This window comes from Adhaeribacter aerolatus, from assembly GCF_007991635.1.
Classification (GTDB): Bacteria; Bacteroidota; Bacteroidia; order Cytophagales; family Hymenobacteraceae; genus Adhaeribacter; species Adhaeribacter aerolatus.
In genome coordinates this window covers 115,344-230,686 of sequence record NZ_BJYS01000002.1, presented here as the reverse complement: position 1 = coordinate 230,686, position 115,343 = coordinate 115,344, and the positions used below count along the sequence as shown (strand labels likewise).

Annotated in this window: 88 protein-coding genes (2 of these 88 cut by a window edge); 25 read left to right on the top strand and 63 right to left on the bottom strand. The window is 45.3% G+C overall.

The features are described 5' to 3' along the window. The 3 genes from AAE02nite_RS02845 to AAE02nite_RS02835 form a co-directional block, all read left to right on the top strand. Positions 1-252 carry the final stretch of a penicillin-binding protein 1A gene (locus AAE02nite_RS02845; RefSeq protein ID WP_146894931.1) on the top strand. 2,076 nt of this gene lie to the left of the window's left edge, so only the last 252 of its 2,328 coding nucleotides appear in the window; the start codon falls outside the window, past its left edge; its stop codon occupies positions 250-252. A gap of 108 nt (positions 253-360) precedes the next feature. After that, on the top strand, positions 361-2,184 hold the full coding sequence (uvrC, locus tag AAE02nite_RS02840; RefSeq protein ID WP_146894955.1) for an excinuclease ABC subunit UvrC: 1,824 nt from the start codon (positions 361-363) through the stop codon (positions 2,182-2,184). Between the two features lie 149 nt (positions 2,185-2,333). After that, positions 2,334-4,538, top strand: a complete 2,205-nt coding sequence (locus AAE02nite_RS02835) for an FUSC family protein (protein ID WP_146894930.1) — start codon at positions 2,334-2,336, stop codon at positions 4,536-4,538. A 445-nt stretch (positions 4,539-4,983) separates the two neighbouring features. Here AAE02nite_RS02835 and porN read toward each other — a convergent pair whose 3' ends face one another. The 11 genes from porN to pgi all read right to left on the bottom strand — a co-directional run bounded on the left by porN (position 4,984) and on the right by pgi (position 17,063). Then, on the bottom strand, positions 4,984-5,952 hold the full coding sequence (gene porN, locus AAE02nite_RS02830) for a type IX secretion system ring subunit PorN/GldN (protein ID WP_146894929.1): 969 nt from the start codon (positions 5,950-5,952) through the stop codon (positions 4,984-4,986). A gap of 14 nt (positions 5,953-5,966) precedes the next feature. Further along, positions 5,967-7,553, bottom strand: coding sequence for a type IX secretion system motor protein PorM/GldM (gene porM / locus AAE02nite_RS02825; protein WP_146894928.1), 1,587 nt, complete (start codon positions 7,551-7,553; stop codon positions 5,967-5,969). Positions 7,554-7,603: 50 nt separating this feature from the next. Continuing rightward, a complete protein-coding gene (gene porL, locus AAE02nite_RS02820; protein ID WP_146894927.1) occupies positions 7,604-8,413 on the bottom strand; it encodes a type IX secretion system motor protein PorL/GldL in 810 nt (269 codons plus the stop codon). A gap of 93 nt (positions 8,414-8,506) precedes the next feature. Then, positions 8,507-9,532, bottom strand: a complete 1,026-nt coding sequence (gene porK, locus AAE02nite_RS02815) for a T9SS ring complex lipoprotein PorK/GldK (RefSeq protein WP_146894926.1) — start codon at positions 9,530-9,532, stop codon at positions 8,507-8,509. A 194-nt stretch (positions 9,533-9,726) separates the two neighbouring features. After that, positions 9,727-10,692: a PorP/SprF family type IX secretion system membrane protein gene (locus AAE02nite_RS02810; RefSeq protein WP_146894925.1), complete on the bottom strand. Its 966-nt coding sequence runs from the start codon at positions 10,690-10,692 to the stop codon at positions 9,727-9,729. Between the two features lie 170 nt (positions 10,693-10,862). Beyond that, positions 10,863-11,639: a uroporphyrinogen-III synthase gene (locus tag AAE02nite_RS02805; RefSeq protein ID WP_146894924.1), complete on the bottom strand. Its 777-nt coding sequence runs from the start codon at positions 11,637-11,639 to the stop codon at positions 10,863-10,865. 54 nt (positions 11,640-11,693) lie between these two features. Next, positions 11,694-12,911, bottom strand: a complete 1,218-nt coding sequence (locus tag AAE02nite_RS02800; RefSeq protein WP_246150746.1) for a DUF4271 domain-containing protein — start codon at positions 12,909-12,911, stop codon at positions 11,694-11,696. Continuing rightward, entirely contained in the window at positions 12,874-13,905 is a 1,032-nt protein-coding gene (locus AAE02nite_RS02795) for an MraY family glycosyltransferase (RefSeq protein WP_246150745.1), read from the bottom strand. Before AAE02nite_RS02795 ends, AAE02nite_RS02800 begins: the two co-directional genes overlap by 38 nt. Positions 13,906-14,135: 230 nt before the next feature. Further along, positions 14,136-14,540 (bottom strand): hypothetical protein, encoded by a 405-nt coding sequence (locus AAE02nite_RS02790; RefSeq protein ID WP_146894923.1) that lies wholly within the window; start codon positions 14,538-14,540, stop codon positions 14,136-14,138. Next, positions 14,524-15,264, bottom strand: coding sequence for a lipoyl(octanoyl) transferase LipB (gene lipB / locus AAE02nite_RS02785; RefSeq protein WP_146894922.1), 741 nt, complete (start codon positions 15,262-15,264; stop codon positions 14,524-14,526). The genes AAE02nite_RS02790 and lipB overlap by 17 nt, the downstream gene beginning before the upstream one ends. A gap of 146 nt (positions 15,265-15,410) precedes the next feature. Continuing rightward, positions 15,411-17,063 carry a glucose-6-phosphate isomerase gene (pgi, locus tag AAE02nite_RS02780; RefSeq protein WP_146894921.1) on the bottom strand — a complete coding sequence of 551 codons (1,653 nt, stop codon included), beginning with the start codon at positions 17,061-17,063 and terminating at the stop codon, positions 15,411-15,413. 125 nt (positions 17,064-17,188) lie between these two features. Between pgi and AAE02nite_RS02775 the strand changes: the two genes are divergently transcribed. Then, positions 17,189-17,542 (top strand): YraN family protein, encoded by a 354-nt coding sequence (locus AAE02nite_RS02775; RefSeq protein WP_146894920.1) that lies wholly within the window; start codon positions 17,189-17,191, stop codon positions 17,540-17,542. Between the two features lie 52 nt (positions 17,543-17,594). Here the strand turns inward: AAE02nite_RS02775 and AAE02nite_RS02770 are convergent, their stop codons facing one another. The 9 genes from AAE02nite_RS02770 to AAE02nite_RS02730 form a co-directional block, all read right to left on the bottom strand. Beyond that, positions 17,595-18,509, bottom strand: a complete 915-nt coding sequence (locus tag AAE02nite_RS02770) for a toxin-antitoxin system YwqK family antitoxin (protein ID WP_146894919.1) — start codon at positions 18,507-18,509, stop codon at positions 17,595-17,597. A gap of 401 nt (positions 18,510-18,910) precedes the next feature. Further along, positions 18,911-19,843, bottom strand: a complete 933-nt coding sequence (locus AAE02nite_RS02765) for an RraA family protein (protein ID WP_146894918.1) — start codon at positions 19,841-19,843, stop codon at positions 18,911-18,913. A gap of 219 nt (positions 19,844-20,062) precedes the next feature. Next, positions 20,063-20,992: an RraA family protein gene (locus AAE02nite_RS02760; RefSeq protein ID WP_146894917.1), complete on the bottom strand. Its 930-nt coding sequence runs from the start codon at positions 20,990-20,992 to the stop codon at positions 20,063-20,065. A gap of 90 nt (positions 20,993-21,082) precedes the next feature. After that, positions 21,083-22,213 carry a bile acid:sodium symporter family protein gene (locus AAE02nite_RS02755; protein ID WP_146894916.1) on the bottom strand — a complete coding sequence of 377 codons (1,131 nt, stop codon included), beginning with the start codon at positions 22,211-22,213 and terminating at the stop codon, positions 21,083-21,085. A 117-nt stretch (positions 22,214-22,330) separates the two neighbouring features. Beyond that, positions 22,331-23,830, bottom strand: coding sequence for a mandelate racemase/muconate lactonizing enzyme family protein (locus AAE02nite_RS02750; RefSeq protein ID WP_146894915.1), 1,500 nt, complete (start codon positions 23,828-23,830; stop codon positions 22,331-22,333). A gap of 166 nt (positions 23,831-23,996) precedes the next feature. After that, positions 23,997-25,562: a SusD/RagB family nutrient-binding outer membrane lipoprotein gene (locus AAE02nite_RS02745; RefSeq protein ID WP_146894914.1), complete on the bottom strand. Its 1,566-nt coding sequence runs from the start codon at positions 25,560-25,562 to the stop codon at positions 23,997-23,999. Positions 25,563-25,582: 20 nt separating this feature from the next. After that, positions 25,583-28,705, bottom strand: a complete 3,123-nt coding sequence (locus AAE02nite_RS02740) for a SusC/RagA family TonB-linked outer membrane protein (RefSeq protein ID WP_146894913.1) — start codon at positions 28,703-28,705, stop codon at positions 25,583-25,585. Between the two features lie 528 nt (positions 28,706-29,233). Then, on the bottom strand, positions 29,234-30,517 hold the full coding sequence (locus AAE02nite_RS02735) for a mandelate racemase/muconate lactonizing enzyme family protein (protein WP_146894912.1): 1,284 nt from the start codon (positions 30,515-30,517) through the stop codon (positions 29,234-29,236). A 76-nt stretch (positions 30,518-30,593) separates the two neighbouring features. After that, positions 30,594-31,538: an RraA family protein gene (locus AAE02nite_RS02730; protein WP_146894911.1), complete on the bottom strand. Its 945-nt coding sequence runs from the start codon at positions 31,536-31,538 to the stop codon at positions 30,594-30,596. A 396-nt stretch (positions 31,539-31,934) separates the two neighbouring features. Between AAE02nite_RS02730 and AAE02nite_RS02725 the strand changes: the two genes are divergently transcribed. Together AAE02nite_RS02725 and AAE02nite_RS26180 are read left to right on the top strand one after the other, a co-directional pair. Then, entirely contained in the window at positions 31,935-32,132 is a 198-nt protein-coding gene (locus AAE02nite_RS02725) for a twin-arginine translocation signal domain-containing protein (RefSeq protein WP_146894910.1), read from the top strand. After that, positions 32,133-32,270: a hypothetical protein gene (locus AAE02nite_RS26180; RefSeq protein ID WP_170252505.1), complete on the top strand. Its 138-nt coding sequence runs from the start codon at positions 32,133-32,135 to the stop codon at positions 32,268-32,270. A 178-nt stretch (positions 32,271-32,448) separates the two neighbouring features. On the opposite strand, the gene AAE02nite_RS02720 is transcribed toward AAE02nite_RS26180, so the two are convergent. The 4 genes from AAE02nite_RS02720 to AAE02nite_RS02705 all read right to left on the bottom strand — a co-directional run bounded on the left by AAE02nite_RS02720 (position 32,449) and on the right by AAE02nite_RS02705 (position 41,373). Next, positions 32,449-34,593 (bottom strand): plastocyanin/azurin family copper-binding protein, encoded by a 2,145-nt coding sequence (locus AAE02nite_RS02720; RefSeq protein WP_146894909.1) that lies wholly within the window; start codon positions 34,591-34,593, stop codon positions 32,449-32,451. A 27-nt stretch (positions 34,594-34,620) separates the two neighbouring features. After that, positions 34,621-36,510 carry a 3-keto-disaccharide hydrolase gene (locus AAE02nite_RS02715; RefSeq protein ID WP_146894908.1) on the bottom strand — a complete coding sequence of 630 codons (1,890 nt, stop codon included), beginning with the start codon at positions 36,508-36,510 and terminating at the stop codon, positions 34,621-34,623. Between the two features lie 133 nt (positions 36,511-36,643). Next, positions 36,644-40,018, bottom strand: a complete 3,375-nt coding sequence (locus tag AAE02nite_RS02710) for a ThuA domain-containing protein (RefSeq protein WP_146894907.1) — start codon at positions 40,016-40,018, stop codon at positions 36,644-36,646. Positions 40,019-40,206: 188 nt separating this feature from the next. Next, positions 40,207-41,373, bottom strand: coding sequence for an FG-GAP repeat domain-containing protein (locus AAE02nite_RS02705; protein ID WP_146894906.1), 1,167 nt, complete (start codon positions 41,371-41,373; stop codon positions 40,207-40,209). Between the two features lie 474 nt (positions 41,374-41,847). On the opposite strand from AAE02nite_RS02705, the gene AAE02nite_RS02700 reads away from it, so the two are divergent. Continuing rightward, the gene (locus AAE02nite_RS02700; RefSeq protein ID WP_246150744.1) at positions 41,848-43,056 is read left to right on the top strand and encodes a CehA/McbA family metallohydrolase domain-containing protein; all 1,209 of its coding nucleotides are present in this window, start codon (positions 41,848-41,850) and stop codon (positions 43,054-43,056) included. Positions 43,057-43,261: 205 nt separating this feature from the next. Here the strand turns inward: AAE02nite_RS02700 and AAE02nite_RS02695 are convergent, their stop codons facing one another. Genes AAE02nite_RS02695 through AAE02nite_RS02685 form a run of 3 tightly spaced genes read right to left on the bottom strand, consistent with a single transcriptional unit; the run spans position 43,262 to position 49,351 of the window. After that, entirely contained in the window at positions 43,262-44,710 is a 1,449-nt protein-coding gene (locus tag AAE02nite_RS02695) for a DUF1501 domain-containing protein (protein WP_146894905.1), read from the bottom strand. A 10-nt stretch (positions 44,711-44,720) separates the two neighbouring features. After that, on the bottom strand, positions 44,721-47,957 hold the full coding sequence (locus AAE02nite_RS02690) for a DUF1553 domain-containing protein (protein ID WP_146894904.1): 3,237 nt from the start codon (positions 47,955-47,957) through the stop codon (positions 44,721-44,723). After that, positions 47,954-49,351: a c-type cytochrome domain-containing protein gene (locus AAE02nite_RS02685; RefSeq protein WP_146894903.1), complete on the bottom strand. Its 1,398-nt coding sequence runs from the start codon at positions 49,349-49,351 to the stop codon at positions 47,954-47,956. Before AAE02nite_RS02685 ends, AAE02nite_RS02690 begins: the two co-directional genes overlap by 4 nt. A gap of 759 nt (positions 49,352-50,110) precedes the next feature. On the opposite strand from AAE02nite_RS02685, the gene AAE02nite_RS02680 reads away from it, so the two are divergent. The 5 genes from AAE02nite_RS02680 (at position 50,111) to AAE02nite_RS02660 (ending at position 59,437) form a co-directional block, all read left to right on the top strand. Then, complete coding sequence (locus AAE02nite_RS02680) at positions 50,111-53,302, top strand: SusC/RagA family TonB-linked outer membrane protein (RefSeq protein ID WP_146894902.1); 3,192 nt, start codon at positions 50,111-50,113, stop codon at positions 53,300-53,302. Positions 53,303-53,332: 30 nt separating this feature from the next. Further along, positions 53,333-54,895, top strand: coding sequence for a RagB/SusD family nutrient uptake outer membrane protein (locus AAE02nite_RS02675; protein ID WP_146894901.1), 1,563 nt, complete (start codon positions 53,333-53,335; stop codon positions 54,893-54,895). A 150-nt stretch (positions 54,896-55,045) separates the two neighbouring features. Further along, the gene (locus AAE02nite_RS02670) at positions 55,046-56,512 is read left to right on the top strand and encodes a Gfo/Idh/MocA family protein (RefSeq protein WP_146894900.1); all 1,467 of its coding nucleotides are present in this window, start codon (positions 55,046-55,048) and stop codon (positions 56,510-56,512) included. A 432-nt stretch (positions 56,513-56,944) separates the two neighbouring features. After that, a complete protein-coding gene (locus AAE02nite_RS02665; RefSeq protein ID WP_146894899.1) occupies positions 56,945-58,690 on the top strand; it encodes a GMC family oxidoreductase in 1,746 nt (581 codons plus the stop codon). Positions 58,691-58,708: 18 nt separating this feature from the next. Then, the gene (locus tag AAE02nite_RS02660; RefSeq protein WP_146894898.1) at positions 58,709-59,437 is read left to right on the top strand and encodes a gluconate 2-dehydrogenase subunit 3 family protein; all 729 of its coding nucleotides are present in this window, start codon (positions 58,709-58,711) and stop codon (positions 59,435-59,437) included. Positions 59,438-59,698: 261 nt separating this feature from the next. Here the strand turns inward: AAE02nite_RS02660 and AAE02nite_RS02655 are convergent, their stop codons facing one another. From AAE02nite_RS02655 to AAE02nite_RS02615, 9 genes are all read right to left on the bottom strand, one after another. Beyond that, positions 59,699-61,762, bottom strand: coding sequence for a hypothetical protein (locus AAE02nite_RS02655; RefSeq protein WP_218033433.1), 2,064 nt, complete (start codon positions 61,760-61,762; stop codon positions 59,699-59,701). Between the two features lie 97 nt (positions 61,763-61,859). Beyond that, entirely contained in the window at positions 61,860-62,156 is a 297-nt protein-coding gene (locus AAE02nite_RS26995) for a HepT-like ribonuclease domain-containing protein (protein ID WP_170252507.1), read from the bottom strand. A 64-nt stretch (positions 62,157-62,220) separates the two neighbouring features. Further along, positions 62,221-62,514 (bottom strand): nucleotidyltransferase family protein, encoded by a 294-nt coding sequence (locus AAE02nite_RS02645; protein WP_146894897.1) that lies wholly within the window; start codon positions 62,512-62,514, stop codon positions 62,221-62,223. Positions 62,515-62,589: 75 nt separating this feature from the next. Continuing rightward, positions 62,590-63,210, bottom strand: coding sequence for an HAD family hydrolase (locus AAE02nite_RS02640; protein ID WP_146894896.1), 621 nt, complete (start codon positions 63,208-63,210; stop codon positions 62,590-62,592). Positions 63,211-63,237: 27 nt separating this feature from the next. Then, positions 63,238-64,152 (bottom strand): DUF5996 family protein, encoded by a 915-nt coding sequence (locus tag AAE02nite_RS26635; RefSeq protein WP_146894895.1) that lies wholly within the window; start codon positions 64,150-64,152, stop codon positions 63,238-63,240. A gap of 155 nt (positions 64,153-64,307) precedes the next feature. Further along, complete coding sequence (locus tag AAE02nite_RS02630) at positions 64,308-66,164, bottom strand: glycoside hydrolase family 2 protein (protein WP_146894894.1); 1,857 nt, start codon at positions 66,162-66,164, stop codon at positions 64,308-64,310. A gap of 588 nt (positions 66,165-66,752) precedes the next feature. Next, positions 66,753-67,838: a glycoside hydrolase family 43 protein gene (locus tag AAE02nite_RS02625; protein WP_146894893.1), complete on the bottom strand. Its 1,086-nt coding sequence runs from the start codon at positions 67,836-67,838 to the stop codon at positions 66,753-66,755. 156 nt (positions 67,839-67,994) lie between these two features. Beyond that, a complete protein-coding gene (locus AAE02nite_RS02620; RefSeq protein WP_146894892.1) occupies positions 67,995-69,539 on the bottom strand; it encodes a RagB/SusD family nutrient uptake outer membrane protein in 1,545 nt (514 codons plus the stop codon). A gap of 26 nt (positions 69,540-69,565) precedes the next feature. Next, positions 69,566-72,712: a SusC/RagA family TonB-linked outer membrane protein gene (locus AAE02nite_RS02615; protein WP_146894891.1), complete on the bottom strand. Its 3,147-nt coding sequence runs from the start codon at positions 72,710-72,712 to the stop codon at positions 69,566-69,568. 617 nt (positions 72,713-73,329) lie between these two features. On the opposite strand from AAE02nite_RS02615, the gene AAE02nite_RS02610 reads away from it, so the two are divergent. The 6 genes from AAE02nite_RS02610 to AAE02nite_RS02585 all read left to right on the top strand — a co-directional run bounded on the left by AAE02nite_RS02610 (position 73,330) and on the right by AAE02nite_RS02585 (position 78,486). Continuing rightward, positions 73,330-73,764: a hypothetical protein gene (locus AAE02nite_RS02610; RefSeq protein ID WP_146894890.1), complete on the top strand. Its 435-nt coding sequence runs from the start codon at positions 73,330-73,332 to the stop codon at positions 73,762-73,764. A 276-nt stretch (positions 73,765-74,040) separates the two neighbouring features. Further along, positions 74,041-75,111: a DUF4056 domain-containing protein gene (locus tag AAE02nite_RS02605; protein ID WP_146894889.1), complete on the top strand. Its 1,071-nt coding sequence runs from the start codon at positions 74,041-74,043 to the stop codon at positions 75,109-75,111. A gap of 154 nt (positions 75,112-75,265) precedes the next feature. After that, complete coding sequence (locus tag AAE02nite_RS02600; protein ID WP_146894888.1) at positions 75,266-75,763, top strand: ankyrin repeat domain-containing protein; 498 nt, start codon at positions 75,266-75,268, stop codon at positions 75,761-75,763. 142 nt (positions 75,764-75,905) lie between these two features. Beyond that, positions 75,906-76,133, top strand: coding sequence for a hypothetical protein (locus AAE02nite_RS02595; protein ID WP_146894887.1), 228 nt, complete (start codon positions 75,906-75,908; stop codon positions 76,131-76,133). A gap of 151 nt (positions 76,134-76,284) precedes the next feature. Then, positions 76,285-77,028, top strand: coding sequence for a Mut7-C RNAse domain-containing protein (locus AAE02nite_RS02590; RefSeq protein WP_146894886.1), 744 nt, complete (start codon positions 76,285-76,287; stop codon positions 77,026-77,028). A gap of 195 nt (positions 77,029-77,223) precedes the next feature. Then, on the top strand, positions 77,224-78,486 hold the full coding sequence (locus tag AAE02nite_RS02585; RefSeq protein ID WP_146894885.1) for an asparagine synthetase B: 1,263 nt from the start codon (positions 77,224-77,226) through the stop codon (positions 78,484-78,486). A gap of 154 nt (positions 78,487-78,640) precedes the next feature. Here the strand turns inward: AAE02nite_RS02585 and AAE02nite_RS02580 are convergent, their stop codons facing one another. After that, the gene (locus AAE02nite_RS02580; protein ID WP_146894884.1) at positions 78,641-79,954 is read right to left on the bottom strand and encodes an NCS2 family permease; all 1,314 of its coding nucleotides are present in this window, start codon (positions 79,952-79,954) and stop codon (positions 78,641-78,643) included. 57 nt (positions 79,955-80,011) lie between these two features. Between AAE02nite_RS02580 and AAE02nite_RS26825 the strand changes: the two genes are divergently transcribed. Then, on the top strand, positions 80,012-80,134 hold the full coding sequence (locus tag AAE02nite_RS26825) for a hypothetical protein (protein ID WP_262713439.1): 123 nt from the start codon (positions 80,012-80,014) through the stop codon (positions 80,132-80,134). 17 nt (positions 80,135-80,151) lie between these two features. On the opposite strand, the gene AAE02nite_RS02575 is transcribed toward AAE02nite_RS26825, so the two are convergent. From AAE02nite_RS02575 to AAE02nite_RS02545, 7 genes are all read right to left on the bottom strand, one after another. Beyond that, on the bottom strand, positions 80,152-80,919 hold the full coding sequence (locus AAE02nite_RS02575) for a S1/P1 nuclease (RefSeq protein ID WP_146894883.1): 768 nt from the start codon (positions 80,917-80,919) through the stop codon (positions 80,152-80,154). 398 nt (positions 80,920-81,317) lie between these two features. After that, positions 81,318-81,818 (bottom strand): YdeI/OmpD-associated family protein, encoded by a 501-nt coding sequence (locus AAE02nite_RS02570; protein ID WP_146894882.1) that lies wholly within the window; start codon positions 81,816-81,818, stop codon positions 81,318-81,320. Between the two features lie 346 nt (positions 81,819-82,164). After that, positions 82,165-83,193 (bottom strand): aldo/keto reductase, encoded by a 1,029-nt coding sequence (locus AAE02nite_RS02565; protein WP_146894881.1) that lies wholly within the window; start codon positions 83,191-83,193, stop codon positions 82,165-82,167. A gap of 837 nt (positions 83,194-84,030) precedes the next feature. Then, complete coding sequence (locus AAE02nite_RS02560; protein WP_146894880.1) at positions 84,031-84,483, bottom strand: MarR family winged helix-turn-helix transcriptional regulator; 453 nt, start codon at positions 84,481-84,483, stop codon at positions 84,031-84,033. 409 nt (positions 84,484-84,892) lie between these two features. Continuing rightward, on the bottom strand, positions 84,893-85,396 hold the full coding sequence (locus AAE02nite_RS02555; RefSeq protein WP_218033432.1) for a hypothetical protein: 504 nt from the start codon (positions 85,394-85,396) through the stop codon (positions 84,893-84,895). A 223-nt stretch (positions 85,397-85,619) separates the two neighbouring features. Beyond that, positions 85,620-86,114 (bottom strand): DUF421 domain-containing protein, encoded by a 495-nt coding sequence (locus AAE02nite_RS02550; RefSeq protein ID WP_246150743.1) that lies wholly within the window; start codon positions 86,112-86,114, stop codon positions 85,620-85,622. Between the two features lie 216 nt (positions 86,115-86,330). Then, the gene (locus tag AAE02nite_RS02545) at positions 86,331-86,645 is read right to left on the bottom strand and encodes a hypothetical protein (RefSeq protein WP_146894879.1); all 315 of its coding nucleotides are present in this window, start codon (positions 86,643-86,645) and stop codon (positions 86,331-86,333) included. A gap of 332 nt (positions 86,646-86,977) precedes the next feature. On the opposite strand from AAE02nite_RS02545, the gene AAE02nite_RS02540 reads away from it, so the two are divergent. Then, positions 86,978-87,706, top strand: a complete 729-nt coding sequence (locus AAE02nite_RS02540; RefSeq protein ID WP_146894878.1) for a class I SAM-dependent methyltransferase — start codon at positions 86,978-86,980, stop codon at positions 87,704-87,706. Between the two features lie 226 nt (positions 87,707-87,932). After that, positions 87,933-88,355: a hypothetical protein gene (locus AAE02nite_RS02535; protein ID WP_146894877.1), complete on the top strand. Its 423-nt coding sequence runs from the start codon at positions 87,933-87,935 to the stop codon at positions 88,353-88,355. A 13-nt stretch (positions 88,356-88,368) separates the two neighbouring features. Here the strand turns inward: AAE02nite_RS02535 and AAE02nite_RS02530 are convergent, their stop codons facing one another. From AAE02nite_RS02530 to AAE02nite_RS02475, 12 genes are all read right to left on the bottom strand, one after another. Next, entirely contained in the window at positions 88,369-88,851 is a 483-nt protein-coding gene (locus tag AAE02nite_RS02530; protein ID WP_146894876.1) for a GNAT family N-acetyltransferase, read from the bottom strand. A gap of 52 nt (positions 88,852-88,903) precedes the next feature. Next, positions 88,904-89,989 carry a DUF3616 domain-containing protein gene (locus AAE02nite_RS02525; protein ID WP_146894875.1) on the bottom strand — a complete coding sequence of 362 codons (1,086 nt, stop codon included), beginning with the start codon at positions 89,987-89,989 and terminating at the stop codon, positions 88,904-88,906. 339 nt (positions 89,990-90,328) lie between these two features. Then, positions 90,329-91,435, bottom strand: coding sequence for an efflux RND transporter periplasmic adaptor subunit (locus tag AAE02nite_RS02520; RefSeq protein ID WP_146894874.1), 1,107 nt, complete (start codon positions 91,433-91,435; stop codon positions 90,329-90,331). 105 nt (positions 91,436-91,540) lie between these two features. Then, entirely contained in the window at positions 91,541-92,791 is a 1,251-nt protein-coding gene (locus AAE02nite_RS02515) for an ABC transporter permease (protein ID WP_146894873.1), read from the bottom strand. Between the two features lie 141 nt (positions 92,792-92,932). Next, positions 92,933-93,310 carry a four helix bundle protein gene (locus AAE02nite_RS02510; RefSeq protein WP_146894872.1) on the bottom strand — a complete coding sequence of 126 codons (378 nt, stop codon included), beginning with the start codon at positions 93,308-93,310 and terminating at the stop codon, positions 92,933-92,935. Positions 93,311-93,351: 41 nt separating this feature from the next. Then, positions 93,352-94,599, bottom strand: coding sequence for an ABC transporter permease (locus AAE02nite_RS02505; RefSeq protein ID WP_146894871.1), 1,248 nt, complete (start codon positions 94,597-94,599; stop codon positions 93,352-93,354). A gap of 226 nt (positions 94,600-94,825) precedes the next feature. Next, complete coding sequence (locus tag AAE02nite_RS02500) at positions 94,826-95,227, bottom strand: hypothetical protein (RefSeq protein WP_146894870.1); 402 nt, start codon at positions 95,225-95,227, stop codon at positions 94,826-94,828. Between the two features lie 40 nt (positions 95,228-95,267). Beyond that, the gene (locus AAE02nite_RS02495) at positions 95,268-95,960 is read right to left on the bottom strand and encodes an ABC transporter ATP-binding protein (protein ID WP_146894869.1); all 693 of its coding nucleotides are present in this window, start codon (positions 95,958-95,960) and stop codon (positions 95,268-95,270) included. Between the two features lie 624 nt (positions 95,961-96,584). Beyond that, positions 96,585-97,988, bottom strand: coding sequence for a dihydrolipoyl dehydrogenase (lpdA, locus tag AAE02nite_RS02490; protein WP_146894868.1), 1,404 nt, complete (start codon positions 97,986-97,988; stop codon positions 96,585-96,587). Between the two features lie 109 nt (positions 97,989-98,097). Further along, on the bottom strand, positions 98,098-99,747 hold the full coding sequence (gene odhB / locus AAE02nite_RS02485) for a 2-oxoglutarate dehydrogenase complex dihydrolipoyllysine-residue succinyltransferase (protein ID WP_146894867.1): 1,650 nt from the start codon (positions 99,745-99,747) through the stop codon (positions 98,098-98,100). Between the two features lie 109 nt (positions 99,748-99,856). Continuing rightward, positions 99,857-102,637 (bottom strand): 2-oxoglutarate dehydrogenase E1 component, encoded by a 2,781-nt coding sequence (locus tag AAE02nite_RS02480; protein WP_146894866.1) that lies wholly within the window; start codon positions 102,635-102,637, stop codon positions 99,857-99,859. Positions 102,638-102,933: 296 nt separating this feature from the next. Continuing rightward, a complete protein-coding gene (locus tag AAE02nite_RS02475; RefSeq protein WP_146894865.1) occupies positions 102,934-104,523 on the bottom strand; it encodes a hypothetical protein in 1,590 nt (529 codons plus the stop codon). Positions 104,524-104,758: 235 nt separating this feature from the next. Here AAE02nite_RS02475 and gloA2 point away from each other — a divergent pair, with 235 nt between their 5' ends. The 4 genes from gloA2 to AAE02nite_RS02455 all read left to right on the top strand — a co-directional run bounded on the left by gloA2 (position 104,759) and on the right by AAE02nite_RS02455 (position 107,726). After that, positions 104,759-105,145 (top strand): SMU1112c/YaeR family gloxylase I-like metalloprotein, encoded by a 387-nt coding sequence (gloA2, locus tag AAE02nite_RS02470; protein WP_146894864.1) that lies wholly within the window; start codon positions 104,759-104,761, stop codon positions 105,143-105,145. A gap of 78 nt (positions 105,146-105,223) precedes the next feature. After that, positions 105,224-106,891, top strand: a complete 1,668-nt coding sequence (locus tag AAE02nite_RS02465) for a DUF8614 domain-containing protein (RefSeq protein WP_146894863.1) — start codon at positions 105,224-105,226, stop codon at positions 106,889-106,891. A gap of 147 nt (positions 106,892-107,038) precedes the next feature. Beyond that, entirely contained in the window at positions 107,039-107,314 is a 276-nt protein-coding gene (locus AAE02nite_RS02460; RefSeq protein ID WP_146894862.1) for a hypothetical protein, read from the top strand. 151 nt (positions 107,315-107,465) lie between these two features. Beyond that, positions 107,466-107,726, top strand: coding sequence for a hypothetical protein (locus AAE02nite_RS02455; RefSeq protein ID WP_146894861.1), 261 nt, complete (start codon positions 107,466-107,468; stop codon positions 107,724-107,726). A gap of 153 nt (positions 107,727-107,879) precedes the next feature. Here AAE02nite_RS02455 and AAE02nite_RS02450 read toward each other — a convergent pair whose 3' ends face one another. The 7 genes from AAE02nite_RS02450 to AAE02nite_RS02420 all read right to left on the bottom strand — a co-directional run. Then, positions 107,880-108,260 carry a methylglyoxal synthase gene (locus tag AAE02nite_RS02450; RefSeq protein WP_146894860.1) on the bottom strand — a complete coding sequence of 127 codons (381 nt, stop codon included), beginning with the start codon at positions 108,258-108,260 and terminating at the stop codon, positions 107,880-107,882. 364 nt (positions 108,261-108,624) lie between these two features. Continuing rightward, positions 108,625-109,287 carry an SLATT domain-containing protein gene (locus AAE02nite_RS02445; RefSeq protein ID WP_146894859.1) on the bottom strand — a complete coding sequence of 221 codons (663 nt, stop codon included), beginning with the start codon at positions 109,285-109,287 and terminating at the stop codon, positions 108,625-108,627. A gap of 86 nt (positions 109,288-109,373) precedes the next feature. Next, on the bottom strand, positions 109,374-109,760 hold the full coding sequence (locus AAE02nite_RS02440) for a hypothetical protein (protein ID WP_146894858.1): 387 nt from the start codon (positions 109,758-109,760) through the stop codon (positions 109,374-109,376). Between the two features lie 103 nt (positions 109,761-109,863). Further along, positions 109,864-110,472 carry a hypothetical protein gene (locus AAE02nite_RS02435; RefSeq protein ID WP_218033431.1) on the bottom strand — a complete coding sequence of 203 codons (609 nt, stop codon included), beginning with the start codon at positions 110,470-110,472 and terminating at the stop codon, positions 109,864-109,866. A gap of 324 nt (positions 110,473-110,796) precedes the next feature. After that, positions 110,797-112,002, bottom strand: coding sequence for a glycoside hydrolase family 88 protein (locus AAE02nite_RS02430; protein WP_146894857.1), 1,206 nt, complete (start codon positions 112,000-112,002; stop codon positions 110,797-110,799). Between the two features lie 144 nt (positions 112,003-112,146). After that, positions 112,147-114,096, bottom strand: a complete 1,950-nt coding sequence (locus tag AAE02nite_RS02425; RefSeq protein WP_146894856.1) for a heparinase II/III domain-containing protein — start codon at positions 114,094-114,096, stop codon at positions 112,147-112,149. A gap of 160 nt (positions 114,097-114,256) precedes the next feature. Continuing rightward, positions 114,257-115,343, bottom strand: partial view of a BNR-4 repeat-containing protein gene (locus tag AAE02nite_RS02420; protein WP_146894855.1) — the 3' portion only. The gene runs 296 nt beyond the window's last position; 1,087 of the gene's 1,383 nt are visible here — the last part of the coding sequence; the start codon falls outside the window, past its right edge; it ends in the stop codon at positions 114,257-114,259.

Below are 115,343 nucleotides of genomic sequence, written 5' to 3'. Positions count from 1 at the left end.
AGTATTCACTTCCGGAGCGCCAATTTAGGGCAGGGAAATAAACTGGCCATGCCCATATATGGCTTATTTATGCAAAAAGTTTACGCCGATAAAAATCTGAGTGTATCTAAAGCACCTTTTCCTAAACCAGAACAGCCTTTAACCGTTGAGATAGATTGCAGTAAATACAACAACAGTGTAATCAGCGATACGATTAGCCAGGACCAGATATTGATAATGCCGGCTAAGCCCGATATTGAAGAGGAGATATAAAATAAGCTAAAACCGGTAAATATTTTAGTTAGTAATGGTACTTCATTCGGCCTCTTTTTACCTGCTTAAGTACCAATGCCAACCTTTGCCGGAGAAGAGGAGCCAGCTATGCCTGCCAATGACCGTTTAAAAGATATTATAAGCCATTTGCCGCATAAACCCGGCATTTATAAATTCTTCGACGATCACCAAATTATTTATGTGGGTAAAGCCGTTGACATTCGGAAACGGGTAAGCAGCTATTTTAATAAATCTAATCAGCACAACAAAAAAACGCTGAAGCTCATTTCCAACATCCGGAATATTGAGTTTACCATTGTCGATACCGAGTCGGATGCTTTTTTGCTGGAAAACAGCCTGATTAAGCAGCACCAGCCCAAGTACAATATTCTTTTAAAAGACGGCAAAACTTACCCCTATATCTGTATTACCAACGAGCGTTTTCCGCGGGTAATCAGTACGCGCAATAAAATTGCCGACGGCTCTAAATATTTCGGCCCATACGCCAGTATTACTGCCATGAATGTGCTACTCGAAATGGTCCGGAGCTTGTATCCGCTGCGCACCTGCACGTATAATTTATCGCCCGAAAATATCGCCAAAGGTAAATTTAAAGTATGCCTGGAATACCACATTGGCAACTGCAAAGGCCCCTGCGAAGACCTGATCGACGAAGAATCTTACAACCTGCACATCCAGCAAATCCGCAGCATCTTATCGGGTAATTTAGGCACTGCCAAAAACTATTTTAAAGATAAGATGATGGAAGCCGCCCAGGAAATGCAGTACGAACTGGCGCATAGCTTTAAGCAGAAGTTGGATATACTCGAAGACTTCCAGGCCAAATCTACTGTGGTAAGCAATACGCTCACCAATATTGATGTCTTTTCAATTACCTCGAACGAGAAGTGTGCCTTTGTAAACTACCTGAAAGTAGTAAATGGCTCTATTATTCAGACGCAATCCTTGGAAATTCAGAAAAAGCTGGACGAAACCGACGAGGAAATATTGGCTTCTATGGTTGTCCAGCTTCGCCATGAATTCGAAAGCGACTCCAAAGAAATATTAGTAAATATTGAGCTGACTTTGCCCCTGGATGGACTAACTATAACCGTACCTCAGATTGGTGACAAACGTAAACTGCTGAACCTTTCTTTGAAAAATGCCATGTACCTGCGTAAAGAGAAAGAAAGCATGAACGAAAAAGCCAAGGATACCAACGAGGTGCGTATAATGGAAACCATGAAAAAAGATTTAAAGTTAGCCGAGTTACCCAAGCACATTGAGTGTTTCGATAACTCCAACTTTCAGGGCGATAATCCGGTGGCCTCGATGGTTTGTTTCCGGAATGCCAAGGCCTCTAAAAAAGATTACCGCCACTTTAATATTAAAACCGTTGTTGGCCCTGACGATTTTGCCTCGATGTACGAAATTGTTACCCGCCGCTACCGCCGGTTATTAGATGAAGGCACACCCCTGCCCCAGTTAATTATTATTGATGGTGGCAAAGGTCAGTTGGGAATGGCGGTGAAGGCCCTAAAAGATTTAGGTATTTATGGCCGCATGGCGGTAGTAGGCATAGCCAAACGCCTGGAAGAAATATTTTACCCCGGCGATACCCTGCCTTTGTATATTGATAAAAAATCTGAGTCGTTACGACTAATTCAGCGCATCCGGAACGAAGCCCACCGGTTTGCCATTACTTTCCACCGCAGCAAGCGCGATGCCGGCACCCTTAAAACCGAAATAACCGAAGTAAAAGGTTTGGGCAAAGCCACCGCCGATAAATTACTGGCCAAGTTTAAATCGGTGAAGAAAATAAGAGAACTAAGCGAAGGTGAACTAACCGCCGAAATAGGCAAAAGCAAAGCCCGTATCCTGCTCGAATATTTCGGCAACCAAACCAATCGCTCGGCTCCTGCCGCCATTTAATTTTCCGGCCTAGCCGTTTACAAACTGCTTGAATTATTTTGCTACATTTTGCTTAATTATTTTATCAGCTTTGCGCCAATTATGCGTCTAAAATATTGGCTTTAATCTTTATAATAAATCTTTCGTAGCTTGGGTCAAATTCAGCGCCTATGTTTAGTCCCGGTTTAATAAATAGCCTAAAAGCGTTTGCCCGTCAGGAATATTTTAACCCGGATTTACTGTACGCCTTTATTGTTACTTTAGGTTTGGTTGTACCGCTGGCAGTTGGTTATTACCTCAATAAGCCATTAATAGGCAGTTTTGCTGCAATTACCGGCCAGACCCTCCTGGTAATTAAGTATCAGCATACCTATCCGCAGCGGGCCCTCATATTATTGTTTGGTTTGCTATTCATTTCGGCTGCCGTATTGGTTGGCACCATGTTGGGTACTTATTTCTGGCTGGCCATCTTTATTATGGCCCTGCTGGCTAGCATTTCTTCCTTGCTGAAAGAGTTTGGTTCTTTTGGGCAGGTTATTGGCTTTTGTGCGGTTATCATATTCTTATTAGCCTTACCGCCGCCGCACTCCTTAGAGGTCGGCCTGGATCGTTATCTAGCTATTTGGCTGGGCGGCTTGTGGGCAGCCTTTATATCTTTATTTTTCTGGTTTTTCTTGCCGGATCTGCCTTATTATACCAACCTTGCGCGGCCTTGGGAACTGAGTAGTAATCTGGCCATCTTTTTAGCTTCTACCAACACCCAAAAAGATTATGCTGAACGGGTACAGGAAAAAGAAATATCGCTGCGGCAGGCCATTAACCAAGTATTGCCCTACTTACGTCTTCACCATGTCCGTTACTTTTTTGTCCGCCGCGATTTGCTCAAACTAGTCCGGGCTTCCTCCCGGTTTGGCGCAACCATTATGGCCATGAACCATGCCCTGGAACATTTACGGGAGCATCCGAAAAAGCATTTGTTTATGCCGGCCATTCAGGAACGATTGTTTCTGGCAGCCGCAGCCGCTAAAATTATTGTAAACGCCTTGGTGTTGGCACGTCCACAGGAACTGGATAATCTAAAAATAAAGATAAACCAGCTAAAAGCGTCCTCCGGAGAACTACAACAATTAGATAGTAGCCATCAAAAAGATTTTAACGTTCAGCTAGATTTACACCGGTTTATTACTTTGCTGGATTCAGCCATTCATTATCTCGAAGATGCCCATTTTCTGTTAAGCCGCATCCACCAGAATAAAAAGCTGCCGACTACCAATGTAGCATCTCAGAACCAGACCAGGTTATTACCACCGCTCCGGGCGCTCTTTCGGTTTAAAAACGTTCCCCTGAAGCATACCTTTCGGCTCATGCTGGTTACCTCCGTGGGGGTGGCGCTTTACCTGGGCTTCCAGATCCCACGGGGCTACTGGATTCCGTTAACCGTTATGGTGGTACTGCAGCCCGATTTTGGCACAACACAACAGAAATCTATGCAACGGGTACTGGGTACCTTTCTGGGCGGAATATTGGGCACGTTGTTACTTATTCATCCTTTTTCGCCCGTTATCATTATTCTGGCTATTGCTACTTTTTCGTTTTTATTCATTTACTTCCAAGAACGCAACTATACCATTTCGGTAACGTTTTTAACCATGTTGCTGGTGGCTATGTTTGAAGTTACAGGGCCGATAGATTGGCATTTGGCGGCATACCGGCTATTTGCTACGGTTTTAGGCGTAATTCTGTCGGTAACAGCCGCATTTGTATTATGGCCGGATTGGGAAAGGACCAAAGTCCGTTTTGTAATGGCGCGTGGGTTGCGGGCTAACTTAAATTTATTACATCAGCTCCACCACGAATTAGTGGCTCAAACCGGATTTCATGCCCGCATTATAGCCGACCGCCGGAAAGCTGAGAGCGCCAATATTGATATTGCCGAATCTGTGAAAAGATTACAGCTAGAACCCGGCACTAAGAAGCAAAAACAGAAAATAGCCCAAAACTTGGCCTTTTACAACGTTCGTCTATCGCGGGAGCTGCTTTCTTTAGCTGCTTTGCTGCCCCAAATAAAAACCGATAATCCTACTTACACGGAAGCCGAAACTTATTTGCGCCAGGCAGCCGAACAACTGGAAGACATTATTACGGCACTAATTACCGAAAAGAATTCGGCAAACACCAATCTACCAGGGCAGCCTTTTCCGGCTTATACTTTAAACCTGGAATTTAAAACAGCGGCGGTTTCTCAAGCCAATAGTACCGATCTCCATCTCGATACCGCTATTCTTCAAACCGAAATTGTGCACGAGCAGCTAAATAAAATAGCTGACGCTATTCTGCATTTACACCGGCTGGCTTATAATCTGAATCAACTGTAAAAATTAAGGCTCTTCTTTTTGCAGGCATTCCTAAACTCCAAGCAGTAACTATTTAAGCAGCCACTAAAATTCTCACGAAGTAATCTATAAAATAAATACTGTGCTTAAATGAGTTTTATCCTCCTGATGTTGATCTAAGGGACTCATACCAAATCGCAATTACACCTCCTCTAGCTAACTAACAAATATTTTAAAAGCTCACAAAGGCATCTTTCCGGTATTTTCCTATGGAATATAGTTTAAACTATTTGGTATTTGGTAGCGCAAAATACCCCTGCAAAGGAATAGCAAAAGCGGGTGTTATTGGCAAAATTTTGTTCCAGCTTTCAGTTAGTTCAAATTCGTCCTGATTTTCTTATAATTATTATTTGAATGGGCGTTTCTACTAATCGTTAAAATAAAAAAGGAGCCAAAAGGCTCCTTTTTTATTTTAATTCTTAAGTGCTTAATAACTCCATAGACTGTATTCAAACTCTATCATTTCTTCCAGTGCTCGTTGTGCCGCCAGAATGGCTTGTTCCGAACCACCATGAATAGTTTTCAAATCGTCGTCATTCGGATTAGATACCTTCTTGATATAAGAACCAAACATTCTTAAGTCAAAAGCATCGGCCAGATTCAGGTGAGTAGCATTGTTTTGCATGTTATACCAGATTGCATCTTTTGGATGGTTCCGGAAAACTTTCACTAAATCTTTGTAAGCAAATGCCCCAATAACATCATCAAAGCCGGTTACCGCATTCGGTACTTTCAGTGTGATGGCATGAATATCGTAATACATCCGGGAACGTTTTTTATCAAATATTACGTCCTCCTTCAACTCCAGCTTCTTAATATCCCGTGGATTATACTCAATCGGGCCCATGGGCGCTGCTTCCACCGGCGCTGCCTCAACAGCACCACCTTGGCGTCTTCTGGCGGCATTAATTTGTGCCAGTTGCTTTTCGGCTTCGAGTCTGGCTTGTTTATCCTCTTCAGTCTCTTCTATCTCTTCGCCAGGCTTTACCAGAACCTTACGGTACTCCTCGGGCGTCATAGATTTGTTCAAAGAGTCGTCTTTATAAACCGTTAGCTCGCCCCGTTTTACCGCATCCATTATTATCTTAGTAATCTCATGGTTAACAGAGTAAAGCGGCCGGTTTTGCTTTTCGCGTAAATCTATCACCCGCCAAACAGTACGACGATACATCATATCACTCTCTGGAATTGGCCGGACGGATGGCGTACCGCTATAAGCAGTATTGGCCGGAGCCGCTGGCGCGGGAGTAGTGGTTTGGGTAGCCGTTGCTTGTCTTGTCTGCGTAGGCGCTGCTTGTCTGGGCTGGGTACCACCTGCAGCCGGGGTTCTGGTCTGGCTAATTGCCTGAACAGACATACCCGCAATAAACAAAACTATTAAATAAACTCTGTTCATGACATTCTAAAATATTAATTCAATGTTACGATAGTTGGCTTGGAAGCGTTCGGAATTTCTTCGATATCGTTTTTATAGTTTAAACGAACCACTTCTCCAACCTGAATTACCAATTTATCGCCGGGTCTTGCTTTTGCCATTAAACCAGAGATATTGGCCATACCGGTCGGGAATACTTGCTCCCCAATTTTATCGGTACCTCTACCCAAAGTTACTTTTACTTGCGTAGCCTGGTAGCGGGCATCTTCTCTAAAAGAACGGGCAAAATCTTCATCCGGTTCTACTCTAACAGAAACCTGACGCGGTGAACTGGCAGGTAAACCTCTCATTGGATCTACCGGACGACCGTTTACCAATACTACTACATCGGGCTTTGGCGTTTTCCGGACATCAAAGGTTTGTGAACCTATCTTAACGCCGCCGCTGCTAACATTCATGGTTACCTGCTTGGCAGTTGGGTTAATTAACACTTCACCTTTTTTGCTGCCTTTGGTAAAGCTTGCACCAGAACCGGAGAATACCGGGTCGTATAAAGCGCCTAAAGCAGGTACCTGGGCATTTAAACGATTACCACACTTAAAATACAGCGCATTTACCGAAGCCGATTGTATTTGCAATTCCGGTTCTACTACAAAATACTTCTGTGATACATTAAACGTAGTATCGCGGCCATTATTGTTTAAAGTAATTTTACCAGTCCACTGTTTTTCAATTAAGCCGTCTTTGTTTTTAGCACCACCGGCAGCAGCGGTAAATTCTATCTGGCCACGGCCGTTTACTACTTTTACCGGTCCGGCACTGGAAGACATTTTAGGCGAAATCGCATCAGAGAAAGCAGTTAAGAACATTTCGGCGCGGTACTTGGTACCAGCAGCAACAGTCTTCGACTCAGCACTGGCTGTTGCTAATATTTTATCAAACTTGATAATATCAGCACCAACTTTGCTAGCTAATGATGCTAACGCATCTGCTTCGTACTTCAGAATTTCGGTTTCTTTTTGCGCCATTACAGCTAAAGCTGCTACCAATGGGGTAGCCTCAAAGTTTAAATGGGCAAAATCCTTCTTACGCTGATCCGGGTCTTTCCGGGCAGTTGGGTCTTCTGAACCACCTAAAGCTAATTTAGCCGGTACGTTGGCATTGTGTTGCCGCATAAAAGCCGCATACTCGTTCAGCTTTTTCTCCAGTTCGTAAGCTTTGCCATTGCGTTTACCACCAATCATAGTCACCGCAATTGCTTCTTCTTCGCCGGCATTTTTATAACCTTCACCTTCGCGGCCACCCGATTTTGTAATTATCGTTTCGCGTAGCTCGTGAATGTACGATACCATTTCGGCCGTTTTGGTGCGCACCTCATTCGCCTGCGCCACTACTTTTTGGTCGTTCGCCCGGTTACCACCTTCGGCAACTGCTTTGGCAATACCTTTTACCAAGCCCGTATTATCTCCTACGGTTTTGTTGTTAACAGTCATTAAACTGTCATCCAGGTATTTAAATTTCAAAATGATTGCTGAGCTTACCTGAAGGGCGAGAAGTGCGGTCAGTACCAGGTACATCATACCGATCATCTTCTGCCTCGGGGTCTCTTTTAGTCCAGCCATATACTAATTAATAAATTATGTTTTTGATGTTTTATATTAGGCTATGCAAATTAGGCAGAAGGTGCCCGCATGGCGTTTAGCATATTACCGTAAACAGTATTTAAAGAATGTAAGTTCTGCGTTAAGCGACCAACTTCATTTTTAAACTGTTCGGTATCTTTGGTAGCATCGGTTAAATTATCCATTGCCAAAGCTAAGCTGCCATAGAATCTGTTCATAGATTTCAGGTGGTTATTAGCATCCTGCAATTCCATTTCGTAAACGGCATTTAATGCGCCTAAATTCTTGGTTACATTCTGCACCTGCTCATGGTACTGGCGGGCATCGGCGGTTGCACCGGCCATAGCCGAAATCGCTTCTACCGTAGTTGAATAAGCCTGGTTGATTTTTTCTAAGGAGTTGGCGGCTGTTTTAACTTTTGTAGTATACTCCTGGGTGGCCACAGTTGCATTGCTTAAATCGGCCATTTGCGCAGTAGTTTCACTTAAACGGTTCAGGCCTTGGCCTAATGAGTTGATGGTAGCGGGCGTTACATTAGCATCGCGCAGCATTTTGTCTAAATCATCAGTAAGCGATGGGCCGGAAGCGGCAATTTGCGGCACTTTTCTTTTCGGGCCATCATAATCATCGGCCAATTCCGGATAAACCCGGGTCCAGTCTACATCGTGGCCGGTTGGTTGGAAAGCACTCAGGAAAAATATTAATGCCTCTGTTCCCAGACCAACCATTAACATTTCGTTTGCACCTTTCCAGTGCAGAATTTTAAAAAGGGCACCGATAATTACCACTGCGGCTCCGATACCATAAACTTTTGGCATTACTTTATCAAAAAAGAAGTTGCCACCTTTTGCTGTACTCATTGTTTTTTACTGTTTTTTGGTTTTTGTTTTTTTATTAGTGCTGTAAAAATAAGAAAATTTATATTTATAAAAAAAATACAAATTACTTTTTTTTTATCTGCGACCGCTTTCAGTATCACCCAACATAATCATGGCGCAGCGGAATCCAATATAAGAACGGGCAGAGTCCTGATATTCAAAGTTACGGGTACCTGTTTCCAGGTAATATGCAATATCTTTCCAGGAGCCACCACGCACTACTTTACGCGGTTCTTCGTCATTATAATAGGTAGGGTTCAAATCCCACACCACGGGCATGGCAGCTTCGTTGTAAGCATCTTCGCACCACTCCGATACGTTACCGGCCATATCATATAAACCAAAATCGTTTGGCAAATATTTTCCTACTGGTGCGGTGTAACTGTAGCCATCGCTGTAATAATCGCCGCGACCAGGTTTAAAGTTAGCTAACATACAACCTTTGGCATTGCGCATATATGGTCCGCCCCACGGATAAGTAGCTAAGTCGCGGCCACCCCGCGCGGCATACTCCCATTCGGCTTCGGAAGGCAACCGGAAGTTTACGCTGGCAGCCAGTTCGTTTTCGATGTTTCTGGCAGTTTTCAATTTAGTCCGCCAGTCACAGAAATATTTGGCTGCAAACCAGTCAACTCCTACTACCGGATACTCGTCGAAAGCCGGGTGAGAATAATAATACTGCATCATCGGGTCACCCATCGAATAAGTAAAGTCCCGCATCCAGACAGTTGTATCCGGATAGAGTTCCGTCATTACATATTCCGGCGTCAGCACATCCATGGAGTCTTGTTTAATAGCATCCATAAACTGCCGGTACTCGTTGTTGGTAATTTCGGTCTCATCCATGTAAAAACCACGAATAGTAACCTGCTTGTTCAGGTTAGACATGGAGGCTGCCACGTCTTCGTCCGTCTGGCCCATATGAAATGTACCTCCCGGGCATGGCACCATTCCAAAGGGTACTTCCTGCGGATTAAACTCCGGACGGTCCAGCGTACCATACAAATCGCCGGTGTCTTCATTACCCCTTCCCAGCAATCCGCAACTGCTTAAATAACCCGCAGCAAGAGCCAAAGAGAACAATTTGATAAACTTATTCATGATCTATTACAAGATATTTTTTTTAAAGATTTATTACTTTTTAAAGACAAGCAAATATATACCAATTAGATTTTAAAAACAATACTACAAATCTCCGAATAATTTAACTTCTATAGAGAAACACCCATGATATTTAACATTTTACAGTTTTTTACTAAAATAAAATACCATAAAACAAGTATTTACCCTATTTATTAAAAGCTATAACGTGGTGTTTTTACCGGGGGTTTTACAATATTAGCGGGTTTGGGGAATATATAAGATAGCATAATTTCGTGGGACGTACGTGCTTTCGCTTCCACTCCAAAATTAGTTAAATCTAGTGCATATCCCAATCGCAGGGTATTATCTTTTAACAAATAAGCGCCTCCCATACCTGTTATTGCCTCCTGATACCGATAGCCTACGCCTAACCAAAATTTCTGGTTTAAGGTTCCTCTTATTCCTCCTTCAAACGACACTTTATTAAAATCATACTTTACTATTGCTGTTGGTGTCAGAATCAACCCCGGATTTACTTCGTAATTGTATCCGCCGGTAACATGCAAATGGTTTTCCGCTGTAATATTGCCTGCATCAGGCGTTTCTACTCCTAAACTATCTTCAAAAACGTATTTCGACCGCAAAAGATTGTTTATTCCGGCGCCAAAATAAAATTTTTCTGAATGATACCAAATCCCGGCGCCGGCATCAAATTTCCGGTCTGCACTATTTTCGGGTACACTGGGGTCTCCGGGGTCATTTGCCCGGTATTCGCCTTTGCGTATCCGCATCATAATTCCTTGCACCCCAATACCCAATTTACCCGCCCCAATTTTAATGTGCTGCGAATAAGACAAGGCCGCATTTGTTATTTTGGTAGCGCCCAATTGATCTTGCACCACATACGCACCAACGCCACCTCTTAGGGCATATACCGGCATCGAAATACTAAACAACCCGGTCCGGGGTGCACCGCCAGCATCAAAACTACCCTGGTAGCCAGCCCATTGGTACCGAAACAACCCGTTTAATTCTGTTTGGCCGGTTATACCGGCATAACCAGGGCTCAGATACATACCGTTAAAGCCATAATGGCTAAATTGTGGTAACTGCTGCGCCAGCGAGGCGGTGCCCGTAAATAATAAAATAAAAAAAAGTGCGTAAAAAGTTTTCTTCATTTACTACCTAAATGTATATAAATAAGATTCTTTTGGGTAACGATACAAACGCTTCCATTGGTATACCTTTCTAATAATTATATTAGAAAGGTAACCGGATTCTCTTATCTACACACACCAGCGTAATATCCTTTACTTAGCAACGGTACGAAAAAAAACTAAGTATGATACTATTTATTCGGGAAATGTTTTTTAATGTACATCTCTATAGCACCAGTCATAGAAGGGGCGTTGGGCATGGGGGCAACAATATCCAGTTCTAATCCGGCATCTATTACCGCCTGCGCAGTAGTGGGACCAAATGCCGCAATACGGGTATTTTCCTGCACAAAGTCCGGGAAGTTCATAAACAAGGAATGAATACCAGATGGGCTGAAAAAGGCCAGGCAGTCGTATTTTACTTCAGCCAAATCTGACAAATCGGCTGCTACAGTTTTATAAATAACGGCTTCGGTAAAATGCAGGTTATTGCTCCGCATAAAATCCGGAATATCGTTTTTACGGATATTAGAGCACGGAAAAAGGAATTTCTCGTTTTTGTGTTTTTTAATTACATCAAATAGATCGGTAGCTGTTCTTTCGCCGGTAAATAGCTTGCGCTTGCGTAGCACAATGTATTTTTGCAGATAATGGGCAGTTTGTTCCGAGATACAGAAATACTTCATCTCGGCCGGCATTTCGATCTTACTTTCCTGGCAAATACGGAAAAAATGATCTACAGCATTCCGGCTGGTAAAGATAATGGCGGTATGATCGAGAATATTTATTTTATCTTTCCGGAATTCTTTATAAGGCACTGGATCAACCTGAATAAACTCCCGGAAATCAACCTTAATACCATACTTCTCGGCAATGGCTAAATAAGGAGAATTATCGTTGGTTGGTTTAGGTTGAGTAACCAGGATACTGGTTATTTTTCTGTTATGCCGATCTGGATTCGCAGCCATATTCTACTTGGGTATCAAACTAAAACCGCACTTAACTTTTATTAAGCTATCGTTTTAGTAATTAAATACTATAAGTTTTAGTAAAATGATTAAAGGTATTATTTCCGTGGCGCAAATGTACGAAAATAAATGGAGATTTTTTAGAGAGACTTTTTTATTTAAAGTATAGAATATTCTTAAAACGGTTATAATCAGAATACCCGATACAGCCAGGGTAGAAATTAACAAAACGGTTTGGGGCATGGTGGTATTAAAGGCCAGATAAAGCACCATAATTAAGGGTAAGAACATACCCAGGAATAACAAAGTACGAATAAACTCGCGGTATTGCAGGGAAACCAAGGCTGTTAAATCAAAAATATAGCCGATTAAACTAAGAAATAAATATTTGAATAAGATAAATGAAAATATAAGAATGGTATAAAATAGAATTTTAGAGGTAATATCAGCTTCAGACACAGAAAACAACCGGTTGAATATTACAATATTCTGAATATTGGTGTGAATGGCCACAATAAGCAAGGCAAATGATAGCGCAAAAGCAATCACAAAAATTACACTCGACCAACTGCTAATGGGTTTGGCTAGAAATCCTTCTTCCAGTGCCGAGTGGCGAAGAAAATTACTTAAGCTAAATAAACTTCTAAAATCGGAAGTGTAAGTGGTGCGCAGCCAACCGTAAACCAGCCCGATTAATAATAAAAATATAATAAAGGCATTGTAGTTAAGGCTACCCCGGTATTTGTTAACGATGGATTTTTTTTGCTGCCCCGCTACTGTTGGCAGTTTAATATCCGCTTCGTTCCGGAAAGAGTTTAAGTTAGGCTGCTCGGTGGGGTGCCAAAGGCAGAGCAGGTAACGGTTGGTTGGCTTATTACCTACTTTATAAGCTTTTACGGCCTGCGATAAATCTAAACCGTAGGTAGCCGCCGAATCGGCCGAGAAGATAAGTTTATTGTTCAGGAAAATACACAAATCTTTTTTGGCGGTAAAATTTATGCGAAAAGGTTTATCTGGCCGGATATTTACCCATTGGTAAAGCGCCCCTACCCGCCCGTGATATTCCGGAATATATAAAGAAAACTCACTGGTTTGGGGCTGGTAAATCAGCCAGTCGGAATTAAGCTGGTTAGTATAGCTAAACTTAACCGGCGGTAGTTTAGCCTGCCCAAAGGTATTTAAGGAGAAAATTAAAAGAATAAATAAACCACCCAGCCCAAGTGCCGGTTTTATCTTAAGTAACGCTTTGTGTTCTTCTAAATCTGTAAACACCTAAAATTAAGCTTAAAATAACCGAGAAAACCAACAGCCCCGTAATTATGTACTGATTGCCTAGGTCGGCAAAAGTAATTACAAATAATATTACAAATATATTAATTAAAGCCAGGATAACCACTGTACTTATTTGCCGGAAACCCATACCCAGTATGCAGTGGTGAATGTGATTTTTATCCGGCGAAAAAGGAGATATACCTTTAGAGATGCGAATTAAAGAAACGCGCAGGGTATCGAACAAGGGCACAAACAAAATACCTAAAGCCACTGAAGGCGAAGAAGGTACTGCCCGCATTTCGATAAACTGGATGGTGAGAATAGAAATAATAAACCCGCACACCAGCGAACCGGTATCGCCCATAAAAATAGTGGCTTTATGAAAGTTATACCGCAGAAAACCCATAATACCACCCAACAGGCAAACCGAGACAAAAGCAAAATTCTGGAAAAGCGGACCGCCATATTGATAGAAGAACCAGCCAAACGTAGAAGCAATAATCAGCACCATGGTACCGGCCAAACCATCGAGCCCGTCTATTAAGTTTATGGCATTGGTAATGCCTACAATTACTAAAAACGAAAAGGCATAACTCACACCCACCGGGAGTTCATCTATACCAAATATTCCCTGAAAGCTGGTAATCCGGATATCCGCGATAACCATTACCACGCCCGAAGCCAGTAACTGCACAATAAATTTCTTGAAGGCCGAGATGGTTACCAAGTCGTCTTTTAAACCAATAAAAAACAAAATAATGCAGCCGGCTAAGAGCTGCTGTACGCCGTTATCTAAATCACCAAAAATAGTAAGCGCCGACATAAACCCGGCGAACACCGCCAGCCCCCCTAAGCGAGGTGTTAAGGACTCGTGCACGGTCCGCATGTTGGGCTGATCCAAAATATTTTTTAAATGAGCTACGTATATAATAGAAGGAACCGCAAACAAGGCCACCAGAAAAGACCAGCAAAAAGAAAGTACCAGTTGAATCATAAATATTATTACAAAAGTATTTTACCTACTGTGGTTTAAGAATACTTTACGTCAAGAAAAAAATATGCCAAAAAATTAAAATAAACTTAAAACCCTGACGTTATATAATATTTTGTCTTTGCTTAAGCCGGGGCCTCCTTTTAAAAGTCCAATTTAAAACAAAATCTTAAAATAATAATTATTATATGTTTACTTCTTCTAAAATTTACAAAATAAGAATGCACCGTCTTTTAATTGTGCAAAACACCGCGCATATTTAGCATACCAATATCAATCAGGTTGCTTTCTACGATGGAATCCGGCACAAAAATAAATTTCTTGTCGTAAATTTTCCGGCCAATGTAATAGCTAATCCAATACTCATTATAGATATGAAAGATACCGGGGTCGATAGGTTCAATTTTTACAAAGCTTTTTGGCTCAATTTGTTCAAACATGTGCCGTAGCACCGACGTTTTAATTTCCTCATCCTGGAAAGTTCCGTATCCTTTGGAAGTTACCAGCACATTATCCAGATAATCGTTGTTGTTGTTTAGCAGGTATACATTCCAGATGGGTTGCCCAAATTCATCTTTGGAAGTGGCGATGGCAATAGATACCCCTTCTACGGGTTCAAAATCAATATCCTTTTTCATTTGCTCCTACCTTAATAGCTGCCTCAAAAAGTTGTGCCAGGTGTTTCAGCAGCTTTTGTTCAACTTCGGGTAATGCAACCGGCTGCCCCAGTTCTTTTTCCATAGAAGTAACGGCTTTATCCGGAATACCGCAGGGCACGATATAATTAAAATAATCTAAATTGGTGTTTACGTTCAGGGCAAAGCCGTGCATGGTTACCCACCGGCTGCACTTTACGCCTAGGGCACAAATTTTCCGGGGATTTTCCTGTTTTTCGTAATCCAGCCAAACACCCGTTAAACCCTCAATTCTTCCGGAAACAATGCCGTACTCCGCTAAGGTTAAAATTACGGCTTCTTCCAGGTAGCGCAAGTACTTATGAATATCGGTAAAAAAGTTATCGAGGTCCAGAATAGGATAACCTACCACCTGACCCGGCCCGTGATAAGTAATATCGCCGCCGCGGTTTATTTTATAGAATGTAGCTTCTTTCTCCGCCAGAGCTGTAGGGTTAAGCAGCAAATGTTCTTCCGAACCGCTTTTACCCAGGGTAAATACATGCGGATGCTGGCAAAATAGCAAATAATTAGGGGTTAGCTTTTGTTCGGTGAGTGGTAATTTCCGGTTGGCTATTTTAATATCTATAATGCCGGAAAATAACCTTTCCTGATAATCCCAGGCTTGCTGGTAATCTACCTGGTTTAACTGGATAAAGGTAATTTCTTTATTTAATCTGTTATTCACTTATAATAAGATAGCGGTAAAAAGTACCAGGTTGGCGGCCGTATAATAATTATGCTCTATCCCGGATAGTTTCGCTTGCATTTACAGCAGCTTCAACAAAAGAATAAGGGCAATTTACGGCAGCTAACCTGGTTAATTAATTCAAATTATTTTCGCATCTCCTTATACGCATTAATAAGGCCGTTGGTAGAAGAATCGTGCGCCTGGATTTCGTCTTCGTTAATTAACTCGGGTAATACTTTCTTGGCCAGTTGTTTGCCGAGCTCTACGCCCCATTGGTCGAAGCTGAAAATATTCCAGATAACGCCCTGCACAAATATTTTGTGCTCGTACATGGCAATTAAGCTGCCAAGCGTAAAAGGGTCGAGTTTTTTGAACAGAATAGAATTGGTAGGCCGGTTACCGGTAAATACTTTAAAGGGAGCTAATTCCTGAATTTCCTCATCCGTTAACCCGTCGTCCTTTAACTCTGCAATTACATCCTGCAAGGTTTTGCCATTCATTAAAGCTTCTGTTTGCGCGAAAAAGTTAGAAAGTAGTTTGGCGTGATGATCGCCGATAGGATTTTGGCTGATGGCGGGTGCCAGAAAATCGCAGGGAATTAATTGCGTACCCTGATGGATAAGCTGGTAAAAAGCGTGCTGACCGTTGGTACCGGGCTCACCCCAGATTACCGGACCCGTACTGTAGGTAACCTGGTTGCCGGCACGATCAATATATTTACCGTTGCTTTCCATGTTGCCCTGCTGGAAATAAGCCGGGAAACGGTGCATATACTGGTCGTAAGGCAAAATGGCTTCGGTGTGCGCGCCAAAAAAATTTACGTACCAGATACCAATTAAAGCCAGCAGCACTGGAATATTTTTATCAAAGTGCGTCATCCGGAAATGCTGATCCATGGCATGGGCACCTTCCAGTAATTCTTTGTACCGGTCGAAACCAATGGCACAGGCAATGGAAAGCCCGATGGAGGACCAAAGCGAATAACGGCCGCCTACCCAATCCCAGAAAACAAACATGTTTTCTTCGGCAATCCCAAACTTTTTAACCGCCGCTAGGTTCGTAGAAATAGCCACAAAATGTTTCGCTACTTCGGCTTCGTTTTTAGCATGTTCCAGAAACCACTTTTTGGCGGTTTCGGCGTTAGTCATGGTTTCCTGGGTGGTAAAGGTTTTAGAGGCAATCATGAAAAGGGTCGTCTCTGGGTCTACCTTTTTCAGGGTTTCGGCAATGTGGGTACCGTCCACGTTCGAAACAAAATATAATTTCAGGTTTTCACGCTGATAAGGTTTTAAAGCCTCAGTAACCATGTAGGGTCCCAAATCAGAACCGCCGATGCCAATATTTACAATATGTTCGATGGGTTTGCCCGTATACCCCAATAATTCGCCGGCTCCTATTTTATCGGAGAAAGCTTTCATCTGGTCCAGCACCTGGTTCACGGCCGGCATTACGTCTTCACCGTCTTCGTAAACCGGATCGTTGGAGCAATTCCGTAAGGCTACGTGCAGCACGGCCCGGTTCTCGCGCAAATTTATTTTTTCGCCGTTAAACATTTGCTCAATGGCATCTTTCAACTGCGATTCTTCGGCCAAAGCCAGCAACGCCTCCAGGGTTTGATCGTTTATAATATTCTTTGAATAATCGACCAGCATATTCCGGAACTGCAGCGAATACTTAGAAAAACGGCCCGGATCAACAGCAAACATATCTATCATGTGCTTGCTTTTCATTACCTCGTAGTGCTGTTCCAGGGTTTTCCAGGCGTTAGTCGTAACCGGATTAATATTTTGTAACATGGCGCTTATTTTAATAATCGGGTAAAATTAACAACATATATTAAAATAAAAGTTACCTCTTGTTAAAATATATGGTTTTCAACCGTATGGTAGGTTTGGCAGGGCGCTAAACAAACGTTAAATCTATGGCAAAACATAACCAAACGGGGTTAGCCGGCGAGGAAGTGGCAGCACAATATTTAACCGCAAAAGGTTATACCGTGCTGGCCAGGAATTTTCGCTACCAAAGGGCCGAAGTAGATTTAATTTCCCAGCTAGATAATTTACTGGTGTTTATAGAAGTAAAAACCCGCTCCTCGCTGAAACACGGGTATCCGGAAGAATTTGTGAGCCGGCGTAAAATAGAATTATTTCAGTTAGCTGCCGAAGAATATATTAGCCGAATAAACTGGCAGCACGATATCCGGTTCGATATTGTGGCCATTACGGTAAATCAAGGCGCCTACACCTGCCACCACATCGAAGATGCTTTTCATTAAATAGCTATTAATAGCTATCTATTACAAATAAGTGAGATTAGAATTAACGAAATTATTGTTTGGCGGCCGGGCGTTTATCTAATTTGCCGTGTTCGTAAATGAGGGTGCTGTGGCGGTCGTACTCCCGTAGCAAATAGGGCTCAAACTGTTCCGCATCAGCCGACTCAGGGTACTGGTATTCAAAATGCTTGCGGTTCCGGAAAGGCCAGAATTCTATCCAAACACCTACTTTCTTGCCATTTTCGTACTGTCCCTCCCAAGCTTTTAGGCCGTTCTCCAGAAACGAAACGTACTCGCCATGGATTTTACCTTCGGAGTAAGGTATCACTTCTTTTATCTTGGTTTTGGCTGCATCATAATAATTAATGATAGCATCGCGCTGAAAACCTTTTTCGTAGTGCGTTTTGGTAAGTAAAATATTATTGCGGTTATAGGTTTCCCAGCGCAAGTGCCGGGTGCCTAAATAAAAATAGCCCTCGGTAACAACCTGCTTACCCACCAGCTTTTTGTAAGGGCCATGCGGAATGCGGGCTTCGGTTGGTTTGGCCGGCGTACCCCGGTAAATGCGTTTGCGACGAATATTATAATAATATTTGGCCGGGGCATATTGGCTGGGCTCCACGTACTTGGGCAGGTAATAAAAAATCTCGATGGTCGCATTTTTACCGCTACCCGACTTGGTAAATCCTTTCTTTACTTGGTAACCCAGAAACTCTTTTTTCTTCTTTTTGCGCTTTTTGTTTTTGTGCTTAACGTTGGCCAGCGCCGTGGTATCAATGGCTACGTTCAGTTCGGGTTTAGCCGTATCGGCGAGGGCTACGGGTTCCAGTCTTTTTTTAAACAATCCCGATTTTTCGTCCGGCAATTCCATGGCGGTTTCGGCATCTACGTTGTAGTTGCGCTTGCTGCACGAAAAAAGCCATACCAGGCTAAAACAAATCAGAAATACTTTTCTGGTAAAAAACATTAAGCTATCCGGGTTGATTTCCGCTCCTCTGAGAAAACGTAAAGATGTAAATAAAAAGTATTTCCTCAATACAACGGGGGCGCTGAATGAGTTCCGCAGGCATTTTGGTTTGAATATTTAAATCTTCTAGTTGCCGGTTTGATTATTTAATATAGTTGTGGTCTATTATCGATAAGCCTTGGTCGGAATGCAAAATTTAAAATACCAGCTAATTAGCAACCTTTCTGCTATTTATATTGAGCAGTCAACCTTAAAATTTAGGCCGATGAGAATTAAGTTAATAAATGTAAAGTTTAATTCAGGTTTGATAAAGGTTGAACCAAGCCCATAAGAATAAGAGCAAACCTAAATCTGCCTCTTTAAATTACTTATAAAATTAATAGTAAAAGTGTTGGTATACTTTACCAGGTTCTTTTGCTCATCACTTTATCCAGTTCTGCTTTGGTCATGGTTCCCATTTCGGGATGACTGCCCAACCATTTCAGAAAATCGTTTTTTAACTGGTCGTTCCACTGGCTATCTATCTGGCCGGCGGTATATTTTCCGGTCCTAACCATTTCGAAGCCAAACTTGTCTTTGCGGGTCACAAATTCGGCGGTACTGATAACCTGGTCGGCTAAATGCGCCGGAACAAAAAGAACGCCCTCGCGTTTGGCCATTACCAAATCGCCCGGCAATACCATGGCCATACCAATCCGGATAGGCGTATTTAAACCCATTAAAACACTTTCTTCTAAAAACGATGGGTGCCAATCGCGCACAAAAGCGTTAAACCCTTTAATGGTTTGTATTTCTTCTAAATCGCGGGCGGCCGCATTAAAGACCACGCCGTTGCCGGATTTAGTAAAAATAGAATTGGCCAAAGTAGCCCCCATCAAAGTGCCACCGCCAATTTTTCCGAAGCCATCGGCCACATACACATCGCCTTTGGTTAAAACATCAATCGGCCAGGAGTTAGTAGCGCCCTTGCGGCCTTGCTTGGTAGTGCCCCGCTCTCTGATATTTTTTTCTACATCGGGACGGCTGGGCATAAACATGGCCGTAACCGCCCGGCCCACTACCGGCACCTCGTCGTTTACCGTTTTCCAGTTGCCTTCGTACTGATTGGTGTAACCTTCATTTTTTAATACCGTCCAGGCATCGGCAATTCCTACTTTTTTGGCTCTTTCGAGTAAGTTATCCGGGATTTTAGGCCGCCCATCCGGAAAGCGTTCGCCCTTCCACTCCGATGTTAGAAATATTAATTCGTCTTTGGGAATAGTTTGGGCAAATAGCAAGCTTGGGGAAAGAAGGCAGACGACTAGCAGGGGAAAAAAAGCGAATTTAAATTTCATTTGGTAAAGTTGAATTAAAAGAAATAAAATTTAAAATGGTTTAAGATGGTGATAGAGGAGCTGTATTTAGCGCTTCCAAAATTTATTAATAAGTATAAATCCTCCCCCTACCCCTCCGAAGGGGGACCTTCTCAGTTACTGACTTATGTTGATAAATTGCCCTTAATCTTCTGATAGCATTAATAAAACAGATATAACTAAGATTTTTCAGGAGTTAACTTAATGACCTTTGGCTAAGTAAGCTTCTATGTCTTTTTGGGTTATGGCCAACTTCTTGGGGTATTTGGCTACCCATTTCCGGAAATCATCTTTTATTTTGTCGGACCAATCGCCGTGGATTTCGCCGGATGGATATTTGCCTTGTTGCAGCAGTACTCTTTCAAACTCATCGCGCAGGGCCGTCATTTCCGAAGCCGATACCAATCCTTCAACTAAATGGGCCGGAATAAAAACCACGCCGTACTCGTTTGCGAATACCACATCGCCCGGAAATACCGTAACCTCACCGATACGAATGGGTGCGTTAATAGAAGTTGGGGTCATGTCTTTGATGTAAGACGGGTCGTGGCCTTTTACCCAAGCGTTAAAGCCTTTGGTATCTTTTAGTTCCTGCATATCCCGGACCGAGCCGTAAAATATTACGCCTTTACCGGTTTTACCATAAATAGCGTTGCCCAGGCTGGAGCCGATGAGCGTACCATCTTTTATTTTCCCATAACCATCGGCTACATACACATCGCCTTTGGTTAAAATATCGATGGGCCAGATATTGATACCACCTTTTTGGGAACGGCCTTCGGCTTTGCCTTGGGCTCTTACCAAGCTATCCAAGTCGGGGCGAGTGGGCATAAACTGCGCCGTTACTACCCGGCCGGTCATGGTTTCGCCGGGTTTTAATATTACCCAGTTTTTCTCGACCTGGTTGCGGTATCCTTTGTTGCCCAAGTAACCCCAAATTTGCTCCAGGGTACAATGTTGCAGCCTCTCCAATACCAAATCCGGCACTTTCGGGCGGCCATCCGGCGTGCGTTCTCCTTTCCAGTTAGCGGTTAATGTTTTCACGTACTCCGGCGAAGATCCAACCCGCTGGGCTTGGGCCAGAAATCCAAATAAAATAAAGGTACCTATCAGTAATATTCTTTTGCTCATTCTTATTTTTGATATTTAATTCCTTCTTAATTATTATGACATTAGCAGAATGCCGGCAACAGTTTTCTTCTAAAAAGCAGAAAATAAATATTAATGCTTTACGGCCAGTTCGTTAACTTCATTACCTATAGGCTCGCCGCTATCCTGGGGCGGCCGGCGGTGCCAGTAAGACGCCAGGATAGAACCGGTTATATTCATCAAAGGTCCGAACACGGCCGCCGCTAAACCCACGGTAGCTATTTTACCCATTTCTTTGGCAATGCCGGAGGCCAAGCCACCATTCTGCATACCTACCTCAATGGCAATGGTTCGGCAATCTCGTTCGGGCATCCGGAATAACCGCCCCGACCAATAACCCAGCATATAACCGAATAAGTTATGCACCAATACAATTAATATTAATACCCCACCTATATCGAGCAAGCTATCGCGACCGGCAGCCGTAATAATGGTAATAATAAAGGCAATACCAAACATCGAAACCAAGGGCATGGCATCGTCGAGCCATTTGGCTTTACCGCTTAAAAGTTTGTTAAACAAGAGGCCGGCGCCAATGGGCACAATTACCATTTTACAAATATCCCACATCATCGCCACTGCATCTATCTGTACAAAAGCTCCGGCCAGAAACTTCATCAGCAAAGGCGTTATCAGGGGAGCCAATAAGGTAGTAACCGAGGTAATAGTAATAGACAAAGCAAGATTAGCCTTAGCCAGGTAGTTCATGACGTTAGAAGCCAAACCGCTGGGCGAACAGCCAATCAGGATAATGCCGGCGGCAATTTCTGCCGGAAAGCCGCTCAGGTTGGCTAACGCAAAACCCAGAACCGGCATAATTATAAATTGGCTTGCCACCCCTATACCTACGGCTTTTGGCATTTTTATAACCCCTACAAAATCTTTCACACTCATAGAGGTTCCCATGCCAAACATAATAAGCTGAATGAGGGGCGTAATAAGCCCTGTTAATTTAAAGCCATTTACCTCTAAAAAATACCCCGGGTAATACAAGGCGGTGGTAACGGCCGCAAATATAGTGGTGGTATAAGAATATCCTTTCAGGTGATCGTAGCCCCGAAAACCAATGGCCAGCGCGATAAAGAAAATAATCAACAAAGGTCCGGCCAAGGCAATCTGCCCAATCAGAATTAACACGAGGGCAGCCAGGAAACATAAGGCCGCCAATCCCAAGGCTATTTTATAAACGCTTAACTGTTTCAAAGTAAAATATTAAATCTTATAAAATCTGAATAAATGACACTTGCCAGTTTGCTGCCGCTAAGGGCACCAAAAGATAAAAATTAAGGCGGAAAGCAAAAGCACACCGCCTAAATTTTATTAACTAAAAATACGGTCTACAGAGCGTCTTTCGTCCCATTCTTTGGTAGGAGCAAAAAAGCTTTTATCGCGGGGGTGCAGGTGTTGCCGCACCACATCTTCGTTTAACTCAATACCCAAACCCGGCGCGGAAAGCGGTATATTGGCGTAGCCTTTGGTAATTAATTGCCGGCCATCGGTGGTTCTCACCAAACTTTCCCACCACGGTATATCCACGGAATGGTGCTCCAGCGCTAAAAAGTTTTGGGTAGCAGCGGCACAATGCACGCAAGCCATAAAAGAAACAGGGGTACCGGCCTGGTGCATGGCCATGGCAATGCCGTTTTCTTCGGCGTAATCAGCAATGCGCTTCGTTTCCAGCAGCCCGCCCGAACTAGCCAAATCCGGGTGAATAATATCAACGGCGTGAATATCGATCAGCGGTTTAAAATATTTAAGCAAATAAATATCTTCACCGGTTGTAGTTGGGGTTTCCAAGGCATCGGTTATAGTTTTCCACTGGTTGGTATATTCCCACGAAACCATATCTTCGAACCAGGCCAGGCGGTATTTGTCCAGGGCTTTGCCCAACCGGATGCCGTTATTTAAGTCGAAATGGCCGTAGTGGTCGGTGGAGAGCGGAATATCGTAGCCAATCAGTTTGCGGGTGTGATCCACAATATTGGCTAGTTCTTCTAATCCTTTCTCGGTTATTTGAATCTGGGTGAATGGATGCACTGCGTTGGCGTAAGACATGGGATTAGCCTGATCGCCCCACTGGGCTAAGTTTCCTTTGGTATCTTCCCAGAATTTAGAATTTACCAGCGTACCAGGTTTGCCTTTCAGTTCCCCAATTGAAACGTCCATTTTGAGCCAGGTATAGCCTTGGTCGTTTACCCGGTAGTTTATCAACTTGGTTTGTTCTTCCACCGAACCCGCTTCGGGCGTATCGGCATACAATCGTACTTTATCGCGGTAGCGGCCGCCCAGTAACTGCCAGGCCGGTACATTGTAAGCTTTGCCGCATAAATCCCAGAGCGCCATTTCCACGGCACACACACCACCCGCGGCCCGGCTTTGCCCGCCGAACTGCCTTATTTTTTTAAAAATCATTTCTACGTTACACGGGTTATCGCCCAAGATGCGGCTTTTCAGAAAAAGCGCGTACCTAACATCTGCCGCGTCTCTTACCTCACCCAAGCCATAAATACCCTGGTTGGTATCTATCCGGATAATGGCCGTACCACCCATTACATTGGTGAGCGCATAGCGCATATCGGTAATTTTTAAAGCTGAAGGGTTAGAAGCCCGTTTAACTTTAGAAGTAGTCTGGGCAAGGGTATCTTCAATGGAAGCCGACATAAAACCACCCAAGGCAATACCGCCCAAAGCCGTTTTTTTCAGAAAATCACGACGACTATCCTGCGTATGAGGATTATTTATTTCTTGTTGCCGGGCTGTTGCTTCCGCTTGTTCTTGTTTTTTGGTTTGGGCAATAATTTGTTGTAGAATGCTTTTCATAGAAATTAAATTTGGGTAATAAATAATAGTGGATAATTTTTTAAACCATTCAGGTGCCGGTTTAATTTATAAAATCACCTGCTTATCTGCTTGTATGCTAAGCAGGCGATTTTATAAAAATAATTAATTCCTGAAATGGATAAGGTCTGAATTGGCAGTTTTCCGGTTACTGTTTGTCCCAGAACACCCGTACGCCCAGGTTATCGCCGCCCATCCGGGTAGTGGCTTCCGCAACATTTGCGCTATTAACCGACTTTTCCCGGGCCGGATAAGGTAACCGCCGGATAAAACCACCTGCACTCTGGGTCTTCACCGATGGGTCTTCGCCGGGATAATTAATGGGCGCTAATTGCGGATAACCACTGCGGCGGAAGTTTGCCCAGGCTTCGGACCAACTCCGAAAGGAAGCTACCCAATATTGCTCATTAATTTGTTTTAATGCGGTGCCGGAATTATAAGCCACGCCGGGCTGAAGCAGGTAAGCCTGCTGCTGCTCCGGAGTAATATTTATAATAGTAGCATCATAATCCTTCATCTGGTTCAGGTGCGCTCTGATGCCATTTTCGTAGTAGGTAGCTGCCGCCGCATCACCACCGGCTATATAACCGCGCTTAGCTGCTTCGGCCAGCAATAATTGGGTTTGGGCATGGGTAACAAAGTACTCCGGAGCTTCGAGCTTCAGAACTGTATTCCGCCGGAACTGGGAATAAGCAAAAGTACCGTTTTCTTTGCCCGGATAACCAGGTGCATTAACCAGCGTAACATCAGAATACCCGTAAGGCATGCCTACCTGCGCGGCCGGATCCGCATTCATGGTGCCACCAGCGGGTGTGGAAGAATTAGAATACCTGACCGCTATATAAGGCAGACGCGGATCATTATTAGTTTTAAGAAAATCGACGAATGGCTTGCCTACAAAGAAGTTTTGCCGCTCCGTAGCAGTTAACTGGTTGGAGGTAGCATTGGTATAGGTTGCCGTAAACCGAAGTAAGGCATTATCATCATTGGAAGCTAATACGCCACCCCGGGCCGGATCAAGGGCTTTGTCAACCAGCTGGTCTGCTTTACCACCTGCAGCCGGCTCTAATTCGGTGTAGCGCATACCAGCCCGCAATAAAAGCGAATTACCAAGCTTTTTCCATTTAGGTATATCGCCGCCATAAAATAAATCGCCGGTAACTTTATCTTTAGAGGCATCCAGTTTATTGGTGGCATCCTCTAATTCCTTCAGAATGTCCTCGTAAATCGCTTTCTGATCATCGTACTTGGGCAGATAAGTGCTTTCCAGAAAACCTTTTCCGGCTTCAAAATAGGGAACATCGCCGTAGGTATCAACCAACACCATAAAGTCATAAGCTTTCCAGATGCGAGCCATGTTGTAGAGATTGCTCCGCTCCGGATTATCCTTTGTTTTGGCTATAACATCAATCAAATTCCGGATTGGCCCCTGGTACAGGGCATTAAAGGTAGCATTAGCATTTGCTTCTATTACTACATTATGATTACCGCCTTCTACAACCCCGGTAAATGGGGTTATTATTTGCTGCACGATTTCGCCTTCGTAATTATTGGTTTGCAGGGCCGAACCGAACTGGGCGTTTGAAAACAAATAAATAGGATCCAGGGCCGTTGCCTGAATCGGGTTGGTATTAATTTCCTCAAAATCCTTGTCGCAGCTGCTCACGCCTAAAAGCAAACAAGCAAGCGCCGGATATATATATTTCTTCTTCATGAAATTTAGCTTAAAGGTGATTATAACTTAACATTAACATTTAATCCGTAGCTGCGGGTAGTAGGAAGCGAATGCGATTCCAGACCGTTCAGGGCGTCAGAAGCAGAATACTGCGATTCCGGATCAAGATTGTCAACATATTTTTTGATAATCAGTACATTGTTTACAAACAGATTCATACTTAATCCTTTAACAAAGGATTTATTTACAAACCGCGACAAGTCATAACCTAACGAAACGGTACGCCACCTTACGAAGCTGGCATTATACACAAAAGGCGTGGCTACGCTGGTACCCCGGTATAAGGTATAAAAATCCTGAACCGGAACCGACGTGGTATTGGGGGACCCATTGGCATTAACCGCATCCATTACCACCCCTTCTTCGCGACCTACTAAAGAAGCCTGGTGCAGACCGTGACGATACCAGTTAAAATTGGAGTTTGAAATCAGTTTATGACCTGCTTTGAAATCGATTTGGGCAAACAGCCGGATACCTTTATAGGTAAGCGTATTAAGCCAGCCGCCGGTATGGGTAGGAACGGCACTGCCGTAAGTTACCAGGTCACCTTGTAAAAAACGACCTGCCGAGGTAATAATCCGGCCCTGCTCATCGCGCTTGTAATCGAAACCGCGCACCGAAGCCAGCGGCTGACCTACTTCGTGTGAAACAATACCTATAAACTCGCCGGTACCGGTATCGAACCGTTGCTGGTTATTAGCCAGTTGTATTACCTTGCTCTTATTAACGGTTAAGTTAAAGGCACTTTCCCAGTTTAAGTTTTCGGTACGTACGGGCACCAGGCTTAACAGCATTTCTACCCCCTGGTTTCTTAATTTACCTACGTTTACTTTGGTTTGGCTATATCCCGAGGCATTGGAAATATCTACGTTCAGAATTTCGTCTACCGTGTTTTTGCGGTAAACCGCCAAGTCCAGGTTAATCCGGTTATCCAGGGTTTTTAATTCCAGACCGGCCTCTGCCTCTTTTACTTTTAAAGGTCGCAGATTTGGATTAGGACTAACCGAGCCGGAAATATTACCTAAAGCTATATTATTAGGGCCGAACGGATTAGCATTCAAAGAATAAAAAAGGGCATTGGTATACGGATCCGTATCACCTCCCACTTCGGCATAAGCCGCACGTACTTTACCATAGTTTAACCAGGCTGGCAACGTACCGAAAGCCTGGCTGAACACAAAGCTGGAACTAACAGAAGGGTACAAATAACTGTTCGACTCCGGGTTCAGGGTTGAGAACCAATCGTTGCGGCCGGTTACGTTCAAAAACAAAAAATTCCGGAAAGAGAAATCGACGGTACCGTAGAGCGAATTTACCCGCTTATGCGAAAAACTATAATTAGGTTCCTTTATCTGTCCGTTACCAATGGTATACAAATCGCGCACATAGAAATTAGTAACCGAAGTACCTAAGCGGTCTGCTTTCTGGTCCATGGTGTTGCCGCCAAAGGTGGCATCAATGCCAAAATCGCCAAAAGTTTTATTGGCACCTACCAGGAAGTCCAGGTTCCGCTCCCGGAATGTACTGGCACTCTGATAAAAATTGCCGTTAAAACCGGTAGTGGCCCCTCCTAAAAAGGCCGTACCGGTGGGGCGGTTAGCATTATAAGGATTGGTAAAATAATCCTGACCAATGCGGCCCTGGGCATATAACCAAGGAGCAAACTGGTACCGAACCGAAGCATTACCAAAAATCCGGTCCCTACGGTTTTCTTCCAGGCGTTTGTTAATGGTCCAGTAGGGGTTGGTACGGTTGGTAAAACGGGCCGGGTTTATTTCGTTACCCGTAGCAGGGTTAACATAAGCCGCTTCCAGCCATTTTACATCAATGCTGTTGGCCAAGGTATAAAGTGTCTGGTTTATGTTATAATCCTGCTGCACCACAACGGGTGGGTTTTTACTGTATTCATTTGAATAATTGGCATTTAACTGGGCCGATAACTTTTCACTCAGGTTATAATTTAAACCGAAGTTTAATATTTTCTTATGGAAGTCGGAGTTGGGAATAATACCATTAGCATCGGTATTGGCAAACGATAACCGGAAATTTCCTTTTTCGCTGCCGCCAGATAAAGCAACGGAATTGGTCCAGGTGGTGCCGGTCCGGTAAAAATCTTTTACCCGGTTTTTATTAGGGCTGTAAGGGTGCAGCTCACCGTCGTGGGCAATCGTTGGCTGTCCATCAAACTTTTCACCAAAACTAAAAACCCCGGAACTGCGCGCGTCACTCACGGTTGCCGGGCGTTTGCCTCCTTCACCCTGGCCATACACATACTGAAAATCTGTATAATCTAAGGCTTCGTCGGCCTGGAAATTAGAATTAAGTTCAACCCCGATACCAACCTGGCCTTTGCCGGATTTGGTAGTAATAATAATAGCTCCGTCTTTTGCCCGGAAACCATATAGTGCAGCCGCCGCAGCTCCTTTCAGTACGGTCATCGATTCAATATCATCAGGGTTGATACTCTGTAATCCATCCCCGGTATCGGTTCTGGCTTCACCAGCAAAACCCACTCCGGCATTGTTGGCTAAACCGCCCGCCGAGTTATTTATCGGAACACCGTTTACAATAATTAAAGGCGAATTATTACCGCCAAACGACGATTGCCCACGAATCCGGATTTTAGAGGAACCGCCGGCCCCGGTTGGCGGCGCCTGCACGTTTAACCCGGCTACTTTCCCAACCAGACTATTGCCTACGTTGGTGGTACGGGTGGTTGTTATTTGCTCGGTACTTACGGTGGAGGTGGCATAACCCAGCTTCTTAGCTTCCCGCTTAATGCCCAGTGCCGTTACAACTACTTCATCAAGAGCTTTAACATCGGTCGCTAAAGTTACATTCAAGGTGCCGGGTTGGGAAAAATTTCTTTCGAGGGTGGTATACCCAATAAACGAAAATACCAGGGTACCGCTGGTAACCGGAACACTTAAGGTATAAGTACCATTGGCATTGGTGGTGGTACCATTGCTGGTGCCTTTTAAAAGTACAGTTACCCCAGGAAGCACTTCTCCGGCAGCAGAAGTTACTTTACCTGTTATCTGATTCTGTGCTTGGGCGTTTATTGCTTGCAGCAAGCCTAGCCAAATGGAAAGCAAACAGAAAATGAGTCGGAGGTTTCTCATAAGTTTTAATGAATTAATTTTGGGTGGATAAAGTGTAATCAGCGATTTTATTTAAGTAAATAATTAATAACTAATTAGTTATACAATCATGATTTATTTAAATATTGAATTTCTGTTTCTTATGACCGTAATCAGAATTTACTGCACAGGTAATAAGAAACCACAGATAGAAGCAATAATTAAAAGATAAATGAATAAACAGGTCGTGTTTATTCAAAAAAACAACTCAGGGTTAAGTTACTCTTTATATAGTATTGTTAGCCGGTAACATCGCTTATAATACTACTTGGTTTCTATACAAATTAATACTCACCAAATATAAAATATTATATTGTTTACACAACAATTTTTACATAATTTATTACTATATAACAGATTGATTATCAATACATTTTTTTTATTTTTACAGCGGTATTTACAAAATATGCTTTCTTATACCAGACAATAATAAGAAGCTTGCACAGGGTATCTATTTTGCCTGGCTGCCTTTATAAAATTACCGGCTGGCCGCCAAAGAGCAGCTAACCTTTAAACAAAGAAAGGAATATCCTTGGCGGCATACTTTCGCATACCTTCTTCGTTAATTTCCACCCCGATGCCCGGTTTTTCCGATAAGCGAATGAAGCCGTCCTTCACCATCTCACCCTCAAAAGTTACAATTTCTTTAAACATCGGGTCGGTATGGAAATAAATCTGCCACTCCAGAATTAAAAAATTAGGAACCGAGGCGCATACGTGACAGGCGGCCATAGCGCCTAAGTAAGAAGCCACCATGTGGGGTGCAAAAGGAACATAATACAAATTGGCCAGGTTGGCAATGCGCTGACCTTCTCCTAAACCACCAGCCTTTTGTAAATCGGGCATTACAATATCTACGGCCCCAATTTCCAGCATCCGCCGGAAGCCATAAGCTAAATATTGGTTTTCGCCGGCACAAATGGGCGTGGTAGTGGAATCGGCGATTAATTTATAGGCTTCTACATTCTCGGCTGGTACCGGTTCTTCCAGCCACATCAGATTTAAAGGCTCCATCATTTGGGCTACTTTGTGGCCGGTGGGTAAATCGTAGCGCCCGTGCATATCCACGCAAATATCAATATTGGGCCCTACTTCTTTCCGGACTGCTGCAATAGAATCGTACATCCGCTTTAGTTCCGCTGGGTTGGCCGTCCAGTTAAAGGTGTCGTATTTATTGGGGTCGTTGCCCTGGTCAATATCAAATTTTACGGCGTTAAACCCCATTTTAACCGCTCCCCGGGCGGCTTTAGCATAATCTTCCGGCTTGGGGTTCCGGGCCGTGTAAAGAGCAGTATCGCAATAAACCCGGATTCGATCACGGAATTTTCCGCCCAGCAACTGGTAAACTGGCATGTTCAGGGCCTTGCCCGCCAAATCCCACAAAGCGGTTTCTATAGCCGACAATACGGCAATATATACCCCGGATTGCGCACCGGCAAAAAAACCTGATTTCCGGATATCTTCGAATAAACGGTGCACATTCAGCGGACTTTGCCCCCGGAGTCGCTCGCCAAACCGCTTAACTAAGTGGTATGTTCCGGCAATAGCATCTACCCCTTCGCCGCAACCCCAAATGCCCTGGTTGGTATGTATTTTCACAAACATACTGCCCCGGTTCTGCAAGTAGCCGCATTTTACATCGGTAATTTTCAGGTCGGTGGGGGCCGATAAACGGGGCGCGTTTCCTACGGCATTAACCAAACCCTGGCCATAGCCAGATAGAGCAGAAGCACCTAATGCTCCGGTTAAAGCAGCTTTGGAGAGGAAGGAACGACGAGTAAATTTATCTGACATAAGTTTGAATTTAGTTTAGTGAAGCGACTATTGGGTGGAAATTAAAAACAGTGTAGTTGGGTACTATATTTAAAGATTACCAGGTTCGGGTTTTTAAAAGCTCCTGAATCTGCGCTTTGGGCACCGGTAATTTATCAATGTGCTCGTTCAGCCATTTCGAGAAATCTTTTTCAATTTCATCGGACCAGCGGGTATCGATCTGGCCGGGGGTATATTTTTGTTCCCGCAACCGCTGGTGCCCGAACATATCGCGCAGCCTTACTACTTCCGAGGTTTTTACTACTTTCTCGACCAAATACGGGGGAATAAAAGAGACGCCGCCGTCGCGGCCCAGCACAATGTCGCCAGGCAGCACCATTGCCCCGCCAATGCGCGTCGGCCGGTTTATTCCTACCAACGTAGTATTCAAATCGCCTTGCGGGTTATGGTGCGATGGGTGATAACTCCGATAAAAAGAAGTAAAAGAGCCTAACTCCTTTAAGCCGGCAATATCCCGGAGGGCGCCTTCGTACACAATGCCGTTGCCCGTTTTAGCATAAATAGAATTACCCAGATTATCACCAATAGTAGGCCCATCCAGGTGTGCGCCAAACTGATCTACCACGTACACGTCGCCTTTCACCAGCATATCGATGGGCCAGGAATTCTGAGATTTTACGCGACCGTCTTTCTTATGGCCTTTCTCGTCGGTTACCCGGTGCAAATCGGGCCGGCCCGGCATAAAAGTGGCTGTTAAGGCCCGGCCCACCAGCACACTGTCGGGGTTTATAACCTGCCAGCCTTCGGCATACTGATAGCGGTAACCCTCTCCTTTCATCACTGCCCAGGCTTCCTCGTGCGTCACCAGCTTCATGCGTTTAAGCAGCGCATCCGGCACCTTAGGCCGGCCATCCGGAAACCGTTCGCCTTTCCAGTCGGGGGTCATAAACAAAAGCTCTTCTTTCGAAATCTGCTGCGCCTGCGCCTGAAAAGCCGCTCCCAAAAGACTAAAAAATAAGAGGCAATAATTTATATAGTTCATTTCAACAATAATTAAGCGAGGTAAACAATTAAACCTGGTGGATATTAACAAGAATAAGCGGAATGTTAAATCCCACGTTTGAGTACAGATTTACCAACCGGTTAATAAATAATAAATAAGAGTAAGTGGGATGTTAAATATTAAACTCCTTATAAGGTGAATACTTTTTGTCAATTAAACAAGAACTACCTCTATTTTTTTTATGATGGTTTAATTACCTAAAAATGAAAGCGTTTGGTGAATGGCAGATATTCGTATTTTAAAGTTGAAATCTTAGAAACACAATCAAATTATCTGGTGTTACTCTAAAAATCAGGTAATTTAAATATACTCTTATCTTTTTCCGGAAGAATCAGAAAGTAAAACAGGTATTAAGAATAAATTAATCCAGTAGGAATGAAGGAAAACCGCAGGGATTTTATTAGGAGAAGTGCTTCTCTGGCCGCAGCATTATCGGTGGGTGGCGTAAACACTGCTTTCGCAGATACCTTGGCCCAAAACGTAAAAGTTAATTCGGAACTAAAATCAATAGACAAAGACGCCGGCATGGAGATGGGCTCGGCTTATTTCTACGGCATTGAAGCAAATAAATAATTGATAGAACTGGCGAAGCAAATGGATGCCTTAGGTTCCGTTGCCGGCATAGACCTGCGCCTGACCAGCTTAACTGATGTAAAACCCTGGGAATACAAAGCCATAGCCGGCGTAAATGTAATTATTTATACCGGCTAAAATCGTAATCACAAAAGCAGCACCTGTTTACAAATGCCCCCATTTAAACAATAGCAAAAATGAGGTTATCAGCAGCTTTATTTAAAAGAAAAGGCATAAACCGGATTAATATACCAGTTATGCCTTTTATTATTTAACTCAGAAATTGCTTAAAGCAATTTTTCTTTTAACTTAACCATTATCGACCTACTACTTTCATCGTGCCCTGCATCACGTAAAAATGGCCGGGAACGGTACATACATAAGTGTATTCGCCGGGCTTATCCGGAGCCGTGAAGTAAATAGTTTCGGTGGTATTAGGTTGCAGCAGAATAGTATGGTAAAGCACCTTATCCGTGTTGGGAATATAATTTTTCTGCTGGCCTTCTAGGCCTAACTTCATGGCCTGCTCCCCTACCTGAATGGCCGTTCCGGGCATTACTACCACAAAGTTGTGCAGCATATCATCGTCATTAATAAAAACCACTTTTACTTTGCTGCCGGCTTTAACCTGAAACTGCGACGGCTCAAACTTGAGGCCTGGCTTAGTACCAATATTAATGGTATAATCAGCTTCGCCGTTCCAGGCAGCCGGGGGTGAAGTCAGGCGTTTTGCGGTGGTGCGGGTTGCAGTGCTACTGGCAGCAGATTTGGCGTTTGTTGCCGGAGCTGCTTTCTGCGGTGCTGGCTTGCGGGCTGCTGCCACCATAGCCGCATGGTCGTGACCGGCCGTAGAAGCTGTTAGGGTTAATTTTTCGCCATCTGGCAAGTTGTTCAGCGTATAGTAACCTACGTTGTGCAGCAAAGGCCTGCCATTATTAGACTTTATACCCTCAGCCGTGATCTCATGAATATACCCCAGGCGCAACGCATCTACTGCCAGGCGCACTTTGCGGCCATCTTCCGAAACCACTACGCCCCGGATAGGACACCCTGCATTATTGATAACCGGGCTACCGTAGTTGGCATGGTACTTATAATTAAAGCCGGTAACTTTATAAGAAGCAGGGTTGGCTGCGGTAGCTTTATCAACGGGGTGCGTAAATTCTATTTCGAAACCATCGGGCATAGCGCGTACGGTTTTCATTTCGAAAGGCGTTTTACCGGTCCAGACCAAGCGTTGTAAGCTAAATAATTCTTTACCGGTAGAAGACCAGCCCCGGCTCGTCATCCCCACAAACATGGAGCCATCGTTGCCCCACACCTGCCGCAGAATCCCCGATGAAAAACCTTCGCGAAAAGGAAATACCACGCCCTGGTACTCGCCTTTAACTTTTTCCAGGTCTACGCGCATTATTTTACTCTGTCCCTGGTCGCCGACAAACAATTGGTTCTGGAAAGGTCCGAATTTACCTTTGGTATTGTCGTTGAGTAAACCGGAGGTAGAAATACCCAGAATTCCGTGGGGCAGCCATACTGCCGGTGCTTTTAATTCGGGTACGCGCTTAGCTACATCGTACAAAGGTTCGCCGGTGTTGGGTACACCTTCGGGCTTTAATCTTATAGGAGATCCGGGTAAACTGGTCCAGCGGAGGCTTTCGGCGTTACCCACAAAATCGCCTTTTTCTACGTGTGTAATGCGGCCCGAACCAACCCAATCGCCCTGATTTTCGGTGTAGAAGAAATCGCCCGCGCCGTTAAAACCATAACCGGCCGGCGAACGCATACCCATAGCAAAAGGTATCATCTGGCCATCTGGCGTAATCTCTAAAGCCCAGCCGCGCCAGGGCACCAAACTTACTCCGTGCCCCAAACTATTACTCCAGCCCACATTCAGCGTAACCAGCATATTGCCGTTTGGCAGAAAAGTAGGTCCGTAAGAATATTCGTGGTAATTACCCGATAGCGGCCAGGAATAAATTTTATCATACGAATCAGCTTGGCCATCGCCATCCGAATCGCGCAGACGGGTTAGTTCGCTGCGTTGCGTTACGTAAATATCGCCGTCTTTGTAAGCCAGGCCCAGAGGTTCGTGTAAACCGTAGGCAAACCGCTTAAAGGTAGGTCTTGCGTTACCCGAAATGGCTGGGTTCGATACCAGCCACACCTCTCCCCGGCGGGTACAAACAGCCAGGCTGCCATCGGGCAAAGTAGCCATACCGCCCACCTCCAAGATAATATCTTCGGGTACCGGTAAGGAAATTAGTTTGTAAAAATCGTCTTCTTTTTCCGGCGCGGGTTCTATTTTGGCTAAGCCTTGTGGAGCGGGTGCCGGTTGCTTGCTGCCGGTTTCCGGGGTAATCTTTTTTGCCTGGGCCCAAACCGGTGCATTATTTAGGAAAAGCAGTCCGGCGGCTATTAAAGAGGCCTTAGCTATATGGTTAAACTTATTTTTTATGTTCATGCTATTGTAATCCAAAATTTAAAACCCTTACCACACAATTGAATATTTTACCACGCTCGTATTGTCTTTTGCCTTAACCGGCAGCAGCATTTCTTTCGTGTTTTGGGAAGTACTCCGAATAATTGGTTTTACTTTGCCGGGAAGTTCTATGTAATATTGTTTACCATTAACGGCGTACAAGCCATTCGGCAGTTTGGTAATATCACTGCCTTCAGCTACCCGGCACCAGATTTCCTGTTTTTCCTGACCCGGATTTACGGTAAAACTATGCGTCAATTTGCGGCCACCATCTTCCGGTTCCAAAGTTTCCCGTACGGTGGCGTTACCTAAAGCGTATTTAAATATTGGCCGACCGGCTTTGGTAACATCATAACCTTGGTAGGTATAAGCTGCATTGGAATCGGGCCAGGCAGCATTCGCATCGGCTAAAAAAGAAAGGGATGGCTTTCCGGAAAACTGGATAACGCTCCCCATTGGTACCGATAATTGGGTTTCACCGCGGCCGTGCCACATCGGGGTTGCTTCTATAAAATTACCCCGCCAGATTTGCAGAAAATCGCCCCGGCGCAGGTCTACCGTATAATTGGTACCAACTGGCTCGCCTACCGAAATCACGTGGGTTCTTTTCCGGCCTTGGTGCTCGACAAAGCCTCTCAGCATAACCGGTTCGTTTGGCGCTTTTACCAGGATAGGGCTTACCGGCTCTTCGGCGCGTAAAGGCGTATTCAGGGCATTGTAAGCTACCCCGGGGCCACCTACCGATAATGTAATATCGTTGCTGCGGGCGTACCAGTAAGCCGAACTTTTAAAATAAGTAAGCACTATGGGGTGCGTGCCTTTTTCGAGCTTAATCCGGCCCGAAGCAATGCCGGTACGGCCGGTAACCGTTAACACTTTGTTATTGCCTATGGTTAATTCGCCGGCTCCGTTAATATAGTTTGGGTTGGTATCCATCGGAATCCAGGCTAGGTTCAGGTTAAATAGATATTCGCCGGAAACCGGAATATTGATAGTACCCAATATTTTGCCGGCAAATTTATCGCGGTTGGCGGGCGCTAAATGCGCCAGCACATTCACATCCATTTCGGCCTTTGGCTGAATTTTGTTAAAATCTTCCAGGGTTTTAATATTGCCTTCATAAGACTGCAATTTCAGGTCCGATAAGGTTACCACTTCGGTGCCATAGCTAATGTATTTAATATTCCGGATGGCTACCGCGCCGTGGTCGCCCTGAATCATAAGCGGACCCAGCGGCTTCTCGTCTTCAAAAGCGCTTGACCGGGTAGGGCCGCCAATTTCCACGTTTTTGTGCAGGGTAACACCATTTAGTATAATTTCTACAAATCGGGCATTTTCGGTTTTTTGACCCTGGGCATTAAAGCGGGGTGCACGAAACACAATGCGGTAATGCTGCCACAAACCCGGTGCTTTGCCTACATTCTGGGCGGGGGCATGGCCTTCGTACCCTTTCTTGCCGGAGGGCCGGTTCTCGTCCCAGCGCTCGTAAATAGCCCCTACATCGGTTACTTTCGGGTTTTGCTCGCCCCACGAATCGAACATTTGCACTTCGTAGCGGCCTTGTAAATATACCCCGGCGTTAGAACCTTTCGCCATCATAAAATCGAGCTCCAGTTCTATATCGCCGTGCTCCAGGTTGGTAAACAAATGGCCTTTATCGTTTTTGGTGGGCGTATTGAGCAAAACGCCGGTACCCGGTGTAGTTTTAGTTTTACCGGCTTTTAAGGCATCAAAATAAACATCGCTTACCAGTTTCCAGTTGTTAGTAACGGGTTTAAAAGCGCTTAGGTCGGTAAGGGGAATGGTAGTGGCCGGAAAGCTATTTTCCTGCGCCCGGAGCGGCAGCAACTGGCCTGAACCGAGAAGTAAGAAGATTAAAAAAACTGCTATTCTTTTCAAAGCATTAAACTTTAACTAATAAATTATTCAAAATTATATTATTCAACGGCACTAAAAAAGCGTTCTGGTAATAATAAAAGAAAGCCATAACCCGGCAGATTATGGCTTTCTGTATTTGCATTAAACTTTCGGCTTATTTGTTAAACTGAATGGCATTCACGTTAACCAAATTATCGTTAGCGCCATCTTTTTTAGTTATTACAAAGTACAAATCGTGTTTACCAGTGGTAGGCGTCAGGGCGGCGGTAGCCTCCAGCCGTTTATCTTTAGCGGCAGCGGCCGTAAAAGCGGTAGTGCTTATTACCGGACCTTTTGGCGAACCCAGGTGTACTTCAATTTGTCCGTCGCGGCCCGTGGTACCCAAACGGTAAGTTAAGCCGCTAATTCCTGTTAAGTCTACGTTTTTAAACAGCAGGAAAGAACCGTTATGGGCATTGCCCAAGCTATTTCCCCAGCGATCAATATTATTCAACCGGTCAGCTTCCCAGCCACTCAGGCGGGCCGGCCGCAATGCCACTACCTGGCTGTTGGTTAAAAGCCCTACTGCCTTGCCACCTTTATCGGTATACGCCGCGAGCAACACATACTGGCCCCGCTGACGCTTGCCTACATGTTGGGTGAAATTCACGGTGCCTTCGGTTGGTAAATTATTCCGTTGTTTTTTGGCTTGGGCCAGCGATAAAATATACTTTACCATTTCGGAAGCATCCTGGTTAGATACCTGCGGATGCGCACTCATGGCGTGCTCGCCCCAGTTGCCGCCGCCACCCTGAATAATTTTCTTCGCCAACCGATCTACCGCACCCCCATCGCCTTTGTACCGTTGCGCCACTGCCGTAAACGACGGCCCCACCGAAACTTTATCTAGCGTATGGCAGGCTTTGCAGTCGCTGCCGGCAATCAGGGTTTTACCTAAAGTATTTGTTTCCTGCGTACTTAAAATCTGGTGGCCTACCAAAGCTTCGTTTTTCGCGGGCTGTTCGTTATAATCAAAATATACCTGTACTTTTTTCGGGTCGATTTTTACATCTTCCTTATCGTTTATTTTAACGGAATATTTCAGCGGGGTATTATCCCAATAAAAAGTTTGGTTGCCCGTGGTAGTAATGGCCACTTGCGGCAGTGAGTTACCTACTTTTACTTCAATGGTATCGGCACCTACGGCACCTGTTTTGTCGGTTACTTTTAAAATGGCCTGATAAATGCCATTGTTTGCGTAGGTAAAGGCGGGGTTAGCCTCGGTAGAACCAACGGTTTTGCCATCGAATAACCACTTATACATTACTTTGTCTTCTTCGTCGAAATCGTAGGTCTTTTTGCTGGAGAAAGTTACTTTAAAAGGTGCAACACCAATTGAATCGGAAGCGGCGGCTTTGGCTACCGGTGCCCGGTTACCCGGATTAAACTCGAACTTTACCAAGCGGGCATCTTCGTTATCGATACCATACACCGAACCGTATTCCAGCATGTACATTACGCCATCCTGGCCGAAAGCCAAATCAATGGGACGTTTGAAGTTGCCGGTAAATGGCAGAAAATCTTCGGTACGTTTGTAGCTCTCGTTTTCGTCGAGGCGAATTACTTTTACCCAGTTGCGCATCCAATCAAAAACAAACAAGCCTTTGTCGTAATATTCGGGAAACTTGAAAGCGGAGGTAGCATTTTTATTGAACTGAAAAAACTCACCGGCCATTGCACTGCGGCCACCATTGCCCAGTTCCGGAAACTCCGGCGAAACATCATACGGGTACCAGATCATGGCTTTCTGCGCGGGCGGCAGGTTTTTTAAACCCGTGTTGTTGGGAGAATTATTTACCGGGGCAGTTGCATTAAAAGGACCAGCGGCGGTTTTGGCGGCAAAGTCATAATCGTTATAGGGCTTAGTATCCCCGATGAAATAAGGCCAGCCGTAGTTGCCGGGCTTTTTAGCCTGGTTAAATTCATCATAACCTTTAGGCCCCTGCACTTCGCTGTCTTTACCAGAGTCCGGACCAATTTCACCCCAATAAATGCCACCAGAAACCGGGTGTACCGCCAGGCGGTACGGATTACGCAAACCCATGGTATAAATTTCGGGACGGGTGTTGGCAGTGCCTTTCGGGAATAAATTACCGGCCGGAATGGTGTAAGAGCCGTCGGTTTTCGGGTGAATGCGCAATATTTTGCCGCGTAAATCATTGGTGTTACCCGCCGAACGCTGGGCATCGTAAATTATCCGGCCTGGAATCTCATCAATCGGCGCGTGGCCGTTCGACTGGAAAGGAACCGTATTGTCGCCGGTGGCAATAATCAGGTTTTTATCTTTATCGAAAGCCAGGGAGCCGCCGTGGTGGGCACTAGCTTCCAATTCTACCGGAATCTGAATTAGAACTTTTTCGGTAGCTACATCCAGCGTATTATCGGCTTTCACGACAAACCGGGAAATGTAGTGCTTGTATTTTTCTTTTTCCGGCGAGTAGAAAACGTAAATAAAATTATTCTGCCCAAAATTTGGGTCCAGGGTTAAACCCAGTAAGCCTAAACCTTCTTTCGTTTCCACGGGGAACTGCCGCACCAGACTGGCTTGGCGGGTAGTTGGGCTATAAATCGATAATTTCCCGTTCCGTTCGCCGTAAAATACCCGCCCATCGGGGGCTACGGCTAATTCCATCGGCTCGTTAAGGTCGTTTACCAAAGTGGTCCGCACAAACCGGTTTTCTTCGGGAACCTGCACAGCGTAAGATTTGCGGTAATCCAGCGGCTTGCCATCGCCAATAGCATATTTTAGGCCGCCCAACAGGTGGCCCAGAAAAACCGGATCGACATAGCTTTCTTCGGTGTGGCCTAAACCGGTGTAAAAAGAACGGCCACCATCGTACTCGTGGTACCAGATTATGGGGTGGTTTTCGCCGTTAATGCCGCCCTGGTAAGTAGTTTCGTCGAGGTTGGCAAGTACTTTTATGTTAGGGTTGATGGATTTGTAGTTGTACCACTCGTCCAGACGCTGCCATTTATCGGGCAAGGCGGCCGTAGCCGGGTGGCTTTTATCCAGCACGTTAACGGTAGCCGTTTGGTTATGCGGATGGCTCGCAAAATAAGCGCCTACGAGTTTGTTGTACCAAGGCCACTCGTATTCGGTATCGGCGGCAGCATGAATTCCTACAAAGCCCCCACCCGCCTGGATGTAGCGCTCAAAGGCTACCTGCTGCTGGGCATTCAGCACGTTCATGGTAGTACTTAAAAATATTACCGCCTGGTAGTTTTGCAGACTGTCCTGGGTAAAGTAACGGGCGTTTTTGGTGGTATCTACCCGGATGTTATTTTCATGGCCCAGCTTCTGTAGGGCAGCAATGCCGTTAGGAATAGAACTGTGTTTCCAGCCGGCGGTTTTAGAAAACACTAAGATACGGGGTGTTTTGGCACGGGCACTGGTACCTTTGGAGCTTAAGCAGGAATATAAGCCCACCGAAACGCCGGTCAGACATAGCAGATAAAGCCATACCCGCGCGGTAAATTTAGAAGTAGACATGGGTGGAATAGATGGATAATATTTAGTGAACCGGTAACTGCCTTATTGTTGGTTTTACAATTTCCAAAAATACTATATTTTCTTAATTTAAAACAACCATTTTTCAGGAAAATACAACCATCAAACAAATTTTATTACCCACTGTTCCTAGTCTCGCAAGCACCTGAATATTTGCATCTTAAAAGAAGCTACTTAGATTGGTTCCAGTAGATTTTCAGATTCTTCGTAGCCCGGCCGGCTGCTACAATATCGGGTTTACCATCATTGTTTAAATCCTGCACTCTTAGGTCTTCGGTGGCCATGCCGTTATCGTCTATCCAGTGTGCTTGCCATTGGGTACCGGCTTTGTCGGTGGGCACATATAGTTTTATGCCTACTTTGTTTTCAGCGTTGGGAACGCGCCAGCCGGCCACAATCTGGTCGCGGCCTAAACCTAATAAATCAGCGGTGGCCAGCCCGTGACCTTCTTTCAGATTTTCGTCGAGTACCTTACGGGTAGTATTTTTTCCGAGCACGGAAACTGCCAAAGTGGTGCCGTGCATGGGCTCAATGGTAGCTAAAAACTTTTGGTTGCCGCCCAGGTTGCCCACCCGCACCTCACCGGTACCCTGTCCTACTCCGCTTATTATAGCCGCTTTGCCGGTCGTTTTCTTATCGCTAAAATTCGAAATTAATCTAACGCCTTCTTTACTGGCAATGTACAGGTCGGTGCATTGCGGTGATTTGGTTTCTACCACGTCCAGGTTATGCGTTAGGTGCAGGGCATCGTCGAGGGTAACGGTAGCCCAGGAACTCCGGGGATTCTGCGGCATTTTATAGGCCAATACTTTTACGCCGGCTCCTTCGCCGCCCTTATTACCCCGGCCGTGTAGCGGTAACACCACCAGGTAATTAGTACCTTCGGCTGATTTTACCCAGCGCATCCGATGCACCGTAGGCTCATGCGGTAATTTTACAGCTTCCCATTTTTGCGTAGGATCCTGCGGCCGAATCAAATAATGAACCGAACCGGATTTAGCCAAATCGCTGGTTTCACCAGGGTTCCATTGGGCGCCTACCGCTATTTCTACTTTACCATCGCCATCCAGGTCGCGGGCGGCCAGGCATACATTGTCACTTTCGGTGAGGTTTTCTACCATCACAAACCGCTTCCAGTCGCCGTTGCGGTACCATACAAATTGTTTTTTATCGGCCAGCAAAATATCTTTTTTACCGTCGCCGTCCACGTCTTCCAGGGCCAGACCGTAGCCAATGGCAATATTCGCATCAATGATCTGGGCTTCGAAGCGGGGCGTGGGATCAGCCAGGAATAACCATTTTACCACGAAGGCAACTAAGATAAAAATATACACCATGGCAATTGCTTTTACAGATTAGTAATTAAAATAAATATTTTTGAATATGGCGGCCAAATTTCAGAGGCATAGCCATTATTTAAAATTAACCGGCGGCGAAGAGAACCAGAAAATATTGGCCGGGTTAATCAAACCAGAATAAATACTTTATATTTCAGGTTCTGATTTTAAGGTAGAATATTTCGGTAGCATTCACAAATCAAGCTGAATATTCTGTCTAAAATATTGATTTATAAATTAACAGTTAAATGCGGTTAATTATCTACCAATAAATAAGATATTCACCCATAATGTCTATATTTCTTGCTTAAGCCAGGTACTTTAATTCTTACATTAACTTCCGTAATAATTACTGCCTGGCTTCTGTTGCAGAAAAATTTCAGGCGATTTACTTTAGGTAGTTTAACTAATTACCTCCCGAATTTATATATTAACCTGTCAACTGCCTTGGCTGTACTAAATCCAATCATAACCATGCGAAAGCGAAAACAACTTATAGGCTGCTTCCTAATATTATGCTTTTATCTGTCGGTAACAACAACCTGGGCCCAGAACGCCAAGGGCAAATGGTATAAAGGCAACACGCACAGTCATTCTTACTGGAGCGATGGCGATGATTTCCCGGAGATGATCATGGATTGGTATAAATCCAACGGCTATGATTTTATTGCGCTGTCGGACCATAATATTCTGGCCCAGGGCGAATTCTGGAAGCAAATTCCAACGCACCCGTTCCGGCAGCAGCGGTTCCGGGAATATTTAACCAAATACGGCGAAAAATGGGTTACCTACAAAACCGATTCGGCGGGTAAAATTAGTGTGAAGCTGAAAACCCTGGCCGAATACCGGCCCTTATTTGAAGAAAAAGGCAAGTTCCTGATTATTCAGGCGGAAGAAATTACGGACGGCTTCCAGGGTAAGCCTATTCACATGAACGCTATAAATGTGAAAGAACTAATTAAACCTCAGGGCGGCAACAGTGTAGCGGAGGTAATGCAAAACAACCTGAACCAGGTTTACGAGCAGCGCCAACGTACCGGCCAGCCCATGTTCCCGCACCTGAATCATCCTAATTTTGGTTGGGCTATTAAAGTAGAAGATATGCTGGAGTTAAAAGGCGAACGCTTTTTTGAGGTATATAACGGACATCCACACGTGCATAATTACGGCGATTCGGTAACGATTGGCATGGAAGAACTGTGGGACCGGCTGCTAACCCATTACTTGAAACAAGGCAAACCGCTGCTTTATGGCTTAGCCACCGACGACTCGCATAATTACCTGGAGCAAAAAGTTGGGCTGAGCAATCCGGGCCGGGGCTGGATTATGGTTCGGGCGAAAGAACTTACACCCGCTGCCTTAATCGAAGCCATGGAAGCCGGTGATTTTTACGCCACCACGGGCGTAGAACTGGAAGAAGTAACCTACAAAAAAGGCCAACTGGCCGTACAGGTAAAACCAGAATCCGGCATCAACTACACCATTCAGTTCTGGGGGCCCAATGCATCTGGCAATGGCCAGGCCGGCCGGGTATTAAAAGAAGTAAAAGGCACCAAAGCCACCTACAAACTTCAGGCAAAAGACCTGTACGTGCGGGCAAAAGTTATTTCTTCTAAACGCCAGAAGAATCCTTTTCAGGAAGGCGATTTGGAAACCGCCTGGACCCAACCGGTTACCAAATGAAAGTTATTTAGAATGTTCTGATAAAAAGAAGTACTCGGATAGCACTAGGTTTAAGTAATCCAGTCGGTCATTCAGGAGGAACCTATTTAGCAGGTAGCCAACAAGTTTCCTTCTGAATGACAGACTTGAATTTCAGATGCCAAAAATTTTCTACCGCTACATAAGGTTTTCTAAAGTCATAAATGAATATTTATGCAAGAACAATTTAAGCCAGAACCCCTTTTACTACTTTCCCGGCTACATCCGTCAGGCGGTAGCGGCGGCCCTGGTGCTTAAATATTAGTTGCTCGTGGTCGATGCCCATTAAATGCAGCATGGTAGCCTGGAAATCATGTACGTGTACCGGGTTCTTTACAATGTTATAGCCGAAGTCATCGGTCTGGCCGTAAGTAATGCCTTTTTTGATGCCCGCGCCAGCCATGAAAATAGTAAAACACCGCGGGTGGTGGTCGCGGCCGTACATATCGGGCGTAAGTTTGCCCTGCGAATAATTGGTACGGCCAAATTCGCCGCCCCAGATTACCAGCGTATCTTCCAATAAACCCCGTTGCTTTAAATCTTTAATCAACGCCGCCGATGGTTGGTCCACCGATTTAGCCATGTGCCGGATATCGTTGGGTAGGTTGCCGTGCTGGTCCCAGCCCTGGTGGTAAAGCTGCACAAAACGCACGTCTTTCTCAATTAAGCGGCGGGCCAGCAGGCAGTTGGCGGCAAAGGTGCCGGGCTTTTTAGAATCTTCGCCGTACATATCATAAATATAATCCGGTTCGCGGCTAATATCCAGCGTTTCGGGCACCGACGATTGCATCCGGTAAGCCATTTCGTACTGGGCAATCCGCGAATTTATTTCTTCGTCGTACACGTGCTGGTACTGCGCTTCGTGCAGTTTGGCCAGGTGATCAAGTACCCGGCGGCGGCTCATTTTGTCTATGCCGTTGGGGTTGTTCAGGTAAAATACCGGGTTCTCGCCCGACCTAAAAATAACCCCCTGGTGTTCCGAAGGCAGAAAACCATTGCCCCACAATTTAGCATAAAGCGGCTGGTCGCCTTCGCGGCCCCGCGACAATAATACCACAAAGGCCGGCAAATTCTGGTTTTCGCTGCCCAAGCCGTAGCTCAACCAGGATCCCATACTGGGCCGGCCCGCCTGCTGGCTGCCCGTCTGGAAAAAAGTAACGGCCGGGTCGTGGTTAATGGCTTCAGTAAACATCGATTTAATAAAGCACAGTTCATCGGCCACTTTACCAATGTGCGGCAATAATTCCGATAACTCCGCCCCACTTTTGCCGTGCCGCTTAAACTCAAATTTACCCATGGCTAACGGAAACGATTTCTGGTTCGAGGTCATGCCGGTTAAGCGCTGATTGCCCCGGATGGAGGCTGGCAACTCCTGCCCGAATAGCTCCTTCAGTTTGGGCTTGTAATCGAAAAGCTCTAGTTGCGACGGCGCCCCGCTCTGAAACAAATAAATTACCCGTTTAACCTTGGGGGCAAAGTGCGGCAGCACCGGTTTGGGGTTGGTATCCCCAAACAATTGCTGGGGCAACAGCGACGATAACGCAGCCAATCCTACCCCAGCCAGGCTGGTGCGAGTCAGGAATTCGCGCCGGTTCATCTGTTTGGCTACTTCTTCGTGGTGGTGATGGTAACACATGGCTGTTTAATTATCGCTTAATCACAAATTCATCAAAATTCATCAGGGTATTGGCCACTACGGCACAGGTTGCCAACTCGGCCGACCGCAAGGTTTTGTCTCTTTTGGTTTCCCCTTCCTGCAGAAGCTTCTCGGCCTGGTCCGGATGCTGCTTAAAACTTTGTAGTTCTTCCTGGTAAAGATTTTTTAGGATATTCAGTTCATCCGGGCGAGGAAAACGACTGGTCAGGGCGCGGAACGCGTAGGTAATTTGGGCTTCCGGGGTGCTGCCGCCGGTTTTTAGCATTTGTTCACCCAATACCCGGCTGGCTTCTACAAATTGTACATCGTTCAGCAGAACCAGGGCCTGCAAAGGTGTACTGGTTTTTTGCCGGCGGATGCTGCACATGTAGCGGTCGGGCACGTCGAAGTTAATCATGGCCGGGTGCGGCGAGCTGCGTTTCCAGATGGTGTACAAACTGCGGCGGTACAAATCTTCGCCTTTACCCCGCTCGTATTTTACGGCATTGCGCACGGCCAAGGCTTCCCAAACGCCGGCTGGCTGGTAAGGAAACACGCTCTTGCCACCTACTTTTTTCACCAGCAAGCCACTTGCTGCCAAGGCGTTATCCCGGATCATTTCGGCTGATAGCCGGTACGAGGGTGCCCGGCTGAATAATTTATTATCCGGGTCTGAGGTTCTGCTTTGCTCTGTAGCCACAGAAGATTGGCGGTAGGTAGCTGACATCACCATGGTCTTCAGGAGGCCTTTTACGTTCCAGCCACTTTCGCGAAAATTAACCGCTAGCCAATCGAGTAATTCGGGGTGCGTGGGTAAGTCGCCCTGGTTGCCAAAGTCTTCGGCCGTTTTTACAATGCCCTGCCCAAAGCACTGTTGCCAGAACCGGTTTACAGCTACGCGGCTAAACAAGGGCTGCTCTTCGCTCAATAACCAACGGCTTAGGCCCAGGCGGTTTTGCGGCATATTTTTATTTAAAGCCAATACATTTTCGGGCGTAGCGGGTGTTACCCGTTCTCCGGGGGCATCGTAAGCGCCGCGATCGAGGATAAAAGCCGGCCGGGGTTGGGGTAATTCTTTATACACCATTACCTCTTCCTGATTCGTCAGGAGCTCGTTTTCTTTCGCGCGCTGAGCTGCTAATTGCGCCTGCACCTGCGCGTATTGCTTGTCGAAAGCCAGTAAATAATATTGGAATAATTGTTCCTGCTGCGTTTTAGATAAATCAGCCACCGGCGTTTTCAACAGATCCGTAATAATATTTGGCTGCCCGGACAACTGCGTTACCTCCAACGGCGATAATTGCCGGTTATACGCCTGGAATTCATCGAAAGCAACGTTATTGATTGATTTGACGGAACCTTGCCCCAGCCGGAAATGATGAAGCCCCCAGTTAGCTTTATCTTTGGCGTAAAGCATACTTTGCTGCAGGTTATCGTTGATTACTTTTAAATTCGTCTTCCGGCCATCAATATAAAACTGAATGCCTTTGGCTTTGCTGCTGCCATCATACGTTAGGGCCAGGTGGCGCCATTTTTTGGGGGAAATTTTCTGGCGGGTTACCAGTTCGATGCCGTTGGCCGGGTAAACGTGCGTCAGCCGGATGCTAAGCGTTCCGTCTTTGTTCAGGTCGCAGGAGTAACCCCGCCAGTTATCTAATATGCCGTTGGTGCGGTTAAACAGCGGCCCTTCTTCACCTACGTTACCACTATTTACCCAAAGGCTGATGCTAAAGGGCTGGTGCCGGTCAAATGTCAGGTGTTCGTTAAACTCAATGCCCATGTCGCCGTCTACCCGGACGGCCTGCCCGAATTGCCCCGGTACGGCCACCGGGCTTTTGCCTTCTTCCCCACTCCGGTAAGCCGCGGTTAAAGGTGTTTTCAGGGCGTTCTTCGGCTCTTTCTCGTCGAAAGTAAAATGGCCAATTAAACCCGGTTTAGCCGCTACTGTTTTTTCGGTTTTTTTTGCCGCCGTGGCTAACCACTGCCGAAAGCTTTGCTCATAAGGCCCGGTATTTTGTGCTTTTTCTTCCAGCGGTTTAATATTGGTGCGGATATAGGACAGTATTTTTTCGGCTTCGGGTGTGGTCAATATCAGGGAAGGACTGGCTTCGCCGGTGTAAGGTATTTCGCCGGATTCGTTGTTGTTATTAAAGAAAGCGCTCAGTTGATAATAATTTTTCTGCGAGATGGGATCGTACTTGTGGTCATGGCAACGGGCACATTCGGTACTAAGGGCCAGGAAAGTTTTGCCAAAAGTGTTTACCCGGTCGGCCACGTACTCGGTGCGGTACTCTTCGTCTACAATGCCGCCTTCCTGGCTTTGCGGGTGGTTGCGCAAAAAGCAGGTAGCCATTATTTGCTCGCGGGTAGGGTTTGGTAATAAATCGCCGGCCAGTTGCCAGGTAATAAATTTATCGTAGGGCAGATTTTTATTGAAGGCATTTATCACCCAGTCGCGCCAGGGGTAAGCGTTGCGCAGGCCATCGTCCTGGTAGCCGTGGGTATCGGCGTAGCGGGCCACGTCCAGCCAATCCACCGCCAGCCGTTCGCCAAAATGCGGCGACTGCAGCAGCCGGTCTACTACCTTTTCGTAAGCCTTCGGCGATTTATCGGCCAGGAATGCATCTATTTCGGCAATGGTGGGTGGCAAGCCGGTGAGGTCGAAGGAAAGGCGGCGGATTAATGTTTCGCGGCTGGCTTCCGGGTTTGGCTTCAGGCCTTTCTCTTCCAGCTTCGCCAACACAAACCGGTCAATCGGGTTTTTAACCCAGGCAATATTTTTAACTTTTGGCAATTCCGGCTTTTTCGGGGCCACCAGCGACCAGTGTGGCTGGTATTCGGCCCCGTCTTTTATCCACTTAATTAAGATTGCTTTTTCTTCGGCGGTTAACGTCAGGTGCGATTCCGGCGTGGGCATCATAAATTCCGGATCGGTACTGATAATACGGTGAAAAACTTCGCTTTTCGCGAGGTTCCCGCCTACCAGGGCAAACCGCCCGCTCTCCGCCTTTTTCTCGTGGGCGGCTGGTAAATCCAGCCGGAGGTCGTTTTCTACTTTATTTTTATCGGGTCCGTGGCAGGCAAAACACCGATCCGATAAAATAGGTTTTACGTGCCGGTTATAATCTATTTGTTCCGGCACTTTTGCCAGGGCCAATTCCACTTCCCGGGGCAGTTCGGGTTCGCTGCAACTCCAAAGCGCTAGCAGCACAACCAGTAAACCGGAATATTTTATTTTGCCTTTCATAACGTGCCAGTCGTGTCGGTGGTGCTTTGGAAATTAACATGGAGGCCATTACCACGGGCTTTCTGGAGGGCTGCTACGCCTTGCGGGGTAACCTGCGTTTGCCACAGATACAACGATTTCAAGCTCTTACAAGCCGTCAGACTCTTAAGCCCCGCATCAGAAACCTGGGTACCGTACAGGTTTAAGTAATGCAGATTAGTCAGCGGGGCCAGGTGCTTCAGGCCCGCATCGGTTACCGCTGTATTATCCAAACTCAGGCGGGTGAGGTTTTTAAAGCCTGCTAAAGGCTGCAAACCGGCATCCGAAATAGTAGAACCCGACATATCGAGCCACAGAATCTGCTCGCGCAGGTTAGCCAACAGTTGCATATCGGCATTGGAGAAGCTTTTGGCGTTTACAAGATTAGCAGTCAGGAAGGGGCTGTCTTTGGCTACGGGCATGAGTACCACGCCTTTATTTTGCAGTTGCCGCACATGTTCCGGGTTGGCCGGCGCAACTTTCACATCCGGTATTTCCGAAGGCTGGGTGCTTTCGGTATTCTGCCCGCTTCGCTGGCTAACTTCGGCAATAATTTCGTCAATATTCTGGTCTTTATCTACCTGGGCAACTTTTTTCTTAAAGTCGCCTTTGCCGGCCGTAATCCACCAATGAATTAATTGCACTTCGGCTTCGGTTAACTGGGGTTTGCCTTTTGGCGGCATCCGGTCGTCGTGGTTCAGAGGTAAAACCAGGCGTTTGTATAAATCGCTTTTGTCGGCATTGCCGGCCACCAATATTTCGCCATTTTCGCCGCCTTTAAGTAAATATTCTTCTGTGTCGAGGCGTAAGTCGCCTTTTTGTTTTTTGCTGCTGTGGCACTGCCAGCATTTCTGCTCCAGCACTGGCTCTACCAAATCCTGGTATACCAAAGCTTCGTTTACATTGGTAATGGGTGGGCGTTCTTTTTTACCGGGACCTTTACCGATTAAGGCATAAACCGGCTGGGTTAAATAATCATCGCCGTGGGTTAAGTTACCGCCGTAGTGCCCGGTAGCTGTTAGTAAAATAATTACCACCAGCACGGCCGGGGTTTGCAGTTTTTTAAAGATTGCTTTATTTCCAAACACAACTAATAAAACCGAAGATATTGCCAGACCGATGCCTAAATATTGGTGGGTATCTACAGATCCCTGATCGTAGCCACCGCTAAGTTTTAGCAAAAAACCAGCCACGCAGGCCAGCACCGCCGATACTGCCCCGGCAAACCAAAGCACTGGCATTAATAAACCGAAAGAAGCAAACTTTGGCCGACGGGCCAGAAAATGCAGACAAATGGCCAGCATTAAAATACCAATGGGCAAGTGCACCAGGAGCGGGTGTAAACGGCCAAAAAACAATAACAGGTTCTCCGACATAATGAATGGTGGTGATTAAAAAGGATAGATATATTAGGCCTGAATAGAGCAATATACAAAAAGACTCTACAATCTGAAAATTAGAAAAGTATAAACACTTATGTTATTTCATTACTTTATTTATAATTTTTTACAATATATATTTAAATAATATATGTGATTACACAATATAAAATCGAAAAACAGAAATCTCACTTGAGTTAGAAATTAATTAAAAATAATTTTGATTGCGTTTTTTATTTTAATTTGGCCTAAACTTTTGTAAATTATTGTTGAAAGTACATCCGAATTTTTGATAAACATTTCATTACTAATCAGTTACCAAAAGCGTATTAATTTAAATAAAAATATTTCAGGTACGTATTACAAATTGCATTTAACTGGCTGTAAAAAGCGGTGCATTGCTTCAATCAGAAAAGTGCCAAAATATTTCTCCGATTGAATCTTTAATTTGCAGCCAAAGCACCCCGTCTTTGACTGCCTGCCAAAAGATTGATTACCATTGAACTATTAATACCATAATCCACCTAAAACTGAGTAAATGAAACAAGCGTACAGAATTACCCCACCGGAATAGCGGCTCTCATGCTATTTCCCAGCCTAATTTTTTTTTTCAGCAAAGGCTTGATGGCAAAATTTTTCATTCCGAAAAATTAAGGGAAAACTATTGCCCAAGCTTCCAGAATGTCTGGTGTTGGTAGCCATGGTATGGCTGCAAACTTAACACTAACTGCTTTACACAAACAAAATCAAAAATTTATGAACAGTTATTTACAGATAAAAGGTAAAATTGATAAAACCTTTTACCCGGTTCATTATCTTAAAAAAGCCTTACTCTTAACTCTGATACTATGCGTATCGAGCATAGCTTATGCGCAGAACCAAATTACCGGTAGAGTTACTTCCTCAGCCAATGAAGGTTTACCGGGCGTTACGGTGCTCTTGAAAGGCACGAATAATGGTACTACCACCGATGTTAATGGTGGCTATACTTTAAGTGTGCCGGGAACGAGTGGTACCCTGGTATTTTCATTTATTGGTTATACTACCACCGAAAAAAACTTTTCCAGCCCCGGTACGGTTAACGTAATCCTCCAAACCGATGCCAAAGCTTTAGAAGAAGTAGTGGTAATTGGTTATGGTACCGCCCGGAAATCTGATTTAACCGGAGCGGTTGCATCGGTTAAAGAAGAACAGATAAAAGAGCGGGCGGCTCCTTCCTTGAACCAGGCCTTGGCCGGAAAAATGCCCGGGGTGCAGGTAAATACCAACTCCGGACGTCCGGGTGGCCGTACTAACATCCGTATCCGGGGTTTCAGCTCTATTAACTCTTCTAACAATCCCTTGTATGTAATTGATGGGGTAATGATGCCGCAGAGTAATTTGGCCCAATCCAGCAACCCCATAGATTTTATTAACCCGAATGATATTGTATCGGTGGAAGTACTAAAAGATGCCTCTTCTACAGCCATTTACGGAGCCAGGGGCGCCAACGGCGTTATTCTGGTTACTACTAAAAAAGGTAAATCCGGCGAAGGCCAGATTAGCTACAACGTAGACTTTAGTACTACTACCAAAGGACCAAATAGCACGGAAGTACTTAATGCTAAGGAATATTTAGCGGTAGAAGAACTGGCCTGGCGCAACATGGAGAAATACGATCCGGCCGGTTGGGCCGCTGGCAAATGGGCGGACTTAGAACCTGCAAAAAGAAGAAAAAAGTATAGTCAATCATTTCCGGGTATTTTTGATGACAACCTAAATCCCCTCTACGATACTGATTGGCTGGAAGAAACCACCCAATCTAAAATATCGCAAAATCACCAGTTAGGCTTTAGCGGTGGTAGTGAGCGTACCCAGTATTCCCTATCCATGGGTTACCGCGATGACCAAGGTTATTTGGTGAATTCTTACATGAAACGGTACTCTGGCCGCTTTACCATCGACGACCAAATTAAAAAATGGCTGAAAGTGGGCGGTACGTTAAGCTACAACTATCAAACTGAGAACCTGGTGGATATCAGCGACCAGGTAGCCCGGCAAATTGTTGAAGATTTTCCGTTTTTGCCGGTACGGTATGCAGATGGCACTTTCGCCAACAACCGCGATTACCCAAATGCCGAAGGTACCATGAGCTCTATGCACCGCTTGTACGGTCGTAAGTTTATCCTGAATACCCAAACCGCTATTGGTAGCTTATATTCTAATATTAGATTTGCCGAAGGGCTGGAGATGCGTACTGTTTTGGGTACCAATATTCTTACCCAGGAAAACAACGATGCCACTACCCGTACCCTGGATATAGGTAACCGCGGTAATGCGGCCTCCCGTAATCGGCGCGAAAATTTCTGGTCGCTGGAAAATTACCTGACTTACAACAAAACTTTTAATGAGATTCATTCCTTTACTGGTTTACTAGGTATTTCGTGGCAGGAAACAAATACTTTTAACGTAGATGCTACCGTCCGCAACTTTGCTACCGATTATTTCCTGTATAATAACTTAGGTGCAGGTAGTACTTCGCCGGCAGTGGGTTCAGGTGCTTCCCGTACAGCTTACAACTCTTATTTCGGCCGTATTAATTACGGATTAATGGATAAATACCTGGTTACTTTTACCGGCCGGGCTGATGGTTCTTCGCGCTTCGGTGAAAACCACAAGTTTGCCTTCTTCCCATCTGCGGCATTGGCCTGGCGCGTATCCGAAGAAAGCTTCCTGAAAGGTAACAACACATTGACCAACCTGAAACTGCGCAGCAGCTATGGTCTGACCGGTAACTCCGAAATCCCAGCCTACTCTTCTTTGGCGCTATTAAGCTCTAACTACGCCGCTGTATTGGGCGATATTCGGGTTGGCGGAACTGGCCTTACCCGTTTGGCGAACCCTGAATTAAGATGGGAAAAAACAGCCCAGTTCGATGTGGGTCTGGAAGTAGGTTTGCTTGGTAACCGCGTTAGCCTGGAAGCTGATTATTATTACCGCAAAACCACCGATATGCTCCTGGATGCTCCTGTACCGCGTACCACCGGCTACAGCACCATCCGGAAAAACGTAGGTTCAATGGAAAATAAAGGGATAGAGTTATCGCTGAATACGATTAACATTGAGTCGGGTGGTTTCCATTGGAGTACAGGCTTCAACGTTTCCGTAAACCGGAATAAGGTGCTTACTTTAGCTTCTCCGGCCGATATTTTTGGGGTAGGTGGTCCTAACTTTACGAACCAAACTAATATTATCCGCATCGGTGAGCCAGTAGGTTCTTTCTGGGGCCTTACCCGCCTGGGAATCTGGAGCGAAGCCGAAAGAGATGAAGCAGCTGCCTTTACCAGCTACCGCCCGGGCCAGACTTTATTACCCGGCGATATTAAATACCTGGATGTAAACGGTGACAAAGCCATTACCGATGCCGACCGGAGTATTATTGGTAATGGTAGCCCGAAAGCCTGGGGTGCCCTCACCAACACCTTCCGCTACAAAAATTTCGACTTATTAGTTGACTTACAATATTCTTACGGCAACGATGTACTGGACATGACGCTGCACTCCAGCGAAGACCGCCAGGCTTTGGCTAATAGCTACAAAACCGTGCTGAATGCCTGGACGCCACAAAACCAAAATACTATGATCGCGGAAGTACGTGGTACCCAAGCCGGCTATATCACTAACGTAGATACCCACTGGATTAAAGATGGTTCTTTTATCCGGGGCCGGAATATTATGTTAGGTTATACCTTCCCAGCGGCAGTAACCGAAAGAATTAAACTAAACCGTCTGCGGATTTATACCTCCGCTCAGAACTTATTTTTATTAGTGGATGATGAACTGATTGGTGACCCAGAAACTGTTGGTATCCGGGATGGAGATGCCCAAAACGTGTTCTCCCAAGGACAAAACTGGCACGGCTACCCTAAGCCCAGAACCTTTTTAATGGGTCTGCAGATTGGCTTGTAATTAGTCTTTTCATCTAAAAAGAAATTTAATATGAAGATTTATAAATTAAGAAATTTAACAAAAGTTTTTCTGTGCGGCGTAATGCTGCTGGGTGCTGGTTGTAAAGATCACCTGGATGAAGCGCCGCCTTCTAACTTAACGCCGGATAACTTCTATACCATTCCGGACCATGCCGAAGCGGCTTTGGCCGCTGTTTATGCCGATACCCGCCTGGTGTATGATGGCTCCGGTATATTCTCGTCTACGTGGCAAATGCTGGAGGCCCCTACCGGTATCTCTACTACTGAAACCGGCCAGAACTCGGACCTGAACAACTTGTATGGTTTAATTTACGATGGCAACACCGGCCATATCGCTAACTACTGGAATGGCTTGTACCGGCTGATTGCCCAGTCTAACCTATTGCTGGATCGGGTGCCTGCTATTACGCCAATGGACGAAGCCCAGAAAAAGAAAATATTGGGTGAAGCCAAATTTCTGCGGGCATGGGCATATTTCCGGGCCGTACAGTTATGGGGCGATGTTCCTTTAATTACTAAACCGCAGACCATTGAATCAGAAGATTTTCTACCTAGTCGGGCGCCAAAAGAAGAAGTCTATAATTTAATTGTAGAGGATTTAAAAGAAGCCGAAGCAGCCGGTTTACCCTGGATGGATGCCACGGGTCGGGCATCGCAGGCAGCTGTTAAATCTATGCTGGCTAAGGTTTACTTAACTATGGCCGGCTTTCCGCTGCAAAAAGGTGCCTCGCATTACAAACTGGCTGCCGATAAAGCCTTTGAGGTGGTGTCTTACGCCAATGCCAATCCCGGTACCATTAATTTGTTCCCTACCTACCTCGACGTACACAAAGAAAGTACCGAAAACCGGTTAGAGCATATTTTTATGATTCAGTACAACAACTTAGTAGCCGGTAACCCCATGGAAAACATGTACCCCAACTTTAAACCGGTTACGTATTCCGGTCCGGGTGGCACGGGCAGCACCATTCCTACGGTTGCATTCTACAACTCTTATGAAACCGGCGATTTACGGGCCAAAAACCAGGAAGGCTATTTTTATACCACGTATTATACCAATGGCACAGGTGCTGAATTTCAATTAGGTGCTCCTTATATTTTTAAGCACTTTAATCAAACTTCGGCGGGTGCTCCCGGCCTTACGCCTACCCGCAACAACAACCTGAATGTACCGGTTATCCGGTACGCCGAAGTGTTGCTGATTTACGCGGAAGCGCAGAATGAGGTTACCGGTCCTAACATGGAGGCTTACAATGCGCTGAAAAAAGTACGGGACCGCGCCAAGTTAGCAACTCCCGCGATGGGCACTTTTAACCAGACCAGCTTCCGGGAAGCCGTTTGGCGCGAGCGCTGGTACGAACTGGCCTACGAGCAGATTACCTGGTTCGATATGGTGCGGCTGCGGAAAGTATTTAATGAAACAACAAAAGGCTTCGATAATTTTGTTGGTCACGTAAATAAGAACTCGAATAAGCCTTTGCAGGAAAAACATTTGCTGTTCCCGTTACCTACCCCCGAACGCCGCAATAATCCTAACCTGAGTCCGCAGAACCCAGGCTATCCTGAGTTTTAACGGATGTAATATAAAAACCTGGTACAATGCGTACCAGGTTTTTAATTTTTATTTAAAGCCTTATATTTAAGATATTAAGCGGCATTTAGGTTAGTATGCTACGCAAACCTATTTGTACCATTATTCAGGTAAAATTTATAACGATATAAAATGGAAAAAGACTTTACAAACCAGGAAAAATCGGCACCTACCCGCCGGGATTTTATAAAAGCCGCTGCGGTAACCGCCGCCAGCTTTATGATTGTACCCCGCCACGTTTTGGGCGGCAAAGGCTTTTTAGCCCCCAGCGACAAGTTGGTAATTGCAGCGGTTGGCGTGGGTGGTAAAGGCCGTTCCGATATCGACTCTTTCTACAAAAGCGGGAAAGCCGATATTGCTTATCTCTGCGATGTAGATGACCGCCAGGCCGCCACTTCCGTTACAAATTTCCCCAAAGCCAAATATTACAAAGACTGGCGGGAGATGTTTGATAAAGAGGCCAAAAAATTCGATGCCGTATCCGTATCTACGCCCGACCATACGCACGCGGTAGTAACCATGGCCGCCATGCAATTAGGCAAACACGTGTACGTGCAAAAACCCATGGCCCACGATATTTACGAAGCCCGTAAGTTAACCGAAGCGGCCAAGCGCTACAAAGTAGTAACCCAAATGGGTAACCAGGGCGCTTCCGGCGATGGCGTCCGGCAACTGCACGAGTGGTTTAACGCCGGCATTATTGGCGACGTGGAATCGGTTTATCTCTGGACCAACCGGCCCATCTGGCCCCAGGGCGTGCCGTGGCCCAGCACAACCGCACCGGTTCCGAAAGAACTGAACTGGGATTTATGGCTGGGTACGGCGCCTTATAAAGAATACGTAGATAAAGTAGTACCGCGCAGCTGGCGGGGCTGGTGGGATTACGGCACCGGTGCCCTCGGCGATTTAGGTTGCCACCTGATGGAAGCGCCTTTTAGAATACTCGACCTGAAATACGCTTCTGATGTGCAGGCCAGTGTAGGCAGTGTTTTTGTAGATTGGGGCAAGCGGGGAACTTTCCAGGATAGTCCGCCGCCTTCCAGCCATGCTACTTTAACCTTCCCGAAAACCAGCAAAACCAAAGGCCCCATAACCATGCACTGGATGGATGGCGGCATTAAGCCCGAGCGACCCGAGGAATTAGGCCCGAATGAATTATTTGGCGATGGCAACAGCGGTATTTTATTTGTTGGCACCAAAGGCAAAATGATGGCCAGCGAGTATGCCGCTAACCCACGTCTGCTACCCCTTACCCGCATGCAGGAAGTACAGGTAAAACAAACCTACGCGCGCGTACCGGGTAGTGCCGACGGCCATTATGCCCAGTGGGTAGAAGGCGCCATAGCCGGCTACGGTAAAAAAGAAATGAGCTCGCCGTTTGAAATGGCTGGTCCGTTAACCGAAGCAATTTTAATGGCTAACCTGGCTATCCGGGGTGCGGATCTACCGAAACCGCGGGCCAATGGTAATGGCTTTGATTACCCCGGCAGCAACCTTAAAATGTTGTGGGATAACCAGAATATGCGCGTAACCAACTTTGATGACGTGAACCAGTTTGTAAAACGTAATTACCGCCAGGGCTGGAGCTTAGGCGTTTAATGCGCTATATTTTACAGCGCCCCGGCTCATCATAAACCTGGCCGGGGCACTGATACCCCCTTAATTATTCCGGTTACTTTCTGCAGCTAATTCCGGTCAGGAATCTTTAAACATAATTTTTACAAAATAAATATTACCATTTTTGGGTATTTACTGAATTATCAAGTCCTGGAATAAAATATCAGGAAAAATTTTGTATACTTAAACTGGCAATTTTTCTGTTAGGCATTAAGAGGGAAATACAACTTTTTTGGAAGCACCTGCCGGTTTATCCGGGTTGATAAGGCGGACAAATAGTTATTCTGATTGATTCTGAATTATTTTCTGCTGCTGCTTATCCCAAGAATAATTTCAAAAAGTCTTGAATATTTTACCACGGATACAAAATAACTATCCACCATTTAAAAGCTCTAAAATCAATTAAACCAACTTATGGCATTTCAAATTAAAAAGAAGGGCGAGGTTTACGATGTAGTAATTGTAGGTTCCGGCGCAGGAGGCGGTATGGCGGCCAAAGTTTTAGCAGAAGCCGGCGTTAAAGTAGCCTTGCTCGAAGCCGGTCCCGATTACGATCCGGCCAATCCGGAGCAGCAAACCCAGTTAAAATGGTCTTACCAATCGCCACGGCGTGGCGCCGGCACTACCCGGGCCTTCGGCGATTTTGACGCCGCTTACGGGGGCTGGGAAATAGACGGTGAACCTTACACCCGCAAAAACGGCACCGAATTCGACTGGTTCCGGGCCCGCATGACGGGTGGCCGCACCAACCACTGGGGTCGTATAGCCCTTCGTTTCGGACCTAACGACTTTAAACACAAAAGCGTAGACGGGCTCGGCGACGACTGGCCGATTTCTTACGCAGATGTAAAACCTTATTACGACCGGGTAGATAAACTGGTAGGCGTATTTGGCACCAACGAAGGCTTGGTTAACGATCCGGATGGTTATTTTCTACCGCCACCGAAGCCGCGCTTGCACGAGCTCATGATAAAAAAAGCGGCTACCGGCATTGGCATTCCCGTAATTCCAGCCCGCAAGTCGATGCTCACACGCCCCATTAACAAAGAGCGGGGTTCTTGTTTCTTTTGCGGCCAGTGTGGCCGGGCTTGCTCGGTTCATGCCGATTTCTCGGCGGGCACCTGCCTGGTAAAACCAGCCCGTAACACCGGTAATGTAACGTTGTATTCCAATGCCATGGCCCGCGAAGTGCTTACCGATAAAGCAGGTAAAGCTACGGGTATTTTGTATACCGACCGGGATGATCTGCAGGATTACCAGGTAAACGGTAAAGTAATTATACTGGCGGCCAGCGCCTGCGAATCGGCACGGCTTTTACTCAATTCCAAATCCGCAGCACACCCGAACGGTTTAGCTAATTCCAGTGGCGTGGTTGGTAAATATTTACACGATTCTACCGGTGCTTCCCGGAGTGCTTTTATTCCGCACCTGATGGATCGTAAGCGCTACAACGAAGATGGCGTAGGCGGTATGCACGTGTATTCGCCGTGGTGGCTCGATAACAAAAAACTGGATTTCCCGCGGGGCTATCACATTGAATACGGCGGCGGCATGGGTATGCCATCGTACGGCTTTGGCGGTGGTATCGAAAGATTAAACGGTAAATATCCGGGCCGCGACGGTAAAATGAAAGCGGCTGGTGGCTACGGTGCTTCGCTCAAAGACGATTACCGCCGTTTTTACGGCGCTAATGTAGGCTTTGCCGGCCGCGGCGAATGTATTGCCCGCGAAGATAATTATTGCGAAATAGACCCGAACGTGGTAGATAAATACGGTATTCCGGTTCTGCGTTTTAACTACACCTGGAGCGACCACGAAGTTAAACAGGCCAAGCACATGCAGGATACCTTCGAGGCAATTATTGATGCCATGGGCGGCGTAGCTATGGGCAATAAACCAGGTGCCGATCAAAAATATGGTTTGGAAGCACCGGGACGCATTATTCACGAAGTGGGTACTACCCGCATGGGCAACGACCCGAAACGCTCGGTATTAAATAAATTCTGCCAGGCGCACGAAGTTAACAACCTGTTTGTAGTGGATGGCGGGCCGTTTGTATCGCAAGCCGATAAAAATCCAACCTGGACCATTATGGCTTTATCGATGCGGGCTTCGGAATACCTGCTGGATGAGGTTAAAAAGAGAAATATTGTAACCTAGTATTACGAATAATATATTATGGATAGAAGAGAATCCCTGAAAGCGCTGGCGATTGGTACCCTGGGTGCCGGTACGCTGGGAGCGGGTACCCTGCTGGTAGGCTGCGATAAAAAAACCGACGAAAAAAGCACCCAGTCTGTTAAGCGCGATGCTAAGTCGGACCTCTACGGCCGTACCCCGGAAGAAAAAGAGCGGGATGCCCGCTTAATGGAAGAGAAATTTTTAACGGAAGCTGAACTGGCGACCATTACGGTATTAGGCGATATTATTATTCCGGCTGATAACCGCTCGGGTAGTGCTTCCGATGCCGGTGTACCCGCCTTTATAGAGTTTATTGTTAAAGACCGGCCGGAACTTCAGACACCCATGCGGGGCGGTCTGCGCTGGTTAGATATTAAATCAAACAAGCTGTTTGGTAAATCGTTTGTAGATGCCAGCAAAGAACAGCGCCTAGAACTGGTTGATATGATTGCCTACCCGGAGCAAGCCAAACCCGAGAATACCCAAGGCGTTGCTTTTTTTAACCAGATGCGCAACTTAACCGCTACCGGGTTTTTCTCCAGCAAAATGGGCATTGAAGACATGGAATACAAAGGCAATAACCCTAACGCCTGGGATGGTGTGCCAGATGAGGTCCTGAAACAATATAGTTTGGCCTATGACGAGAAAACCCTCGCCCAATGCCTCAAAAATGAAGAACGCGGCCAAATAATGACATGGGATAATTACCCAGCCCCGCGGACTTAAGGAGAGCCGAAGAGGCTTTTGTACAAGCAATCCAACCTTGTCATTCAGGAGGCAACTTATTGGCTTAATGCTAGATAGGCTCCTCATGAATGACAGGGTTGGATTATTCGGACTTAATATTTTTTAACACTGGGTTCTACCAGAACCGAATATTTTCCGGTAATAAAATAAAGAAGAGGAGGAAACAGGCTAATATTTTTTAGTCTGCTTCCTCCTCTTTTTTGTTACTAGAAGTACTTTTCTCTGATTAGAATAGGTTGCTTAACGCTTCCGGGTTAAATAAGTCTTAGCCCGTTCATCGGTGAGGAGTTCCCAGATTGAAGCGACGGTCCAGCCGGGCGCGAAGTGTAAATTATAAAAGCCTTTACCAAAATGGCCGTAATCCCATTGCGTGTGCTGCACCACTTCGGGGTAGTAACCTTCTTTGGCAATGCCTACCATGTGGCCCTGGTAAGGCAATAATTGTTCGCGCATCGATGTTCGGATAACGTTGGCAAAATCGGTAAAACGCTGCTCTTTGGTTTCCTGGGCCAGCCATTTCAGCACCTCATCAAATTCGAAAATAAAAACATCGATGTGGTTATTTTCTACGGATACGTTGCCCCAGCCGCGACTTTTTAAACCCACGTCGCCGAGCATCTGACCCGGCGCAAATGGCACATCCCAGAGATAATACCACGACAACGTAAAATAAGCCGCCTGACGAGCTAAGTTTACGTAGCGTTCCTGCTCCTTGCCTTTGGTTACCATGGCCATGTAATAAAGTGCGGTAGCCGCATACAACGAGGCTTCTTTGTCTTCGCAGTCCGCATCGAGGGTAGACGAAAAATAATCGGATTTAGAAATAATTTCCCGTTCCTGGTAATCAATCACCTGCCGCGCCGCGTTCAGGTAATTGGTATCGCCGAAATATTTAAAGCCCATTACCAGGGGTAGAACCGCCGAAGGCGAACTGCCGCCGGTAGCGTCAACCAATTGCCGGTCGCCTTTAAACTTACGCGGGAAGCTGCCGTCCCGGGACTGCAACTGCAACATAATATCCAGTAACCGCCGGATTTTCTCTTCCCACACTTTATGGTGCCGTCCTTTCTGTTTTTCATAATCGAGGTAGAGCAAAGCCGCGTATACACCCTCCGACTGCCGCCGGATAGAATAAGTGGTAGCTTCGGTATTTTTCTCCGCATCCACTACCTCCCGGAAAAACCCGGTTGGGGCAAAGCCATTTTGCTCGTAGCTGTTCATTACGTCGTAGGCTATGTTCTTTAATTCCTGATCCTGGTGCTGCTCGCCGTATTCCAGAGCATTAAAAGCATTCAGCAGCACCCGGCCAATAAAGCCAACCTCCAGCACCGGCTTTTTCTCTACCACATGCGTTTGCAAATGAATTCCCGAAAAACCTTTTAAGTTACCGGCCGTTACGAACGACTGCTTGTAAAATTTGGCCAGAATATTTTTTACCTCGGTATCCGAAAATTTATTTTCTGTTACGGGTTTGGGCTGATACAAATCGTAAGATCGGGTCCAGATCTGCCGCATGTAATCGGCGTAATCGGTGGCGGCAAACTTCATCAGGCGGTAGCGCAACGTAACCCGTTCCCCTTTTTTCAAGGACAAGAAGCTGGTTACCGGCGGTCCTAAAGTAAGTTTCCGAAAATAAGTATGCGGCGCTTCCTGGTACGGGTAGGCAAAAGCCAGGTAAGGCTGCCCATTTTCTTCGCCAAATCCTACGGCCCCCAGTTCTGTGCGGCCGCTTAATATTACTTCGCCCTGGTTCAGCGGCGCAAGGGCAATTTCATCTACCTTGTCCAGGCGGGCCAGCGAATAGCTCATTTGTTTTTCCCGGTCAAATATACCGGCCAGTGGCGCACTTAACCGGTCTTCCCGCACCATCCAGTTTTTGCTAACCCTTACTGAAGGCGCTTTATCCGGCGACCGCAAATTTTTGCGGTACCAGAAACCCGGCAAAAACGTGTAAGAAGTATCATAGTTAAATCCCTGCACCTGAAACTTACCCTGCAAACTAAAATAAGTATCAGACAAGGCTTCTACCGTTAAGTTTAACTCCGCACCACCATCCACGGCACGCACTTCCCGGCTTACGCGCACCGGCATATTTTTATCAATCTGCAATTGGTTTTGCCCCGCAGCAACTTTCAAGTTAAATACTTCGGCCGGGTTTCCCGGCGATTTTATTAATAATTGGTAACTGAGATTATTCTGGAGTTCAGCCTCCAGCCCCTGGGCAGCCAGGTGCAGATTACCTGTTAAGAAAAGGCATAACAAAAGCCAGTTTTTTACTGGCCGAAGGAATTGGTTTTTAATCATGTAAGGGAAAATATTTAACAAGTTTGCTGGCAACTCTCTATTATTAAAATTATTGAACTCAATTTGCATTTATAAGCACTCTTTTAGTCATCTGCTTTTAGTTATTATCAGGGGTACGTGCTCGTTCTTTGATTAATATTTTGTTGATCTGTTTTAAATTCTTAGGAAGATAATCTGTAGCAATGCGCCATATAATTTGATAATCAATACCAAAATATTCATGACTTATTCTGTTCCGCAATCTGTACATCTCTTCCCAGGGAGTATCCGGATACCTGCCTCTTACTTCTTTAGGCAAATTTTTAGTTGCTTCACCAATAATCTCAAAGTTTCTGATTACCGCATCAACAGTTTTATAATCTTCCTTAAACGAATTAACATCAAGGTTAGCAATGTACTCCTAGATGCGAATCATAGAAATTTGAATATCTTCCAAGTATAAGATATAACTGCGCTGCTTAGTCAATGTACTTAACCTGTTTTAATATTCGTTCTTTAAGCTGGTTCCTCAGAGCTGCTTTTGTTACTAAATCAATCTTCCGGTTAAAGGTATTTTCTAAATATTCTTCCAAAGTAAAGAACTCCCATCCAGGAGTTATAGAGAAATTAACCAAAATATCTATATCACTTTCTTCCGTTTGTTTATTCTCGGCGAATGAACCAAAATAACCAATTTCGTTTACCTGAAATCTTTCTCTCAGGTAAGGTCTAATTTCTTTCAACTTTCTTTCTAAGTCTTGCGCCGTTAACATATAAGGAACTTTAAAATCCTGATAATACTATTTTACTCAACCGTCTATTAAATTATCACCCTCATGCTACCCTGATTAAACAAAATCTTTGAGCTGCCTGAAATCAGATATTTTATTCGGCGACGTAATATCCGGATTGAAATTCAATTTGTCGTATAACACGGTATCGATGCCTAATTCAGTCGCTGCTTTTATTTCGGAATTCCGGTCATCCCCTACCACCAGTACATCGGCCTGGTTATAATTATACCTGTTTAATATATCCTGAAAAATATCTTTCTTCGTTTTGTTTGATGTCCGGGGATCGACGATATGAATTTCGGCAAAGTCTTTTTCTATACCGAGTTGTTCTACTTTACTTCGCTGCAGCTTAATAAAACCGGTAGTAACTAAAAACTTTGTACAGGGTATATTTTTAATCTCAGTGTAATCTTCAAAAGCAAACATCGGTTCATCATAAGTCAGATCTTGTAATAATTCGGTGCCCGCTGCGGTTAATTGGCTACTAAACTTAAAATCGGCAGCAACTTTCTGAAAGGGCGTCCGCATAATTTCCTGCTTGATTTCTTTAAAGTCACCGAAATATTCGCCACTCTGCTTAATAAGTTCGAATAATGACTTAAATAATGCCTCGCCAATAGACGAAACAGGGTAAATGGTATTATCTAAATCTAAAATCAGGGCTTTCTTCTTCATCTTTTCTGATTTTTAATCCGGCAAACTTTATTCCTTTGTTTTTTCTAAACTTTCCCGGTCCCAGTTTGCCGTTTCGGCAGCCGCTTCGTAGGTGCTTTGCAGAAAATCTAATAAGGTTTGGGTGGGATTGACAGCTTGCTGCACTTCTTTATACGGAAGAATAAATTCGCCCAAATTTTTATGATATAATCCGGATGAAGGTTTGATTGGAAAGCTTTTGTAGCCGGGCGGCTCCGGATAAATATAGCTGTAAAACGCGGCATAAGGTACAGCTTCGTTGCCTGGCCAAAAACCGCAGCTGCTTACTTCATGGGAGTAGGCTTCCCGGGCAACCCAATCTGGCAGGTTAGGCACGCCGCCCGGATGCGCCGGTGCTTTGCGGCCGGAAAAACGGGAGACAGCTAAATCAAAACTACCCCAGAAGAAATGAACAGGACTACACTTGCCAATAAATTCGGCTCGAAACCGGTTTAATACTTCGTTGGCGCGTAATAAGGCCTCGTGTAAATTAGCCGCATGCAAAGGCTGGTAAGTATGATGCTGCTCATCCTGATGAAATGGAATTGGATCTACCAGTTCATTAGGCATCGTATTAATATTAGCTTCGATGCCTAGTTCCTGCAGAGCTCCCAGCAAATTTCGGTAACAGGCGGCAACCGATAAATTAGTAAGGGCAAAACTTCTTTCTGCGCCGCTGCTGGTAATAATTTGTAACTGATGTTTAATAAAATCGAAGTTAATCTGAAAATGTTGCTGCTGGTCGGGTATACTGCCGGTGGTTAGGCCCGAAGGAGAAACAGATAAGGTAACATGCCAGGAATGGTTAATCCAGGGCATTTTACTTAATTTTATTTTACCAGCTATCTGGGTCCACAGATGAATAGTCTGGTAAGTTGCTTTTGCTTCTTCAAACGATAATTCGGGCCAGTAATCTTTTTCCATGGCTGTAAGTTTAAGCAGGTAACCCGTTTATACTGGTACGTTTTAATTCAATAGTCAACTAAAACAAAAACTACATTTAAATCGGTTTGAATATTTAAAACCCATTAAATGTAGTTTCTGTTTTAATATTTTCTGATAACAGCTACGCCACTGATTTACTTCAGCGTAACCAACGATGGGCTATACAACTTCGCATGCATTTGCTTTAATTCTGCGGTAGGTATTTTAATTATTTTGCGATCGTAGGTCATGAGGCCGTTGGTTTCTATTTCTACGTCGGTGGTTTGGGTATAAACGGCTGCCGATAAGCCCTGGCGAATCAAGTCGGTCATGGTATCCATAAAAGGGCGGTACCGTTTAATTAAATCATCAGCGCTTTTAAAATTCTGGTAACCCCAGTTGTTTTTGTCTTGCCAGGTGTGGCCTTCAACGGGTAAACCTAAGCCGCCAAATTCGCCGAGTACAATAATTTGCTTGGCTCCGAACAAACTGGGCGCCGGCATAACGGGTTCGGGGTAATTGTGTAAATCTATAATATGGCCTACCGGGTGGAAATTACCGCCACTGGCGCTGTTTACCAACCGCGATGGGTCGTGTTTCATGGTCCAGTTGGTAATTTCTTCGGTTTTAAACTGGCCCCAGGCTTCGTTAAACGGCACCCAAACCACTATCGAAGGGAAATTATGGTTAGCATCCATAATCGCCTGCCATTCGGTCCGGAATATTTTTTCTGATTCGGGGGTCCGGTCTTTCTCGGTGCCTTTGCCAATTATACCCGGGCGCTGCTCCCAACGGTTGCCCATGTCGCCGCTGGGCATATCTTGCCACACCAGCATACCCAGTTTATCGCAATGGTAATACCAGCGGGCCGGCTCTACTTTCACGTGTTTCCGAATCATGTTAAAGCCCATTTCTTTTGTTTTCTCGATGTCGAACAACAAGGCTTCGTCGGTTGGGGCCGTGTACAAGCCGTCGGGCCACCAGCCCTGGTCTAAGGGGCCGTACTGGAATACAAATTTATTGTTCAGCAACATCCGCTGCACACCGGCAGCATCGGGTGCCATGCTGATTTTCCGCATGGCAAAATAGCTTTTTACTTCGTCTACTACTTTACCGTTGCGCACCAGCGCTACGCGTAAATCGTATAAAAACGGGTTCTCCGGCGACCACAGTTTAGGATCGTTCACTGGCAACACCGCTTCGGCGTTAGCGGCTACTTCTTTTTCCGATATCTTGTTTTTACCGCTCCAGGCCGATATTCTTAACCGATCGTTGGTACCCAAGTTTTGCACTTTGGCCGTTACGGTAAGATTTTGCTGGTCAATATCAGGCGTTTGCTTGGTGGCGGCAATGTAGGTTTTGGGTACCGCTTCGAGCCAAACCGTTTGCCAGATGCCGGTTACGGGAGTGTACCAGATAGATTCCGGCTTCTTAACTTGCTTGCCCCGGGGCTGCGGACCATCGTTGGTGGGGTCCCAAACTCGTACGGTTATTTCCTGGGCACCGCTGCCTTTCAGGGCGCTGGTAATATCAAAAGAGAAGGGGTCGTAGCCGCCCTGGTGCGTACCTACTTTCTGTCCGTTTACAAATACATCGGCCAGCCAGTCTACGGCGCCAAAGTGCAGCAATACGTTTTGCTTGCGGAGTTTAGCCGGAATGGTTACGGATTTGCGGTACCATAATACGTTTTCCTGCCCGGCCGTTTTACCTACCCCCGACAAAGCCGATTCTACCGGAAAGGGCACCAATATTTTGCCGGCGAATGCGTTTGGAGCATTATCCTGCTGTGTTCTGGGCTGTAAGGCGTAATCCCACAAACCGTTCAGGTTAAGCCAGTTTTCGCGCACCATTTGGGGGCGCGGATATTCGGGTAATGGTTTAGCAGGGTTTACTTTTTCGGCCCAAGGCGAGGTTATTTTGCCCGTTACTATTTTCCAGTCGGTGCGCTGTGCTTGTACCAAACCGGTTTGCAGCCACAAGCCGAGGAGTAAAAGAAGATAAGCTTTCTTCATGTTGGTTAAAAATTTAAATATTCTTGGTGGATTGCTTACTGGCGCAAAAGTTAGTCTAATAATCTATAAATAAAAAACTCCTGCTGTTTTGGAATAGAACCAGAAGCGGAAAGAAAGTAAAATTCTTATAACCAATAACTTTTATTCAGGCAATATAATGATGCTGTAAATTTTAGGTGGTTAAAGGGGTAAGAGAAATGAAAAGGCTGTGCGTAGGCTTTGTCTTTTGAAAGATTCCATCTTTCAAGGCGTAGGTGCTAACTGAATTCATAAGTCTAAGTTTGCTCCAGGCCGCGGGGCCCCGTTTGGTCATTCGGGCTGCTCATCTTTCCTTTCCTCCTTCGTCGGAATGCCTCGTACCTCGGCACCGGAAACCTGAAAGGCCCTCATCGCCCAAACTGATGTAGGTTGCTTCGTAGCTGTTGTCTCTTCCGACTTAAGCTAAAATAAGTGTTAAGCCATAACATCTACTTGGGTAAAATACAATATTAAACAAGGACCATGAATAGTCCCCCTTTAGAGGGGGTAGGGGGAGGATTGTAAGCATAGTAGAAATTTATCTCTCTGCCAATATAAATATTTATAACCTTATTGAACTTCACCGGATGGCCGGGGAATGGGAGAACCGGTACTCACAGGTTCGCCGAGATTGGGTGTGCCGTCGGCATTCCAGGTGAAGGGTTGGATACGTGGGTTACGGGTATCGCCGCAGCCTTGCTTCGCAACGGAGTTAGCGTGGTAAATCAGCCAGTCTTCTTTGCCGTCCGGTGATTTAAAAAAGCTGTTATGACCGGGGCCAAAGGCATTGCTAGCAGGTTTTGTTTTAAATACTGGATTGGGGCTTTTCGTCCAGTCCCCGGGAATTAAGGGATTACCGCCTTCTTTTAAGGTTAACATGCCTAACGCATAATCGTCGGTCCAGCAGCCGCTCGCCGAATAAACCAGGAATACCCGGCCACTGCTATTCTTTAATATTTGTGGGCCTTCGTTTACCAGCCCGTTCTTCTCCCATGCGTAAGTTGGCTCCGATAACATTGCCCGGGTTCCTTCCAGGGTCCAGGGATTAGTCATGCGGGCAATATACAATTGCTGTATGCCGGGATCATTTTCGCCGCGCCAACCCGACCAGATGAAATATAGTTGTCCGTTATACTCCAGCACAGTACCATCAATCGCCCATTTATCGGAAGTATCAGCAATTTTGCCTTTAAACACCCACTCGCCCGTAGTGGGGTCGGCAGCCGTGTTTTCCAGCACGTATAGGCGGTGGTTGATGTCGCGGGTATCGTCGGCGGCAAAATAGATATACCACTTACCGTTTATAAAATGCAGTTCGGGCGCCCAGAGGTTGGTAGAATAACTGGTGCCCGCAGGTGGAGTCCAAACCGTATTCAGCGGCGATTGGCTTAACCGCGATACGGCTTTTGTTTTAGCCAGCCCGATGCGGTTACCTAAGGTGTGGGTATAATAGTAATATTCACCTTGTTTAATTACCCACGGGTCGGGACCGCTGGACAATATAGGGTTGGTAAAGTTAGTTTCGGTGTTCGGATCAGGTCCGGTACCGGGAGGCTTCCTAAGGTCTGTTCCTTTTTCTTTCTGGCAGCTAATTGTAAAAACCAAAAACAGCCAGCAAAAAGAATAAAATATATTCCGAAAAAGATTGGTGCGCATTATACCAGGTTTTATGATGGTGCTTTAGGTAAAGTTTCTTTGTGTTGACTAATTGTAAAATTATTAACCAACCATTCACCTGCTGCTTAAATATTAGCTAATAAAAACTGAGGGTTCTGGCAGTAAATATTTCCACCGGATCCCTCGTTTTTACTTTTAATAATTCGGATTCTGATTCAGATTCGGATTAATATCCACATCGCGTTGTGGTAGCGGCAGTAACCGGTGCCGGTCCAGCCTAAAGGTCGAGAAAGCCGGATCGCGCTGAATGAGTTCATTTATTTTGTCCTGACTCTCAAAATATCCCCAACGGTCCAAATCGTTCCAGCGGTGGCCTTCGCCGGCTAACTCGGTTACCCGCTCGTGCATTATTTGGTTGCGGAACTGCGCCTGGCTTAGGTTAGCCGGCAGTGGCGCCAGGCCAGCCCGCTGTCTTACCCGGTTTACATGCGGTACGGCATCAGCGGTGCGGTTAAGCTCGTTCAGGGTTTCGGCGTACATCAGCAACACATCGGCGTAGCGGATAAACCGGTAATTATTCGCCGAACGGAAACCTTCGCCGGTACGGCCGGGCTCCGCATCGTTCGAAAATTTTCGTAACCAAACCCGGTTGCGGTTACCACCGGTCAGGCCGTAACGTTGGGCAAAGGTCTGGCCGTAAATCTGCGTAAATCCCGGGCCGCGCACATCGGTAGAGTCATAAAGAAAAGAAGCAGCTAATCGCGGATCGCGGGCACCCGTAGTAGTTTTATCTTTATGAAACTCATTCACCACCCAGCGGTGTATTTCGGCATCGGAGAAGCCAACGTTTAAGGGCGCCAGAAATTGAGCCAGCGGAGAGCCGTAGTTTTGGTTGGGGGTTTGGGTATCTTCGGGCGTAAATTCAGAAAGATTGGTTGCTAACTGCCATTCAAATACCGATTCGGCATTATTCTCGGTGGTACTTAAAAAATTATCGCGGTAGTTCGGCACTAAATTATACACCGATTTTCCTTCACCTTCTACTAAATATTGCAGAGGAGCCAAAGCCTTATCCCATTGCCTTTGCTGCATATATACTTTGGCCAGTAAAGCATTAGCCGCACCTTTTGTAATACGCCCCACATCGGTGCCGGAGTACCGGACGGGTAGCGCGGCGGCGGCTTCAGTCAGGTCTTTGGCTGCCTGCTCCCAAACCTGGGCCCGGGTTGCATTGGGTGGCAAATCTGTAGATTTAGAAGGCGTTAAAATAAGTGGTACATTGCCGTACAGGCTGGCCAAATTATAATAAAAGAATGCCCGTAAAAACTTAGCTTCTCCCAAATAACGGGCTTTTAAGGCTTCATCCATCTGAATATTTGGTACATTTTCCAGCACCTGGTTGGCCCTGAAAATACCCACATAATTATCTCCGTAAATAAGATTCGACCTGTCAAAATTATAATTGGTGATCAAAAACTTATCCATGTTGTTCGGAATAGCTATATCGGGGCTCACGCTAAAGGCTTCATCGGAGCGTACCGTTAAGTAAAACCATTGCCACAGCACCATTCTATCGCGGTGTAAGGTACTGTAAACAGCATTAACCCCTTGCTGCGCATCGGTAGCTGTTTTCCAGAAAACAGTAGTGGTGGGGGCATTCGGATTATTTATATCCAGCTCTTGTTTACAACTGCTAATAAACAAACCGGCTGCGAGTAAAAAATATATTATCTTTTTCATAAAGAAAATCCTTTGTTAATGAAGTCCTAGAACTCAAAATTTAGCCCAATTGAATAAACCCGGCTGGCCGGCCAGCTACCGGCATCTACGCCCCGCTCCAGAATGCCATTACCGGTAACATCCGGGTCTAAGCCGGAATAATCGGTAAAGGTTAGTAAGTTCTGGCCACTGATAAATAGGCGGGCATTATTGGTATGCAACCGGCTTAAGAAAGTGGCGGGCAGGTTATAACCAATTTCTACGTTACGTACCCGCACATAAGACGCTTTCTCCAGCCACCGGTCGCTGGCGCCCCGGTTATTAAAATCTATGCCGGGGTCGGTATTACGGCCCAACCGCGGATCGCTGGTATTCCGGTTTTCAGGGGTCCAGGGGTTAATATCGCGCCGGAAATTGGTGTTTACATAAGAGTCCAGAATTCTTCTAACATCGTTGTAAACGGTTTGCCCAAATACGCCTATTAACTGCAGATTAAAATTAAAGCCGCCGTAAGCCGCATTAAACTGGGCACCGGTTTGCAGAGTAGGCCAGGGAGAACCGGCAAAAGTACGGTCATCGTCGTTAATCTGTCCATCGTCGTTTAAATCTACGAACCGGATATCGCCGGGCTTGGAGAAGGGTTGAATAACCTGGCCGGCTGAGTTTTTATGATTTAGTACTTCTTCTTCGGTCTGGAAAATACCGTTGGTTTTTACTACGTACCACTCGCCGATGCCCCGGCCAATTTGGGAACGCGTGTTACCAGCTACCAGGTAATTAATGCCTTCGCCCCGGTTACCTACATCCTCTACCTCGTTTTTAATGGTGGTAAAGTTGGCCGATATATCCCACTTAAACGGATTATCGGAACTGCGGTAAGTAGCCGAGAACTCTACGCCCCGGTTGCGGATAGAGGCGGCATTTACAAAAGGATCGCCGCCGAGGTTACCGGTATAAAATGGAATAGGCAGTCGCACCAGAACGTCTTCGGATAAGGAATTATAATATTCGGCGGTTACTAAAACCCGGTTATTCAGGAAGGTACCATCTAACCCAATATTGCGGGAAGTGCGGATTTCCCAGCGTAAATCCGGGTTGGTTAAGCTGGCCTGGTAAGCCCCAACGGCTATGGTTTGGTTATCGGCCCCAAAAACTACCCGGGGGTTATTATTTATTACGCCGATATAATCCCAGGAACCTACCGTGGCAATACCCAACTGGCCGTAAGAAGCCCGTAATTTCAGGTCAGATATCCAATCATAATTTTTCAGGAAACTTTCCTGGCTTAGGCGCCAACCCAAAGCGATGGATGGGAAAAATTTGCTCCGGTTATCCGGGCCAAACCGGGAATCCTGGTCGTACCGGCCGGTCAGGGTTAGCAAATATCTATCGTTGTAGGTATAATTTATCCGACCCAGGGTACCGTAAATATGATAATCTTCCATTACCCGACCTTCCGAAGTCTGGTCCCCAATTGCCGAACTAATAGTGGTTAAATCCTGGCCGCCGAAACTCTGGAGGTCGTTGCGCCGGGCTTCCATGCGGTCGCGGCGGGTGCGTTGCTGCGTGTAACCCACTACCCCGTTTAGGTTATGAACACCTAAAGTTTTGTTAAAATTAACCGTATTTTCTAACAATACCGTATGAAATTCCTGCCGATCCTGGTAAATATGAGTGGGCTCAAAAGCCTGCCCCAATACCCAGTTGCCTAGTGTCCGGATGTTCTGGTGAAAATCAAAGCCTGCGTCCAGACCGGTATTAAACCGATACGTCAACCAGTCAAATATTTTCACATCGGCGTAAGCATTACCAACTGCTCTGGAATATTTATGCGTGGTATTAAATAAATTGGTCATGGCAATATAATTCCAGGCGTAAACCGGGGCCGTAACCGGGTCGCCGAGGCCCCAACCACCGGGGTTGCCAGGCCCCACTAAACTGGGATCTCTCACCGGAATAACCGGCAGCAACTGGGGCATATCGTAGAAGGGGTTTACCAGTAAGGGTCTTTCTTCCCAGGCGTGGCTCAACACCAGATTTTCGCCGAAAGTAATCCGGCCTTTGGTGCCCTGGGTATTGATGCGCACGCTGGCCCGATCGAATGAATTGCCGGTTACCACGCCCTCGTTGGTGAAATAAGAGCCTGATATTAAATAATTACCCGCTTGTCCGCCACCCGATAAAGTCAGGTTGTAATCCGACAAGGTACCGAGTTGGGTAATTTCGTCTTGCCAGTCGGTATCGGTAACAGTATAATGCCGTACAGCACCGGGACCCGTAATAGGCGTAAGCGCCACACTGGCCGGCGGCGTAGCGCCCGAGTTAATATATTGCTGGCGCTGGGTGGCGGCAAATTCTTCCGAATTCATCACATCCCATAATTTTGGCAATTGCTGCACGCCCTGCTTAACCGATACCCCTATTCTTGCGGGACCTTCTTTTCCTTTTTTAGTAGTAATAATAATTACGCCGTTACCCGCCCGGGAGCCGTAAATAGCTGCCGCCGAAGCATCTTTCAATATTTGGATTGATTCAATATCATCGTTGTTCAGGGTAGGCGAAGCATCGGCAATCATGCCGTCAATCACATAGAGCGGGTTGGTGTTGGTAAAGCTGGCTACCCCCCGAATATCCACGGCTGCACCGGCTCCCGGCCTACCGGTATTCCGGACCGTTACGCCTGGCGCCAATCCCTGAATAGATTCGGCTATGGAGTTAGCGGTTACTTTCTGCGCCGCTTCCGGGGTAATAACCGAAGCCGCCCCGGTTAAATCCTGCTTTCGAACGGTTTGGTAACCAATTACCACTACTTCCTGCAGGGCCTGGGCATCATCAACTAAAGTTACGTTAATAGTAGTCCGGTTATTTACCGGCACTTCCTGGGTTGTGTAGCCAATAAAAGAAAATATTAAAGCGCCATTTTCCTGTCCGGTTGGCAGCGTAATAGCATAATTACCCGAAGGATCGGTGGTGGTGCCGGTGCTGGTGCCTTTTACCAATACGGTTACACCAGGCAATGCCTCATTTTTATTGGTAACAACCCGGCCGGCAACGGTTGCCTGACCAAAAGCTTCAAAATTGGCCATATTTACCAATAAGGCAATTAATAAAAAAGAAAAGTAATGTTTGAGCCGGAACAACTTCCACAGGTCTATTTCGGCCGGAAAATTGTGTTTTAGGGTAAAATTGATCATACAAAAAAATTTAAGTTTAAGATTAATTAGGCGGGGTAGAATATTTTGATGTTTAAAGGCAGCAACCTGTATATAGTGCCATTTTAAAGTTGCCACCCGGACGAAAGCAGTTAGGAGTACTATCTATATCACATAATAAATATTTAATATTTTAATATTATTAAACCGCATATTGTCATAATAATATTTATACTCTACATTGGCAGAGGTCAATTTGTTACGTCTTATTACACTTTTAAATTTCTGGTCTATTTTCTGCTAATTATCCAGTAATGGCGGGTTCAAAACTCTGAGAAAATTGGTTAGACAGGTGTGCTGGTTGGGTCTGATTAAACTTAACCGGAACGCACTTTTACCGGTAAAATGCAGCAGTAAAAACTATATAAATTATTGGTCAGGTTATTGTAAAGCGGGCACGGCTATTACAAATTCTGCTTTCGTGGGTTGGCTTCATTCAAATATATTATTCGTAAATAGCACCCTGTTATTACCTTTACAAACCAAATTGCTTTGGGAAAGCATTTAACAAGCAGCTGTAAAATAATATTTAGTTTACGTTAACTTTTGTTACCTTTTCAGGTTTTGAAGGTAAAACTGCCTTTTTATAAATTACAGCTATGCACAAAGAAGCAAAAAATGCTTTTAACCGGACCTTTTACCTTATTAGATATAATCCGGAATTAAACATTATTGATACGTTGTGGCAGGGCTATGCTTCTAAAAACGATTTAAAAAAGGCCTGTGCGCTGGGTTTGGAATTAACGCAGGCGGTAAAGTGCCCTTTTAAGCTTAACGATAACACTCACTTTACTGGCCCCTGGAACGACTCAGTGGCGTGGCTGGAAAAAGAATGGTTACCCCAAGCCATGGAAGCAGGAGTGCGGTATCTGGCGCATGTGGCGACCCCGGATTCCTTTGGCGAAAAGGCTGGCGAAGTGATGCAAATGAGTTTAATTGGCCGGCATCTGGATGTTTGTATTTTCCCCACACGGGAGCAAGCCCTGGTTTGGTTGAAAAAATGCCAGCAAGAATTTATAGTCGCAGATGAATAAACCCGATCCTAAGGCGTTTGGCTGCTGGTTTAGCCCTTAAACTATTTCTTTTACAGCACTTGCTACTTAGGTTTTCCAAGTCTTTTCTAACGCTTAATTAATTTAATATTACGCTCCAATGCGCCGGAACTAACGCTCTCCAGGCCGGTAAAAATATTGCCTATCTGCTTTTAACCGGATAAATCTGTTATTGAACCAGATAAATCTGCTACTGAATAATTCTCCTCTTATTTTACAGATTTTACCCTGTATATTTGTATAATTTTTTAAGGACTAATGAAATTATTGCAGCTATTCTTCCTGAGTTTTCTTTCGGGTTATTTCTTTCCGCTTTACAGCAAACCTTTGGATTTACCATCTAAAGAAATACAGTCGCCGCCGCCCCGCATTATCCGGACTTGCTGCTCTTTTGGCTCCGACCTGAAAGTAGCGGCTATTCCTACTAAAAAAATTACCCATATCAGCAGCCTTGACAAGTTGGGCGCGCATAAATATTTAGGTAGCGAAAAGGAAGGCAACGGTATTATATATACCAAACACGGGGGCTTTATAGACCTGGGGCATCTACGCGATCAGGCCGACTGGACCGCTTATTTATACAATTTAATCAGGCAAACGCAAGGCAAAGAAACGTTGGTGCAACGCCTGGGGGCCGAAGGCGGCATCCGGACCCTGAACTTGTGCGTACCTGCCAACTTGGACAGCACCGACGCTATTTTGCTGGCCGGCCGCATTGCCTACGATTTATCGGTGTGGCACGAAATTGCAACTTGGTTCGGCGCTTCTTCTATTCCGCTGGTAACCGAACGTTTTTCGAGCTTTTCGGTGGAAGATGCTTATTCTAACCTGTTGGGGGTAACCCTTGGGATGGAAGCCCTGCAAAGCAGTTTACCTTACGAGGAAGCCATGACCCAACTAATCGACCGGATGTTTGAAAGACTGGAAGCAGTACCCACCGAAGCCGACACTTATGTGGCTATGGAACAGGTACGAAATATCTGGTGGACCCGCGAAAAGAAATTACCGAGCCCCAAAATAATGCTGCAACGGCAATTAGATGTTTACTCGCAGGTGCGTCCCTTACTGGTACCCGGCCCGGATGCCGAAAATCCGGATAACTATGTTTTAACCGTTCCCGAAAACACCCACACTGGTTTGGCGCTTGCCGATTTATACCAATTGGTAATTAAACCTAATTATAAATTTCCGCTCCGCGAAATATTTCCGGCCCAAGTGCGCCGCGTAGTTACCCAACACGATTTTCAGTTGCTGCTGGAGCAAGTAGCCAAAGAATGGCAACATGCGCAAATCCAATACACCATGCCCGGGTGGTATTATCGCAATTAATTATAAACAGTGAAAAGTCCTTCAGAACAGCATTCTGAAGGACTTTTTTTATTTAAGGCAACCCGTTGCAAAAGCAACCGAAATTATGAAATCTGTTTGGGACTTTTACCGTACTTTGGGCTAAACAATCCCCTAAACCTAAACCCAACGTACTATGTCTTTTTATTCCTCCCGCCCCGAAGACTTACTTTTTGATGCGGCCCGCAAAGGCGATTTACCTTACCTACAGGAATTGATACAAAGTGGAGTAGACGTTAACTGCCGGGATGGCCGCGGATTTACTCCCATGATTATTGCCTCTTACGACGGTCATTTAGAAGCAACCGAGCTCTTGTTAAAAGCCGGCGCAGACGTAAATATTCAGGATTACAGCGGTAATACCGCTTTAATGGGCGTTTGCTTTAAGGGCTACCCCGAAATTGGCAACCTGTTGTTGGCCCACGGAGCTGATTTAAATTTACAGAACGGCAGCGGTGGCACCGCCCTGATGTTTGCTACTTTGTTTGGCCGCAACCAAATGGTAAAGCTAGTACTGGAAGCCGGCGCCAATACGACCCTCCGCGACCAACGTGGCCTAACCGCTCTGGACCTGGCTGCCCAACAGGGCAACGAAGAAGCCTTTCTGTTGCTGAAGGAATACCCCGTAGAATAACATCTTTCCTAATAGGGTGCGTTACGCTTTGCGGCGGATACTGGTAGTTTATGCTGGTCTACCAAAACATTCCGGCGGGTTTTAACTTATAATAAAGTAGAAATTCAAACTGAGTTATTCTAAGATTTTAAATAAACAGATTATGCAACCAGAAAGAGAAGAAAATAAACCAGCTCAAAATATTACCACCGAAGGTGCAAAAGTAACCGAAGGCGAAGAAAATAATGAAAACCAAGGCACCAATACCTCAACCGGTTCTGCTGATACCCAAACTGAAGGCTCCGAACTCAGGCCGCAAAGCGATACCAAGAAAGAAGACATGACCAGCTATAACGAGCACCCCGACCAGGAAAAAGTAGGCGGCGGCTGATTTGAGCTTTTTCTTTTTTTGTCAGAAGGCAGTTACTGTAAAATAATACTGCCCTCTGACGAAGAATTTATTCTTCAACCCAAAATAGCTAACCTCTCTTTTCCGTTTTTATTTACGTACGCTCACCAAGTGGCAAGCCAACGTTTACCCGATGACCGAATGGGCGAATTTCCTTTTTTACGGTAATCTGAACGACTTTTTGCGGCCCCGCGAAAGAAACACCTGCATTCGGTACAACTTCAGTGGCGCGCCGGCGGTAAAAGATGCAATCGAGGCCATTGGAATTCCCCACCCCGAAGTAGATAGAATCCTAATAAATAATACGCCAGTCGTTTTTTTTCAGCCGCTGCACCCGCACGATCAAGTAGAAGTTTACCCGGCGTGGCACCGGCTACTTCACGCCGAAACCTATTCTTTACAGGCCCAGTTAGCGCCGGCCAACGGCTTTGTGCTGGATGTACATTTAGGCAAACTGGCCAGAAGCCTGCGCCTGCTTGGCTTTAATACCTGTTACCAGAATAATTATACCGATAAAGAAATTGCCGAAATAGCTGCCCGGGATAATCGCCGGGTACTTACCCGCGATGTAGGTTTGCTAAAACAGAAAAAGATAAACTGGGGCTACTGGCTGCGCTCCCAACACACCCAGGAACAACTGACCGAAGTTTTAGCATATTTTAACCTTAAAAGGCAGCTAGCTCCTTTTACCCGCTGCCTCGAATGCAATGGCGAACTTACCACCGTAACCAAAGAATCGGTTTGGGAGCTTTTGCCCCCTAAAACCAGGTTATTCTTCAACCAGTTTTATCAATGCCCCAATTGCCGGCGGGTTTACTGGCAAGGCTCACATTTTGAGCGAATGCAGGAATTTGTTACCCACATTAGTAAGGCCTAATGCTTTTAACCTAAAGAATTAAATGAAGGCGATACCAAGCTGAAAACACTTCCATAAATTTATGTCAAAACACCTACCTAAAAGACTTTATTTCGTTATAATTACTTAATAATTAATACCATAATATTTCGTCAGCTTACGGTTAAAATAACTCAGTTTATTATATTTGTTTAAATGCGTTAAAGGCTTTCCGTTATGCGTAACCGACTACTCCTCAGTTTTGCCTTTATATATTTACTGGCTTATAAAGCCGCTGCCACCGAAATTCTGGTGCCCATGGACGAAACGCAGAAAGACCACCTGAAAGCTTACGGTGTAGCCTATTGGGTATTGCAAAACCAGCAGGAAGTAGATTGGCTGCTAAACTACCGCGGGGGCAGCTTTGCTTTTGTGCACTCGCCCAAAATGGAAAATGAGCTATCGGTGCGGGGCGTTAGCTACTCCGTTATTTCGGATGCCCAGTACCAGGCTATTGTGGCCCAGATAAGCAACCCCGAGGTGAACATGGATGTAATGAAACTGGAGAAAATGCCCAAAGTTGCCGTGTACTCGCCTAAAACTGCTTCTCCCGGCGAAGATGCCGTTACACTAGTGCTCACCTACGCCGAAATACCCTACGACGTGGTGTTCGATGAAGAAGTACTGGACCAGAAATTACTCAAATACGACTGGCTGCACCTGCATCACGAAGATTTTACCGGACAGTATGGTAAATCGATGGGCCGCGGCCGGTACAACCAGCGGCAAATGGAAAAGCAGGAAGCCGAACGGGTAGCGCAGAAGTTTAATTTTGCCAAAGTATCGCAGATGAAACTGGGAGTAGCTAAAAAAATAAAAGAATTTGTAGCCGGCGGTGGATTTATGTTTGCCATGTGCTCGGCCACCGACACCTACGATATAGCTTTATCAGCGGAGGGCGTAGATATTGTGGATGCCGTGTTTGATGGGGACGATATAGACCCGCAGGCCCAACAGAAACTGGATTACAATAAAACTTTCGCTTTCAAGAATTTTATTATCAGTCTAAATTCTTCCGAAAGGGGCTTCTCCAGCATTGATAACCAGCGGTGGGAACGGAATATTTCGCGCGAGGACGACTTCTTTTCGCTCTTTACATTTTCGGCTAAATACGACCCTATCCCCTCAATGCTCACCCAAAACCACGAGAAAACCATTAAAGGGTTTATGGGCCAGACTACTGCTTTTAAGAAAGACCAGGTAAAATCAGAAGCAACCATTATGGGCGAGACCAAAGCCGCCAATGAGGTGCGTTACATAAACGGCACCGCCGGTAAAGGCACCTGGACCTTTTACGGCGGCCACGACCCGGAAGCATATCAACCCCGCGGCAGCGATTATCCCACCGACCTATCGCTGCACCCCAACTCGCCCGGCTACCGCCTTATCTTAAATAATATTTTATTCCCCGCCGCCAAAAAGAAAAAGCAGAAAACCTGATTACAGTTAGCAGTAAACAGTTATCAGGAGGCAAATAATTAAAAGCTTACACCATCATGTTACACTTGCTAACATTAAATTTCTTAAGCTTAATATCTGTTACTGGTTAATAGTGTTTTTTAGCTGTTAATTGTTCACTAATAACCGTTCTCTGTTAACGGTGTAAAAACAAAGCAGCAATACAAAAAATATCAATAATCAGTAGGGGCCAGGGTACTTCTTTGGATTTGCCGTTTATTAATTTTAAAGCCGTCCAGGATAAAAAGCCCCAGATAATGCCTTGGGTGATGGAATAGGTAAACGGAATTAAAACCATGGCCAGAAAAGCCGGAATGGCCTCGTCAAGTTGTTGCCAATTAATCTTTATTACCGGTCGCACCATAAATACCCCCACCAATACCAGCGCCGGGGCGGTGGCAATAGCCGGAATAACCGATAGCAGCGGCGCTAAAAACAAAAAAGGCAGAAATAACAAGCCGCCTACCACCGCCGTAAGCCCGGTGCGCCCACCCGCCTCAATCCCCACCGCCGACTCAATGTAAGCGGTGCCGGGGCTGGAACCTACCAAGCCAGCTAAGGTGGTAGCTACAGCATCGGTCATTAAAGCGCGTTTTACATTTTTGGGCTCGCCGTTTTCGTCCAGTAAGTTGGCGGCTTCGGCCAAACCCACCAACGTGGAAAGACTATCGAACATATCGGTAAAAACAAAAGCAAATATTACCGGTACTACCGCCCATTGCAGCGAATTGATTAAATCTAACTGAAACAACAGGCTGAAATCCGGAGCCGCAAAAATGCCATTAAAGTTTACGAGCGTGGCGGCGGCATTATCGGTAGCCCACCACCGACCCAGCGGGTAAGCGGCCAATGTTGTAAAAATTATACCCAATAATATGCCGCCCTTTACGTTTTTGGTAACCATAACCGCCGTAACCAGCAGCCCCGCCAGAAAAGTAAGCAATGCTGGGTTTAAGGGGCTCACGCCAATAATAGTAGCCGGATTGGCCACAATAAATTTAGCATTAACAAACCCGATGAGGGTGATATACAACCCGATACCGGCGGCAATTGCGTACCGTAAGGGTCGGGGAATTGCCCGTACAATATAGGTGCGGATATTAAAAGCGGAAAGCAGCAGAAATACGATGCCGGACCAGAATACGGCACCCAAGGCCACGGGCCATGGCACCTGCATCCCCAGAACTGCCGAAAAAGTAAAGAAGGCGTTCAATCCCATACCCGGCGCTACCAGAATCGGGTTACGGGCGTACAATCCCATCATCAGGCTACTAAAAAAGCATACGATAACCGTTGCCGTTAAGGCGCCATCGAAAGGTAACCCGGCCTGACTCAGAATATTAGGGTTAACCACAATAATGTAGGCAGTTGCCAGAAACGAAGAAATACCCGCAATTACTTCGGTATAAACATCGGTACCGTTTTCTTTTAATTTAAAGTAAGATTGCATACAGCGCGGCGTTAAACTTGCTAGTTTAATATTTGATAGGTAATAGTACGGCTCAAAATGAAATTAAGGCAAATAACTAAACTACTCCGGAACACCACAAAATCTAAAATTATTACTGATAAAAAGAAAATGCACCGCCGGACCAAAGCCCAAGACGATGCATATTTTAAAATAGCTTAAGCCTGCTGGTTATTATCTTAACCGTAAATCTGATTTAACAAACCGGCTAACCGGATGCCGGCCTGCAACAATAGCTGCTGTACCGTACCAAAGTTTTCGTAAGAATACACATAGCCTAATTTACCATCTTCGGGTAGCTTGTAAACCTGCGACCGGTAAACCATCATGCCCTGCGCCCAGTCACGGATACTGTTGGCCTGCCAGGATTTAACCTGTTCTTTTGAAATGGGCCCCAGGAAGCCGGCCAGTTCGGTAAAGCTTAACTGTTTGCCTTCTATCATATCGCTGTCCCAAACCCGGTGCAGGTTCGAGTTCTCGCCAAACCATTGCAGGCGCACCCGGTTGCCGCCCTGGTCGTCTTTGCCGCCCACGTGCAGCGGCTGGTGCAAATCGCCTACCAGGTGTATTAAATATTTCAGGTATTCTTCTTCTTTATCCGGCGTTAGGTTTTTGGCCTTCAGGGCAGCAATTACTTCTTCCAGCTTCATAACCAAATCGCCGTTCGGGTTCTTTTGGGTAGCTTCGTATTGCATACCATCCGGTATGGTTACCCAATGCCAATCGGCGGTGTGGTTATATTTTTCATCCGACCGGATATTATCCATCCAATCGGCAACTTCGGCGAGGGAGTTCTGCTGCAGCACTGCTGCTACTTTTTTGCGGGCTTTGTTATTCAGATGCTGTTCGGCCACTAAACCCACTACCCGATGGCCGGTTTGGCCCCAGGCCAGCGCCTGCGCCGCCACCAAAGGCACTAAAAATAAAATAAGAATTAATTTTTTCATGTTGAAATAACGCAATTTTACCGGCTGATTAATCTTGCCGGCTTCGGCGGTGCAAAGATAAAATTAAAAATCCAGAGCATTTCGGGAAGCTGCCCCTAATTTATCTGGCTACAGTTTGTTAGTACCTGCTACCAGCGCGTAGAATTGCAAAAAAGAGGTGTTTTAAATAGGCGGAGGAATTTTATTTATTTTTAAACCTGATGCGCCATTGAAACCCGGATTCTTATACCCTACTTTTTATAAGTACTGAGACAAAATTAAATTGCACTTTTATTTATATTTAAAACTGATAATCAAAAACATAAAAACTTATTACCTTTAACTTAAAACTGTCCACTTACTTATTAAGTTTACGCCTCTGCGTTAATATATTAAAACATTCAAGATTCAGGCCTTTTCTACATGCCCAGCATTTCCCGGAACGACTCTTTACCCACTGGTAACCTTTTCAGGTTCTCAATCAAGGTAATCGCCCGGTCTACGCGTAGCTGGGTATTCTTAACCGACGAAACGTAATGAATTATATAGCGCTGCCTTCCGGGGGTAAGCCGTTCAAATCTTTGCCGGCCGGCCTCATCCTGCCGCAACAGTTCGGCGAGTTCTTCCGGCACTGCCATACCATATTGGCTTTTGTCTTCTTCGAGCGAAACGCTTACCCAATCGCCATACTTTAAGCCTAATTGTTTTAAGCGTTTATTACTAATGCTGATATAAGCATCCCCTTGCCCCAAAGCCACTAATCCGCCCTGGAAAGTAAGCTTATCGTTTACGGTACACAACAACCGCAGATTAAATTTACCGCCCAATTGCTGCACAACCTGCCGGGGTACCTCCAGGTAATGCATGCCCACCAGGTGTTCTAACCTATTAATTTGTGTAGAATAACGAATAAGGGCCATACAGCATAATTTTACGCGCCAGATTAGTTCAACTGTCTGAACTGGATTAAATATAAACAGTTTAGTAGCTAATTCAATTTACCCGGAATACAGAAAACACCTTTTTCAGGCAAGTAAGTAATTATTCCGGATTAGGCAGAGATAAGCGGTAAGCAGGTAGCTGGCAGGAATATTTTTACCGTAATTAAGGAATAAAAATCAGGCAGTTTAAAGAGCAAATAAAAAAACAGGCCAGCAGCGAAAATAATTGCTCCTGGCCTGATAAAAAGGAAGTTATGAAAACAGTAATTATCTTAAAGCAATTATGCTGCCACACTTCTGAAAGTTACTTTTATTTCGCAATTAATTATGTTGTCGGGTAACGATCACCCATCTGCCGTTCTACCATCCAGCCGGGGTACATTTTTTCGGGCTGACTTACGGTATTTAGCCTACCCAGTTCATCAGCGGTTAAATTAAAAGTGGCTGAGTGAATATTGGCCTGTAACTGTTCCGGCGTTTTAGCCCCAATAATAGTACTGGTTACCCCTGGTTGCTGCCGCACCCAGGCCAGGGCCACCTCCGCCGCCAATACCTGATATTTATTAGCCATTTCCTGCAGCACATCAATAATATCGTAAGCTCGTTCTTTATTTATTACCGGGAAATCAAAATTATCGCGCCGCGACTGGCCGCCGGTATTGGTTTGATCGCGGGTAAACTTGCCGGATAAAAAGCCCCCGGCCAACGGGCTCCAGGGCATAAAAGCCAAATGCTGATCTTGCGCCAGGGGTATCAATTCATGCTCTACATCGCGGTTAGCGGCAGCGTAAAAATATTGCATGGCCACAAACTCGTGCCAGCCTTGCTTCCGGGCAATACCCAAAGCTTTCATCACCATCCAAGCCGGCCAATTACACACCCCCACGTAACGTACTTTACCGCTCTGCACTACATCGTGCAACGTGTGTACCACCTGTTCTACCGATGTAGCGGCATCTACGCCGTGCACATAAAGCAAATCAATATGGTCGGTTTGCAGGCGCAGCAAACTTTCTTCTACCGATTGCAGTACGTGGTACCGCGATAAACCCAAATCGTTAATACCCGGTCCCATTCGGCCGCGCACCTTGGTGGCAATAAACAGGTTGTGCCGGTCCAGGCCTACCTGCTTCAGGCTGGTACCCAGCATTTGCTCCGACAAACCAAAAGAATAAACATTAGCGGTATCAATAAAATTAATACCGGCATCCACGGCCGTTTTCATCAACACATTCACTTCATCCTGCTGTTGCCGCCCAATAGCTTCCCAATGACCTTGTCCGCCAAAAGTCATGGTACCAAAGCACAGCTCCGATACCAATACACCTGTATCGCCTAATAAATTGTATTTCATCTTTCAGAGTTATAGAGATTAGAATTGCGTTTAAAGAAACTGAGATTAGTGTACGTAGCGGAAGTTTTCCAGGTATTATTTGGGCCAATAATTTCTGGCTTTCTCTGGTTGCGGGAAAGCAGGCTAATATATTACGGCGTGCTTTCACTGCTAATACTAGTTGCTCGGGAAGTAAGCACCGCTACATTTATTTGAGAATTGCCGCAAAAATAAGGTATAAAAAAGGCAAGAGCAGTCATAAACCGCTCCTGCCTTAAAGAATAAAAGCTATGAAAACAGTTTAGTTATCGCAATTATCCTGCCATTATTTAAATACAAATTACCTTCTTCCAAGGCTATTAGATTAGGTAAATATATTTATAAGTAGCAATATTTATTACCTGATTAATAGATTAACTTTAAACAACTTATGGCATTTCAGATTGAATAGACAAAGAAAATCACCTAAATTCATCTATCAACACAACATACTCCTGATAGAATAATTATATTATTAACAACACCTCTCTTAATAGTAGTACTAAAGTAAATTGTCCCGATAGCCGCCTTTGCGGCATCGGCAAACCCGCCAGTTGCGGGTGAAAATACGCCGCAAGGGCAACCTGCGCCTGGATAGTTATACTATTCTGCGTAAATCCTTAATATTTAACTTTAATGCCGCATGAACCTTAACTGTCAAATCGGAGGTTAAAAACCAACGAATTCGATATGGCTTGGTATAAAGCTAATACACTGATAAACTAGCCTTTATAAAACTCATTTATCCAATAAAACATTATTCATCTGCTTGGTGACAATTTTTAATTTTCAGTTCGGCGAAGCACCAATCCGAAGAAATTAATCGCGCAGTTTATCTAGCAGTTCACCCAGCCGGGTTGCTTCTTCGGGACTGAGGGTTTTATATTCCTGGTCAAATTCGGCGATAATAAAGTCGGTTTGAGCCAGTAAGCTGAGCCCTTTTTGTGTAATTACAATATCTACTTTCCGGCGATTATCGGCGCATTGGTCACGTTGTACCAGTTCTTTATCCAGCAGTTTGTCTACCAGCCGGGTAGCGTTAGACATACGATCCATCATGCGTTCCTGAATCATACCCAACGTACAGGGTTTGGGATATTGCCCCCGCAAAATCCGAAGCAGATTGTGCTGCTGCAACGAGAGGCCAAAAGGTCTTAGCTTCACCGAAATATGTTTCTGCACCCAGTTACCCGTAAACATAATATTCACGATCATGCGATGGTAGGGGCTTGTAAAGCTTTTCTTCTGTTTTAATTCATCTTCTAATTTCACAACGTATTTCTTAAGAGGTGATTAATACCCTTTGGGCAAAAGTTAAGCTAAAATATAAATCTGACTGTTAATTATACCTTAACTACCTTAATTATTTTATATTTTTTATGAGCTAGCTGAATAGATTAAGACTTAGCCCTGCTTTTTTTAATAATTTACCAAAAAATTAAAGAAATTCTGCCGGAGCGGTAAACTGGCTTAACTAAATTGCAAAACAACCGGACCAATTCCATAAGAATAATATCCGCACTCGCCAATATAATATTAGGCAAGCGACCTCAGCTATTAAGGTTTGCGACGCAGATTTTGCCAGAAGCGGGTTGGTTAATCCGGTAAAACGAAAAAGCAGAAGCATAACCAGTAAGCTTCTGCTTTGGGGCAGTAATTTTATTTTGCCGGCTATATCTGTTTATACTACGGCAACATCATCTTCGTCGAGTTCTTCTACCGTTGGTTTCTCAAATAGAGTGCGCGACAAAGCCGCCGCCGTTAAACCGCCTAATAAATACCAGGCAATGGTCATGACCTTGGTCTGGGTAGTCCGGCCGCTTGGCTCGGTACCTAATCCCATGGGGCTCGGCAGTAAAACGCCGCCTACCCCGGCCAAAGCGCCTAGCGTAGCGCCCCGCAACCAGGCTTTCCGCCCCGTACCGGTCAGGCTGTAGTAGATAGAGTTCGATACAATATCGCCGATAATAGAATACTGAAATAATTTATTTTCTTCGGGTGGCTTTTCATCCATTTTATACATGCCACGTGCAATCGCCCGCATACCCAATACATCCATCCGGGGAGCATTCGGAATAAACCGGCGGGCTGCTTCGTGCACAACCGTTAAGGCAATGGCTCCGGTTACACCGCTGGCCAAAGAAACCAAGGATTTTTTCAGGAAATGCGTGTTCGTTTTTTTCATAGTTATGATCTGGTGCTTGATGGTTACCTAGGTTTATACGTAATACCTAAACAGATAGGTAATACCAAAATATAGGTAATTTTAAATACCTTAGCTGGTAATACCAGGTTCAGGCGTAATCCGCAAAAACTTCCGCCTGTCATTAGGGATGCGGCTCCTGTTTATGCTAACGGCATTATTCCGGCCGGAGCACTTAGCTAATTTACCCCTGGTAACCTATATTTTACCCCTTTTTGTTGATAATGCTAATATTGCCGTTCCGCTCCAGAAAAGCAGCCTCTACCTCTTTCAGGTTATTTATTTTGCCGTTTTCGCGCATGGCTTCTTCCAAGTCCTTCTGCGTTATCCGGTTGTGATTCATCTGGTCGTGCAATAGTTCTCCGTTCTTTATCAGTTGGTAAGATTTGCCTTTGATAAAATTACCGATGCTGCTGCGGCAAGCCAGGTGTGCCAGAAAACGATGCATAAACACCAGCACAAAACTGGAAACTAAAACCGGCACAAAAGGCGCATTGCCCGTAATACCCCTGCTCAGAACAGAGCCTAAAATTACACCCAAAGCAATATCAAAAGCCGCGCTTTTACCAAATATGCGGTTATCGCCAAACCTGATGAGCAAAAGGGTAAACGAGAAGATAATAATGCCTCTGATACTCATTTGCCACCAGTTAATGGCATTAGAATCCGGCCCTATAATTTCGCGGAATAAATCTTCCATCCTTCTGTTAGAATTAAATGGTTATGAAAAGCGCGGGCTCACCGGCAAAAGTTATTCGCTGGAAACAGTTAAAAAGCTATTGTAATGACAAGACCAGCCATACTTAATTAAGCTGAACAATTAATATTTGCAGGCCACTCCCTAACCCAGCTATTTACAGCAAAAAAGCCCGGCTATTAGGGTAGCCGGGCTTCTTTGTTCGCAAAACGCAACCCGCTAAGACGGATCGTAGGAGTTACTACGACGGGCCGCATGGGCTGCACTATTAGTTTTATAATCGCTTTTAGAGCGGTTGCTTAAATACCAGGCACCAGCCGCCAACAACGCACCGCCAATTACTTTTTGGGTAGTGCTCATATTTTTAACCTTGGTAGCAGCGGTGTTGCCGTATTGCTTCAACGAATCCGGAATATTATTCAGGTTCATGTTGCCAAACATAGAAGCAGCTTTATCCATCAGGCTATCAGAAGCAGTATTACCAGCATTTCCGCCCATATGGCTTTGTCCGGGATTATTCATTTGATTTTCCATAGTTCACTTAGTTTAATAATTAGTTACAGAATAAAATACACCCTACTTAATTTATTAACAACGGCCCCATTGGCTCCGTGTATCAGGTTAAGGGAGAACTTTTTATCGGTAAAGACAGCCTTTTTGTTTCGTTCAGAGTCATTTTTATTTTAAAATGTTACTTTAAGGGCCTCCTTCTGGGGCTAAATGCATAAATAGGAAAAATAATATTCGTTAAATAAATTTAGCCGGCCGTCGGCTATTATGATTCTGAGGGAAATTAATATTTATCCATCGCCTATCAGCAATAAATAACAATTTGTAGCTTTACCCGTTTATAAAATATTAACCCCATGATGCCCTACACCGATTTCGTCAATAATATTTCTTTCCGGTTTATTCAGCCTACCACCAAGCAGCCTATTGGCGTGGGTACCCTCAAGCGTACTTTACCTAAACTGGGTATCTCGCTGGATGTACTGAATACCGTACTGCCCGAGCAGGATGCTGAATTAAAAGAAAAACTGAAAGAAGTTTGCAAAGTACCGCGCATGTCTACGTTTGCCGTAGGGGCCATGATAAACCAGGCGGTAGCGCAAATGGCACCCGACGAAGTTTTTGTGAACGTGGGCGTTTGGAACGGCTTTACGTTTTTATCGGGCGTAGCGCACAACCCAACTAAAACCTGCATCGGGGTAGATAATTTTTCGCAGTTTGGCGGTCCGCGCGAAGCGTTTCTGAAACGGTTTAACCGCTTAAAAAGCAATAACCATTTCTTTTACGATATGGATTATCAGGAATACTTCTCGCGCATGCACCGGCAAAAGATTGGTTTTTACATTTACGACGGTGGCCACAAGTACGAAGACCAACTAAAAGGCTTAAAAGTAGCCGAGCCTTACTTCTCGGATAATTGCCTGATACTGGTAGACGACACCAACTGGAAAGACCCGCACCAGGCTACTTTGGATTTTATGCAGACCAGCCAGCAACGGTATAAACTGTTGCTCGACCGGAAAACGCAAAAGAACGGGCACCTGACGTATCACAACGGGGTTATGATTTTTCAGCGGGAAAAGTAAAATTCCGAGGCAGCCATTTGGCGTTTTAGTCCGTATTTATTTTAAATGTTTTAAAATATCAAAAACCCGACAGGGAGGTTTTACCGTAAGTAAAGCAACGCAGTTTCTTGCTGCAGGATGGAAGTACCTATATGTTAATTACATAGAGGCTTGGAAGCGGCGCTATAAGCGTAAAACGTCTTACATATAAGCCTGTTTATCTAGTAATCTTTTAATGAATGAAAACATGGCAAACTATCAATACACGATTGATTTACCGATGCCCTCGCCGGAGTTATCTCCGCAAGATGTTATCGGTTTGATAATGGAATCTTTGCGCCAGAACGACAAGGAAGATACCGGAATAGAAACAACCTTTAACTTTGCTTCACCGGCTAATAAACTGGCGGCCGGCCCGCTGGTTAATTATAAACACCAGGTAAAAAACCCTTTGTTTCAGCCAATATTAAATTTTACTTCTTACAAAACCAGCGATTTGGTATCGGACGGGGAATGCGCCCAGCAAATAATTATTACCCGCAGCGAAGAAGGCTGGGACTCCGGTTTTTTGTTTACCCTTACCAAGCAGGACGCCGAGCCCTACACAGATTGCTGGATGATTGACAGCGTGCGCCGGGTAAACCCCAAAATGTACGGGGTTACGGTCTGAACGGGTCTGCGGCTTACGCCGCGTTTAAATCCAATTCCATTTTAATATCGGAGCGCTTATAGCCGCTGGGCGGGCAAGATACCTCCCGGAAGCCTAGTTTGCGATAAACGTGCAAAGCCGGTTGCAAGCTGCGGTGCGAGTATAATTCTAGTATAGTGGCACCTAAAGCTTTTGCTTCGGCAATAGCTGCCTGGCATAAGTACTGCCCTATTTTTAAACCCTGGGCTTTCTCTGTAACGGCCATTTTGCCTAATTCGTAGCAGGAATCTGTTACTTTAAGCAACGCGCAAGTGCCTACTATTTCGCCCTGGTAACGAGCAAACAATATTTGGCCGCCACGCGCCAGAATATAGCTTTCAGGGTTATCCAAAATCTGGTTATCCAGGTTTTCGAGTTCGAAATATTTGTTTATCCACTCGTGGTTTAAACGCCGGAAAGCTTCTTTGTAAGCCGGGTCATAAGGTAATATTTCGGGAGCAGAAGCGGTAGTTTCCATTATTTAAAGTGTAATTCTAATTATTAAGCAAAATTACACTTTCCGGAACTGGCTACAAAGTATATAAATCAGCCATTACCCCGTTATCGCCTATTTTACGGTCATCGGTGGGCGAATCGTGTACAATCAGCACGTGATCTTCGTCGTACAGGGCCATGCCTTCGGCTTTGTCTTTGCCCGTAGTAGGTCCGGAGCCGTGCGGCACATCAATGAGGCGCTCCAGATCCTTGCGGTGCACAATGGCTTCGTCTTCCTGCAGCAATGCGTTGGGCCAGCGGTAAACGGCAATGGTACCGTCCAAATCCATGGTGGGGCCGGCCAGCAGCAGCAAATCGTTGCCGCTTACGCGCAGTTCGCGCACGCCCATGCCTTCCAGGTGCAGAAAATGTTTCTTATACAACCGGTTGTGTTCATCGGGCTTTAACTCAAAATAACCTTCTTCTATATCTCTAACCTGAATTTCCAGAACAGAAGCCCAGCCCCGCAATACCGGCCCCCGAATACCGAGAAAAATCCGATCGCCGCTAACAGCTAAGCCTTCAATATCAAACCCGTTATCTTTTCCCGGTATTTTCATAAAGTCTTTAAAATGAATATCGTCCGCCATAGCTTCCATCAGTTGGTTGCCCTTTTGGTGCATGACCAATTGGGCAGCGGTTAATATTTTATCGGAGTGCTTGGGGTGCGGACAGCTTTTCTGGAGTTCGTAATTGCCGGTTTCTTCATCTAACACCAACGGAATGCGGGCCAGCAAATAGCGGTTAGGATCGTCTTTTAGTTTGGCCAGCCTTTTTATTTGTTTCGCCGGACTGTCTTCTTTCCGGGGCTTTTTGCGGGCCAAACTATGCGACCCCACCAGCCATAAATAATGATTGCCGTGGCCCAATCCTTCAATATCAACTTCGCAATCTCCACCAGCTGGTAATTTTAAATATTTATTTAAGTCAATAGATTGGTGCTCCGCAAAGTTATCTTCGTTTGTCAGTTTCAGACGTTCCAACGAACTGCGCTCATCACAACTGAGCCACAAATTATCGCCGGTCCGGAAAGCCGCCGATAAGCCGTCGCGTACGTGCTTGCCGTCTTCATTAAAACTAATATTATTATCAAAAATGAGTTTAATATCCTTCTTTGTCATAAGTGAGACCTAGGTTTGGGCCATTAGATTTACTGGCAAATTTCACGAACAATATACATTGTCGCAGCTAACGCCAATATTTAAATCTTGATTTTGGTTTATACGCAGAAGCTTCTTTACGAAGATACTTAAAGAATAGGTGTTAAAGTAACCCACCACTGTCATTCAGGAAGAAACTATTTAGCTACCTGCCAAAAAGTTTCCTCCTGAATAACAGGAGTAGCCTCCAAAAGCTAATAAACAGTGTATAAATAAAATAAACAGATGAATATTACTTAAAATAAGTTATCCAGAAAATTGAAATTAAGCTTCCGATTGCTATTTGTTCGGCTACTTTATTTAGGTATTACTTTTTTTTTCATCTGCTTCCGGCTCTTTCACTTTCACTTTATCTTCTTTCGAGATACCCGAAACTACTTCAATATTAATGCCATCCGAAATACCGGTTTTAACCAGGCGTTTCTCAAATTGCTGCGGTGCCGTTTCTACTTCTACAAAAGTGCTGTCCTTGCCAAACTGCAACAGGCTTTCTTTAATAGCGAGTACGCTGTCTTTTTTATCCAGCACAATATCGGCATTGGCACTATAACCGGCCCGGATAAAATCTTTATCATCGAGCAACACCTTGGCCCGCACCTGAAATTTAATGGCACCTTCTTCGAGTACGCCTTTGGGCGCAATATATTCCAGTTTGGCCCGGAAAGTTCGGCCTTCGATGGCACCAATGGTTAAGTCCAGGTCCATGCCTTCCCGGATTTTACCTACTTCTGATTCGTCTATCTTGCCTTCAAAAATAAGGCTTTTCATATCGGCGACGGTGGCAATGGTGGTGCCTTCGTTAAAGTTGTTGCGTTCAATTACCGAACCGCCGGCTTTTACGGGCACATCCAGCAACATGCCATCTACGGTAGAATATACCGAGTTGGAAGCCGAACCGGTACGCCGTGAAGCACCCCGCATGGCAATCTGTAAATTACTTTCCGCCGATTCCAAAGCTTCTTTTTTCAATCGGGCATCTACCCGAAACCGATTAAATTCCTGCTCCGGAATTACTTTCTGTTCGAATAAACCCTGCTGGCGGGCTAATTCTTTCTGGGCTTCGGCGTAGTTGATGCGGGCCGTTTGCAAAGTAGTTTGGGCATTATTTACATTTACTACGTTCGGCACAATCCGGATTTTCGCAATGAGTTGTCCGGCTTTAACTACCTGGCCCGCCTCTACATAGAGTTCCTCAATTATACCCGATACCTGTGATTTAATCTGCACTTCCCGCCGGGGCACAATAGAACCCATAGCCACTGTTTTCTTTATAATATTTGTTACGAAAGGCTTTTCGGTTTTATAAACAATGGGGTCGGTGTTCGATTTTTTATAAAAATAATATCCCAGCCAGCCAGACAAAGCCAGAAAAATTAAACCAAAAATTCCTAATAAAACCTTTTTCATTGAAGTAATTCGTGTTTAGCTATTAGTAGTTAGTTTTTAGCGGTTAGTTGTTAAAGGTCAGGTAAATATTAGTCGTTAACAATTCAACCATTCGCAATCATCAATTTATTCATCCCGGAGAGCTTCTACGGGATTTACGCGAGCCGCCTTGGTGGCCGGAATCAAACCGGCCAGTGTACCGGTAAAAACCAGCAGCAAAACGGCAGTCAGGGCAATGGGTACGTTTACTTCCGGGTTAGAAAAGAAACCGGCATCTACCTCGTATTTCGTCATCAGGTAATCAATCAAAGCTACCACGCCCGTGCCGGCCAGCAAGCCCAGGTAACCGGCAAAACCAGTTATTACCACCGATTCCTGAATAATGAGACTAATGATGGACCAGGGCGTTGCGCCCAAAGCTTTGCGGACGCCAATTTCTTTCGTGCGTTCTTTTACTACAATCAGCATAATATTGCCCACGCCAATGATGCCCGCTATAATGGTTCCAATGCTCACAATCCAACTAAAAGCCGCAATGCCGGTAAATAGCCCCTGCACCTCCCGGAACTCTTTTTCGATGTTGGCCGAGCCGAAAGCTTTTAAATCTTTGGGGTCAACTTTGTGTCGGCTCATCAGAAACTGCTTTACTTTTTCTTCTACCACGGCAGCCGGTATGCCGGGCTTAGGCGTCATGGCAAAGTAGCCGATTTTATTTACCTGGTTGTAGGTTTGCTGCAAGGTAGTAGTGGGTATATAAATGGTTTGGGCGTTCTGAATTAAGTCTTCGCCTTTGCCCGTTCCCCGCGACACACCCACTACCCTAAAAAAAGCGCTTTTAATATTAATATATTGCCCGATGGGGTTCGCGTTTTTCCCAAATAATACTTCGATTACCCGCTCCCCGATTACGGCCACTTTGCGTTTATCTTTTAAATCGAGTTGGTTCAGAAAACGGCCTTTTAAAATCAGAATAGGTTCCACCTGCCGGAACTCGGGGTAATCGCCGCGCACCGAAAAAGAAGAACTTTTGGTTTTGTAACTCACGGTAAAAGTACCACCCAACGAGGTACTGGGATTGATAATAGCTACCTCCGGAATTTCCCGTTTAATGGCATCCATGTCGTCATTCGTCATCTGGATAAAGCGGCCCGCTTTTAAGCCTTTGTAAGGAATACTCGTGCGCTGGGTCCAGACAAAAACCGCATTTTTCGCTACGTTAAAATCTTTCACTACCCCATTCTCCAAGCCTTTGCCAGCACCTAGCAGCACAATCAGCATAAATATTCCCCAGAATACCCCAAAGGCGGTAAGTGCCGTACGTAGTTTATGCTTCTTAACCGTAGCATAAATTTCGGTCCATTTATCTATGTCGAACATGGTTGAAGTGTTGGAGTGTTGGAGTGTTGAAGTGTTGAAGTGTTGAAGTGTTGAATTGTTGAATTGTTGGATTGTTAAATTGTTGAGGTGTTGAATGGTTGAAAATTAAATTTCAGTTGCTTGTGGTGTTAAATAGTGCTTTTAAACTGTTAGATTATCGTTGGTGTATTTTATAAGCCAATTGATAAGACGGGGTAATTTCTCTAGATCGGACGCAATCGTATTGGCTTCTTCTTCGGAAATCAATTTTCTACTTTTCGCTTTCTTAAACCAATCTATGCTTTCCAGAATAGAGGCTTTCGCATAGCGGTAAAAGTGTACCTTATCCTTTTTTGTATAACGCCCATAGCCTTCCGCAATATTTGCTGAGATACTGTCTACTGCTCTCACAAATTGTTTTCCTACCGTATCCTTCGAAAAATTATTCCAATGTATTACAATATCCCACACCATATTGCTTAACCGAAAAGCTACTTTATAAGCTTCAATATCCTCAAAACTTAAATATCTTTTCTCCATAACAACTAATCAACAATCCAACAATCTAACAATTCAACAATTTAGTCGGCGCGTAAGGCTTCGATAGGTTTAATATTGGCAGCTTTCAGGGCAGGTACCAAACCAGCGATAGCACCCGAAATTACCAGCACAACAGTAGCGGCAATGGCAACTTCCACATCTACTTCGGGCCGGGCAAAAAAGGGCAACTCGGCCCCACTTGACTCTAATAAATACCTTATGCCATCTAATAAACCCGCGCCGGCCAGCAAACCGAGGTAACCCGAAAAAGCCGTGATAACAATAGATTCTTGTAAAATCAGGCTTACTACGGAGAAAGGCGTGGCACCTAAAGCTTTGCGGACACCAATTTCGCGGGTACGTTCTTTTACAATAATGAGCATAATATTACTTACGCCCACAATGCCGGCAATTAAAGTACCAATGCCCACAATCCAGACGAAGGTGCGGATGCCGCTGAACAAGCCATTGAATTGCTTCAGTTCGCGCTCGTTGTTGTTTACATCCAGGGCCAATGGATCCTCTTCCGAGAATTTATGGCGGGTAGCCAGTACTTTGCGTACGCGTTTTTCAATTTCATCGGCCGGAATGCCATCCTGGGCTACCAACGCCAGCATCTGCACTTTGTTGGGCTGGTTAAAAGCGGTTTGCAGCGTGGTAAACGGAATATATGCCCGCTCTTCCCGCCGGCCTTTGTTGTTGCCGGTGGCATTAAATATCCCTACCACTTTAAAGTAAATACCTTTAATATTTACATATTCGCCCACCGCATTCACCGAGTCGCCGAACAAAACATTCTTGACAGTTTCGCCCAACACAATTACTTTGCGTTTTTCGCGATCGTCGTTGGGGTTTAGCAAACGGCCCTTGTTTAGTTTTTCGCCGTTTAGTTTAAAGAATTGGTCAGTAGCGCCAAATACCTGGTAAGAGCCGTTTTGCTTTTGGTAGTTAATGGTAAATTCGCCGAAGAGCCGGTTGCGGGGCGCAATAATTTTTAAATTGTTTACCTCCCGCTCAATAGCCGCAATATCATCGTTCGTAAAATTTATTTCGCGGCCTGGGGCTAAGCCTTGGTGTGCCAAAGAAGTGCGGCCGTTCGAGATGAAAATGCTGTTTTTAGCCCCATCGCCAAAGCGGTTAAAAATGCCGTTTTCCAAGCCTTTACCAACGCCCAGTAATAAAACCAGCATAAATATTCCCCAGAAAACGCCAAAAGCCGTCAGGAAGGTACGCAGCTTGTTTTTGCGCATCGTGCCTAATATTTCCTGCCATTTATCTAAATCAAACATGGGTTATTGCTGTATATTTATTGCTGATTGCTAGGTGCTAATTGCTGGTTACTTCAAATAATAACTTATAACTTATAGGAGTTCACACTTGTCATTCAGGAGGAAACTATCTAGCAGACAACCAAATAGTTTCCTCCTGAATGACAAAGGTGAGTTACTTATACCTCCATTATATTAATATTTGTTCATTATGAAAAACTAAGTAGCATTATCTAAAAATTAAATATTATAACTTCGTAAAATAAAAAGTGAAGGTACGGTCTCCGTTATCAGGTGCATAAAACACCAAGTCAGTTTTGGTTAATTTATCTATAACTCTGGCGTAAGACCCGATATCTCCCAATCCGGATACTTCCGGATCTCTTATCAAAAGATTATTTTCTATCTTCCAACTGCCGCTCTGCCTGTATTTCGGATTAGTGTCTTCCGTAATCCAATGTCCGCCTTTTTCGAAAGTAAGGAGCGGATCACCATTATATCGGAACGCTATTTCCGTCTGACCTGTCGTTGCTTTAACAAACTTCCATTTACCGATTATTAAATCTTCATTAACAGCCTGACCCAAGGCAATCGTCCAGGAGAAGGTTAGTAAGAAAAAGGCTACTGAAAAAATCCTGAGGGGCTGCATAATTTTAAGTTTTTAATTTATGCTGAATAGTAGCTAAATATTAACTGTTGTAAAGCTCAACGTTCTCCGTTTCATTTATTATCAGACCATCTTTCAGGCGGATAACCCGATGCGTTTGGGCAGCAATATCATTTTCGTGGGTTACAATTACCACCGTCATGCCCTGTAGGTTTACCTCTTTAAATATTTCCATTACTTCGTAAGAAGTTTGGGTATCCAGCGCTCCGGTGGGCTCATCGGCCAGAATGAGTTTGGGTTTGCTGATGAGCGCGCGGGCAATCGCTACCCGTTGCCGTTGTCCACCCGACATTTCGTTCGGGGAGTGCTCCGCCCAGTCTTTTAGTCCTACCCGGTCTAAATATTCCAGGGCCAGTTTGTTGCGCTCGCGTCGGCCTACCTTTTGGTAATAAAGCGGCAAAGCCACGTTTTCCATGGCGTTCTTAAAAGAAAGCAGGTTAAAAGACTGAAAAACAAAACCCAGAAATTTATTCCGGTAAAAGGCCGCTTTCGTTTGCGAAAGGTTTCTAATATGAGTACCGGCCAAATAATAATCGCCTTTATCGTAATCATCCAAAATACCTAAAATATTCAGCAGCGTAGATTTGCCAGAACCCGACGAACCCATAATCGAAACCAACTCGCCTTCCCGAATATGCAAATCAATTCCTTTCAGCACGTGCAGCTTGTTCTGGGCGACCGCATAATATTTATGAATGTCTTTTAGCTGAATCATAAAGCTTTCTGGTATAAATAATATATTAGAATACTTGTTGGTTTAACCCAGTAGTATGCAATACAAATTAGCGGCTTAATTTATATAAATACAAATTATTTATATTATTTCTTTTTATTATATAACCGTAAAACTTCTGCTATTTATTTTAAACCTCTGGATTTTTAATTTAAAAGGCATGAATATTATTCAGATGCAATTAAGATGTACGAGGTTGCCTTAATCCACAAAATTTTTTAAACCTTACCAGTAAATTATACCAAATAGTAAATTCCAGGTTCCATAGGAGCACAACAAAAAGCTTATTCAACCAGTCATTCTGTTAAGAATCTTCTGCATAAGTTGAATAAACAGGTAATAAATCAGGACTGGTATTTGCCTGTAACGCTTTTTAGGCAGAAGATTCCTGCGGAATAACTGGTGGGGTGGAATGATTTATATTTTCAGCTATGGCAGGTCCTTTATACTAACTAGTTTTAATAATGGTGCTCCCAATATATCCACCTGCATTCCTGAGAGCTGAATATCTGACCTTATATAAGCCTATATTGTATCGATGGTATTAAAATTAAAAGGCCCAGGAGCGATACACCTAGGCCTTTTACATTATTAAGATTAGCTATTTTAAATATGAATAGCTCGATTCTCGGTCGCCGCTAGACAAGCTTCTTTCATGGCTTCGGTATAAGTAGGGTGCGCGTGGCTCATGCGGGCAATATCTTCGGCGGAAGCCCGGAACTCCATCGCTACTACGGCTTCTGCAATTAAGTCGGCAATGCGCGGCCCAATCATGTGCACGCCCAATATTTCGTCGGTTTCTTTATCGGCCAGTACTTTCACAAAGCCATCCGTATCCATGCTGGCTTTGGCCCGACCGGAGGCTTTGAACGGAAACGAACCGGTTTTATAAGCGCGGCCTTGTTCTTTCAATTGCTCTTCGGTGTAACCCACGCCGGCTACTTCGGGCCAGGTATATACTACCCCCGGTATCAGGTTGTAGTTAATGTGCGGCTTCTGACCGGTAATATATTCGGCTACTAAAACGCCTTCTTCTTCGGCTTTGTGCGCCAGCATGGCACCCCGCACCACATCGCCAATAGCAAATATGCCGGGTACGTTGGTTTCCAGATGATCGTTTACGGCAATCATACCGCGCTCACCCATTTGCACACCGGCATTCTCCAGCCCTAAGCCATCAGTGTATGGTTTACGGCCAATAGATACGAGGCAATAATCACCTTCAAAAGTAACCGTTTCGCCTTTCGGGTTCTCGGCGGTAACCGTTACGCCGGCACCTGTATTAGTAGCGCCCGTAACTTTGTGCTGGAAGAAGAATTCGAAGCCTAAGATTTTCTTTAATACCCGCTGCAGTTCTTTGCCCAAGGCCCGGTCCATGGTCGGAATAATCGAATCCAGAAATTCTACAACGGTAATTTTAGAACCCAGGCGGGCGTATACCGAACCTAACTCCAAGCCAATAACACCACCGCCAATAATAACCATGTGCTTGGGCACTTCGGTCAGGGTTAAAGCTTCGGTTGAAGTAATAATGCGTTGCTTATCTACCGGAATAAAGGGCAGAATGGTAGGTTTGGAACCGGTGGCAATAATGGTTTTATCGGTTTCGATTTCCTGCACTTGGCCGTCGGTGCCGGTTATTTTAATGCAGTTTTTATCGACAAAAGAGCCTAAGCCAAAGTAGGTATCAATCTTATTTTTTTTCATTAAAAAAGAGATACCGTCGTTGTTAGATTTAATAACATCGGCTTTGCGCTTAATCATTTGCTCCAGGTTCACCTTTAGGTTATCCAGTTCAATACCGTGCGTTTTAAAGGTGTGGGCTGCATTATGGTAATGCTCCGAAGAATCGAGCAGGGCTTTGGAAGGAATACAGCCTACGTTTAAGCAGGTACCACCCAAAACGTTATATTTCTCGATAATAGCCGTTTTTAAGCCCAGTTGCGCGCAGCGAACTGCTGCCACATACCCACCCGGCCCGGAACCAATAACTGTTACGTCGTATTTCATTTTTTATCTTATTAAGTATCCCGGAAATTAAATCCAGAACTTATTTTATCTTATAAAAATAAAGGAGGGAAACTTTTAAACCTCCCCCCTCTTTTTAATTTATTATTATTTAAACCCCCAACAGTAAGCGCATTGGGTCTTCTAGTAATTCTTTAACCCGTACCAGGAAGCTAACCGATTCACGACCATCGATAATGCGGTGGTCGTAGGATAAGGCTACGTACATCATGGGCCGGATGACCACCTGGCCATCGATAGCAACCGGGCGCTGGATAATATTGTGCATACCCAGAATAGCCGACTGCGGCGCATTGATAATAGGCGTGGACATCATCGAGCCAAATACCCCACCGTTGGTAATGGTAAAGGTACCGCCGGTCATTTCTTCGATGGAGATTTTATTGTCGCGGGCGCGGGTGGCTAACCGGATTACTTCTTTTTCAATGCCATCCAACGGTAATGATTCGGCGTTGCGGATTACCGGCACCACCAAACCTTTCGGAGCCGATACAGCAATAGAAATATCGCAGAAGTCGTTGAAAACCATTTCGCCTTCATCAATCATGGCGTTAACGGACGGGAACTCCTGTAAGGCAACGGTACAAGCTTTTACGAAAAACGACATGAAGCCTAAACCTACGCTGTGCTTTTCTTTAAACTTATCTTTGTACTTGGCCCGGATATCCATAATCGGCTTCATGTCTACCTCGTTAAAGGTAGTAAGCATGGCTGTTTCGTTTTTAACGGCCACCAAGCGGCGAGCTACGGTTTTCCGCAAACTAGACATCCGCTCGCGACGCTGGTTGCGGCTGCCAGCTTGGCCACCAGTGTTAGCCGGTTGTGCGGCTGGCGCAGCAGGAGTTGCGGCTGGTGCTGGTGCCGGAGCAGCCGGTTTAGACTGGGCTTTCAGGGCATCTTCTTTCGTAATGCGGCCATCGCGGCCAGTACCGGCCACATCGCCCGCATTAATACCTTTTTCGCTTAATATTTTACCCGCGGCCGGCGAAGGGGTTCCGGCAGCATACGCCGAAGTACCACCTGTTGGAGCGGCGGCCGCCTGTGCTTGTGGTTGAGCAGCCGGTGCCGATGTTGGGGCAGAAGCTCCTGCAGCACCGTTGCCCCCTACCTGAATATTACAAATAACGGCGCCTACCGGAATGGTTTCGCCTTCCTGAGCAATAATTTTTAAAGTCCCGGCGGCTTCGGCGGGCAACTCAAAGGTAGCTTTATCCGATTCCAGTTCACACAGCACTTCGTCCATAGCTACCTGATCACCGTCTTTTTTCAGCCATTTAGAAATGGTAACCTCCGAGATAGATTCGCCTACGGCCGGGATTTTTATTTCTTTTACTTCACCGGTGCCACTGGTACCGCCTTCGGCTGATGGTGCTTTCGCAGAGGCACCCGATACGACTTCGGGGGCTGGCGCACTGCTGGTAGGCTGACCGGAACCGCCGTAACCGGATTGTTGATTTTCGGCCGGAGCGGCAGCACCGCTGGCTGGCGCCGGTGCCGTAGCAACCCCATTACCGGAAATTTCGGCCAGAACCGCACCAACCGGAATGGTTTCTCCTTCCTGGGCGATTATCTTTAAAATGCCGGCGGCTTCGGCAGGTAGTTCAAACGTAGCTTTATCCGATTCCAGTTCGCAGATAACTTCATCCATTGCAACCTGCTCGCCATCTTTTTTAAGCCATTTAGCAATGGTTACCTCTGTAATGGACTCGCCTAAAACCGGCACTTTAATTTCAAGACCCATAGTTTTTCTCTAATATAAATCAGACATTAATTTTCGTAAGAATTGTGCTTTGCAAATTAGAAAGAACAATCAGACCACATTAACTTCTTTATTAATTTTTTATGCTTTATTAAATACTAAATGCTCTTTCGATGATTTCGCGCTGTTGTTTGGTGTGCACTTTATGGTAACCGGTGGCCGGCGAGGCACTGGCTTTGCGGTAAATTCCATCTTGCAGAATATTTTTGTGCCGCAAGGCCCGTACCATATAAGCCCAATAGCCCATGTTAGAGGGTTCTTCCTGTACCCAATAAACCTTAGCGTTTTTATACTTGCTTAATTCGGCGTCCAGTTGGGTATGCGGGAACGGATGCAGTTGTTCTACCCGGATAACGGCTACGTCGGTCCGCTTGTTTTGCTGCTGATCTTCCAGCAATTCGTAATACAGTTTGCCGGTGCACAGTAATATTTTCGTAACCGCTTTTGGTTCGGCAAAAGCATCGCCGATTACTTCGCGGAAAGAACCGCTGGTAAAATCATCGAGCGGCGATACGCACAGCGGATGGCGCAGCATAGATTTCGGTGACATAATAATTAATGGTTTCCGGAATGGCCAGGCCAGTTGCCGACGCAGAATATGGAAGAAGTTAGCCGGGGTGGTTAAGTTGGCCACCACAATATTATATTCGGCCGAAAGCTGCAGAAAACGCTCCGGACGGGCATTGGAATGCTCGGGCCCCTGGCCTTCGTAGCCGTGGGGCAATAACATTACCAAACCGTTCATGCGCTGCCATTTACTTTCCGATGGCGTAATAAACTGGTCGATCATGACCTGGGCGCCGTTGGCAAAATCGCCAAACTGCGCTTCCCAGATTACCAGCGCATTGGGGTTAGCCATGGCGTAACCAAATTCAAAACCCGAAACACCGTACTCCGAAAGCAAAGAGTTATAAATTCTTAACTTTTCCTGGCTTTCATCAATATAATTTAAGCTGTTGTACGCTTCGTTGGTTTCAGCATCATGCAACACGGCGTGGCGGTGCGAGAAAGTACCCCGCTGCACATCCTGGCCCGATAAACGCACAATTTTATTTTCGAGCAGGATTGAGCCGTAGGCCAGCAATTCGGCAGCCGCCCAGTTTAAGCTGTTCTGGTTAAAGAACATGTCCTGCCGCTCTTTCAGTAATTTTTCAATTTGCTTCAGCGGTTTAAACCCGTTGGGTATGGTGCTCAAAGCTTTACCTACCTTCTGAATTACTTCCAGGCTCACACTGGTATCCGGCGATTTTTCAAAGTCGGTCGGCTCTGAGCGGCGTAATACCTGCCACTCCTTTTCCAGGTTCTGGAACGTGTAAGGCAATGGTTTCTGCTTAACCAGGTTCAGGCGATCCTGCAGCATATCGCGGAACTCCTTGTCCATTTTTTCGGCCAGTTGGGCATCTACTTCGCCGTGGCTAATCAGCTCTTTGTTGTAAATCTCGCGCGGGTTCGGGTGCTTTGAGATAAGGTTATACAGTTGCGGTTGGGTAAATTTCGGCTCGTCGCTTTCATTATGCCCGTGACGGCGGTAGCACACCATATCAATAAATATATCGTTATGGAAACGCTGGCGGTATTCGGTAGCAATACGCGCGGCAAATACCACCGATTCCGGATCGTCGCCGTTTATGTGAATTACCGGGGCATCAATAATTTTAGCCACATCGGTACTGTAAATACTCGAGCGGGCATCCTCAAAGTCGGTGGTAAAACCAACCTGGTTGTTTATAACAAAATGAATGGTTCCACCGGTTTTGTAACCATCCAGGTTCGACATCTGGGTTACTTCGTACACGATGCCCTGGCCGGCCAGAGCCGCGTCGCCGTGAATCAGGATAGGCAGAATGCACTTGTAATCGTTGGCGTACATCGAGTCTATTTTGGCCCGCACAAAGCCTTCTACCACGGGGTTTACCGCCTCTAAGTGCGAGGGATTGGGCGCCAGTTTCAGATTAACGGTGCCGCCCGATGGCGTTTGCACTTCGCTGGAAAAGCCCATGTGGTATTTTACATCACCGTCGCCCATGGTTAAGTCGGGCACGGCGGTACCTTCAAACTCGCTGAAAATCTGCTCGTAGGTTTTACCCATAATATTGGCCAGCACATTTAACCGCCCACGGTGTGCCATCCCAATTACTACTTCTTTCACGCCCAGTTCCGAGCCTTTATCAATAATAGCATCCAGGGCCGGAATAGTGGTTTCGCCGCCTTCCAGCGAGAACCGTTTCTGACCTAAGAATTTGGTGTGCAAGAAGTTTTCGAAAACAACAGCTTCGTTCAGTTTAGAAAGAATGCGTTTCTTATATTCTATCGAAGGGTTAAAATTCAGCGATTCGTGTTCAATCTTCTGTTTAAACCACTCCAGTATTTCCGGGTCGCGGATATACATATATTCGAAGCCGATGGTGCCTTCGTATATTTTCTTCAGGGCAGAGATAATATCGCGTAAGGTAGCCGGGCCAATGCCAATTACTTCGCCGGTTTTAAAAACGGTGTCCAGGTCGGCTTCGGTCAGGTTGAAATCTGCTAAATCCAGGCGCGCTTTGCGGTCTTTGCGCGGGCGCACCGGGTTGGTTTTAGAACGCAAATGGCCGCGGCTGCGATAAGCGTAAATCAGGTTACGCACCTGCACTTCCTTATCGGCTTCGCTGGTAACGGAAGGAGCAGCGGTTTCTTTTTTAGGTTCAGCTACCGCAGCGGCATGGCCGTTGCCACCATTACCATTGCTACCGGCATATTTTACCGAAAAATCGTAGCCTTCAAAAAATTTCCGCCAGCCAAAATCTACCGATTCCGGGTCCTGCTGGTAGCTTTTATATAATTCATCAATATATGCAGCGTGGGCATTTGCGATATAAGAATAATTATCCATCAGATTTCGTCATTTAAAATTCGGCAAATATAGATAAATATAAACTCCCTGTAAAATAAATATGCGCATAAGCAAATATGTAATGAATAATTCTTATATTCAGATAATTATTTACACTTGCTTATGAGCCGGAGAGCTTTCCGGTATTATCCGGATAATTCGGGTTTAACCATGAAAACAGCACATTAAGTAATTAACGCAAGGTTTACCGAAAGGATATTTTTTTCTGCCATTTTGTTTGTCCATTTCCGCATTTAAATAGCTTATTGCAGGTTTTAGTCTTATATATATCTCTATCACAGGCCTTCCCGGTCGAAATGGTGGACCGATAATTCGTTCGTAGTTTTGTTTTCGGTGCCGGGTCCCCAGGTAATATCGTTGCCATCGCGGGTATCAAAAACCACCGTTAATTTTTTACCGGGTCCTACCTGACCGTAATCAGCAATAGTATCTTCGCCTAAACCGCCCACAATATTTATTTTAATACTTTGCTCCGCTTTACCTCTTACCTCAAATATATCGGCCCCGGCCAGGCCATGCAACGTAATTTCTATTGTTTCGCGGTTCGTAAATATTCGGCTGTAATATAAGTCACGAATGGCGCCGGCATCTGTTAATCCATAAACCTTAACCAGTACCCGACCATTCGGCAGGCGCTTTATTTCAAATTTTTCGCGCTGGTCGGTGCCCGGAATTATCACGTGGCTCGCCAGCACCCGATAATATTCGGTTGCCACCTGCACTAAGTTCTCCCGCCGGCTTTTGAGCTTATTCATCAATTCGGCCCCGGTTAACATATAAACTGATGTAGGTAATAATTTTACGCTTGTTTCTATTACGGAGTCGGAAAGTTGTACCTGCAGTTGCTGGGCCAATGCTTTAAATTCTGGTAATGTTACCTCCGTAAGAGCCCGCTCATCTATAAAACTGGCATTTACGGTATAACTACTAACATCGGCTACCTGGTAATCGAAATGGCCAAACTTAGGCAAAGCAAAATCGCGGGTAAGTAACCACGGTACAAGGCCGTCCTGGTACAAGCTAAAAGCCTGGTCGCGGTCTTTGGGGATGGGCTTGTAAAGCACGGTTGAATCAGCGGGGTAAGCGGCCCAGGTCCATTGGCCTTCGTGCCGGTCCCAGTCGCCAATGTATAAATCAAACAGCCGACACCGGGCAAAAGCTTTTTCGTCGATACGATGCTTTTGGTTTTGGAATCGCCTATCGAGCATAACGCGGCTATCTACCAATTCCGAAGCCCCTTTTAACTGCGGCCACACTTGGGCGCTGTCGCCGTATTTTTCTTCGAGCAAAAATAATTTATTTCCCAGCCGGGCTTTGTACGGTTGCAGGCGGGCATCTGCCGCCGGAACAAAAACCACCTGCGGATTGGTATGGAAAATTCCGGCCGCATCGGCCAGCTTTCCTACTACCAAAGCAGCGTACGGGTGAGAAGCTGATATCTGGTCGTGCAACAGGTCAGCGAAAATAGTCCGGCGCCAGAACGGCGGCAGAATATTTACCGGGTCTTTATCTAACGAGCGGATTACCCAGGTTTGCCCGTTCGGCGCGATTAAACTTAAACTGGTGGTTTGCTGCCCCCCACCCAGTTTGCCCACGCGCATGCCCCCATTGAGCTGCGCCAGGTTTAAAACAGGCGCTTTTACCGGCGTGGTCCAAACATCGCGGTAATGCTGCCCCAGCAAAAACTCTCCTAACCGGCCCCGGGCATATTGCGCGCCGGCGCTGGCCCAAACAAAACCCGGCTCCGCTGCTTTCCGGAAAGAGGGCGGCGGTGTTTTTTGGGTAATGCCGGAGAAAAAAAATATTTTAACCAAGCCTACCACAAGCACGCCGGCTAAAATAAAAAGGAGTATTTTTTTACCCATTCGTGGTGTGTCGGCAGCGTTTTGCCTTTTGCAATGCAGTTTTTCGTTTTAACGGTGGCTATCTTTATCTAATGGACTTTCGCAAAATGGTTTTTTACATTGTAAATCCTCCCCCTTGCCCCCTCTGAAGGGGGACTTTGGATAATTTTGCGAAAGTCCTGTAATAAATAAAAATTTTGTATAGCCTGGCTTTCCAGACTTACTTTGTACGATATCTAAAATATTCTGTTAAACCATGCAACTCCAGCAAATTCATCATATTGCCATTATTTGTTCTGACTACGCCGTTTCCAAAGAATTTTACGTCGGGAAGCTGGGCCTGCAGGTAGTGCAGGAAACGTATCGTGCCCAGAGGCAATCTTATAAACTTGATTTAGCCCTGAACGGCTTATACCAGATAGAGTTATTTTCGTTCCCGGAACCGCCGCCCCGCCGGAGCCAGCCCGAAGCCTGCGGCCTGCGGCACCTGGCTTTTTCGGTAAAGGATTTAGAGGCCGCCGTGGCTGAACTAAACGAAAAAGGAATAATTACCGAACCCATCCGGGTAGATGAACTGACAGGTAAACAGTTTACTTTTTTTCAGGACCCCGATGGATTACCCCTGGAACTTTACGAGAGCTAACCCATTGGTAAAAGTTAAATCGGCGCGTATACCCCGATAAAATTTGTAATTTAGCCTCACTCCCTAAACCTGTTTTGTATGAAGCTTACATATTTGCTATTCCTGGCCGTCGGCAGTTTAATGCTGGCCGGCTGTTCTAACCAAAAGAAAACCGACCACCAAACCGAGGACACCACGGCCACCCTCGACGAAACCGCCGCACCTTTGCACCAGCGGCTGAACAAGTACGAAGAAGTAACCCTGACCACCGATTTAAATAAGCTAACGGCGAAGGAAAAACAAATGATTCCGTTGCTGATACAGGTGGCTAAAATAATGGATAGTATTTTCTGGTACGAAGCCTACGGCCAGCGCGACTCGCTACTGACTGCCATTAAAGACGGCGCCACCCGCCGGTTGGCACAAATAAATTACGGCCCCTGGGACCGGCTGGACAACAACGCGCCTTTTATTAAAGGTGTAGGCCCTAAGCCCGAAGGCGCCAATTTTTACCCGACCGATATAACCAAAGAAGAATTTGAGAAAGCCGACCTGAAAGATAAAAAGAGCCAGTATACCCTCCTGCGCCGCGACCAGAACGGCAAACTTATTACCGTACCTTATCACGTGCAATTTAAGGAGCAGGTAGAAAAAGCCGCTGATTTGCTGCGGCAAGCCGCCAGTTTGGCCGAAGATGCGGGTCTGCAGAAATATTTAACCTTACGCGCCGAAGCTTTATTAACCGATAACTACCAGCCCAGCGACCTGGCCTGGATGGATATGAAAACAAACACCATTGATTTTGTGGTGGGCCCGATAGAGGTGTACGAAGACAAATTATTTAACTACAAAGCCGCCCACGAAGCGTATGTTTTAATTAAAGACCAGGAATGGAGTAAAAAATTGGCCCGTTACGCGGCTTTCCTGCCCGAATTGCAGCGCGGCTTGCCCGTACCCGATAAATACAAAAAAGAAAAGCCCGGTACCGACTCCGACCTGAACGCCTACGATGTAATTTATTACGCCGGTGACTGCAATGCCGGCAGCAAAACCATTGCCATTAACCTGCCCAACGACGAAGAAGTACAACTGAAAAAAGGTACCCGGCGTCTGCAGCTAAAAAATGCCATGCGGGCCAAGTTCGATAAAATAATGCAGCCGATTGCCAATACCCTTATTGCCGAAGACCAGCGACAGCACGTAACCTTCGATGCTTTTTTTGCCACTACTATGTTTCATGAGGTAGCACATGGCTTGGGTATTAAAAATTTGGTAAACGGCCGGGGCACTGTGCGCGATGCTTTAAAAGAAAAAGGCTCGGCACTGGAAGAAGGCAAAGCCGATATTCTGGGCTTGTACATGATAAACCAGTTGCACCGGAAAGGCGAAATCCAGGGCGACATGAAAGATTATTACACTACTTTTCTGGCGGGCATCTTTCGGTCGGTAAGGTTTGGGGCGGCTAGTGCGCACGGACAGGCTAATATGGTGCGGTTTAACTTTTTTGCCGAGCATGGCGCTTTTGAGCGCAACGAAAAAAACGGTACTTACCGCGTAAATTATGCTAAAATGGAAGAGGCCATGAATAAATTGTCGGAAAGAATATTAACCTTGCAGGGCAACGGCGACTACGCCGGCGTGGGCCAACTCCTAACCGAGCAGGGCAAAATAGACAGTCGCCTGCAAGCTGACCTGGACCGCCTGAGTCAAGCCAATATTCCGGTAGATGTGGTGTTCGACCAAGGCGCCGAAGTACTTGGTTTATAGCCCTTCGTTTAAAAACAGGCAACCTAAAGGTGGTATAAATGCTGCTGCCGATAAATTTTTGCCAGCCTTTTTTTAGGCAGAATCAATGGCAAATGCGTTAATTATAAATATTAATTTACTTTAAACCCTTACTAACAAAATAAAATTATGGCAAAAAGCGCGCAATACTCCGGTATCTCCCCCGAAATTTATAACAACCTGCGTTCAAAACTATCCGGCTTTGGCATTAACCTGGCCGGCAACAACGGTCGCATTTCCGAGAAAGGTGTATCGGCCGAATACAATTACGATGAGGCTACGCAGACCTTGGCCGTCAATAATGTAAACGTTGGGTTCCCGGCCAGCATGATGTACAGCTCTGATAAAATATTGCAGAAAATAGGCGAAGAAGTAAGAAGTGCCGGCGGTACTCAGGTAGCCTGATTTAGCACTTTATAGATAAATCTGGTTAAAATTGGTTAGCCACGGTCTATAGTTTTACGTATAGCAAAATCTGTCAGATAAACCCATAGCGGTAACTCTGCAACAAAACGGTGCTATAAAAAGTAGAAAACACTAAACTAAATTTAAAATTATGGATCAAGCTAATAATACTTCACTTGTACAACCACAGGATTTATCGCGGGCTTTCGAAAATGTGATGCACGTATTTAAAGACGGTAATTACGAAAAACTACCCGATTTACTGCAAGATACCGGTCACTTACTAATGAAAGCCAGTAAAAAACTAACGCCCCGGCAGATGGTTTTAGCGGTAGCTGCGGTGGCAGTGGTAACCATTTTTGTGGTGGCCCGGGCTGCTGATGATAATGACGAGCACCACCAGGCTGCTTAAAAACAACTGATGTTTTAGATAAAGGCCTCTGTCGCTATTTGCCGGCAGGGCCTTTTTTCATGATTAACCTAATTACAGGCTGATGTCTGGTTACCAAGCCGCATAAGTTCAGTGATAAGTTCACAACAACACTAAACATTATTCCGGAAGTGTCTAAGCCTGTTTATCCTCCTGTTGTTCCAGAATAATATAATCGGCCGATGCCCGGTTTAAGGCGATTGGCACATTATTGATAACAGCCGTACGGATTAAGGTTTGAATGTCGTGCTCATGGCCGTGGGGATTTTCCGAATCAATAAAGAAAATAACTTTGTCTACTTTCCCCTTCAGGATTTTAGCCGAAAGCAAAATGTCGCCGCCGCTGGGCCCGTGACCAAACGGCTTCACTTCTAAGCCTAGTAAGCTATTAATTAATTTGGCTGTATTAGAAGTCCCTATTAAGGTGTAGTGTTGCAACAGTTCGCGGTGCTGTTTGGTCCATTCCAGCAATTCGTTTTTTTTCTCGTTATGGGCAATCAGGGCAATGGTTTTCATAGCAGGCAGGTTAGTATAGTAAGCACAGTTTCAGCTTAAAATAAACATTAGTTTGCAAACGAAAAACACTTCTGATACGGCCGGTAAAACTTACCCGTTCCGGGAATATTAAAAAATAATGGTGACAGGTTTAAGTCGTTTGGGTAAGTTTTCGTTAAGCAGCAGCCTTATATAACTTATATATGATTTTTTTGCTTGTATATTCATAACAGTTTCTACCAAATTTAATATTTGGGTTAACAACTCTTATCTATCTTCTTTCCTGAATAGTTGCTTAACGGTCTTGTGCATGAGGCGTACGATGCCGTCGGCAGAAGCATGCCTTATGCACCTTGTTATGTGGCATTTTACTTCTTACAAATGCTTAAGCTTTACTAATGTAAATCATATATGCAATAATGACTGGGGGCAGAATTATTAGTAGATGATATATGAAAGCTGTGTATATATAGTATTTAATTTTTATAATAAATACATCAAAGCCATTCAGCTTATGGTATCTGGCCTTTGATGTTTTGAATATTTGGTGGTCAATTGGGTCATGATTCTCATGTTTAGCTAAAATATCTTGGTATGCATCCGCAATTTGAATAGTAAACTCTTCTCGCTTTTTATCTGTAACATCGTTAGTCAGCGTTTTGAAAATCCTAAGCCGGTTATAAATTCTAGATAGCTCTAAAGAACAGTCATGATACTCTTTGGATTTTCGATTGTAATCTCTTGAATTCTCAATTAATGTAAAAACTAAAAGCAGTATAGAGAGACAAGTAACCGAAAAAGCAATCACATTTTCATTTATTGCTGTAGAGTTATAAAGGTTATAAACAGATAATAAACCAACTGCAATTAAATAAACTGAGAATAAACTTGTACAAAGATTTGATAGCCTAGATATCTTAATAAGTCGTTGGCTTGCATTAAATCTAGCTCCCTTTGTTGACCAAATTTTATAATTAAGCTCCTCAAGAAAGGTCTTATCAAGATAATCTAAGTACGATTTCTCTTTCTTCTCTGATTTTGGTTCCATTATAATTTAAATGCCCATAACGGGCCGCTTATATGCCAAGCCCATAGGAAGCCAGGTTTTAATTTATATTGTGTTAGGCGAAGGTGTTATAATTTTTGTACAATATTCTTTTTTTCTATTGCCAACTTATTCAAAACCATCAAAATACAACTAACAGTCAACGATGATAATATCATTATAATCGGCTCTTTCTGAATCAATCCTTGCTGCCAAAAAATAATTAAAATTAAGACATTTATAAAAAAAGCAGTAATGGCAGGCAAAATTGTTTTCTTTATGATTTGGTGAGTTAATAAGAACAGCAATACATAAGGAACAATTGTTAGAAGAATCCTTGTTATCCCATATAACATCAATCCATCAGCATTAATGTCACTGGTTCCCTTAACTGCTATAATCCAGTAAGACAGAAAGGATTCACAGATACTTTGTAAAAAGCAAAATAATACTCCAAATCCAATTGATTTAATCATTGCAATCCATCTGTTTAAACTTACGCTCAACAGCCTCGTGCATGAGGCGTGCAAGGCCGTCGGCCGTAGCATGGCTTATGCACAATATTGGGCTTAGATTTTCTTATTTATAATTAGTGTTTTCCCAAATTAACAACCCGTCAATATTTTGGATTTCTAACTTTTCCTCTTGGTTTATTTTTTTGAGTCTTTTGCCAAATTCCAATAACTCAGCTTTTGTCTTTTCTACAGCGTTTCTTAGTGCCTGCAAATCAATTGTTAATCTCGTGGCGGGAGGGGGCGGCTGAAACGGCTCGTCAAATTCTTCAACGGAGAAATCTAGTGTTAACGAGTTTTGGCTAAATTCTATCTGCGGCGCTGGGTGCCCCTCATAGTAAGATTGGCTGCCTTTCGAAATCCTTTCCCAGTACTCAATATCCGCCAAACCCCCGCAACATTGAGGGAAGAACTTTTCCTGTCCATTGACTTTTAGAACATATCCGCCAAATAAAGCGCTCACTTGAGGTCTGTCATATTTCCCGTCCCTAAAGTCTTGAGTATGGTCTTTTACAAGCTTAGTCAGGTTACTTTCTGAAACGTCGCAAAGTTGATACAAAGATGAGCCTGGCAAATAAGGAGTTAATTTATCCTTGAAGCCCGCTCTCAGATAAGATTCCTCGTGATACTTGTCCCAAAGTTCTGAGTTTTCCCAGTAGGGATACTTCTCAGGCACAGCAGTGCCTGATTATTGTACCCAAACTCTATAACTGGAATCAACTCGACTTTCATATTTTTAACTTACGCCCAACTATTATGTAAACGAACCACTAGCGTTTAGCCGTCCATTTCCTAAGGTATATACACCACTAGCTTTTATCTATTTATGGTGAAATAATAAACGTTCCTAACAATATAGTAAACCAGCTATAAAGCAGCAAGCATAAAATAAAAAAACCGGGAATTTCCGGTTTTTTTATTTTATGCCCCGAATATTCTACCTTGAAGCGGAGAATTTGTAAGCAATAAAATCAACTAGCTGTTATTAAAAATAAATTGCTTACCCTTTAGCTTTCGCCGGCGCTTTAGCTTTGTTCATTTGCTCCCAGCGCATCAGGCCTTCAATAAAATAATAATCGGCGTAATTCAGGGGCACATCTATTTCGGAGTTGCCGGGTAGGTGGCCGGTAGAATGCATCAGAATAAAGTTGTTGTTGGTGTTGGCTTTGGCCAGGTAAGCCGGCGAAGCTAAACTGGCTAACATTTGCGAAGCGGCCTTTTTGTAGGCTTCGCCTTTGGCACCGGAATATTTGCTCAACTCCAGTAAACCCGAGGCGGTAATGGCCGCGGCGGAAGCATCGCGGGGCAAATCGGTCCGGGCGGGGGCATCAAAATCCCAGTATGGTATCTTATCGGCCGGTGTATTTTTGTGATTGATAAAGAAATCGGCAATGGCTTGCGCTTGTTTCAGGAAACGCGGGTCTTTGGTTTCGCGGTAAGTAACGGTGTAGCCATATAAGCCCCAGGCTTGGCCGCGGGCCCAGGCCGAAGCATCGGAATAGCCCTGGTGGGTAGTTTTCTTGCGTACCTGGCCGGTTACTGTATCATAATCTACTACGTGGTAGCTGCTATAATCGGGGCGGAAATGATGTTTAAGCGTAGTTAAGGCGTGGGTGGTTGCCACGTTGGCATAAATGGGGTCGCCGGTTTGTTTGGAAGCCCAGTACAGCATTTCCAGGTTCATCATGTTATCAATAATTACGGGGTAATCCCATTTATCGCGGTTGTGGTCCCAGGACCGGATAACGCCGGCTTTTTTATTAAACCGGGTAATCAGCGATTTAGAAGCCTGGATAATAATGTCTTTGTATTTCGGGTCTTTGGTGAGGCGGTAACCGTTGCCAAAGCTACAGAAAATCATAAACCCTAAATCGTGGGTGCCTTTGTTAAACTGTTCTTTTTCTAAGCCGGCTGTCCACTGGCGTGCCAGCGTTTCCCATTTTTTATCTTTGGTATATTCGTACGTTAGCCACAACGAACCGGGGAAGAAACCGCTGGTCCAGTCGCGCGAAGCAGTAGTGGCAATGGTACCATCTTTTTTAGTAGAACGGGGATATTTGGTTAAGTCGGTGTTGGTTTTGGCCATGTTAGCTAAATGCACCTGAACGGCCTGCATAGCGCTTTTAACCGGTACGGAAGCATATTGTACAAAAGCAAAAATGGAAATCAGGCCGAGCACGGCCATAAGTTTATAAGTAATCTTCATGATGGATTTGGTAAATAATTTAAGCGGTTAATTGTAAAGGAGATATATTATTTTTCGGTTGATTTAATATTTTAAGCAGAATAAAGTTAGGGAAAGTATCGCGGAGAACCAAAGCCTGCTATTGTAAGGCCGCTGGTTAGTCGTTTACCGTGCTGCAATTTCAAAACTTAGCTTATCCTGGGTTTTGGGCTGCGTTACTTTAAAGTTGATGCGGTAAATGGTATCGCCCCATTTTTGAATAATGCCTTTGTCTTCCATGGCCGTAAGTTTTACTTTTTCCACGGTAGGCTGCATTTGGCTGGCGTTGTATTTTATTACAAAATCGCGGGCTTTGCCTTCCTTCGGGCTGTAATGAATAACCAGTTCGCCGGGCGCTCTTACTTCGGCGGGGTAGCAGGTCATCAGGTGCTGGGTGAGTTCGCCGGCTTCTTTCAGGTTAATAACATCGGCTACCTGCACGTTTTTACCCCGGTTTAACCGCACCGTGCGCTTCCAACTGTTAATACCTGCTTCGGCGGGGTAAGCTTTGGCAATATCCAGCGAAAACTGGGCAAAGTTTTTACCAGCATTGTAATTTACGCCCGTGGCTTTGTATCCGCTGCCCGGCAGTTGGGTTTTGCCGTTTACCGTAGGTGCATTGTGGTGGTCGGAGCAGTTGTACCAGATATCGTAGCGTTTATTGCTGAAGGTTTTGCTCGTGTAAGTTCCCCGGCCCACATCTATCAGTAACGGTTGCCCGTCGTAATACACCACGTAGTTGCCAATATCGTTGTGGTTGTGGCTTTCGTCGTTGTGGCCGCCTTTGGCTGCTACGTACAACCCTTTGGTAGTGCCGGCCTGGTCGCGGGCAACCATCACTTGTAAGTCGGGCAGCCAAACATCTTTGGGCAGCGGCAAACCGCCTTTCGCTTTCTGGTATTCTTCTTGCATAAACAGCGCAAAGAAATTCCGAAAATAATGAAAACGGCCAACAGAGCCATTTTCGGGTTCGCGGTAATAAGCGCCAAAGCGCATCATATCAGCATCCTTAATGTCTTTGCCATAGCGGTAAATCATGTTCGCCGACATTTTAGGTTGCGGATCGGCATCGGCGAAGTTGAGGAAATATTTAGGACTAATTTGGGCGCGGTAAATAAACTTGCCCATGTTCTTAAATTTCTCGTCCTGGTACACATAGGCAAAAGCATCTTTACTGGCCAGGTTCAGCATCGAAATATTATCGTACAACGAGGCCGCCGCGGCACCCCAGTAACTCGGACCTTCGTCGCAGCCACCATCCTGCGGGTACGGGTTCAGAAATTCGTCCAGTACATCTAAAGTTTTAAACACCATATCGGTGCGTTTCTGCTCGTCTTTTTCCAGGAGCAAAGCCGTATTTAACCAGTTCGAACAAATCCAGGGATTCCAGTTATTGGGTGCCCGGCCGTCTTTGTTTTTCGTCATCCAGCCGTGCGGCTTGTTCATAAGCGGTTTAAACAGTCGCGCATTGGTTTCGTTGTAAATTCTTTTGCGGATCAGCGGCGAAACGGCATCCAATTTATCGCCCAAAAAATAATCTACCCAGGCCAGGTAGGTACCGGTTTCGGCGGCGAATAAATCTACCAGCGGATCGGCAGTATTAATTAAACCGCCGTATTGTTTGCCCCGGGGCAGGTGTGCCGGTACGCCCCAGAAAGATTCTTCGCAGATAGACCAAACGCCATCAATTATCGGGTCGAGGAAACGGCCTTTGTTCTCATAAATTTCGGCCAGCAACAGGGTACCCAGCACCTCGCGTTTTTTAAAACTCATCGTCTGGTACTCGTCGCGGTCGCCGGTACGCTCGTATAACAGCGATTTGGTAGCCGGAATGTAAGGCCATTCGTAGTTCAGATAGCCTTCCGCCTGTTTTACGTAAGCCTGCATCATGGCCTGATCGGCTTTGGACCAGCCGGTGCGGTTCTGCAACTTTGGGAAAGGCTCCCAACTGGCCTGCGGAATTAAAACCTTTTTTAGTTCTTCTGCCGTGTATTTGCCGCTAAGCAAGTTTTTCTCCTGCGCCCAGCCCGCCCCGCAAAGCCAGAATAGCGCAAAAATCAATAATATTTTTTTCATGTGAAACTTTAAGTTTGGTTGATTCAATTATTTGTGGTGAATATTTTTATTGGACGTTGGTAGCTAGACGTTGGATATTAGATTCCGCTCACCAAGGGCTGTGAGGACACCAACTGAGGAAAGGGCTCTTTAACAGAGAATAATATTTCATTAGATAGCTTCATCTTTTTAACCTTTTGGGTTTGGCAAAATCCTGTTCCATTTGGTAAGGCAGTTCCCATACTTTATTTCCTTTCTTATTCGTGAAATATAACTTCGATTCCGAGAATTTATCGGCGTTGCCATCGGCCCAGAAAGCGTAAAAACCAGGATGGGCATTTACCGGGCGACGGGCATACGAGTGATTACGCGGGCTGTTTTGGGTAATTTGCCGCTGCTTCTTCCAGGTTTTGCCACCATCTTTACTTACCCACAAAGCCATTTCGCCGCCGGTGCCGTACCGCTGCGGTCCTGGCTCGGTGGGGCCAATGATTTCCCAATGGTCGCCGTTGATGTAAAGCGAGCCCATGTCGTAATTGTGCGTCGATTCACAGACTTTCCGGAATTGCCATTCTTCGTTTTCCCGGGAAATAATTACCCACTCGTGTGGGTCGCCTTTGGGGCCGGGCTGAAAGTGGCGGCTCACGACGGCTAATATTACCGGGTTGCCGTTTTCATCGAAGTTCAGATCGTTCAGATAAACCAGTTTGCCTTCGGCCTGGTAATCTTTTACGATAGCTTCGTACTGCGGATCGGCTAAAGGAATAGTAACTGATTTACCCGATATGGTTTTCCAGGTTTGGCCCATATCTTCAGTTTGCACCAGGTAAATATTGGTACGCTTATCTACGTTGCCGCCGGGATGGTAATTAAACACCGAAACCAGTTTATTCCCGTGCCGGTTGGTAAGCTGGTAATGGCCGCCCATGCCCGCCAGCTTTTGGGCAGGGGCCCAGGTTTTCCCATCCGGACTGGTGGCAAAATACAGTTCCCGGCCTTTGGTGTAGCGGGTAAACATATGGATAAACCCTTTATCGGGCACCCACCAGGGCTGCGGGTAAGTCATATCATCCTCGTATATTTTATCGAAAGCATCAATCTCGTAAGGCTCACGGCTTTTGAAGATTAACCCTAACCGCGCAGTATTCCGGCCGCTCACAAATACCCAGATATACCCTTTTTCATCAATGGAAAGCGAAGCATTGTCGTGGGGGTCGTCTACGCCCATTTTATCATAAACAATTACGGGTTTAGGCACTATGCCTTTC

Coding starts and splice junctions, on each gene's coding strand:
- porM (WP_146894928.1), bottom strand. CDS start 7,553: ATGGCTGGACTAAAAGAGACCCCGAGGCAGAAGATGATCGGTATGATG.
- AAE02nite_RS02525 (WP_146894875.1), bottom strand. CDS start 89,989: ATGACAAAGAAGGATATTAAACTCATTTTTGATAATAATATTAGTTTT.
- AAE02nite_RS02790 (WP_146894923.1), bottom strand. CDS start 14,540: ATGAAAAAGGATATTGATTTTGAACCCGTAGAAGGGGTATCTATTGCC.
- AAE02nite_RS02600 (WP_146894888.1), top strand. CDS start 75,266: ATGTCTTTTTATTCCTCCCGCCCCGAAGACTTACTTTTTGATGCGGCC.
- AAE02nite_RS02595 (WP_146894887.1), top strand. CDS start 75,906: ATGCAACCAGAAAGAGAAGAAAATAAACCAGCTCAAAATATTACCACC.
- AAE02nite_RS02805 (WP_146894924.1), bottom strand. CDS start 11,639: ATGGCTGCGAATCCAGATCGGCATAACAGAAAAATAACCAGTATCCTG.
- uvrC (WP_146894955.1), top strand. CDS start 361: ATGCCTGCCAATGACCGTTTAAAAGATATTATAAGCCATTTGCCGCAT.
- AAE02nite_RS02675 (WP_146894901.1), top strand. CDS start 53,333: ATGAAGATTTATAAATTAAGAAATTTAACAAAAGTTTTTCTGTGCGGC.
- AAE02nite_RS02710 (WP_146894907.1), bottom strand. CDS start 40,018: ATGTCTACTTCTAAATTTACCGCGCGGGTATGGCTTTATCTGCTATGT.
- odhB (WP_146894867.1), bottom strand. CDS start 99,747: ATGGGTCTTGAAATTAAAGTGCCGGTTTTAGGCGAGTCCATTACAGAG.
- AAE02nite_RS02630 (WP_146894894.1), bottom strand. CDS start 66,164: ATGAAGAAAGCTTATCTTCTTTTACTCCTCGGCTTGTGGCTGCAAACC.
- AAE02nite_RS02640 (WP_146894896.1), bottom strand. CDS start 63,210: ATGAAGAAGAAAGCCCTGATTTTAGATTTAGATAATACCATTTACCCT.
- AAE02nite_RS02700 (WP_246150744.1), top strand. CDS start 41,848: ATGCGAAAGCGAAAACAACTTATAGGCTGCTTCCTAATATTATGCTTT.
- porN (WP_146894929.1), bottom strand. CDS start 5,952: ATGAACAGAGTTTATTTAATAGTTTTGTTTATTGCGGGTATGTCTGTT.
- AAE02nite_RS02685 (WP_146894903.1), bottom strand. CDS start 49,351: ATGTCGGAGAACCTGTTATTGTTTTTTGGCCGTTTACACCCGCTCCTG.
- pgi (WP_146894921.1), bottom strand. CDS start 17,063: ATGTTACAAAATATTAATCCGGTTACGACTAACGCCTGGAAAACCCTG.
- AAE02nite_RS02545 (WP_146894879.1), bottom strand. CDS start 86,645: ATGGAAAATCAAATGAATAATCCCGGACAAAGCCATATGGGCGGAAAT.
- AAE02nite_RS02450 (WP_146894860.1), bottom strand. CDS start 108,260: ATGAAAACCATTGCCCTGATTGCCCATAACGAGAAAAAAAACGAATTG.
- AAE02nite_RS02585 (WP_146894885.1), top strand. CDS start 77,224: ATGCGTAACCGACTACTCCTCAGTTTTGCCTTTATATATTTACTGGCT.
- AAE02nite_RS02555 (WP_218033432.1), bottom strand. CDS start 85,396: ATGAAAAAAACGAACACGCATTTCCTGAAAAAATCCTTGGTTTCTTTG.
- AAE02nite_RS02430 (WP_146894857.1), bottom strand. CDS start 112,002: ATGAAGATTACTTATAAACTTATGGCCGTGCTCGGCCTGATTTCCATT.
- AAE02nite_RS02465 (WP_146894863.1), top strand. CDS start 105,224: ATGAAGCTTACATATTTGCTATTCCTGGCCGTCGGCAGTTTAATGCTG.
- AAE02nite_RS02615 (WP_146894891.1), bottom strand. CDS start 72,712: ATGATCAATTTTACCCTAAAACACAATTTTCCGGCCGAAATAGACCTG.
- AAE02nite_RS02810 (WP_146894925.1), bottom strand. CDS start 10,692: ATGAAGAAAACTTTTTACGCACTTTTTTTTATTTTATTATTTACGGGC.
- AAE02nite_RS02425 (WP_146894856.1), bottom strand. CDS start 114,096: ATGAAAAAAATATTATTGATTTTTGCGCTATTCTGGCTTTGCGGGGCG.
- AAE02nite_RS02770 (WP_146894919.1), bottom strand. CDS start 18,509: ATGTTTTTTACCAGAAAAGTATTTCTGATTTGTTTTAGCCTGGTATGG.
- AAE02nite_RS02570 (WP_146894882.1), bottom strand. CDS start 81,818: ATGGCCCTTATTCGTTATTCTACACAAATTAATAGGTTAGAACACCTG.
- AAE02nite_RS02510 (WP_146894872.1), bottom strand. CDS start 93,310: ATGGAGAAAAGATATTTAAGTTTTGAGGATATTGAAGCTTATAAAGTA.
- AAE02nite_RS02550 (WP_246150743.1), bottom strand. CDS start 86,114: ATGGAAGATTTATTCCGCGAAATTATAGGGCCGGATTCTAATGCCATT.
- AAE02nite_RS02590 (WP_146894886.1), top strand. CDS start 76,285: ATGACCGAATGGGCGAATTTCCTTTTTTACGGTAATCTGAACGACTTT.
- AAE02nite_RS02540 (WP_146894878.1), top strand. CDS start 86,978: ATGATGCCCTACACCGATTTCGTCAATAATATTTCTTTCCGGTTTATT.
- AAE02nite_RS02680 (WP_146894902.1), top strand. CDS start 50,111: ATGAACAGTTATTTACAGATAAAAGGTAAAATTGATAAAACCTTTTAC.
- AAE02nite_RS02775 (WP_146894920.1), top strand. CDS start 17,189: ATGGCAAAACATAACCAAACGGGGTTAGCCGGCGAGGAAGTGGCAGCA.
- AAE02nite_RS02565 (WP_146894881.1), bottom strand. CDS start 83,193: ATGAAATACAATTTATTAGGCGATACAGGTGTATTGGTATCGGAGCTG.
- AAE02nite_RS02575 (WP_146894883.1), bottom strand. CDS start 80,919: ATGAAAAAATTAATTCTTATTTTATTTTTAGTGCCTTTGGTGGCGGCG.
- AAE02nite_RS02765 (WP_146894918.1), bottom strand. CDS start 19,843: ATGAAATTTAAATTCGCTTTTTTTCCCCTGCTAGTCGTCTGCCTTCTT.
- AAE02nite_RS02690 (WP_146894904.1), bottom strand. CDS start 47,957: ATGAAAGGCAAAATAAAATATTCCGGTTTACTGGTTGTGCTGCTAGCG.
- AAE02nite_RS02460 (WP_146894862.1), top strand. CDS start 107,039: ATGGCAAAAAGCGCGCAATACTCCGGTATCTCCCCCGAAATTTATAAC.
- AAE02nite_RS02760 (WP_146894917.1), bottom strand. CDS start 20,992: ATGAGCAAAAGAATATTACTGATAGGTACCTTTATTTTATTTGGATTT.
- AAE02nite_RS26635 (WP_146894895.1), bottom strand. CDS start 64,152: ATGGAAAAAGATTACTGGCCCGAATTATCGTTTGAAGAAGCAAAAGCA.
- AAE02nite_RS02445 (WP_146894859.1), bottom strand. CDS start 109,287: ATGGAACCAAAATCAGAGAAGAAAGAGAAATCGTACTTAGATTATCTT.
- AAE02nite_RS02660 (WP_146894898.1), top strand. CDS start 58,709: ATGGATAGAAGAGAATCCCTGAAAGCGCTGGCGATTGGTACCCTGGGT.
- AAE02nite_RS02530 (WP_146894876.1), bottom strand. CDS start 88,851: ATGGAAACTACCGCTTCTGCTCCCGAAATATTACCTTATGACCCGGCT.
- AAE02nite_RS02500 (WP_146894870.1), bottom strand. CDS start 95,227: ATGCAGCCCCTCAGGATTTTTTCAGTAGCCTTTTTCTTACTAACCTTC.
- AAE02nite_RS02730 (WP_146894911.1), bottom strand. CDS start 31,538: ATGAACTATATAAATTATTGCCTCTTATTTTTTAGTCTTTTGGGAGCG.
- AAE02nite_RS02620 (WP_146894892.1), bottom strand. CDS start 69,539: ATGAAAAAGATAATATATTTTTTACTCGCAGCCGGTTTGTTTATTAGC.
- porK (WP_146894926.1), bottom strand. CDS start 9,532: ATGAATAAGTTTATCAAATTGTTCTCTTTGGCTCTTGCTGCGGGTTAT.
- AAE02nite_RS02605 (WP_146894889.1), top strand. CDS start 74,041: ATGAAATTATTGCAGCTATTCTTCCTGAGTTTTCTTTCGGGTTATTTC.
- porL (WP_146894927.1), bottom strand. CDS start 8,413: ATGAGTACAGCAAAAGGTGGCAACTTCTTTTTTGATAAAGTAATGCCA.
- AAE02nite_RS02695 (WP_146894905.1), bottom strand. CDS start 44,710: ATGTGTTACCATCACCACCACGAAGAAGTAGCCAAACAGATGAACCGG.
- gloA2 (WP_146894864.1), top strand. CDS start 104,759: ATGCAACTCCAGCAAATTCATCATATTGCCATTATTTGTTCTGACTAC.
- AAE02nite_RS02645 (WP_146894897.1), bottom strand. CDS start 62,514: ATGTTAACGGCGCAAGACTTAGAAAGAAAGTTGAAAGAAATTAGACCT.
- AAE02nite_RS02495 (WP_146894869.1), bottom strand. CDS start 95,960: ATGATTCAGCTAAAAGACATTCATAAATATTATGCGGTCGCCCAGAAC.
- AAE02nite_RS02835 (WP_146894930.1), top strand. CDS start 2,334: ATGTTTAGTCCCGGTTTAATAAATAGCCTAAAAGCGTTTGCCCGTCAG.
- AAE02nite_RS02625 (WP_146894893.1), bottom strand. CDS start 67,838: ATGCGCACCAATCTTTTTCGGAATATATTTTATTCTTTTTGCTGGCTG.
- AAE02nite_RS26825 (WP_262713439.1), top strand. CDS start 80,012: ATGAAATTAAGGCAAATAACTAAACTACTCCGGAACACCACAAAATCT.
- AAE02nite_RS02655 (WP_218033433.1), bottom strand. CDS start 61,762: ATGATTAAAAACCAATTCCTTCGGCCAGTAAAAAACTGGCTTTTGTTA.
- AAE02nite_RS02505 (WP_146894871.1), bottom strand. CDS start 94,599: ATGTTTGATTTAGATAAATGGCAGGAAATATTAGGCACGATGCGCAAA.
- AAE02nite_RS02735 (WP_146894912.1), bottom strand. CDS start 30,517: ATGTCAGATAAATTTACTCGTCGTTCCTTCCTCTCCAAAGCTGCTTTA.
- AAE02nite_RS02720 (WP_146894909.1), bottom strand. CDS start 34,593: ATGAACATAAAAAATAAGTTTAACCATATAGCTAAGGCCTCTTTAATA.
- AAE02nite_RS02480 (WP_146894866.1), bottom strand. CDS start 102,637: ATGGATAATTATTCTTATATCGCAAATGCCCACGCTGCATATATTGAT.
- AAE02nite_RS02475 (WP_146894865.1), bottom strand. CDS start 104,523: ATGGGTAAAAAAATACTCCTTTTTATTTTAGCCGGCGTGCTTGTGGTA.
- AAE02nite_RS02455 (WP_146894861.1), top strand. CDS start 107,466: ATGGATCAAGCTAATAATACTTCACTTGTACAACCACAGGATTTATCG.
- AAE02nite_RS02440 (WP_146894858.1), bottom strand. CDS start 109,760: ATGATTAAATCAATTGGATTTGGAGTATTATTTTGCTTTTTACAAAGT.
- AAE02nite_RS02665 (WP_146894899.1), top strand. CDS start 56,945: ATGGCATTTCAAATTAAAAAGAAGGGCGAGGTTTACGATGTAGTAATT.
- AAE02nite_RS02795 (WP_246150745.1), bottom strand. CDS start 13,905: ATGATTCAACTGGTACTTTCTTTTTGCTGGTCTTTTCTGGTGGCCTTG.
- AAE02nite_RS02515 (WP_146894873.1), bottom strand. CDS start 92,791: ATGTTCGACATAGATAAATGGACCGAAATTTATGCTACGGTTAAGAAG.
- AAE02nite_RS02740 (WP_146894913.1), bottom strand. CDS start 28,705: ATGAGAAACCTCCGACTCATTTTCTGTTTGCTTTCCATTTGGCTAGGC.
- AAE02nite_RS02610 (WP_146894890.1), top strand. CDS start 73,330: ATGCACAAAGAAGCAAAAAATGCTTTTAACCGGACCTTTTACCTTATT.
- lpdA (WP_146894868.1), bottom strand. CDS start 97,988: ATGAAATACGACGTAACAGTTATTGGTTCCGGGCCGGGTGGGTATGTG.
- AAE02nite_RS02670 (WP_146894900.1), top strand. CDS start 55,046: ATGGAAAAAGACTTTACAAACCAGGAAAAATCGGCACCTACCCGCCGG.
- AAE02nite_RS02535 (WP_146894877.1), top strand. CDS start 87,933: ATGGCAAACTATCAATACACGATTGATTTACCGATGCCCTCGCCGGAG.
- AAE02nite_RS02580 (WP_146894884.1), bottom strand. CDS start 79,954: ATGCAATCTTACTTTAAATTAAAAGAAAACGGTACCGATGTTTATACC.
- AAE02nite_RS02745 (WP_146894914.1), bottom strand. CDS start 25,562: ATGAAGAAGAAATATATATATCCGGCGCTTGCTTGTTTGCTTTTAGGC.
- AAE02nite_RS02705 (WP_146894906.1), bottom strand. CDS start 41,373: ATGGTGTATATTTTTATCTTAGTTGCCTTCGTGGTAAAATGGTTATTC.
- AAE02nite_RS02520 (WP_146894874.1), bottom strand. CDS start 91,435: ATGAAAAAGGTTTTATTAGGAATTTTTGGTTTAATTTTTCTGGCTTTG.
- AAE02nite_RS02725 (WP_146894910.1), top strand. CDS start 31,935: ATGAAGGAAAACCGCAGGGATTTTATTAGGAGAAGTGCTTCTCTGGCC.
- AAE02nite_RS02750 (WP_146894915.1), bottom strand. CDS start 23,830: ATGAAAAGCATTCTACAACAAATTATTGCCCAAACCAAAAAACAAGAA.